This window comes from Klebsiella sp. SYXHC3, assembly GCF_057196925.1.
Window position 1 is genome coordinate 169,795 of sequence record NZ_JBXUNG010000006.1, and the last position, 84,564, is coordinate 254,358.

Consider the following 84,564-nt stretch of genomic DNA (forward strand, 5'->3'; position numbering starts at 1 on the left):
TTCAAGAGTGTCACTTGGTATCCGGTGATTTTGACTATCTGTTGAAAACCCGCGTACCGGACATGTCAGCGTATCGTAAATTGCTGGGCGAAACCCTGCTGCGCCTGCCGGGCGTAAACGACACCCGTACCTACGTGGTTATGGAAGAAGTCAAGCAGAGTAATCGTCTGGTAATCAAGACGCGCTAACACGGAACAGGTGCAAAATCGACGTAGTTTGATTACACTCCTGTTAATCCATACAGCAACAGTGCCGGGGAGACCCGGCGCTGTTGTCCGTTTTAGCAGCAGGCAGGAAATTGCCTGATACCTGGAGAGCCTTTCTTGAGCCAGGAATACACCGAAGACAAAGAAGTCAAACTAACGAAGCTAAGCAGCGGGCGCCGCGTTCTTGAGGCGTTACTCATCCTTTGCTCTCTTTTTGCCATCTGGCTGATGGCGGCATTACTGAGCTTTAATCCATCCGATCCCAGTTGGTCACAGACCGCATGGCATGAGCCTATCCATAATCTGGGCGGCATGCCCGGCGCGTGGCTGGCGGACACGTTATTTTTCATCTTTGGCGTAATGGCCTACACCATCCCCGTGATCATCATCGGCGGCTGCTGGTTTGCATGGCGTCATCAGGAAAATGACGAGTATGTCGATTACTTCGCTGTTTCGTTGCGCCTGATCGGCGCGCTGGCGCTGATCCTCACCTCCTGCGGCCTGGCGGCAATTAACGCCGATGATATCTGGTACTTTGCTTCCGGCGGCGTCATTGGCAGCCTGCTTAGCACCACCTTACAACCCTTGCTGCACAGTAGCGGCGGCACTATCGCCTTGCTTTGTATCTGGGCCGCGGGTTTAACGCTGTTTACCGGCTGGTCATGGGTCAGCATTGCCGAGAAACTCGGCGGCGCAATCCTTTCTATTCTGACCTTTGCCAGTAATCGTACCCGTCGGGACGATACCTGGGTTGATGAAGGGGAATATGAAGATGATGAATATGAAGATGAAGAAGACGACGATACCGCACAGCCGCGGGAATCGCGTCGCGCCCGCATCTTACGCAGTGCGCTAGCGCGTCGTAAGCGTCTGGCGGAAAAGTTCGCCAACCCGATGGGGCGTAAAACCGATGCCGCGCTGTTCTCCGGTAAACGTATGGATGATGCGGAAGCAGTACAATACAGCGCCAGCGGCGCGCCTGTCGCTGCGGATGATGTCCTGTTCTCAGGCGCCAGCGCCGCGCGTCCTGGCGATTTAGACCCTTACGATCCGCTACTGAATGGCCATACGGTGGCCGACCCGATCGGCGCCGCCTCCGCCGCTGTCGTTGCGCCGCAGGCATGGGCGGAGCAGGGGACAGGGCAGGCATACCAACCGGAGGCCGCTCACCTGCAACCACCGGTGTATCAGCCTGAATATGCGCCGCAGCAGCCGCCGGTTTATCAACCGGAAGCCGCGCATCCTCAGCAGCCGGCGTATCAGCCTGAGTATGCGCCGCAGCAGCCGCCGGTTTACCAGCCGGAAGCCGCGCATCCTCAGCAGCCAGTGTATCAGCCGGAATACGCGCCGCAGCAGCAGCCGGTTTACCAGCCGGAAGCCGCGCATCCACAGCAGCCGGTGTATCAGCCGGAAGCCGCGCATCCACAGCAGCCGGCGTATCAGCCTCAGTATGCGCCGCAGCAGCCGCCGGTTTACCAGCCGGAAGCCGCGCATCCACAACAGCCTGTGTATCAGCCTGAGTATGCGCCGCAGCAGCCACCGGTTTACCAGCCGGAAGCCGCGCATCCGCAGCAGCCGATATACCAGCCTGAACCGGCTGTTCAACAACCTATTTATCATCAGGAACCGGCGCCAGCCGCTGAGCCTGAGACTCCTCAGGAAGAAACTAAACGCCCGCCGATGTACTACTTCGAGGAAGTCGAAGAGAAGCGCGCGCGCGAGCGTGAGTTGCTTGAATCCTGGTATCAGCCAATCCCTGAACCGGCGAGCCCGGTGGCGACCAAACCGATCACCACCCCGGCTGCCCCATCCAAACCGTCAGTTGATGCCGCCGCCGTGACGGCCGTCGCCGCAGGCGTTCATCAGGCCACCACTTCTGGCAGCGCAGCCGCAGCCGCCTCAGTGGCGTCAACCGCCGCTGACGCAGCGCCAGTTTTCAGCCCGGCATCCAGCGGCCCGCGGGTACAGGTAAAAGAAGGCATTGGTCCGAAATTGCCGCGTCCGAATCGCGTCCGTGTGCCGACACGTCGGGAGCTTGCTTCCTATGGCATTAAGCTGCCGTCTCAGCGTATTGCTGAAGAGCGCGCGCGTCGGGCCGAGCTTGAACATCATTACGATAATGAGCCGCTGAGCGACGAAGAAGCCGATGCGCTGGAACAGGACGAGCTGGCGCGTCAGTTTGCCGCTACCCAGCAACAGCGCTATGGCGAGTCCTGGGAATCCGAAAGCGATGAGCAGGACGAAGACGCTGCCGCTGAAGCCGAACTGGCGCGCCAGTTTGCCGCGACCCAGCAGCAGCGCTATGCCAGCGAGCAGCCGCCGGGAGCCAATCCCTTCTCACCGGCGGACTATGAGTTCTCGCCGATGAAAACGCTGGTCAATGATGGTCCAAGCGAGCCGTTGTTTACGCCGACGCCGGAAGTGCAGCCCCAGCAACCGGCTCAGCATTATCAACAACCGGCAGCTGCGCCACAGCAGGGTTATCAACCTGCGCAGCCGCCCGTACACCATCAGCCGGTAGCGCCGCAGCCGCAGGCTTATCAACCTGCGCAGCAGCCAATGCAGCAACAACAGCCGGTTGCTCAGCAGCCTTATCAGCAGCCCGCGCCGTCGCCGCAGGATAGCCTTATTCATCCGCTACTGATGCGTAATGGCGACAGCCGTCCACTGCAAAGACCAACAACGCCGCTGCCGTCGCTGGATCTCTTGACGCCGCCGCCGAGCGAAGTTGAACCTGTTGATACCTTTGCGCTTGAGCAGATGGCGCGTCTGGTCGAAGCGCGTCTCGCCGATTTCCGCATTAAAGCGGATGTGGTGAACTACTCACCGGGTCCGGTGATCACTCGTTTCGAGCTGAACCTCGCGCCGGGGGTGAAGGCCGCGCGTATCTCTAACCTGTCGCGCGACCTTGCGCGTTCGCTGTCGACCGTGGCGGTGCGTGTGGTGGAAGTTATTCCGGGTAAACCTTACGTTGGCCTGGAATTACCGAACAAAAAACGCCAGACCGTATACCTGCGCGAAGTGCTCGATTGTCCGAAATTCCGCGAGAACCCATCGCCGCTTACCGTGGTGCTGGGCAAAGATATCGCCGGCGATCCGGTGGTGGCCGATCTGGCGAAAATGCCGCATCTGCTGGTTGCCGGTACCACTGGTTCGGGTAAATCGGTCGGCGTGAACGCCATGATCCTCAGCATGCTCTATAAGGCGCAGCCGGAAGACGTTCGTTTCATCATGATCGACCCGAAAATGCTTGAGCTGTCGGTGTACGAAGGTATCCCGCATCTGCTGACGGAAGTGGTCACCGACATGAAAGACGCCGCCAATGCGCTGCGCTGGAGCGTCAATGAAATGGAGCGCCGTTATAAGCTGATGTCGGCGCTGGGCGTGCGTAATCTGGCGGGCTACAACGAGAAGATCGCTGAGGCCGCACGCATGGGACGCCCGATCCCGGATCCTTACTGGAAACCGGGCGACAGTATGGACGCCGTGCATCCGGTGCTGGAAAAACTGCCGTACATCGTGGTGCTGGTGGATGAATTCGCCGATCTGATGATGACCGTCGGTAAGAAGGTGGAAGAACTGATTGCGCGTCTGGCGCAGAAAGCGCGCGCGGCGGGCATTCACCTGGTGCTGGCGACCCAGCGTCCGTCGGTTGACGTGATTACCGGTCTTATCAAGGCCAACATTCCGACGCGTATCGCCTTCACCGTATCGAGCAAGATTGACTCGCGTACCATCCTTGACCAGGGGGGCGCAGAATCGCTGCTGGGCATGGGTGATATGCTCTATTCCGGGCCGAACTCCACGATGCCGGTTCGCGTCCATGGCGCGTTTGTCCGTGACCAGGAAGTACACGCCGTGGTGCAGGACTGGAAAGCGCGCGGTCGTCCGCAGTATGTTGACGGTATTACCTCCGATAGCGAAAGCGAAGGCGGTGGTGGCGGCTTTGATGGCGGGGAAGAGCTGGATCCGCTGTTCGATCAGGCGGTCAACTTCGTAACCGAGAAGCGCAAAGCCTCGATCTCGGGGGTGCAGCGTCAGTTCCGTATCGGCTATAACCGCGCGGCGCGTATCATTGAGCAGATGGAAGCTCAGGGGATCGTCAGCGAGCAAGGCCATAACGGTAACCGTGAAGTCCTGGCGCCGCCGCCCTTCGAGTAAGTGCAAAGTTCGGTAAATAAGCGCAAAATCAGCCTGTTCTGCTATTCCGTTGCTCTCAACGGCTCTACAGTAGGGACAGAACAGGCTCCCGCGTCGGGAGTGACGCACAATAAGGATCAACAATGAAGAAACTTGCCATCACCTGTGCATTATTGTCTGGCTTCGTGGTAAGCCAGGTTTGGGCAGACGCTGCCGGCGACTTAAAAAGCCGTCTGGATAAAGTCAGCAGTTTCCATGCCAGCTTCACTCAGAAAGTGACCGACGCAAGCGGTAATGCCGTGCAGGACGGGCAGGGCGATTTGTGGGTGAAGCGCCCGAATCTGTTCAACTGGCATATGACCCAGCCGGATGAAAGTATTCTGGTATCGGATGGGAAAACGCTGTGGTTCTATAATCCGTTTGTGGAGCAGGCAACCGCAACCTGGCTGAAAAACGCGACCAGCAACACGCCGTTCATGCTGATCGCCCGCAACCAGTCAGCGGACTGGCAGCAATACAACATCAAACAAAACGGCGATGATTTTGTGCTGACGCCGAAAAGCGGTAACGGCAACCTCAAGCAGTTCACAATCAATGTGGGCCGTGACGGTACTATCCATCAGTTCAGCGCCGTTGAGCAAGACGACCAGCGCAGCAGCTATCAGCTGAAGTCGCAGCAGAATGGCGCCGTCGACGCATCTAAGTTCACTTTTACGCCGCCGCAAGGGGTGACGGTGGACGATCAACGTAAGTAGAGGCGAATGTGAGCAACTTTTCGCTCGATTTTTCCGATAATGCATTTCAACCTCTGGCCGCCCGTATGCGGCCAGAAAATTTAGCGCAGTACATTGGCCAGCAGCACCTGCTGGCGCCGGGTAAACCGCTGCCGCGGGCGATTGAGGCAGGGCATCTGCACTCGATGATCCTGTGGGGGCCGCCGGGCACCGGTAAAACTACCCTTGCGGAAGTGATCGCTCGCTACGCCAATGCTGATGTCGAGCGTATCTCGGCTGTTACATCTGGCGTCAAAGAGATCCGCGAAGCTATCGAACGTGCGCGGCAAAATCGCAACGCTGGTCGACGCACTATCCTGTTTGTTGATGAAGTGCATCGTTTCAATAAAAGCCAGCAGGATGCCTTTCTGCCGCACATCGAAGACGGCACTATTACTTTTATTGGCGCGACGACCGAAAACCCGTCATTCGAACTTAATTCCGCTTTGCTCTCCCGCGCCCGAGTCTATTTGCTCAAATCACTGACCACGGACGATATCGAGCAGGTGCTCAACCAGGCGATGAGCGATAAAGCGCGAGGCTACGGTGGGCAAGATATTATCCTGCCGGATGAAACCCGCAAAGCGATTGCCGAGCTGGTCAACGGCGATGCGCGCCGGGCGTTGAACACGCTGGAAATGATGGCCGATATGGCTGAAAACGACGATTCAGGCAAGCGAGTGCTGAAAGCGGAACTGCTTACCGAAATTGCCGGCGAGCGTAGCGCGCGTTTTGATAATAAAGGCGACCGTTTTTACGATCTTATATCCGCGTTACATAAGTCCGTGCGCGGTAGCGCGCCGGATGCGGCGCTGTACTGGTACGCACGAATCATTACCGCAGGCGGCGACCCGTTGTATGTCGCTCGCCGTTGTCTGGCTATCGCGTCTGAGGATGTCGGCAACGCCGATCCTCGCGCCATGCAGGTGGCCATTTCCGCGTGGGATTGTTTTACCCGCGTTGGGCCGGCGGAAGGCGAACGGGCTATTGCTCAGGCGATTGTTTATCTGGCCTGCGCGCCGAAGAGTAACGCGGTCTACACCGCCTTTAAGGCTGCGCTGGCCGATGCCCGCGATCGCCCTGATTACGACGTGCCGGTACATTTACGCAATGCGCCGACCAAACTCATGAAAGAAATGGGTTATGGTCAGGAGTACCGCTACGCGCACGATGAACCTAACGCCTACGCCGCTGGCGAGCAGTATTTCCCGCAGGAAATGGCGCAAACGCGCTATTATCAGCCAACAAACAGGGGGCTCGAGGGCAAAATCGCTGAAAAGCTCGCCTGGCTTGCCGAACTGGATCAAAATAGCCAGATAAAACGCTACCGCTAATTGTGGCGTTGCGGTAAGGTTATTACCTCTATTTCCGTGGCCGTAGTTTGCGGCCATTTTTCCTATTTAAATTCGATAAGCACAGGATAAGCATGCTCGATCCCAATCTGCTGCGTACCGAGCCAGACGCAGTCGCAGAAAAACTGGCACGCCGGGGCTTTAAGCTGGATGTAGATAAACTGCGCGCTCTTGAAGAGCGTCGTAAAGTTCTGCAGGTTCAAACCGAAAACCTGCAGGCGGAGCGTAACTCCCGATCGAAATCCATTGGCCAGGCGAAAGCGCGCGGGGAAGATATCGAGCCATTACGCCTGGAAGTGAACAAGCTTGGCGAACAGCTGGATGCCGCAAAGTCCGAGCTGGAAACGCTGCTGGCGGAAATTCGCGATATCGCGCTGGCGATCCCGAACATTCCTCACGATGACGTGCCGGTGGGCCGCGACGAAAACGACAACGTTGAAGTCAGCCGCTGGGGGACGCCGCGTCAGTTCGATTTCGAGGTGCGCGACCACGTTACGCTGGGTGAAATGCACGGGGGGCTGGACTTCGCCGCCGCCGTTAAGCTAACCGGTTCCCGTTTCGTGGTGATGAAAGGCCAGCTGGCTCGCCTGCACCGCGCGCTGGCGCAGTTTATGCTGGATCTGCACACCGAACAGCACGGCTATAGCGAGAACTATGTTCCTTACCTGGTGAACCAGGACACGCTGTATGGTACTGGCCAGTTGCCGAAATTCGCCGGCGACCTGTTCCATACTCGTCCGCTGGAAGAAGAAGCTGATAGCAGCAACTATGCGTTGATTCCGACCGCCGAAGTGCCGCTGACCAACCTGGTCCGCGACGAAATCATCGACGAAGACGATCTGCCGATTAAAATGACCGCCCATACTCCGTGCTTCCGTTCTGAAGCGGGTTCGTATGGTCGTGATACCCGCGGTCTGATCCGTATGCACCAGTTCGACAAAGTTGAAATGGTGCAGATCGTACGTCCGGAAGACTCTATGGCGGCGCTGGAAGAGATGACCGGCCACGCTGAGAAGGTTCTGCAACTGCTGGGTCTGCCGTACCGTAAGGTAGCGCTGTGTTCCGGCGATATGGGCTTTAGCGCCTGTAAAACCTATGACCTCGAAGTGTGGGTTCCGGCGCAGGATACCTATCGCGAAATTTCTTCCTGCTCCAACGTCTGGGATTTCCAGGCACGTCGTATGCAGGCGCGTTGCCGCAGCAAGTCCGACAAAAAGACTCGTCTCGTTCATACCCTGAATGGTTCTGGTCTGGCGGTTGGCCGTACGCTGGTTGCGGTGATGGAAAACTATCAGCAGGCCGATGGCCGTATCGAGATCCCGGAAGTCCTGCGCCCGTATATGCGCGGCCTCGAATATATCGGTTAATCTTTTCTGCTCTTTCCTTAAAAGCGCCTGCGGGCGCTTTTTTTATATCCTTATTGATACCGGGCAATAATCCCCTCAGTAAATCCGGTGATACTCCCTTTGGATTAATACAGCATAAAAAGCCAATAAAATCCGATATATATAAAATTATATAACGATTGTCAGCTTATTGTGAGCAACCAAAGCGAGTATCTATGAAAATCAAAGCCCCCGATGCTTTACTGGCTGCCGAAGTTAGCCGACGTGGTTTAATGAAAACCACGGCGATAGGCGGCCTGGCGATGGCCAGCAACGCATTGACCTTGCCCTTCACGCGTATTGCGCACGCCGCTGATACGCTGGCGCCAGTGAGTGAGAAAGTGGTCTGGAGCGCCTGCACCGTAAACTGCGGCAGCCGCTGTCCGCTGCGCATGCACGTGGTTGATGGTGCGATTAAGTACGTAGAAACCGATAATACCGGCGATGATAACTACGACGGTCTGCATCAGGTTCGCGCCTGTCTGCGAGGCCGCTCTATGCGCCGTCGGGTCTATAACCCTGACCGGCTGAAATATCCGATGAAGCGCGTCGGCAAACGCGGTGAAGGAAAATTTGAACAAATTAGCTGGGAAGAGGCGTTCGACACTATCGCCAGCAATATGCAGCGTCTGATTAAAGATTATGGCAACGAATCTATCTATCTGAACTACGGAACCGGTACGCTCGGCGGGACTCTGACTCGTTCCTGGCCGCCAGGAAAAACGCTGATTGCTCGTCTGATGAACTGCTGCGGCGGCTATCTCAATCATTATGGCGACTATTCATCGGCGCAGATTGCGGCTGGTTTGAATTACACCTATGGCGGTTGGGCCGATGGCAATAGCCCGTCGGATATCGAAAACAGTCAGTTGGTGGTGCTGTTTGGCAATAACCCTGGCGAAACGCGCATGAGCGGCGGCGGGGTGACTTACTACCTTGAGCAGGCGCGGCAGAAATCCAATGCCCGCATGATCATTATCGATCCGCGTTATACCGACACCGGCGCCGGGCGTGAAGATGAATGGATCCCGATTCGTCCGGGAACCGACGCGGCGCTCATTTCAGCGCTGGCTTGGGTGATGATTACTGAAAATCTGGTCGATCAGCCCTTCCTCGATAAATACTGCGTCGGCTACGACGAGAAAACCCTGCCTGCCGATGCGCCGGCTAATGGACATTATAAAGCTTACATCCTTGGTCAGGGTTCCGACGGTATCGCTAAAACGCCGGAGTGGGCATCCACCATTACCGGGATCCCGCGTGAGCGCATTGTGAAGCTGGCTCGCGAGATAGCGACGGCGAAACCGGCGTATATCAGCCAGGGATGGGGACCTCAGCGTCACGCCAACGGCGAAATCGCCACCCGCGCCATCTCCATGCTCGCCATTCTGACCGGCAACGTAGGGATTAACGGCGGCAATAGCGGCGCGCGTGAAGGTTCATATAGCCTGCCGTTCGAACGTATGCCGACGCTGGAAAATCCGGTTGAGACCAGCATCTCTATGTTTATGTGGACCGATGCGATTGAACGTGGTCCGGAAATGACCGCGCTGCGTGATGGCGTACGCGGCAAAGATAAGCTCGACGTGCCGATCAAGATGATCTGGAACTACGCGGGTAACTGCCTTATCAACCAGCACTCCGAGATCAACCGCACCCACGAAATCCTGCAGGACGATAAGAAGTGCGAAATGATCGTGGTAATCGACTGCCACATGACGTCGTCAGCGAAATACGCCGATATTCTGCTGCCGGACTGTACCGCCTCTGAGCAGATGGACTTCGCACTGGACGCCTCCTGCGGCAATATGTCCTATGTCATCTTTGCCGACCAGGCAATCAAACCGCGTTTCGAATGCAAAACCATCTATGAGATGACCACCGAGTTGGCGAAACGCATGGGGGTAGCGGAGAAGTTTACCGAAGGCCGGACTCAGGAAGGCTGGATGCGCTATTTGTATGAGCAGTCGCGGAAAGCGATTCCCGAACTGCCGGATTTCGATACTTTCCGCCAGCAGGGCATCTTCAAGCAGCGTGACCCGCAAGGTCATCATGTGGCGTATAAAGCCTTCCGTGACGATCCGCAGGCCAACCCGCTGACCACGCCATCAGGCAAAATCGAGATCTATTCCCAGGAGCTCGCTAAAATCGCCGCGACCTGGGAGCTGCCGGAAGGCGATGTCATCGATCCGCTGCCGATCTACACTCCTGGGTTTGAAAATTACAACGATCCGTTGACTGCTAAATATCCGTTACAGCTGACGGGATTCCACTACAAGTCTCGCGTCCACTCAACTTATGGCAACGTTGATGTCCTGCAGGCAGCCTGCCGTCAGGAAATGTGGATCAATCCGATCGATGCGAAGACGCGCGGCATCGTCAATGGCGATCGCATTCGTATTTTCAACGACCGCGGCGAAGTGCATATCGAAGCGAAAGTGACGCCACGTATGATGCCGGGCGTCGTCGCGCTGGGCGAGGGCGCCTGGTATAACCCGGACGCCTCACGCGTGGATCAGGCCGGCAGCATTAACGTGCTGACCACCCAACGTCCGTCGCCGTTGGCGAAAGGCAACCCATCGCATACCAACCTCGTCCAGGTTGAAAAGCTGTAAGGAGTAACCGATGACAACTCAGTATGGATTTTTTATCGATTCCGCCCGTTGCACCGGTTGCAAAACCTGCGAGCTGGCCTGTAAAGACTACAAGAACCTGACGCCGGACGTCAGCTTCCGTCGTATCTACGAGTATGCCGGCGGCGACTGGCAGGAGGACAACGGCGTCTGGAATCAGAACGTTTTTGCCTACTACCTTTCCATCGCCTGTAACCACTGCGAAGACCCGGCGTGCACCAAGGTCTGCCCAAGTGGGGCGATGCACAAGCGCGAAGATGGTTTTGTGGTGGTCAATGAAGAGGTGTGCATTGGCTGTCGCTACTGCCATATGGCCTGCCCGTATGGCGCGCCGCAGTACAACGCCGCTAAAGGGCATATGACTAAATGCGACGGCTGTCACGAACGCGTCGCACAAGGCAAGAAACCGATTTGCGTCGAGTCCTGCCCGCTGCGGGCGCTGGACTTCGGGCCGATTGCCGAACTGCGTGAAAAGCACGGCCAACTGGCCGCCGTGGCGCCGCTGCCGTCGGCGCACTTCACCAGGCCGAGCATTGTGATAAAACCAAACGCCAACAGCCGTCCGTGCGGCGATACCACCGGCTATCTGGCCAATCCGAAGGAGGTCTAAAATGGGAAATGGATGGCATGAATGGCCGCTGATGATTTTCACGGTCTTCGGTCAATGCGTCGCCGGGGGCTTTATCGTTCTCGCGCTGGCGTTGATGAAGGGCGAACTTTCGCGCGAGCAGCAGCGGCAGGTGATAATGAGCATGTTTGGGCTATGGGTATTAATGGGGATCGGTTTTATCGCCTCCACCATGCACCTTGGTTCGCCAATGCGCGCGTTTAATTCGCTGAATCGCGTTGGCGCATCCTCGTTAAGCAATGAAATAGCCAGCGGCGCGCTTTTCTTCGCCGTCGGCGGGATTGGCTGGCTGCTGGCGGTGGTAAATAAATTACCGTCCGGGCTGCGTAATCTGTGGCTGGTCGTCACCATGATCCTCGGCGTCATCTTTGTCTGGATGATGATCCGCGTATATAACACTATCGATACCGTACCCACCTGGTACACCATCTGGACACCGCTCAACTTCTTCCTGACCCTGTTTATCGGCGGGCCGCTGTTGGGTTACCTGCTGCTGCGTGTCGCGGGTGTGGACGGTTGGGCGATGCGTTTATTGCCGGTGATCATGCTGGTGGCGTTGGTGATTAGCGTGACCGTCGCGCTGATTCAGGGCAGCGAGTTGGCGACGATCCATAGTTCAATCCAACAGGCCTCGGCGCTGGTGCCGAATTATGGTTCCTTAATGGCATGGCGGACGGTCGCGTTAGTTCTGGCGTTGGTCTGCTGGATTGTACCGCAGCTTAAAGGTTATCAACCCGCATTGCCGCTGCTGGGGTTGGCGTTTGTGCTGGTGCTGGTCGGCGAGATGATTGGCCGCGGCGTATTCTATGGTCTGCATATGACCGTCGGTATGGCTATCGCCAGTTAATAACGTGAAATCACGCCGGAAGCCTATTCCGGCGTGATTAAAAAATGCGGTTGATTCATGAAATTTTTCTACTGAAATTCCCACTATAGTTTTCCAATAAATTAATAAAAACAATGGAATAATATAAAGAATAATTCCGTTGCCGTTCCGCTGGATAAAAAACTTCTATCGTTGCCCTGAAAACCGCGTCAGGCCTGAATTCTGGCGGATTGACAATGTTTACAGCAGTGGCATGATGCGCACGAAATCTGAACTTCCTCACGGTTAATACCCATGACCATCTACACTCGCCCAGTGCAAATGCTGCTCTGTGGCCTGCTTCTGTTGACGCTGGCAATCGCGGTTTTAAATACGCTTGTCCCGCTGTGGCTCGCCCATGAAAATATGCCAACCTGGCAGGTTGGGATGGTCGGCTCTTCTTATTTCACCGGTAATCTGGTGGGAACACTATTTGCCGGCTGGGTCATTAAACGTCTGGGGTTTAACCGTAGCTATTATCTGGCGTCATTAATTTTTGCTGTCGGCTGCGTTGGTCTGGGTATCACACTCGGCTTCTGGACATGGCTGAGCTGGCGTTTTATCGCCGGCGTGGGTTGTGCAATGATTTGGGTGGTGGTCGAAAGCGCACTGGTGTGCAGCGGTACTTCCCGCAGCCGCGGTCGACTGCTGGCGGCGTACATGATGGTCTATTACATCGGTACTGTATTGGGCCAACTGATGGTCAGCAAATTACCGACCGATTTAATGAGCGTGCTGCCGTGGGTTACCGGCCTGGCGCTGGCGGCGATCCTGCCGCTGATGTTTACACGTATTATGAGCCAGGCCGACGAGCCGCATGAAACGGTACGTATCTGGCCGATGCTGAAACTGCGTCAGGCACGTCACGGTGTGAATGGCTGCATCATCTCCGGCATCGTGCTTGGTTCACTGTACGGCCTGATGCCGCTGTGGCTAAATCATCAGGGCGTCAGCGATTCGGGTATTGGTTTCTGGATGGCGGTGATGGTTAGCGCAGGCATTCTCGGGCAGTGGCCGGTCGGGCGTCTGGCTGACCGCTATGGCCGCCTGCTGGTGCTGCGCGTACAGGTCTTTGTGGTGATTCTGGGCTGTCTGGCGATGCTGAGCCAGGCGGCAATGGCGCCAGCGCTTTTTGTGCTCGGCGCATCCGGTTTTACTCTGTATCCGGTGGCGATGGCCTGGGCCTGCGAGAAGGTTGAACACCATCAACTGGTGGCGATGAACCAGGCGCTGCTGATGAGCTATACCATCGGCAGTCTGCTGGGGCCGACCCTGACGGCGATGTTGATGCAGAACTTCTCGGATAATCTGCTGTTTATCATGATCGCCAGCGTATCGTTTATCTATCTGCTGACCCTGCTGCGCAAAGCCGGACATCACCCGACGCCGGTGGCACACGCGTAACCAATCTTTCTGCGGGCAGACGGTATCGCGCTCATGATGAGGCGTTATCGGCGGGATTGATACTATTATAGTTGCGGGCCGTGGTGAGAGTACCTCCGGCCCGCAGCCGGTTTAGTACATCACTTTATGACCATATTGCTCCAGGATGCCTTTTACCCGCTCCATGGTCTCTTTCTTCGGTGGGTGTACGCCGTCAAGTTTGTACTCTTCGCCCATTGCCACCCATTTGTGTTTACCCAGCTCATGGTAGGGCAGGAGTTCGATTTTCTCGACGTTACCCATATCGCGGGTAAACTCACCCAGACGATGTGCGGAATCGTCATCATCAGACCAGCCGGGAACCACGACGTAGCGGATCCACACGTTAATCCCTTTCTTCGACAGATACTGTGCGAACTCCAGCGTACGATGGTTAGAAACGCCGACCAGGTTCTGGTGGATTTCATCGTTCATCTGCTTAAGGTCAAGCATCACCAGATCGGTGACTTCCAGCAGCTCGTCAATCACCGGATCGTAGCGACGTACGAAGCCGTTGGTATCCAGGCAGGTGTGGATACCTTCTTTTTTACAGGCGCGGAACCAGTCGCGGACAAATTCAGCCTGCAGGATCGCCTCGCCGCCGGAGGCGGTGACGCCGCCGCCGGAAGCATTCATAAAGTGGCGATAGGTCACCACTTCTTTCATCAATTCTTCAACGGTGATTTCTTTACCGCCATGGGTATCCCAGGTGTCGCGGTTATGGCAGTAAAGGCAGCGCATCAGGCAGCCCTGGAAGAAGGTAATAAAGCGGATGCCTGGGCCATCGACGGTGCCACAGGATTCAAAGGAGTGAATACGACCAATAGTTGACATTGCGGTGATATCTCCGGGTTCGGCCCTCCAGGGCCTGTGATGCACAGCTCAAACCGGCTGTGTTAAGTCTGTTTTGACAGGTACCCAAAGTATAGATAACTGGCAAAGCAGGCTGGGGCAGGGAATCACGTGTTAAAAAGGCCCCACTGATGTGGGGCCTTTATTGTACGCTTTTTCAGTCAGACAGGGAATTACATGGTCTGAGTGAAGGTACGGGTAATAACATCCTGCTGCTGTTCTTTAGTCAGGGAGTTAAAACGTACTGCGTAGCCAGATACACGGATGGTCAGCTGCGGATATTTTTCCGGGTTTTCCATCGCGTCGAGCAGCATTTCGCGGTTCATGACGTTCACGTTCAGGTGCTGACCACCTTCGATGGACGCTTCGTGGTGGAAGTAACCATCCATCAGGCCCGCCAGGTTGGTCTTACGAACTTCGTCATCTTTACCCAGCGCGTTCGGCACGATAGAGAAGGTGTAAGAGATACCATCTTTAGCGTAAGCAAACGGCAGTTTAGCAACGGAAGTCAGAGAGGCTACAGCGCCTTTCTGGTCACGGCCGTGCATCGGGTTAGCACCTGGTCCGAACGGCGCGCCAGCGCGACGACCATCTGGGGTGTTACCGGTTTTCTTACCATACACGACGTTAGAAGTGATGGTCAGAACGGACTGAGTCGGGATAGCGTTGCGGTAGGTATGCAGTTTCTGAATTTTCTTCATGAAACGTTCAACCAGGTCAACGGCCATGTCATCGACGCGAGCATCGTTGTTACCAAACTGCGGATATTCGCCTTCGATTTCGAAGTCAACAGCCAGACCGTCTTCGTCACGAATCGGTTTAACTTTCGCATATTTGATAGCAGACAGGGAGTCAGCAGCAACGGACAGACCTGCGATACCACACGCCATGGTGCGGATAACGTCACGGTCGTGCAGCGCCATCAGAGAGGCTTCGTAGCTGTACTTGTCGTGCATGTAATGAATGATGTTCAGCGCGGTGACGTACTGTTTAGCCAGCCAGTCCATGAAGTGATCCATGCGTTCCATAACTTCGTCGAAGTTCAGGACGTCGCCTTTGATCGGCTCAGATTTCGGACCAACCTGCATTTTCAGTTTTTCATCAACGCCGCCGTTGATAGCATACAGCATGGTTTTCGCGAGGTTAGCGCGAGCGCCGAAGAACTGCATTTGTTTACCAACAATCATCGGGCTTACGCAGCATGCGATAGCGTAATCGTCGTTGTTGAAGTCCGGGCGCATCAGGTCATCGTTCTCGTACTGCAGAGAAGAGGTATCGATGGATACTTTAGCGGCGAATTTCTTAAAGCTCAGCGGCAGTTTTTCAGACCACAGGATAGTGATGTTCGGCTCCGGAGACGGCCCCATGGTGTACAGGGTGTTCAGGAAGCGGAAGCTGTTTTTGGTTACCAGAGTACGGCCGTCAACGCCCATACCACCGATAGATTCCGTTGCCCAAATCGGGTCGCCGGAGAACAGTTCATCATATTCCGGGGTACGCAGGAAGCGAACCATACGCAGTTTCATGACCAGGTGGTCAACCATTTCCTGCGCGTCTTGTTCGGTGATTTTACCTGCCTGCAGGTCACGTTCGATGTAGATATCCAGGAAGCTGGAAGTACGACCGAAGGACATTGCCGCGCCGTTCTGAGATTTAACGGCGGCCAGGTAACCGAAGTAGGTCCACTGAATAGCTTCCTGAGCGGTAGTCGCCGGACCGGAGATGTCGTAGCCATATTTAGCCGCCATCTCTTTGATCTGACCCAGCGCGCGATGCTGTTCAGCAATTTCTTCACGCAGACGGATGGTTGCTTCCAGATCTTCGCCGCTTTCCAGTTTCGCCTGCAGCGAGTTGAACTGGGCGAATTTGTCTTTCATCAGGAAGTCGATACCGTACAGAGCAACGCGACGATAGTCACCGATGATACGACCACGGCCGTAAGCATCCGGCAGACCGGTCAGCACGCCGGATTTACGGCAGCGCAGGATGTCCGGGGTATATACGTCGAAAACGCCCTGGTTGTGAGTTTTACGGTACTCGGTGAAGATTTTTTTCAGCATCGGGTCCAGTTCGCGATTGTACGCTTTGCAGGAACCTTCAACCATTTTGATACCGCCGAACGGGATAATCGCACGTTTCAGCGGAGCTTCAGTTTGCAGACCAACGATTTTCTCGAGCGCTTTCTCGATGTAGCCCGCGTCGTGAGAAGTGATGGTGGATGCGAGGGAAGTGTCGAAATCAACAGGCGCGTGAGTGCGGTTTTCCTGTTTAACGCCTTCCATTACGCTGTCCCACAGCTTGGTGGTCGCATCAGTTGCGCCAGCCAGGAAGGATTCGTCACCTTCATATGGGGTGTAGTTTTTCTGGATAAAGTCACGTACGTTGACTTCGTTCTGCCAGTCACCTTTCGCAAAACCTTCCCAGGCTGTGGCTAACTTTTCATTAAGCTCGGACATGTAACACCTACCTTCTTAAGTGGATTTTTTATTTACTGCCTGAGACAACCATTAATGATGATCGTCGCCACGCAGGTAAATGACCCAGTATGTCAACCCAACCAACAAACCACCGCCGATGATGTTTCCGATAGTGACTGGAATCAGGTTATCAGTGATGAAGTTCATAACGGTTAAGTGAGAAAAACTCTCCGGAGTTGAACCGATAGCGGTCCAGAATTCCGGGCTAGCAAAGTTGCGAATTACGATACCCATCGGGATCATAAACATATTAGCGATGCTGTGTTCAAAGCCGCTGGCGACAAACATCGCAACCGGCAACACCATGATCATCGCTTTGTCCATCAGGCTGCGGCCGGAGTAACTCATCCAGACAGCCAGACAAACCATCAGGTTCGCCAGGATACCCAGGCAGACGGCTTCAATAAACGTATGGTGCATTTTGTGGTCTGCAGTTTGCAGAACATTTAAGCCCCAGCCGCCGTTGGCCGTCATATACTCGCCGGATAACCACATTAATAATACGAACAGCAGTGCGCCGATGAGGTTTCCAACATAGACGTTAAGCCAGTTTTTTGCCAGCTGACCCCAGGTAATACGCCCGCTGGCTTTCGCCACGACGATCAGTACGGTAGAGGTGAAAAGGTCAGCACCGCAGATGACGCAAAGAATCAGACCTAGTGAGAAGCATACCCCGCCGATAAGTTTGGCAATCCCGAATGGCATTGCGGCAGTACCGGTGGTCGCCGTGATATAAAACACAAAAGCGATGGAGATGAAGACACCGGCGGTAATCGCCAGATAAAACGTCTTCAGCGGATGTTTCGTCGCTTTATAGACACCTGCTTCTTCGGCGACTTTCGCCATCGCGGCAGGGAGTAAAAGATCAAAAGGGTTGTCAGCTTTCACACTAACTCTCTCTTTATATAAGTTGGCGGTGTGATACTAACAAAGCATTATAGAAGGGAATTTGATGTAGATCATATCCTACCGGAGTCATAGGCCCATTTTGCGTGTGGAATTAGCCTGTTATTGCTTTATCTTTTTGATTTTTAATAAAAAACTAAATTTTAATATTTATAAATAATGTTGAAAATTTCCATGGGTGACCATTGATTACGGTTAATTAGAATGGAGTATTTTTATTAAAATTAACAATCTAAATATCACCAAATATTGTTTTTTACTTAAAGTTAACTCATGGGCTACAAAATGGCATGGTTTTGGCAAAAATCATAAGAAAACGGAGCCGCTGTCGGCTCCGTACGTTATTTTTTTACCTATAAAGGGTTATTTGGCCCAGAAGGCCGCTTTTGCACGTTGTAGCTTTTCGTAGGCCTTCAGTAAAGATTGATGCGCCGGGAAAGCGTGCAGATCGCTATCGACCGCCTGCAGGCCATAGAACGGCGCTTCGCCGCTCAGAGCGGCGCTCGCGGCTTCTACTGCATCCGCGCCATACATACGGATGAAGGCATTCAGATACTGTAACGGCTGGCGTTCTTCTTCCTGGCTAAGCAGCAGCAACGTTTGCAGGCAACGATAATAGTTGGCGCGCTCAGGGCTGAAGATGGAGGCATTGAATTCCATGGTCCACTCCGTCCAAATCAACGCCTGATCCAGGTCGCCGCCGGCCAACGCCAGCATCGCTTTTAGCTCGCCGATGCGCAGGGTATACCAGCCGTTGTCTTTGCCGGTTGCCAGTCCTAACAGCTCGCGTACGCGCGTGAAGTCATCAAGACCTTCGTCGTCCATTTGCTCAATAAGCGCCAGATAATCTTCTTTTTCCCACTCGCTACCCGGCAGGGAGAGAATCGTGTCGCGCAGATGCGCGCCCATGCTGTTGTTTGCAAGCCACAGGTCTTCCGCCGGATAAATATCGGACATCCCTGGAACGATGATTCGGCAGGCATAGACGCTCAGATGTTCGTAGTCGGCGATATAAACTTCTTTATCTTCTGCTTTGAAGATAGCCATCAGGGTGGCGAACTCTTCTTCAGTCGTGCCGGAGAAATTCCAGTCTACAAACGGATAGTCGGCATCCTGTTTGAACATATCCCAGGAGATCAGGCCGCTGGAATCAATGAAGTGAGTTTCCAGGTTGGCGTGCTCGGCGACTTCTTCGTCATCAAAGGTCGGCGGGGTAAAGACGTCGAGGTCTTTCAGGCTGCGGCCCTGTAGCAGTTCGGTGACGGTACGCTCCAGCGCCACGCCGAAATCCGGATGGGCGCCGAAAGAGGCGAAGCAGGTGCCGTTAGCCGGGTTAAACAGAACTACGCAAATAACCGGGTATTTGCCGCCCAATGAGCCATCGTAAGCGAAGATCGGGAAACCTTCAGCTTCAAGTTTAGCGATAGATTCAACGACGCCCGGATAGCGCGCCATCACTTCCGCCGGGATCTCCGGCAGGCTGATGCTCTCTGCGATGATACGGTTTTTGATATGACGCTCAAAGACTTCAGACAAGCCCTGTACGCGCGCTTCATTCGGGGTATTACCCGCTGACATGCCGTTAGAAACGTACAAGTTGCCGACGATATTCATCGGAATATAGACGGTTTCGCCGTCTGATTGACGGGTAAACGGCAGGCCGCAGACGCCGCGCTCATCATTACCGGATTGCAGGTCAACGAGCATGCTGGCGGTCAGTTGATCGTCCGGATCGTAAAAGGCGCGCAGGCGGGCATCCAGCAGGCCTTCCGGTACTTCATCGTCTTCGGTCAGCGGGAACCATTTTTCGTTCGGATAATGAACAAATGGACCGTTGGCGATGGTTTCGCCTAACCAGAAGTCCGCGAAGAAGTAGTTGGTGGACAGACGCTCAAAATATTCGCCCAGCGCGGAAGCCAGCGCCGCCTTTTTCGTCGCGCCTTTACCGTTGGTAAAGCACAGCGCGCACTCTTTATCGCGAATGTGAACGGACCACACGTGTGGTACCGGGTTCAGCCACGAGGCCTCTTCGATATCAAATCCGAGGTCGAGCAGTTTCTGCTGGAAGCGAGCGATGGAATCTTCCAGGGCGGCATCTTTGCCGGGGATAAATGTCTGGGTCATAGCAATTCGTTTATTGTTGGCAGGATGGGCAATGATACGGGTTTTACCGGTAAGTGGCTATGTCGTTAGCCGCGCTAAGGGATAAAAAGAGAAGAGCGATAAATGGCATGCGGAGAAACTCCACATGCCATAGCAAGTTACAGGATTGGCGTACAAATGCTAACGATCATAGCGGCGCCAGCAAGACTGGTACCGACGATGCCTGCCGCCATCACTGCGAAGCCTGCCCCCAGCGTAAAGGGCCCGGTAATCGCGCCGATGACAATTGTCGGGATACTGACCAGCAAACCAATTGCTGCCGGAATGGATAACAGGCCAAAGCCGCCGCTCACATCAGACATTTCGTTATAGGTTAATTCACGCATAACTATTCCTTTAAAAGTGATTAATACCAGTCTTCATCGGCTGGCTTAAAAATTTTAATGATCTGGAAATGCAGCGGTAAATGGCGATGCTCTCGCGGAAACATAATTCATGAAGAATTAAGATAATATTCAAGTATTAAATGAGTTGACGGATTGCGCTATGGCGAGATCGTTACCTGTGAATGTAGTGGATAACTATTTATGCCGTGGGTCAAAATCCGGAATGGGTGACGGAACACAGGCTAAAAAGCGATTCTCTTGCAGCAATTATGTCGGTTTAATGACGTCAAGCTGGTTGATTCTTTTGTGTGACGATGGCCTCATTTATGGGCCGCTTAGTTTTACTCGTTGCGGTGTGTGTCACTGAATGATAAAACCGATAGCCACAGGAATAACTTATGCCCGCGACGGTTCGCGTGCAGACAATATAGCAACGTGGTGAGGGGAAATGGCTCAGGTCTATAACTTTAGTTCGGGCCCGGCAATGCTGCCGGCAGAAGTTCTCAAACTGGCGCAACAGGAACTGTGCGACTGGCACGGTCTGGGGACGTCGGTAATGGAAATCAGCCACCGTGGTAAAGAGTTTATCCAGGTGGCTGAAACGGCAGAACAGGATTTCCGCGATCTGCTTAATATCCCTTCCAACTATAAAGTGCTGTTCTGTCATGGCGGCGGTCGCGGCCAGTTTGCCGGGATCCCGTTAAATCTGCTGGGTGACAAAACAACAGCAGATTATGTGGATGCTGGCTACTGGGCGGCGAGCGCAGTGAAAGAAGCGCAAAAATACTGCACGCCAAACGTTATTGATGCGAAAACCACCGTTGACGGCCTGCGAGCCGTTAAACCGATGAGCGAATGGCAGTTGACGCCGGGCGCGGCTTACCTGCACTTCTGTCCAAATGAAACCATTGATGGTATCGCTATCCACGAAACGCCAAACTTTGGCGATGATGTGGTCGTTACCGCGGATTACTCCTCCAGTATTTTGTCGCATGAAATTGACGTCAGCCGCTATGGCGTGATTTACGCTGGCGCGCAGAAGAATATCGGCCCGGCAGGGTTAACGCTGGTTATCGTGCGTGAAGATCTGCTGGGTAAAGCCAGCGTCGCCTGCCCATCGATCCTTGATTACACCGTGCTGAACGCCAATGATTCAATGTTCAACACGCCGCCGACCTTCGCCTGGTATCTGGCGGGGCTGGTATTTAAATGGCTGAAAGAGCAGGGCGGCGTCGCTGCGATGGATAAAATCAACCAGCAGAAGGCTGAATTGCTGTATGGCGTGATTGATAATAGCGATTTCTATCGTAACGATGTTGCCGCGGCCAACCGCTCGCGGATGAACGTGCCGTTCCAACTGGCGGATAGCGCGCTGGACAAACTGTTCCTTGAAGAATCTTTTGCGGCTGGTCTGCATGCGCTGAAGGGCCACCGCGTGGTGGGCGGTATGCGTGCTTCTATATACAATGCGATGCCGCTGGCCGGCGTCAAGGCGCTTACCGACTTCATGCAGGACTTTGAACGTCGTCGCGGCTAATTGCTGAGCGCTTATTTTCATCCCCGCGGCCGGTCTGCGGGGTTTTTATTCTGTTTTTTTGAGAGTCGAGTTTCATGGAATCCCTGACGTTACAACCCATTGCGCGCGTTGATGGCACCGTAAACCTACCCGGGTCAAAAAGTGTCTCTAACCGCGCTTTGCTGCTGGCGGCATTAGCCCACGGCACCACCGTGCTGACCAATTTGCTGGACAGCGATGATGTTCGCCACATGCTTAATGCGCTTAACGCCCTGGGAGTTCACTATACCCTGTCCGCCGATCGTACTCGCTGTGAAGTCACCGGCAACGGCGGTCCGCTTCAGGCCAGCGGCGCGCTGGAGTTGTTTCTCGGTAATGCTGGTACGGCGATGCGCCCACTGGCGGCGGCGTTGTGCCTCGGCGACAACGATATTGTGCTGACCGGGGAGCCGCGGATGAAAGAGCGACCGATAGGCCACCTGGTCGATGCTTTACGCCAGGGGGACGCGCAAATTGAGTATCTGGAGCAGGAAAACTTTCCGCCTCTGCGCCTGCGCGGCGGTTTCAACGGCGGCCAGGTGGAAGTCGATGGCAGCGTCTCCAGCCAGTTCCTTACCGCTTTACTGATCACTACGCCGCTGGCGCCGCAGGACACGACGATCGCGATTAAAGGCGACCTGGTGTCCAAACCTTACATCGACATCACGCTGCACCTGATGGAAACCTTTGGCGTTGACGTTGAAAACCACAACTACCAGCGCTTTGTCGTACGCGGCAAGCAACAGTATCAGTCGCCGGGCGACTATCTGGTGGAAGGTGATGCCTCTTCAGCCTCGTATTTCCTTGCTGCCGGCGCGATTAAAGGCGGTACGGTAAAAGTGACCGGGATTGGCCGCAATAGCGTTCAGGGCGACATTCGCTTTGCCGATGTGCTGGAAAAAATGGGCGCGACAATTACCTGGGGCGACGATTTCATCGCCTGTACCCGCGGTGAGCTGAATGCTGTCGATATGGATATGAACCATATCCCGGATGCTGCAATGACCATCGCCACTGCGGCGCTATTCGCGAAAGGCACCACGGTGCTACGCAATATTTACAACTGGCGGGTGAAAGAGACCGACCGCCTGTTCGCGATGGCCACTGAACTGCGTAAAGTGGGCGCCGAAGTAGAAGAGGGCGAAGATTATATTCGTATTACGCCGCCTGAGACGCTGAAATTTGCTGAAATCGGTACTTACAACGATCACCGCATGGCGATGTGCTTCTCGCTGGTGGCCTTATCGGCGACACCGGTCACTATCCTTGATCCGAAATGCACGGCGAAAACGTTCCCGGATTATTTCGAGCAGTTGGCGCGAATTAGTACCCTCGCGTAAAGTCTGTTCTGTCCTTTAAGGTAAAGCTTTGTCATCTTGCGGGCTGGTATTCTGCCAGCCCGCTATAATTGCGCAATTCTTCTACATTTAATTTCTTCTATTCCGTAATTTGCACGCAATGCTCACTTTCTGGCGCATTGATGCGTATAATGCGCGGCGTTTATATTCATGCGCCTTGCTGAAGGAGAAAAAGATGACGGCAAATGTTCCGGTAATCACCATTGATGGACCTGGCGGTGCGGGTAAGGGCACGTTGTGCAAGGCAATGGCGGAAGCGCTTGGTTGGCATCTGCTGGATTCCGGGGCCATTTACCGCGTTCTTGCGCTGGCAGCCTTACATCATCACGTAGACGTCGAGTCAGAAGAGGCGCTGGTTCCGCTGGCAGCTCATCTCGATGTGCGGTTTATTTCTACTGACGGCAACCTGGAAGTGGTGCTGGAAGGCGAGGATGTCAGCGCAGAGATCCGTACCCAGGAAGTGGCCAATACCGCCTCTAAGGTCGCGGCTTTCCCACGTGTACGTGAAGCGCTGCTGCGCCGTCAACGCGCCTTCCGCGAACTGCCTGGCCTGATTGCCGACGGCCGCGATATGGGCACCGTCGTGTTCCCGGATGCGCCGGTTAAAATTTTCCTCGATGCGTCGGCGGAAGAACGTGCCCAGCGCCGCCTGCTACAGTTGCAGGAGAAGGGTTTTAGTGTTAACTTTGAACGTCTTTTGTCCGAGATAAAAGAGCGTGACGATCGCGATCGTAATCGTGCTGTGGCGCCGCTTGTCCCGGCCGCTGATGCATTAGTTCTCGATTCCACTGAACTAAGCATTGAGCAAGTAATTGAAAAAGCGCTACAATATGCGCGCGAAAAACTGGCTATCGCTTAACCGTTAACCGGCAAAGCGTCGCAAGCCTCCGAATTATAGCAGTACCCCCGCAGCAACGGAGTGTTAGCGGGTATGTTAAACAACCCCATCCGGCACGGAGCCAGGTGGACGTTAAATATGAAACCTGAAGATTAAACATGACTGAATCTTTTGCTCAACTATTTGAAGAATCCTTAAAAGAAATCGAAACCCGCCCGGGTTCCATCGTTCGTGGTGTTGTTGTTGCTATCGACAAAGATATCGTACTGGTTGACGCTGGTCTGAAATCTGAGTCCGCCATCCCGGCTGAGCAGTTCAAAAACGCCCAGGGCGAGCTGGAAATCCAGGTTGGTGACGAAGTTGACGTTGCTCTGGATGCAGTAGAAGACGGCTTCGGTGAAACCCTGCTGTCCCGTGAGAAAGCTAAACGTCACGAAGCTTGGATCACGCTGGAAAAAGCTTACGAAGACGCTGAAACTGTAGTCGGTGTTATCAACGGCAAAGTTAAAGGTGGCTTCACTGTTGAGCTGAATGGTATTCGTGCGTTCCTGCCGGGTTCCCTGGTAGACGTTCGTCCGGTGCGCGACACGCTGCACCTGGAAGGCAAAGAGCTTGAATTCAAAGTCATCAAGCTGGACCAGAAACGTAACAACGTCGTTGTTTCTCGTCGTGCCGTTATCGAATCCGAAAACAGCGCAGAGCGCGATCAGCTGCTGGAAAACCTGCAGGAAGGCATGGAAGTCAAAGGTATCGTTAAGAACCTCACTGACTACGGTGCATTCGTTGATCTGGGCGGCGTTGACGGCCTGCTGCACATCACCGATATGGCCTGGAAACGCGTTAAGCATCCGAGCGAAATCGTAAACGTTGGCGACGAAATCACTGTTAAAGTGCTGAAGTTCGACCGCGAGCGTACCCGTGTATCCCTGGGCCTGAAACAGCTGGGCGAAGATCCGTGGGTAGCTATCGCTAAGCGTTATCCGGAAGGTACCAAACTGACCGGTCGCGTGACCAACCTGACCGACTACGGCTGCTTCGTTGAAATCGAAGAAGGCGTTGAAGGCCTGGTTCACGTTTCCGAAATGGATTGGACCAACAAAAACATCCACCCGTCCAAAGTTGTTAACGTTGGCGATGTAGTGGAAGTTATGGTCCTGGATATCGACGAAGAACGTCGTCGTATCTCCCTGGGTCTGAAGCAGTGCAAATCTAACCCATGGCAGCAGTTCGCGGAAACCCACAACAAGGGCGACCGTGTTGAAGGTAAAATCAAGTCTATCACTGACTTCGGTATCTTCATCGGCCTGGACGGCGGCATCGACGGCCTGGTTCACCTGTCTGACATCTCCTGGAACGTTGCAGGCGAAGAAGCAGTTCGTGAATACAAAAAAGGCGACGAAATCGCTGCAGTTGTACTGCAGGTTGACGCAGAACGTGAGCGTATCTCCCTGGGCGTTAAACAGCTGGCGGAAGATCCGTTCAACAACTACGTTGCTCTGAACAAGAAAGGCGCTATCGTAACCGGTAAAGTAACTGCAGTTGACGCTAAAGGCGCAACCGTAGAACTGGCTGACGGCGTTGAAGGTTACCTGCGTGCTTCTGAAGCATCCCGTGACCGCGTTGAAGATGCAACTCTGGTTCTGAGCGTTGGCGACGAAGTTGAAGCTAAATTCACCGGCGTTGATCGTAAAAACCGCGCAATCAGCCTGTCTGTTCGTGCGAAAGACGAAGCTGACGAGAAAGATGCAATCGCAACTGTTAACAAACAGGAAGATGCAAACTTCTCTAACAACGCAATGGCTGAAGCTTTCAAAGCAGCTAAAGGCGAGTAATCTTAGTTATTCAGGCCACAACGGCCTGAATAATGACGAGTTTACTTGACAGATTGCAGGATTCGTCCTGTAATCAAGCACAAAGGGCGGCTACGGCCGCCCTTGTTTAAGCTGTAAGCTAACTTTGCCTTGAAGGAAACCGGAGGAAAAATGACCAAGTCAGAATTGATAGAAAGACTTGCCAGCCAGCAATCTCATATCCCGGCGAAAGCGGTGGAAGATGCTGTTAAAGAAATGCTGGAGCATATGGCCTCAACGCTTGCTCAAGGTGAGCGCATTGAAATCCGCGGTTTCGGCAGCTTCTCTCTGCACTATCGAGCACCTCGCACCGGGCGTAACCCGAAGACTGGCGATAAAGTGGAACTGGAAGGTAAATACGTTCCTCACTTTAAGCCCGGGAAAGAACTACGCGACCGCGCCAATATTTACGAAGAGTAAGTTTTTCCGCATCAGGCAAAGACTTACTTAATAAAAAAGCACCTGAGGGTGCTTTTTTTATGTCTGTTTTTCGCGTCCGCTCGCAAAACTTTTGTTACCTGATAGCAAGCGCCAACATTTCCCGGATAGCGCGACGCAACTCCATTCTTTTATGCATGATCACGGCGGCGAATTGTCTGACACTCCCCGATAACAGGGAGGTGTTATGCGATTACCACATCTGGCAGGCTGCGCCATAATCGGAATTTCGCCGCTGCTTTGGCTACCGGCGCTACCGAATATGCTAAGCGTCTGGTGCTTGATTGGCGCTGCGCTAATCATTGCAACGCTGCGCAAACCTTGCACAACGTATGCCGCATTGACGTTGCTATTTTTCGTATGGGGAATATTACATGCCCGGCAAGCGCTGTGGCCCACTGAGCATATTCCCGGTCGCAACCGACAGGCCATTATTGAGCTGGTAGGCGGTGATGGCCTGACGAGCTGGCAAGGTAAGATAATTCGTCTTGAGGGTCGGCGTTTATATCCTGCGGTTGGGATTACCCTCTACGGCAGCGAACTACCTGAAGCAGGCTGCGTTGGGCAGCGCTGGCTGATGACCATCCGCGCTCGTCCGGTACATGGGCAGTTAAATGAGGGCGGCTTCGATAGCCAGCGCTACGCTCTTGCACAGCATCGCCCGCTTAGCGGACGTTTTCTAAATGCCTCATCGCTTGATTCACGTTGCAGCTTCCGGGCTCGCTATCTGGCCTCGTTAAACCGCACACTCGCTGAGTATCCATGGAAAACGGTGATGCTGGGGCTGGGAATGGGGGAGCGCCTGGCAGTTGCGGATGAGATAAAAAGATTAATGCAGGAGACGGGAACCTCCCATTTAATGGCTATCTCCGGCCTGCATATTGCGCTGGGGGCGTCGCTTGGCTGGTTGCTGGTTCGTGGAATACAGTTCTTTCTTCCGTGCCGCTGGATAGGCTGGCGGATACCGCTACTTGTCGGGTTAGGCTGCGCGCTGTTTTACGCCTGGCTTACCGGCATGCAACCCCCGGCGCTGCGTACCTGTGCGGCCTTAAGCGCAGGATGTCTGTTAAGGCTACAGGCCAGGCGTTGGTCGCCGTGGCAAATCTTTTGCTGTTGTATTGCGGCAATACTGTTGGCTGATCCGCTGGCGATGATTTCAGAAAGCCTGTGGTTATCGGTGTTTGCGGTGGCTGCGTTGATTTTCTGGTATCAGCTTGCGCCGCTTCGCCGGCTCCGCTGTCGTTCACCGTGGCGGCAACTGTTGGCGCTGGGCCACCTGCAATGCGGCCTGATGTTACTGCTGGCGCCGCTGCAGATAGGGCTTTTTCATGGGATTAGCCTGACTTCATTGATAGCAAACCTGGTTGCCGTTCCGCTGGTGACATTTCTGATAGTCCCGCTGATTTTAGCGGCGATGCTACTGCATCTAAGCGGCCCGGTGTTGCTTGAAATGGCGTTATGGCAACTCGCCGATCGTCTGCTGGCAATATTATTCTGGTTCTTACGCCATTTGCCTGCCGGATGGTTATCGCTTGACGAACGGTGGTTGGCGATCAGTGTACTACCGTGGCTGGCGCTCCTGGCATGGCGTTTTCAGGCCTGGCGTCAGATGCCGTTACTCTGTATGAGCGGCGTGGCGCTACTCAGTTGGCCCTTCTGGCGCACCGCGACGCCAGGCGAGTGGAGAGTGACGATGTTGGATGTCGGACAAGGGTTAGCGGTGGTTATCGAGCGTCAGGGAGCAGCTATTCTGTACGATACCGGCCCCGCCTGGCCGGGGGGCGATAGCGGCCAGCGACTCATCGTGCCCTGGTTGCGCTGGCGTGGTCTCCATCCTGAAGGAGTCATCTTGAGCCACGAACATCTTGATCATCGCGGTGGCCTGAATGCGATTGTTCAGGCGTGGCCAAATCTCGTTATTCGTAGCTCGCTTAATCTGCGTGGACATCTCCCTTGCCGCAGAGGGGAAGCCTGGCGCTGGCGAGGGCTTCGATTTCAGGCGCTTTGGCCGTTGCCTGCAGGCGAGCATAAGGGAAACAATGGTTCCTGCGTGGTTAGGGTCGATGACGGCAGGCGTAGCGTTTTGCTTACCGGTGATATCGAAATCCCTGCCGAACAGCAAATGATAAGCCATTACTGGCAACATCTTACGTCTACACTTATTCAGGTTCCGCACCATGGCAGTAATACGTCATCCGGCGTGACATTGCTGCAGCGGGTAGGAGGAGAGGCGGCTATCGCCTCGGCAGCGCGTTACAATGCATGGAAGATGCCTTCCAAAAAAGTCGAAGAGCGTTATCGTAAGCAGGGATATCTGTGGTTTGATACGCCGCACTCGGGGCAAATAACGATTATTTTTTCTCCAGATGGTTGGCAAATCCAGAGCTTACGGGATCAACTTTTACCTCGTTGGTATCATCAGTGGTTTGGCGCAGAGGCGTAGAACGGGTAGAATATGCGGCTATTTCAACATAAGCTGGTTTATTGAATGCAGAACGATAAAGATCTCTCCACGTGGCAGACCTTCCGCCGACTTTGGCCGATGATAGCGCCGTTTAAAGCCGGGCTAATCGTAGCGGCCGTGGCGTTGGTGCTTAACGCGGCAAGTGATACCTTCATGTTATCGCTTCTTAAACCGTTATTGGATGATGGTTTTGGTAAAACGGATCGCTCAGTACTGTTATGGATGCCGCTGGTGGTGATCGGTTTAATGGTGCTGCGCGGCATCACCAGTTATATCTCAAGCTACTGCATCTCCTGGGTTTCCGGCAAAGTGGTGATGACGATGCGTCGCCGCCTGTTTGGCCATATGATGGGTATGCCTGTCGCCTTCTTCGACAAACAGTCCACCGGGACATTGCTGTCGCGTATCACCTATGATTCTGAGCAGGTCGCGTCATCTTCCTCCAGCGCGTTGATCACCGTGGTGCGAGAGGGGGCCTCAATTATCGGTCTGTTCGCCATGATGTTCTATTACAGCTGGCAATTGTCGCTGATTCTTATCGTGCTGGCGCCTATCGTCTCAGTGGCGATTCGGGTGGTTTCGAAGCGTTTTCGTAATATCAGTAAGAATATGCAGAACACTATGGGGCAGGTGACCACCAGTGCTGAACAGATGCTCAAAGGGCATAAAGAAGTGCTGATGTTCGGCGGCCAGGCCGTTGAAACCAAGCGTTTTGACAAGGTCAGTAATAAGATGCGCCTGCAGGGGATGAAAATGGTCTCCGCGTCCTCTATCTCCGACCCGGTCATTCAGCTGATTGCCTCTCTGGCTCTGGCCTTTGTGCTTTATGCGGCGAGCTTCCCAAGCGTCATGGAAACCCTGACCGCCGGTACCATCACCGTGGTCTTTTCGTCGATGATCGCGCTAATGCGTCCGCTGAAATCCCTGACTAACGTCAACGCTCAGTTCCAGCGTGGGATGGCGGCATGTCAGACGCTGTTCTCCATTCTGGATTCCGAGCAGGAGAAAGATGAAGGCACGCGCGTGATTGAGCGCGCCAAAGGTAACCTGGAGTTCCACAACGTCACCTTTAGCTATCCTGGTCGCGAAGTTGCCGCGTTGCGTAACATTAATCTGAGCATTCCGGAGGGAAAAACCGTTGCGCTGGTAGGGCGTTCCGGCTCAGGTAAATCCACCATCGCCAGCCTGATTACCCGTTTTTACGATGTTGACGAGGGGCAAATTCTGCTGGATGGCCACGATCTGCGCGAGTACAAACTGAGCTCGTTGCGTGACCAGGTGGCGCTGGTTTCGCAGAACGTACACCTGTTCAATGACACCGTCGCCAATAACATCGCCTATGCGCGTACCGAAGAGTACACCCGCGAGCAAATTGAAGAAGCGGCGCGTATGGCCTATGCAATGGACTTTATCAACAAGATGGATAATGGCCTGGACACGATTATCGGCGAGAATGGCGTCATGCTCTCCGGCGGTCAACGTCAGCGTATCGCTATTGCGCGCGCGCTGCTGCGCAACAGCCCTATCCTGATCCTCGATGAAGCCACCTCGGCGCTGGATACCGAGTCGGAACGTGCGATTCAGGCGGCGCTGGATGAACTGCAGAAAAACCGTACATCACTGGTTATCGCCCACCGTCTGTCGACAATCGAGCAGGCTGACGAAATCGTGGTTGTGGAAGATGGGCGTATCGTTGAGCGCGGTGGCCATCTGGAGCTGCTGGAGCATAAAGGCGTTTACGCGCAGCTACATAAGATGCAATTCGGTCAATGATAGCGCGCATCTGGTCAGGCAAATCGCCGCTATGGCGGCTATTGCTGCCGCTCTCCTGGCTGTATGGCCTGGTGAGCGCTTTCATTCGCCTCAGCTATAAGCTGGGGTGGAAAAAAGCCTGGCACGCGCCGGTGCCGGTTGTCGTAGTCGGTAATTTGACCGCCGGCGGCAACGGTAAAACGCCGGTGGTGGTGTGGTTGGTGGAGCAACTACAGCAGCGAGGCATTCGCGTCGGCGTGGTGTCTCGCGGTTACGGCGGCAAAGCCGACAGCTATCCGTTGGTTCTGGATGACGCGACCAGTACGGCGCAGGCGGGCGATGAACCGGTGTTGATTCATCAGCGTACCGGCGCGCCGGTAGCGGTTTCTCCGCTACGCAGCGACGCGGTAAAAGCGTTATTGGCCGCCCACGATTTGCAAATTATCGTCACCGATGATGGTCTACAGCACTATAAGCTGGCGCGGGATGTAGAAATCGTCGTGATCGACGGTGTACGCCGCTTTGGCAACGGCTGGTGGTTACCGGCCGGGCCGATGCGCGAGCGCGCATCCCGTTTGCAAAGCGTCGATGCCGTTATCGTCAACGGCGGCGTCGCGAGTCCGGGTGAAATTCCGATGCACTTGCGTCCCGGCATGGCGGTGAACCTGCTTACCGGCGAGCGTCGCGATGTTGCGACCCTCGATAACGTAGTAGCGATGGCCGGCATTGGCCATCCGCCGCGCTTTTTCGCGACGCTAGAAAACTGCGGCGTGCGGCCGGTGAAAACCGTGGCGCTGGCGGATCATCAGGCGCTGAGTCAAAGCGCTGTCGCCGCATTGGTAACCCCGTCGCAGACGTTGTTGATGACCGAGAAAGACGCGGTAAAATGCCGTGAATTCGCCGCCGCTAACTGGTGGTATCTGCCGGTTGACGCCATAATGACCGATGATCGCGCACAGCGGTTGCTCGCGGACTTAGTGACGCTGGCGCAACGTTAACCTGCGTGCTGGCTTTGCTCGCCGCTGTGCTTGAATCCCCTACGGAGAACCTGCATGTCGGTATTGCAACTATCGCTAAAAGAGGCTCGCCATCTTCATCTTGCGGCGCAGGGGTTACTGAAAAAGCCCCGACGTCGCGCTCGCCAGACTGACATCCTTTCCACCATCCAGCAGATGTCGCTGCTGCAAATCGATACGATCAACGTGGTCGCCCGTAGCCCTTATCTGGTGCTGTTTAGCCGCCTTGGTAGCTATCCGCAGCACTGGCTGGATGATTCCTTGCGTAGCGGCGAACTGATGGAATACTGGGCGCATGAAGCCTGTTTTTTGCCACGCAGCGATTTCGCCCTCGTGCGCCACCGGATGTTGAATCCCGACAAGATGGGCTGGAAATACCATAAAGAGTGGATGCTCGAGCATGCCGCGAGCATAGAAGAGTTGCTGGAGCATATTGCGCAAAATGGCCCGGTTCGCTCGGCGGATTTTTCCCATCCACGTATAGGCGCCAGCGGCTGGTGGGAGTGGAAACCACATAAACGTCATCTGGAAGGGTTGTTCACCGCCGGCAAACTGATGGTCGTTGAGCGGCGTAATTTTCATCGCGTCTATGATTTAACCCATCGTGCGATGCCGCACTGGGATGATGGGCGCGATGCGCTCTCCCGTCAGGAGGCCGAGTCCATTATGCTACGTAACAGCGCGCGCAGCCTGGGCGTTTTTCGTCCACAGTGGCTGGCCGATTATTATCGTCTACGCCAGCCTGCATTACCGGCGCTGCTGAAGGGCTGGCAGGATGAGGGGTTGGTGGTGCCGGTGATGGTTGAGGAGTTGGGTGAGATGTGGCTGCATCGCGATCTGCAAGCTGTGCTGGAATCGGCATCCGGCGGTAAGTTAACCGCCAGCCATAGCGCCGTGCTCTCGCCGTTTGATCCGGTAGTCTGGGACCGTAAACGCGCCGAGCAGTTATTCAACTTCAGCTATCGACTGGAATGCTATACCCCGGCGCCGAAACGGCAATACGGCTACTTTGTGCTACCGTTGCTGCATCAGGGCAAACTGGTAGGCAGGATGGACAGCAAGTTGCACCGTAAGGGCGGCGTGCTGGAGATCTTTTCGCTGTGGCTGGAAGAGGGGGTTAAAGTGACTGCCGGGCTGGAGAGCGGACTCCAGCGAGCAATTAATGATTTTGCGCGCTGGCAAGGGGCAGAAGAGGTTGTGCTGCGCCAGTTACCCGCGACGCTATTTGCTAACCAGCGGCAAGGTTGGGGCGTTGATGCCGCGTGATACGCGGGCTACCATCCTGTGATATGCTGCTGCCAAATCTATTCGGTCCATCAGGAGGAATCATGGATCACCGTTTACTCGAAATTATCGCCTGCCCGGTTTGCAACGGTAAGCTGTACTACAGCCAGGATAAGCAAGAGCTTATCTGTAAAGCCGACAGCCTGGCCTTCCCGCTGCGCGACGGGATCCCGGTACTGCTTGAAAACGAAGCGCGTTCGCTCGCGGTTGAAGAGAGCCAGCCATGAGTTTTGTCGTCATTATTCCCGCGCGATTTGCCTCCACGCGCCTGCCGGGGAAACCGCTGCAGGATATCAACGGTAAGCCGATGATCGTCCACGTGCTGGAGCGCGCCCGCGAATCCGGCGCGGATCGCATTATCGTCGCCACCGACCATGAAGATGTCGCGCGTGCGGTGGAAGCCGCGGGCGGCGAGGTTTGTATGACCCGCGCCGACCATCAATCCGGCACCGAACGTCTGGCGGAAGTCGTTGAAAAATGTGCTTTCAGCGATGACACTATCATCGTCAATATTCAGGGTGATGAACCGATGATCCCGTCGGCGATCGTGCGCCAGGTGGCGGAAAACCTTGCGGCCAGCACCAGCGGGATGGCAACGCTGGCGGTGCCTATTCACGATGCCGAAGAAGCATTTAACCCGAATGCGGTCAAAGTGGTCATGGATGCCGACGGCTATGCGCTCTATTTTTCTCGAGCGACTATTCCCTGGGATCGCGATCGTTTTGCAAAATCGCGCGAAGAAATTGGCGATTCCCTGCTGCGCCATATTGGTATTTACGCTTATCGCGCCGGTTTTATTCGCCGCTACGTCAGCTGGGCGCCAAGCCCACTGGAGCAAATTGAGATGCTCGAACAGCTGCGCGTACTATGGTACGGCGAAAAAATCCACGTCGCGGTGGCGGAAGTGGTTCCTGGCACCGGCGTTGATACGCCGGAAGATCTGGAGCGCGTCCGCGCCGAGCTGCGTTAATCCTTGCCGTCCCCTTCGGCTGAAGGGGACATATTTCTGCCGCTAATTAGCCCATTTTTGATCTTATCCGCTGACAAGTCGCCCCCAGACGCTCATTATGAAAACAGTAGTCTTCATGAGGGTATCTATGATGGAACAGTTGCGAGCCGAACTGAGCCACCTGCTTGGCGAGAAGCTAAGCCGCGTGGAGTGCGTTAGCGAGAAACCCTCGTCAGCGCTATGGTCGCTGTATGATGCGCAGGGAAACCCGATGCCGCTGTTGGCGAAAAGCTTTACCACGCCCGGCGTGGCGCGCCAGCTGGCGTGGAAAATTTCGCTGCTTGCCCGTAGCGGCACCGTTCGTATGCCGGTGGTATACGGCGTCATGACGCATGAAGAACATCCGGGGCCTGACGTATTGCTCATTGAACGGTTACGCGGCGTTTCAGTTGAAGCGCCAGCGCGCACGCCCGAGCGTTGGGAGCAGCTGCAGGATCAGATTGTCGAGGGGTTACTGGCGTGGCATCGGCATGATAGCGGCGGCTGTGTGGGGATGGTCGATAGCACTCAGGAAAACCTCTGGCCGCACTGGTATCGCCAGCGGGTAGAAATGCTGTGGAGCACGCTCAACCTCTATCATGACACCGGGCTAACGATGCAGGATAAGCGCATTTTATTCCGCAGTCGTGAGAGCCTGCCGCAGTTGTTTAGCGATTTCAACGATAACTGCGTACTGGTCCATGGCTGCTTTACGCTACGAAGTATGCTCAAAGACTCGCGCAGCGATCAGCTGTTGGCGATGGTCGGTCCGGGGATGATGCTGTGGGCGCCGCGGGAGTACGAACTGTTCCGCCTTGCCGACGGCGGATTAGGGGAGCAGTTATTATGGCGCTACCTGCAGCGGGCGCCGGTAGCGGAGTCTTTCGTCTGGCGGCGTTGGCTATATCAGTTATGGGATGAAGTCGAAAATCTGGTGAATACCGGGCGCTTCGATCGCGCCCGTTTCTCGCTTGCCGCGAAATCAATCCTGCCCTGGATCGCCTGACGCTCCCTTCAGCCACTGCCAGCTTCGTCCCAGGGTCTCGTAAATCGCGCGTTCGCTGTGCATCAGCCAATACGGTGACGGCAGCGCGCGTTCCCAGGGGTTAAGCGCCGATTCCACCGCCAACTGGTTGGCTGGCGCCGGTAATGGATTCAGTCCGGCATGGCGGAAAAATATCATCGCTCGCGGCAGATGCGAGGCGGATGTCACCAGCAGGAATGGCGCGCCGCCGATGGCTTTTTTTACTTCAGCCGCCTCCTGTTCGGTATCTTTTGGTCGGTCAAGGACGATAATCGCGCTGCGCGGTACGCCGAGGCTTTCGGCGACGCGCGCCCCCGCCTCGGCGGTACTAACCGGGTTGGTTTTAGCCGCCGCGCCGGTAAAGATCATTTTCGCGCCTGGGTTTTCCCGCCACAGGCGGATCCCCTCTGCCAGCCGCGGCAGGCTGTTGTTGATCAGGTTGGAGCTCGGCGCCCACTGCGGATTCCAGGTATAGCCGCCGCCCAGCACCACGACATACTCAACGGATTGGCCGCCACGCCAGGTCGGGTAGCTTTTTTCGATAGGTTTTAACAACCCGTCGGCCACCGGCTGCAGGCTTAATAGCGCCAGCAACAGCCAGCTCAGGGTGACCAGCGCTTTGCCGGTTTTTTGAAAACGGCTGCGCCAGAGCAGAATGATGCCGATCGCCATCAGCAATAACAGCAGAGGAAGCGGCAGCATCATGCCGCCCAATACCTTTTTCAGTGTGAAAAGCATCCCGAATGGTTCCTTTTTTAACCATATAACCAAAGTTATATACGGATCTTATAACAGATCGCTTCATTATCGCCGTGGGTATGACAAAATAGCGGTTTTGTGTTGGCTTGTGGAGTCGTCCGTGCAGGATCGCAATTTTGATGACATCGCTGAAAAGTTTTCGCGCAATATTTATGGCACCACCAAAGGCCAACTGCGCCAGGCGATCCTTTGGCAGGATCTGGAACCGCTGCTCGCGCAGATGGGGCCAGGGCCGTTGCGGGTACTTGATGCCGGCGGCGGCGAAGGGCAAACGGCGATCCGCGTCGCGGAATTAGGCCATCACGTGACGCTATGCGATCTTTCCGCCGAAATGGTGGCGCGCGCTCAACAGGCCGCCCGCGATAAAGGTGTGATCGACAACATGCATTTTGTACAATGCGCGGCGCAGGATATTGCTCAGCATTTGGAAAGCCCCGTCGATCTGATACTGTTTCATGCGGTGCTTGAGTGGGTCGCGGAACCGCAGGAAATGTTGCGCACGCTGTGGTCGGTATTGCGCTCTGGCGGCGCGCTGTCGTTAATGTTCTACAATGCTAACGGCCTGCTGATGCACAATATGGTCGCCGGAAACTTCGACTACGTGCAAATCGGCATGCCGAAAAAGAAAAAACGCACGCTGTCGCCGGATTATCCGCGCGATCCGCAGCAGGTATACGGCTGGCTGGAAGCTCTCGGTTGGCAGATAACCGGTAAAACCGGCGTGCGGGTGTTTCATGATTATCTGCGTGAGAAACGTAAACAGCATGACAGCTTTACTGCGCTGCTGGAGCTGGAAACGCGCTACTGTCGCCAGGAGCCGTATATCAGCCTGGGCCGCTATATTCATGTCACTGCGCTTAAGAAAGATCCAGGCGCACAGCCGCAGATGCAAGGATAAACTATGAGTGAATTTTCCCAGACAGTCCCCGAACTGGTTGCCTGGGCCAGGAAAAATGATTTTTCCATCTCGCTGCCGGTCGACAGACTCTCTTTTCTGCTGGCTGTCGCCACGCTGAACGGCGAGCGGCTGGAAGGGGAAATGACCGAGGGAGAACTGGTGGACGCGTTCCGCCACGTCAGTGATGCGTTTGAGCAGACCAGCGAAACCATCAGCCAGCGCGCCAATAACGCCATCAACGATATGGTGCGCCAGCGTCTGCTGAACCGCTTTACCAGCGAAATAACGGAAGGGAATGCGATCTACCGCCTGACGCCGTTAGGTATTGGCATTACCGACTACTATATTCGCCAGCGTGAATTCTCCACCCTGCGTTTGTCGATGCAGCTGTCGATTGTGGCCGGCGAACTGAAGCGGGCTGCAGATTCCGCGGATGAGGGCGGCGATGAATTCCACTGGCATCGCAACGTCTTTGCGCCGCTGAAATATTCGGTGGCGGAAATCTTCGATAGTATCGATCTGACTCAACGCATCATGGATGAGCAGCAACAGCAGGTGAAAGACGATATCGCCCAGTTGCTGAACAAAGACTGGCGCGCGGCGATTTCCAGCTGCGAACTGTTGCTGTCCGAAACCTCCGGTACTCTGCGCGAATTGCAAGATACTCTGGATGCGGCGGGCGATAAGCTGCAGGCCAACCTGCTGCGTATCCAGGACGCCACCATCGCGCGCGACGATCTGCATTTTGTCGACCGTCTGGTGTTCGACCTGCAAAGCAAGCTCGACCGTATTGTCAGCTGGGGTCAACAGGCTATCGACCTGTGGATCGGTTACGATCGTCACGTACATAAATTTATCCGTACCGCCATCGATATGGATAAAAACCGCGTGTTCGCCCAGCGTTTGCGTCAGTCGGTACAGACCTACTTCGACGCTCCGTGGGCGCTGACCTATGCCAGCGCCGACCGTTTGCTGGATATGCGCGATGAAGAGATGGCGCTGCGCGATGAAGAAGTCACCGGCGAGCTGCCGGCAGACCTTGAATTCGAAGAGTTCAACGAAATTCGCGAGCAGCTGGCCGCGCTGATTGAAGCGCAGCTGGCGGTCTACAAAGAGAAGGGTATGCCGCTGGATCTCGGCCTGGTGGCGCGAGAGTTTCTGGCGCAGTATCCGCGCGCGCGTCACTTTGACGTCGCGCGAATCGTTGTTGACCAGGCGGTACAGCTGGGCGTCGCCCAGGCAGATTTCACCGGACTGCCGGCAAAATGGCAGCCGATTAATGATTACGGAGCCAAGGTACAGGCGCATGTCATTGACAAATATTGAACAAGTGATGCCAGCTAAGCTGGCGCAGGCGTTGGCCAATCCGTTATTTCCGGCGCTGGACAGCGCCCTGCGTGCGGGCCGCCACATTGGCCTGGATGAGCTGGATAATCACGCATTTTTGATGGATTTTCAGGATTACCTGGAAGAGTTTTACGCGCGCTACAACGTTGAGCTGATTCGCGCGCCGGAGGGGTTCTTCTACCTGCGTCCGCGCTCCACGACGTTGATCCCGCGCTCGGTATTGTCAGAGCTGGATATGATGGTCGGCAAAATTCTTTGCTACCTCTACCTCAGCCCCGAACGTCTGGCTAATGAAGGCATCTTCACCCAGCAGGAGCTCTACGATGAGCTCCTGACGCTGGCGGACGAAAGCAAATTGCTGAAGCTGGTCAACAACCGTTCCACCGGTTCCGACCTCGACCGCCAGAAGCTGCAGGAGAAAATGCGCGCGTCTCTCAACCGCCTGCGTCGCCTCGGCATGGTGTGGTTTATGGGTCACGACAGCAGTAAATTCCGCATCACCGAATCGGTGTTCCGCTTTGGCGCTGACGTGCGCGTCGGCGACGATCCGCGCGAAGCGCAGCTGCGCATGATCCGCGACGGCGAAGCAATGGCGCTGGAGAATCACCTGCAGCTCAATGATGAGAATGAAGAGAATCAGCCGGATAGCGGGGAGGAAGAATAATGATTGAACGCGGTAAGTTTCGCTCGCTGACGCTGGTTAACTGGAACGGTTTTTTTGCCCGGACCTTCGATCTTGATGAGCTGGTAACGACGCTCTCCGGGGGTAACGGCGCCGGTAAATCCACGACCATGGCGGCTTTCGTCACGGCGCTGATCCCCGATTTAACCCTGCTGCACTTCCGTAACACCACCGAAGCGGGCGCCACCAGCGGTTCGCGTGATAAAGGCCTGCACGGTAAACTGCGCGCCGGCGTCTGTTACTCGGTGCTTGACGTGATCAACTCGCGCCACCAGCGCGTGGTGGTTGGCGTGCGTCTGCAGCAGGTTGCCGGGCGCGACCGTAAAGTCGATATTAAGCCATTTGCCATCCAGGGATTGCCAACCTCGATCCAGCCGACCCAACTGTTGACCGAAACCCTTAACGAGCGCCAGGTGCGCGTCGTGAGCCTCAACGAGCTGAAAGAGAAGCTCGACGCGATGGAAGGGGTGCAGTTCAAACAGTTTAACTCGATTACCGAATATCACTCGCTGATGTTTGATTTGGGCGTGGTAGCGCGTCGTCTGCGTTCAGCATCCGATCGTAGCAAATACTACCGCCTGATTGAGGCCTCGCTGTACGGCGGGATCTCCAGCACCATTACCCGCTCCCTGCGCGATTACCTGCTGCCGGAAAACAGCGGCGTACGTAAGGCATTCCAGGATATGGAAGCGGCGCTGCGTGAAAACCGTATGACGCTGGAAGCGATTCGCGTTACCCAGTCCGATCGCGATCTGTTTAAGCACCTTATCAGTGAAGCCACCAACTACGTGGCGGCGGACTACATGCGTCACGCCAACGAGCGGCGCATCCATCTGGATAAAGCGCTGGAGTACCGTCGCGAGCTCTTTACCTCGCGTTCGCAGCTGGCGGCAGAGCAGTACAAACATGTCGATATGGCACGCGAGCTGCAGGAACACAACGGCGCAGAAGGCGATCTGGAAGCCGACTACCAGGCCGCCAGCGATCACCTGAACCTGGTACAAACCGCGCTGCGTCAGCAGGAAAAAATCGAGCGCTACGAGGCGGATCTCGACGAACTGCAGATCCGTCTGGAAGAGCAAAATGAAGTGGTGGCGGAAGCCGCCGACCAGCAGGAAGAGAACGAAGCCCGCGCCGAGGCCGCAGAACTGGAAGTTGATGAGCTGAAGAGCCAGCTCGCCGATTACCAGCAGGCGCTCGACGTGCAGCAGACTCGCGCCATTCAGTACAATCAGGCGCTACAGGCGCTGGAACGCGCGCGCGCGCTGTGTCACCTGCCGGATTTAACCGCCGACAGCGCCGACGAATGGCTGGAAACGTTCCAGGCGAAAGAGCTGGAAGCGACGGAAAAAATGCTGTCGCTGGAACAGAAAATGAGCGTGGCGCAAACCGCGCACAGCCAGTTTGAACAAGCATATCAGCTGGTTGCGGCGATCAACGGGCCGCTGGCGCGTAATGAAGCCTGGGATGTGGCGCGTGAATTACTACGCGATGGCGTCAACCAGCGTCATCTGGCGGAGCAGGCGCATGGGCTGCGTAGCCGTCTCAACGAGCTGGAACAGCGTCTGCGTGAACAACAAGACGCCGAGCGCCAGCTGGCCGAATTCTGTAAGCGCCAGGGCAAACGCTACGATATTGACGATTTGGAAACGCTGCATCAGGAACTGGAAGCGCGCATTGCCTCATTGGCCGACAGCGTCTCTAACGCTCAGGAACAGCGCATGGCTCTGCGTCAGGAGCTTGAGCAGCTGCAGTCGCGTACTCAGACGCTGATGCGCCGGGCGCCGATTTGGCTGGCGGCGCAAAACAGCCTCAACCAACTGTGCGAGCAGTGCGGTGAGCAGTTTGAATCAAGCCAGGACGTCACCGAATACCTGCAGCAGCTGCTGGAGCGCGAGCGCGAAGCCATTGTTGAGCGCGATGAAGTCGGCGCCCGCAAGCGCGCCATTGACGAAGAAATTGAGCGTCTCAGCCAACCGGGCGGCTCTGAAGACCCGCGTCTGAACGCGCTGGCGGAGCGCTTTGGCGGCGTGCTGTTGTCGGAAATCTATGACGACGTTAGCCTCGACGATGCGCCGTACTTCTCCGCGCTGTATGGCCCATCGCGCCATGCGATCGTGGTTCCGGATCTGTCACAGGTGGCGGAGCAGCTCGAAGGGCTGGAAGATTGCCCGGAAGACCTGTATCTGATCGAAGGCGATCCGCAGTCCTTCGATGACAGCGTATTCAGCGTCGATGAGCTGGAAAAAGCGGTGGTGGTGAAGATTGCCGACCGCCAGTGGCGCTATTCGCGTTTTCCGACGCTGCCGCTGTTTGGCCGCGCCGCCCGTGAAAACCGCATCGAAACGCTGCACGCCGAGCGTGAAAGTCTCTCCGAGCGTTTTGCTACGCTGTCGTTTGACGTGCAGAAAACGCAGCGCCTGCATCAGGCCTTCAGCCGCTTCATCGGTAGCCATCTGGCGGTTGCCTTTGATGACGACCCGGAAGAAGAGATCCGCAAACTCAATAGCCGCCGCGGTGAACTCGAGCGTGCGCTGAATGCGCATGAAAGCGATAACCAACAGAATCGCGTCCAGTACGAGCAGGCGAAAGAGGGCGTATCGGCGCTGAACCGCCTGCTGCCGCGCCTGAACCTGCTGGCCGATGAGACGCTGGCCGATCGCGTAGATGAAATCCAGGAGCGTCTGGACGAAGCGCAGGAAGCGGCGCGCTTTATCCAGCAGCATGGCAATCAGCTGGCGAAACTGGAACCGATCGTCTCGGTACTGCAAAGCGACCCGGAACAGTTTGAACAGCTGAAAGAAGACTATGCCTATTCGCAGCAAATGCAGCGCGATGCGCGTCAGCAGGCTTTCGCGTTGGCGGAAGTCGTGCAGCGCCGCGCCCACTTCAGCTACTCTGACTCGGCGGAGATGCTCAGCGGCAACAGCGATCTCAACGAGAAGCTGCGCCAGCGCCTGCAACAAGCAGAATCTGAGCGCAGTCGCGCTCGCGAAGCGATGCGTAGCCACGTTGCGCAGTTGAACCAGTACAACCAGGTGCTGGCGTCGCTGAAAAGCTCGTATGACACCAAGAAAGAGCTGCTCAACGATCTGTATAAAGAGCTGCAGGATATCGGCGTACGCGCCGATACCGGCGCGGAAGAGCGTGCGCGTGCGCGTCGTGATGAACTTCATATGCAGCTGAGCAACAACCGCTCCCGTCGTAATCAGCTGGAGAAAGCGTTGACCTTCTGCGAAGCGGAGATGGACAACCTGACCCGCAAACTGCGCAAGCTGGAGCGCGATTACTGCGAAATGCGCGAGCAGGTGGTGAGCGCTAAAGCGGGATGGTGCGCGGTGATGCGTCTGGTGAAAGACAACGGCGTGGAACGTCGTCTGCACCGCCGCGAGCTGGCCTATCTCTCCGCCGACGAACTGCGTTCGATGTCGGATAAGGCGCTGGGCGCGCTGCGTCTGGCGGTCGCCGATAACGAACACCTGCGCGACGTCCTGCGTATTTCGGAAGATCCGAAACGTCCGGAGCGCAAAATTCAGTTCTTCGTTGCGGTTTATCAGCATCTGCGCGAGCGAATCCGCCAGGATATTATTCGCACTGACGATCCGGTAGAAGCGATCGAGCAGATGGAAATCGAGCTCAGCCGTCTGACCGAAGAGCTGACCAATCGCGAACAGAAGCTGGCAATTAGCTCCCGCAGCGTGGCGAATATCATTCGCAAGACCATCCAGCGTGAACAGAACCGTATTCGCATGCTCAACCAGGGGCTGCAGAGCGTGTCGTTCGGCCAGGTCAACAGCGTGCGTCTGAACGTCAACGTGCGCGAGACCCACTCGACGCTGCTGGATGTCCTGTCTGAACAGCATGAGCAACATCAGGATCTGTTTAACAGCAATCGCCTGACCTTCTCGGAAGCGCTGGCCAAACTGTATCAGCGCCTGAATCCGCAGATTGACATGGGGCAACGTACGCCGCAAACCATCGGTGAGGAACTGCTCGACTACCGCAACTATCTGGAGATGGAAGTGGAAGTTAACCGTGGTTCAGACGGCTGGCTGCGCGCGGAGTCCGGCGCGCTGTCGACCGGTGAAGCGATCGGTACCGGGATGTCGATTCTGGTGATGGTGGTGCAGAGCTGGGAAGATGAATCCCGTCGCCTGCGCGGCAAGGATATCTCGCCTTGCCGTCTGCTGTTCCTCGATGAAGCAGCACGTCTGGATGCTCGCTCTATCGCCACGCTGTTCGAACTGTGTGAACGTCTGGAGATGCAGCTGATTATCGCGGCGCCGGAAAATATCAGCCCGGAAAAAGGCACCACCTATAAACTGGTGCGTAAAGTGTTCAATAATCACGAACATGTACACGTTGTCGGGCTGCGCGGTTTTGCCGCGCCGGTACCGGAAGCGCTGCCTGGAACCGCTGACGCCTCCTGAAAGGGCGTCGATTAATAGGAAAAAGGGTGACAATTTGTCGCCCTTTTTGTTTTTCTGTACAGTACGCTAACAAGGTATAGTCTTTAAACTTCTTTACATTTGGTAAGGCAAAAGCGTTTTCGCCTTTATATACTGAGAATAAGCCCCATCAGGCGGGCAGCAATGTGTTAACAGGGGGCAAGGGATGTTGCTAAAGAAACGGTATGGTCGACAATTGTCGGTGCTCAGCTTGAGCCTGGCTTTTGCATTTGCTCCGCTGTTTAATGTTCAGGCCGCAGAGCCTGAAGTCATACCCACAGATAGTTCCGCGACGGTGGGCGATCTGTCGTCGGCATTGGTACAAAACGATGGTCAGTCCGCTGCGGTCGCGCAAATGGCCGGCGAGCAGCCGCTGGCGGCGGATGCGGTGGCGAAAAGCCGCGCTGAAATCGAGGCCATGCTGCCGTCGGGTTATCATCCGGTTTATATCAACCCGCTGGTGGCGCTATACGCTGCCCGCGACATGAAACCCATGTGGGAGAACCGCGAAGCAGTACAGGCCTTCCAGCAGCAGCTGGCAGAGGTCGCTATCGCCGGTTTCCAGCCGCAGTTCACCACCTGGGTGAGCCTGCTGACGGATCCGTCCGTCAGCGGCATGGCTCGCGATGTCGTGCTTTCCGATGCCATGATGGGATATCTGCATTTTATTAGCGGTATTCCGATGCAGGGGAACCGTTGGCTGTATGGCTCAACACCGTACAAAATGGCGACGCCGCCGCTGTCGGTGATTAACCAGTGGCAGCTGGCGCTGGATAACGGTTCGCTACCACAGTTTATTGCCGGACTGGCGCCACAACATTCGCAATATGAAGCAATGCATCAGGCGCTGCTGACGCTGGTGGCGGATAACCGTCCGTGGCCGCAACTGACCAGCAACGCCTCGCTTCGTCCGGGAGAGTGGAGTAACGATATCGGCGCGCTGCGTGAAATCCTGCAGCGTACCGGCATGCTGGATGATTCGGCGAAAATCGCCTTACCGGGCGATGTGGTTAGCCCATCGGCGAAACCGAAGTCGAAAGCAAAACCTGCCGCGCGTGGCGTTTACGATCGCCAACTGGTAGAAGGCGTTAAGCGCTTTCAGGCCTGGCAAGGGCTGGGCGCTGATGGCGTCATCGGCCAGTCCACCCGCGACTGGCTGAACGTCTCTTCGGCGCAGCGTGCCGGGGTGCTGGCGCTGAATATCCAGCGTCTGCGTTTGCTACCGAGCAAATTGTCCACCGGCATCATGGTCAATATTCCAGCGTTCTCGCTGGTCTACTATCAGGACGGCAGTCAGGTGCTGGCATCGAGGGTCATTGTCGGTCGTCCGGATCGTAAAACGCCGATGATGAGCAGCGCGTTGAACAACGTGGTGGTCAACCCGCCGTGGAACGTGCCGCCGACGCTGGCGCGCAAAGATATTCTGCCGAAGGTGCGTAACAATCCGGGCTATCTGGAGCAGCATGGCTATACGTTGATGCGCGGCTGGAACAGCAAAGAAGCTATCGATCCGTATGGTGTCGATTGGTCTACCATCACCGAGAAGAATCTACCGTTCCGTTTCCAGCAGGCGCCGGGCGCACGCAACTCGCTGGGGCGGTATAAGTTCAATATGCCAAGCTCGGATGCTATTTATCTCCACGATACGCCGAACCACAATCTGTTCCAGAAAGATGTTCGCGCGTTGAGCTCGGGCTGCGTTCGCGTCAATAAAGCCTCTGAGCTGGCGAATATGCTATTGCAGGATGCGGGCTGGAATGATTCACGCATTTCCGACGCGCTGAAGCAGGGGGATACGCGCTACGTCAATATTCGGCAAAATATTCCGGTTAATTTATATTATTTAACCGCCTTTGTTGGCGCTGATGGACGTACACAATATCGAACAGATATTTACAATTACGATCTCACCGCGCGATCCAGCGCACAAATTCTGCCAAAAGCGGAACAATTAATCAGGTAAATGAAGTAGTTCTGCGAAAAATGTTGTCCTAGCACTGAACGAAATCGGGCCCTGGTCGTCTACAAGGCCCGTATTTCCTGGGGTGAGGCTGCCTTGACGTTGGCAATAATGCCCGGTAAGGTGCCTTTCGTGCGCCAGAAGTGCATATACATATAATCCGCAAAAATGTGTTGCGGCGGTCAATACGACCCAGCCAAGGACATTTTAGCGGAAAAGTATATTACGATTCATTTACCTGTAGACCTGATTATCATGGACAAATTTGACGCTAATCGCCGCAGATTGCTGGCGTTGGGTGGCGCTGCCCTCGGTGCTGCCGCCATTCTCCCTGCGCCGGCATTTGCCACCCTCTCGACCCCCCGACCGCGTATTTTGACGCTGAATAACCTGCACACCGGTGAATCACTCAAGGCGGAGTTTTTCGATGGTAGAGGCTATATTCAGGATGAATTAGCAAGACTTAACCACTTTTTCCGTGATTTCCGCGCGAACAAAATTAAGTCTATTGACCCAGGATTGTTCGATCAGCTTTACCGCCTGCAGGGACTACTCGGCACCAACAAGCCTGTCCAGCTCATCTCCGGTTATCGCTCCGTCGATACCAACGATGAACTTCGCGCACGAAGCCGTGGTGTAGCGAAACACAGCTATCACACCAAAGGCCAGGCGATGGATTTCCACATTGAAGGCGTTGCCTTAAGCAATATTCGCAAAGCGGCGTTATCTATGCGCTCAGGTGGTGTAGGATACTACCCACGTAGCAACTTTGTGCATATTGATACCGGTCCGGTACGGCACTGGTAACGAAAGGAGCATCATGAACTATCGTATTATTCCGGTCACGGCGTTCGCCCAGAACTGTTCTTTAATCTGGTGTGAACAAACCCGGCTTGCCGCGCTGGTCGATCCTGGCGGCGATGCCGAGCGCATCAAGGAAGAAGTGGCGGCGGCAGGCGTCAGCCTGATGCAGATCCTGTTGACGCATGGTCACCTGGATCACGTCGGCGCTGCAGCCGAGCTGGCGCAACATTACGGTGTGCCAATTATTGGACCGGAAAAAGAAGATGAGTTCTGGCTGGAAGGATTGCCGGCGCAAAGCCGTATGTTCGGGCTGGATGAATGTCAGCCGTTGCAGCCGGACCGCTGGCTAAATGAAGGCGATGTGGTGACCGTCGGCAATATCGCTTTGCAGGTATTGCACTGTCCAGGTCATACGCCGGGGCACGTGGTTTTCTTTGACGATGCCTCTCGCCTGCTGATTTCCGGCGATGTGATTTTCAAGGGCGGAGTAGGGCGCAGCGACTTCCCGCGCGGCGACCATGGCCAGTTGATTGATGCGATTAAACGTAAGCTGTTGCCATTGGGCGACGACGTGACGTTTATCCCCGGTCATGGCCCCTTGTCGACGCTGGGATATGAGCGCCTTCACAATCCGTTCCTGCAGGATGAAATGCCGGTCTGGTAATGCCTGACCTCAAAGAAATAAAAAAGGCCGCGTCTGCGGCCTTTTTCTTATGCGTCACGGCTGAAAATTACAGCACCGCGACAATGGCTTCGCACAGCGGCGACATGTTATCAGGCGTCATGCCAGCAACGTTGATACGCCCGGATGCGACCGCATAAATAGCGAACTCTTCACGCAGACGAAGTACTTGCTCTTTGGTCAGGCCGCTAAATGAGAACATCCCATTCTGTTTGGTGATGAAGGTAAAGTCGCGGCTGGCGCCTTTTTCCTGCAGGGTATTCACAAACAGTAAGCGCATGCGCTGAATACGCTGGCGCATATCGGTGAGCTCTTGTTCCCAGATGGCGCGCAGCGCGTCGTTGCTGAGAATCGTCGCCACCACGGAGGCGCCGTGCGCCGGCGGGTTAGAGTAGTTGGCGCGGATCACCGCTTTCATCTGGCTGAACGCGCGATCGACGGTGTCTTGATCGGCGGCAACCAGCGTACAGGCGCCAACGCGCTCGTTATACAGGCCGAAGTTTTTCGAGTAAGAACTGGCGACCAGCAACTCTTTATGCAGCGCGGCAAACGCGCGCAGGCCTTCAGCGTCTTCTTCCAGACCGCGGGCGAAGCCCTGGTAGGCGAAGTCAAACAGCGGCAGCCAGCCTTTTTCAGCAGACATTTGCGCCAGCTGTTGCCACTGCTCCAGCGTCGGATCGATGCCGGTTGGGTTATGGCAGCAGCCGTGGAACAGTACGACATCACCCGCCTGCGCCTCGTTCAGGCTGGCCAGCAGGCCGTCGAAATCCAGCTGGTGGTTGGCGGCATCATAATAAGCATATTCGCGCACTTCCAGCCCGGCGGCGCCGAAAACGCTTTTATGGTTTGGCCAGCTTGGATTGCTTACCCATACCCGTTTAACGTCGGTGTTTTTGGCAAGGAAATCAGCCGCAACGCGCAGGCCGCCGGTACCGCCTGGGGTCTGGGCGGTGCGGGCGCGCTTATCGTTGATAATTGCGCTTCCTTTACCGAACAGCAGCTCCTGAGTGCAGCGACCAAACTCCGGAATACCATCAATACCGAGGTAGTTTTTGGTGGTTTCATTTTCCAGCAGATATTGCTCGGCTTTTTTTACGCTGGTCAGAACAGGCGTTTTACCTGTCTCATCTTTGTAAACACCAATTCCGAGGTTAATTTTGCCTGGGCGGTCATCGGCACGAAACAGATCGGCCAGGCCCAGAATAGGGTCGGCAGGGGCGGCTGTAATGTTCTCAAACATGACGAGGTTCCATTGTGATTACTGAGGGAAATCCGCTATCAGGGTAACGGTAGATTTACAAATTGCCAACCGTTTGCGACAAAAAGCGAGAAGGTTTTTGCAAGTTACGATCTTCGTCTTAGTAACGCAGAAAAGCAGGACCGAAGTCCTGCTTTTTAGGCATATCACGAAGGGGTGTACTACAGATTAGAACTGGTAAACGATACCAACCGCAGCCTGGTCGTCGGTGGCTACGCCAGCTGCGCGAGTGTAGGCATTATCATCCAGTTGGTTGAACTTGTACGCCGCGTACACGTTCATGTTTTTGTTGAAGTAGTACCAGGTACCCAGTTCTACGTATTTAACCAGGTCCGCATCGCCGCCGCCGAAGCCACCGCGAGCCTGCAGGTTTTTACCTTTAGTCTGCACGTAGCCCAGGGACGGACGCAGACCGAAATCGAACTGGTATTGAACTACGGCTTCGAAGTTCTGAGTTTTGCCCGCGAAGTGGTCATCTTCTTCCGGCGTCATGTTGTAAGTCTGGGAGTACATAACTGCGGCATAGATGTTGTTAGCATCGTACTTGGCAGAGGTTGCCCATGCTTCAGCTTTGTCACCGTTGCCGTCACGTTTCTGGTCAACGCTACGGTTGGAGTTAGCGTAACCTGCAGACAGCGCGATACCGTTATCAAACGCGTAGGTTGCCGCGGTGCTGAAACCGTCGCCATTCTGTTTGCGAATTGAGCGGTCGTGATCGTTTTTACCCTGATACTGCAGCGCAAAGCTCAGGCCGTCCACCAGACCGAAGAAGTCTGAGTTACGGTAGGTGGCCACGCCGTTGGTACGGCCGGTCATGAAGTTATCGGTGTAGTTCCAGCCGTCGCCGCCCCACTCAACCAGCATATCGGTTGCGGATTCAACGTCGTAGATGGCGCCGTAGTTACGGCCGTAATCGAATGAACCGTATTCACCCGCTTTCAGACCGGCGAAAGCCAGACGGGTTTTGGTGGTCTGGGAACCTTCAACGTTGGACGCATCCATGTTGTATTCCCACTGGCCGTAACCGATCAACTGGTCGTTGATCTGGGTTTCGCCTTTCAGGCCGATACGGGCATAGGTGGTGTCGTCACTGCTGGTGTCACCATTGGTGGTCCAGACATGTTCGCCAACCATTTTTCCGTAGAAATCCAGTTTGTTACCATTTTTGTTATAGATTTCCGCAGCGTTGGCCGCACCGGCTACCAGCAGGGCAGGGATCACCACTGCCAGAATATTGCGCTTCATCATTATTTATTACCCTCATTAATATTTTTTATATGACACTTGCCACCGCCAGCAATAATTTCCGTCAATGAAAATTTACAGAACTATTGAAGATAGTTTGGTGTCTGAAGGCATCTTTCCATCGGTAGTGCCGTTTCGCTAGCCGGAAAATGCTACCAATATCGTAAATTGGTTACGAAAAGAAAAAACATGTAACTAAATATGTATTTTTTGGAACTTTGTGAACTCAATCAAAATTCCGTTCCACTTTGCGAAGATTGTCACCTTCTCATATATATCTATATGAATTAGTTATGAATATTTTCGCTAAAGACAGATTTGATTATTTTTTAGCTCAATTCGGTCCCTTTTTTGCTCAGGCGCTATTTTTGCATAACGTGCGCAGAATGATTAAAAAATAATCAAATCAATCAGTGTATTCACTTATGTCTTAACATAAGGTGCGAAATCTACGTACGAAGGGTAAGGAAATAGTGAGTAACATAATTACGAATTGTGAAGGTTGATGTTTAAGTTTGTTGAAATTCGTTCACGAAAATTGACATAAAAAAAGGCCGGCTTGCGCCGACCTTGTCAGTATTTTAACGAAACGCGATTAGAAAGTGGCGTTACGTGGCGTACGTGGGAAAGGAATCACGTCGCGAACGTTCTGTACGCCGGTTACGTAGGCGATAAGACGCTCGAAGCCCAGACCGAAGCCAGAATGCGGTACGGTGCCGTAACGACGCAGGTCGCGATACCACCAGTAATCTTCTTTATTCAGACCCATTTCGGCCATACGCGCGTCCAGCACGTCGAGACGCTCTTCACGCTGGGACCCGCCGATGATTTCGCCGATGCCCGGCGCCAGAACGTCCATTGCGGCGACGGTCTTACCGTCTTCGTTAAGGCGCATGTAGAACGCCTTAATGTCTTTCGGATAGTTTTTCACGACCACCGGCGCTTTGAAGTGCTCTTCGGCCAGATAACGCTCATGCTCGGAGGAGAGATCCACGCCCCAATACACCGGGTTCTCAAACTGCTTGCCGCAGTTTTCCAGGATAGTGACGGCGTCGGTGTAATCAACCTGGGCGAAATCAGCAGAGACAAAGCGCTGCAGACGGTCGATGGCGTCTTTATCTACGCGCTCGGCGAAGAACTTCATGTCATCCGCACGCTCTTCCAGTACCGCTTTGAAGACGTACTTCAGCATGGCTTCCGCCAGACCGGCAACATCGTTGAGGCTAGCGAAGGCTACCTCTGGCTCCAGCATCCAGAACTCCGCCAGGTGGCGGCTGGTGTTGGAGTTTTCGGCGCGGAAGGTTGGGCCGAAGGTATAGATTTTGGACAATGCGCAGGCATAGGTCTCACCGTTCAACTGACCGGAAACGGTCAGGAACGACTCTTTACCGAAGAAGTCTTTATCGAAGTCGACTTTACCCTGGTCGTTACGCGGCAGGTTTTCCAGATCCAGCGTTGATACGCGGAACATTTCACCGGCGCCTTCGGTATCGGAAGCGGTGATCAGCGGGGTGGATACCCAGAAGAAACCCTGTTCGTCGAAGAAACGGTGCAGCGCCTGCGCCAGGGTGTGACGTACGCGCGCTACCGCGCCAATCAGGTTGGTGCGCGGACGCAGGTGCGCCACTTCACGCAGATACTCGATGCTGTGGCGCTTCGCCGCCATCGGGTAGGTGTCCGGATCCTCAACCCAGCCGGTGACTTCCACATTGGAGGCCTGGATTTCAAAGCTCTGTCCCTGACCTTGGGAGGCCACGACTTTACCGGTGACGATAACCGAGCAGCCGGTGGTCAGGCGCAACACTTCCTGATTGTAATTGGGCAGAGAATTATTAATAACGGCCTGTACAGGATCAAAGCAGGAACCGTCATAGACGGCGAGGAAAGAAAAGCCAGCTTTAGAATCTCGGCGGGTACGCACCCATCCGCGCACGGTGACTTCGCTGTCAACGGCAACGCGGCCCTGGAGTACGTCGGCTACAGGCACAACGCTCATAATATTCTCTCTATATAGTCCAATAAAAAAGTCTCTTCCCCTGCAACGGGGGGATATCTATGTTACCTGTCATCTTCCATCAGACAAGCAGAATTCGCATCATAAAGGGATAATTTGATAATAATTAATAAAGAAAAAGGAGCCTGCCAGGCTCCTTGTTGAAATTAACTCGCCTTTTTAATCGGCGGCAGGTCAAACGCCTCGCGCAGGGCGCGGACGAACGCCTTATCATGGCAGATGGTTTTACCCGGGCTGTCGGAGAGTTTCGCCACCGGCTTGCCGTTACATTCTACTAGTTTTATCACAATATTCAGCGGTTTCACCTGTGGAATGTCGCAGGTTAAACGGGTGCCGATACCGAAGCTGAGATTCACCCGCGAGGAGAAGTGGCGATACAGATCGACCGCTTTGCCAAGGTCGAGGTTATCGGAGAACACCAACACTTTACTCATCGGGTCGATACCCAATTTCTGATAATGGGCGATTGCTTTCTCGCCCCACTCCAGCGGATCCCCGGAGTCATGGCGTAGCCCCTGATAGCGGGTGGCGAATTCAGGACCGAAATCACGCAGGAAAGCGTCCATGGTGATGCAGTCGGTCAGGGCAATACCCAGCTGATCCGGATATTCCGCCAGCCAGGCGGCAAGCGCCGCGCGTTGGCTGCTGGCCAGGTTTGGACTGATCTGCTGGTGGGCCTGGAACCATTCGTGCGCCTGGGTACCCATCGGGGTTAAATTCAATCGGCGGGCCAGATCGTAGTTGCTGGTGCCGACAAACCACGGCTCCTGCTGCAAGCGCTGCACGATAGCCTGCTGTACTTCGCGGGAGAAGCGGCGGCGGGTGCCAAAATCCATCAGGCGGAATGCCGACATATCGATGTCGGCGGTCATGTCGGCGAAGTCGGCAAGCTTATGTTCGAGCGTCTCCAGCGCCAGGCCGACGCTGATTTCCGGCGAACGGTAGTGGTGCACCAGTTCGCTGATGACCGCCAGCAGCGGCACTTCCCACATGATCACTTCGCGCCACGGCCCGGTGAGGCGAATATTCAGCTTACCATGATCGTTGATGACGGTGACCTGGCTTGGGTCGTAACGGAAGTCGCGCAGCCAGGCGAGATAGTCCTGCGAGAAGAACGGCAGGGTGGACAGCCAGCGATACTCATCGTCCTGCAGCTTCAGGTCGCGCATGGTTTCAACCTGCTCGCGAATCGCGTCGGCATAGATGCCGAGCAGGTCGTCTCCGCGGCAGCGGAACTCTGCCGCCACCTCCACATCATAGTAGCGGTGGAAGACGGCCTGCTGCATATGCAGCTTATAGGCATCCGTATCAAGCAGCGAGTGCAGTACAGGAGAAGTGAATTGTGTCATGGTGCGCAGTAGCATCCTCTCACTGGGGCGTTCCATTCAAACCAAAGCAGAAAAAAGGAGGCGGAGTATACCTTTAATACCCGGTGCTGTCCTGCTGCGATGGCTCGACGGTAACGCTGACGGTCATTTGCGAGGCCTAGTTTAATATATTGAACACGGATCACACCACAAGCTTTGCGCCGGGTCGAGCGCATTTCGTGCCTCATGTGTTATCAATATGTAGCGATTTTCGTGTTGAACGTTGAAAAGATGAAGATTCTGCATAGCGCGATCTGCGCAACAGGAATAGACTGGAGCCGATACTTTACAGACACGCTAAAGGTTTTTTATGACACAACAGCCCCAAGCCAAATACCGCCACGACTACCGTGCGCCGGATTATCTGATTAGCGATATTGATTTGACCTTTGACCTGGATGCCGCGAAAACCGTTGTCACGGCCGAGAGTAAGGTTTCCCGTCACGCGGCTGCGTCTGATGTGCCATTGCGTCTGGATGGCGAAGACCTGACCCTGATTTCACTGCAGGTGAACGGTCAGCCGTGGAGTGACTATAAAGAAGAAAATAATCAGCTGGTGATTGGCGGTTTGCCGGACAGTTTCACCCTGACTATCGTCAACGAAATTAGCCCGGCGGCGAACACCGCGCTGGAAGGCCTGTATCAGTCAGGCGAAGCGCTATGTACCCAGTGTGAAGCTGAAGGTTTCCGCCATATTACCTGGTATCTGGACCGCCCGGATGTGCTGGCGCGCTTCACCACCAAAATCATTGCCGATAAAGCCAAATACCCCTACCTGCTTTCTAACGGCAACCGCGTCGCGCAGGGCGAGCTGGACAATGGCCGTCACTGGATCCAGTGGCAGGATCCGTTCCCAAAACCCTGTTACCTGTTCGCGCTGGTGGCCGGCGATTTCGATGTGCTGCGTGACACCTTCACCACCCGTTCCGGGCGTGAAGTCGCGCTTGAACTATACGTTGACCGCGGCAACCTCGACCGCGCGCCATGGGCGATGACCTCGCTGAAAAATTCAATGAAGTGGGACGAAACCCGTTTCGGTCTCGAATATGACCTCGACATCTATATGATCGTCGCCGTCGACTTCTTCAATATGGGGGCGATGGAGAACAAAGGCCTCAACGTCTTTAACTCTAAATACGTGCTGGCCCGTACCGATACCGCGACCGATAAAGATTACCTCGATATTGAGCGCGTCATTGGTCACGAATATTTCCATAACTGGACCGGCAACCGCGTGACCTGTCGCGACTGGTTCCAGCTCAGCCTGAAAGAAGGGCTGACCGTATTCCGCGATCAGGAATTCAGTTCCGACCTCGGCTCGCGCGCGGTGAACCGCATCAACAACGTTCGTACCATGCGTGGGCTGCAGTTTGCCGAAGACGCCAGCCCGATGGCGCACCCGATCCGTCCGGATATGGTTATTGAGATGAACAACTTCTACACCCTGACGGTATACGAAAAGGGCGCGGAAGTGATCCGTATGCTGCACACCCTGCTCGGCGAAGCCAATTTCCAGAAAGGGATGCAGTTGTACTTTGAGCGCCACGACGGCAGCGCCGCCACCTGCGATGATTTCGTGCAGGCGATGGAAGATGCTTCGAACGTCGATCTGTCGCATTTCCGTCGCTGGTACAGCCAGTCCGGCACGCCGGTCGTTACCGTGCATGACGACTATAACCCGGAAACCGAGCAGTACACCCTGACTATCAGCCAGCGTACGCCGCCGACCGCGGAACAGGCCGACAAGCAGCCGCTGCACATCCCGTTCAGTATCGAGCTGTACGATAACGAAGGCAAAGCGATCCCGCTGCAGAAAGGCGGCCATCCGGTGCACCACGTGTTGAATGTCACCCAGGCGGAACAGACGTTCGTCTTTGATAACGTTTACTTCCAGCCGGTACCGGCGCTGCTGTGTGAATTCTCCGCGCCGGTCAAGCTTGAATATAAGTGGAGCGACCAGCAGCTGACGTTCCTGATGCGCCACGCGCGTAACGACTTCTCGCGTTGGGATGCCGCGCAGAGCCTGCTGGCGACCTACATCAAGCTCAACGTTAACCGCCATCAGCAGGGGCAGCCGCTGTCGCTGCCGATCCACGTCGCTGACGCTTTCCGCGCGATTCTGCTCGACGAGAAGATCGATCCGGCGCTGGCGGCGGAAATTTTAACGCTGCCGTCGGCCAACGAAATCGCCGAACTGTTCACCATCATCGATCCGATTGCCATCGCGGCGGTGCGCGAAGCGCTGACCCGTACGCTGGCGAAAGAGCTGGCCGATGAGCTGCTGGTGGTTTACAACGCCAACAAGCTCGACAGCTATCGCGTAGACCATGCCGATATCGGTAAACGTTCCCTGCGCAATACCTGCCTGCGCTATCTGGCTTTTGGCGATGTTGAACTGGCAGATAAGCTGGTGCAAGCCCAGTATCATCATGCTGACAACATGACCGACGCGTTGGCTGCGCTGTCGTCGGCGGTGGCGGCTGAGTTGCCGTGCCGTGATGCATTGATGCAGGAGTATGACGATAAGTGGCACCAGGACGGCCTGGTGATGGACAAGTGGTTTATTCTGCAGTCCACCAGCCCGGCGGCCAATGTGGTTGAGACGGTACGCGGCTTGCTCAAGCACCGTTCATTCACGATGAGCAACCCAAACCGGGTACGTTCGCTGATCGGCGCCTTCGCGAGTAGCAACCCGGCGGCGTTCCATGCCGAAGACGGCAGCGGTTACCAGTTCCTGGTGGAAATGCTGACCGAGCTCAATAGCCGCAACCCGCAGGTGGCGTCGCGTCTAATTGAGCCGCTGATTCGTCTGAAACGCTACGATGAGAAACGTCAGGCCAAGATGCGTGCGGCGCTGGAACAGCTGAAAGGGCTGGAGAATCTCTCCGGCGATCTGTTCGAGAAGATTACCAAAGCGCTGGCGTAACGGCCGCAAAATCCCCGGTGGCGCTCTTGCTTACCGGGGCTACAGCGCTGTGCGATTTGGTAGCCCGGCCGAGCGAAGCGCGGGCCGGGGACATTAGTTAGCCATGACTAAACAAACGCGGCGCACGCTCGCTGTCGCCGCGCTTCATCACCCGATCGAGCACCTGTGCTTCCAGTTCCGCCAGCTTTGCCGAGCCGAACCGCCGCGGACGCGGAATATCCACGCTCAAATCGAGGCCAATTTTCTTTTCTTCTATTAACAGCACCCGGTCGGCCATCGCCACCGCTTCACTCACATCATGAGTTACCAGCAACACGGTAAAGCCGTGTTCTTGCCAGAGCGAAACAATCAATTCCTGCATTTCCAGACGGGTGAGGGCGTCAAGCGCTCCCAGCGGTTCATCCAGCAGCAGCAGACGCGGGCGATGGATCAGCGCGCGGGCCAGCGCAACACGCTGTTTTTGCCCGCCGGAGAGGGCCGCCGGCCACTCATCGGCTCTCTCTTCCAGCCCGACGCTGGCCAGCGCCTGGCGGGCGGCATCGCGCCACTGGCCCTTCAGCCCAAGTCCAACGTTGTCGATAACCGTCTTCCACGGCAGCAACCGCGCGTCCTGGAACATCATACGCGTTTCATCCTGAATCTGCGCAAGCGGCGTCGCGCCTGCCAGTAGTTCGCCGCCGTTGGGTTTTTCCAGCCCGGCCAGCAGGCGCAACAGGGTGCTTTTGCCGCCGCCGCTGCGGCCGACCACCGCGACAAATTGCCCGCCAGGAATATGTAAATCCAGCTCATTGAGAATGACATTGTCGCCGTAGCGTTTGCTGACCCCATTGAGTAAGAGCGGGATCCCGGGATTAATGCGAGCAGTATTCATGCGTTAGCCTCCTGAAGACGGTACGCCGGGTTCCAGCGTAGCCACACGCGCTCCAGCAGTTGCGCGCTAAAATCGGCGAGCTTGCCGAGAATGGCGTAAAGAATAATGGCGACCACCACCACGTCAGTTTGCAGAAACTCGCGGGCGTTCATAGCCAGATAACCGATTCCGGCATTCGCGGAGATGGTCTCAGCGACGATAAGCGTCAGCCACATCAATCCGAGGGCGAAGCGAATGCCAACCATAATCGAGGGCAGGGCGCCGGGAAGGATCACGTGGCGGAAGAGGGCGAATCCTGATAAGCCATAGCTACGCGCCATTTCCACCAGACCGCGATCGATATTGCGGATGCCGTGCCAGGTATTGATGTAAATCGGAAACATCGTCCCCAGCGCGACAAGAAATATTTTGGCGCTTTCGTCAATACCGAACCACAAAATCACCAGGGGGATCAGCGCCAGATGCGGTACATTGCGCAGCATCTGGATGGAGGTATCCAGCAGGCGTTCGCCCCAACGCGAGAGCCCGCTAATGAGCCCGAGCGTCAGGCCGATGGAGCCGCCAATGGCGAAGCCAAGTAAGGCGCGCCAGGAACTGATGGCCAGGTGTTGCCACAGCTCGCCGCTGGCGGAGAGCGTCCAGAAAGCTTTCAGTACCCCCTCCGGAGAGGGGAGAATACGGGTTGAGAGCCAGCCTACCGATGACGCCAATTGCCAGATCAGCACGGTGCCCACCGGTAAAAACCAGGGGGCGAGGCGTAACAGAAGTTTCTGCGAAGAAGCTGCCATAGTTCGCTCCCTAACTTTGCGCCGCTTTACGCGGGATAAATTCATTCGCTACCGCTTCGCCCTGCAGACGCAGGTTTTGCGGCTGAGGGATCGTCGGGACGTTGACATCAAGCAGTGGGAACAGCAGTTCGCCGACTCGCCAGGCTTCCTCAAGGTGCGGGTAGCCGGAGAAGATAAAACTGTCGATGCCAAGTTCAGCGTATTCATTGATACGTTCAGCGACGGTTGCCGCATCACCAACCAGCGCGGTACCCGCGCCGCCGCGCGCCAGCCCGACCCCGGCCCACAGGTTCGGGCTGATTTCCAGCTTGTCGCGACGGCCGTTGTGCAGCGCCGCCATGCGATGTTGGCCAACAGAATCGGTTTGCGCGAAGGCGGCCTGCGCGCGGGCGATGGTCTCGTCATCCAGATGGGAGATTAAGCTCTCCGCCGCTTGCCATGCCTCTTCATTGGTTTCGCGGACGATGACGTGCAAACGAATACCAAAGCGGACGCTGCGGCCGAGGCGCGCGGCTTTCTCACGCACCTGGGCGATTTTTTCCGCCACCTGAGCCGGCGGTTCACCCCAGGTCAGGTAAAGGTCGACCTGTTCGGCGGCCAGATCCTGTGCAACGTCCGAGGAGCCGCCAAAGTAGAGCGGCGGTCGCGGTTGCTGCTGCGGTGGGAAGAGCAGTTTCGCGCCGCGCACGTGCTGGTGCTTGCCGTGGAAAGTCACGGTTTCACCTTCCATCAGTTTGCGCCAGATATGGGTGAACTCGGCGGAGGCTTCATAGCGTTCGGTGTGGTCGAGGAATACCCCATCGCCAGCTAATTCATTCGGATCGCTGCCGGTGACCAGGTTGAACAATGCCCGGCCATTAGAGAGCCGGTCAAGGGTAGCCGCCTGGCGCGCGGCGATGGTGGGGGATACCACGCTTGGGCGCAGCGCGACAAGAAACTTCAGCCGCTGGGTGACGGGGATCATTGAAGCGGCAACCAGCCAGGCATCTTCGCACGAGCGCCCGGTGGGAATCAGTACGCCGGTGAAGCCGAGGCGGTCGGCGGCCTGGGCGATTTGCTGCAGATAGCTGTAGTCTACCGGGCGCGCGCCTTCGTCGGTACCCAGATAGCGGCCGTCACCGTGGGTGGGTAAGAACCAGAACATATTCAGACTCATGATTTCGCTCCTTGTGCGGGGGCAGGCTGCCAGATACGGTTTTGAATAGTGATTTTTTTCGGTACCAGCTTGTTCTCATAGAACAGATCGGCGGTTTGCTGTTGGCGAGCGGCCGTTTCAGCGCTTACCGGCGATATCGCAGTTGGCGGACGATGGTCGAGATAGCTGGCAATCACCGCTTCGGGTAGCCCCATCGTTTTAGCCAACAGGGCAATACTTTGCTGGCGATGGCTGATGGTCAGGGCATCCGCCTGGCTAAAGGTCGCCAGCACCCCTTCGATAAAGGCGCCGTTCTTTTCGGCATAAGGACGGGCGGCAAGATAGAACGAACCGGTTTGCTTCAGGTCGCTCCCATCTTTCAGTACCCGTACCCCGCCTTGCAGCAGCGCCGCAGAGTAATAGGGATCCCAGATAGCCCAGGCATCAACATTACCCTGCTGAAAAGCGGCGCGGGCATCGGCGGGGGCAAGATACACTGGCTGGATATCGCTGAATTTCAGCCCTGCCTGCTGCAGAGCGCGCAGCAGCAGATTGTGCGAGCTTGAGCCTTTCTGGAACGCCACCTTACGGCCTTTCAGTTCAGCCACGCTGTTGATTGGGCTTTTATCGGCGACCAGAATCACTTCCGCTTTCGGTTTCGCGGGTTCAGCGCCGATATAGACCAGATCGGCGCCGGCAGCCTGAGCGAAAATCGGTGGAATATCGCCGGTGCTGCCGATATCAATACTGCCGACGTTCAGCGCTTCCAGCATTTGCGGCCCGGCAGGAAATTCGACCCACGAAATCTTAGTTTGCGGATAGCGCTGCTCCAGCAGCTGATGGCTCTTCGCCAGCACCATACTGACGCTGCCTTTCTGGTAGCCGATGCGTAACGCTTCCGGCGCCTGCGGGGCCGCATGCGTAATAAAGGAAAGCGCGAGTAGCCCGCCGAGAGTCAGGGCACGCAGAGGATTAAGCATGCTCAACCCCCTGTAAGGTCTTTAGCCCCGGGATGCGGCTGTTACGGCGATTCAGCGCCTGCCAGAAGGTCTCCAGCGCCTGGTCGAGACGGTGTTGCAGATTCGGTGTGAACTGCGGTTTATGTTGATAATCGGTGACCTGGCTGTCATCGGCGAATACGCCATGGAGGATCTCCTGCGCTTTGAGAGCATTAAGCACCGGCTTCAGGGCGTAATCGACCGCCAGCATATGGGCGATGGTGCCGCCTGTCGCCAGCGGCAGGACAATTTTGCCTTCCAGAGCGCGTTCGGGGAGCAAATCCAGTAGCGTCTTCAGCGCGCCGGAAAAAGAGGCTTTATAGACGGGAGTGGCGATAATCAGGCCATCAGCGCCGGCCAGTTGTTCATTTAAGGTATGCAGAGCGGGGTTATCGAAGCGGGCGTAAAGCAGATCTTCGGGATCAAAATTCTGTAAATGCCAGTGATAGACTTCGATGTCGGCGGCGGCAAGTTTCTCTCTGGTGTACTCCAGCAATGCGCTTGAGCGAGAAGGGTAGCGGGGACTGCCCGCGAGTGTAATAACGCGCATACTCTCTCCTTATAACCAAATGTTTGCATTTATCTATAATTGATAACATTTTATGGCAGTGTGACAGAGGGCGTTTATTTCCCTAAATGATTTTTCCGGGGTTAAATTGCCAAAATGCGCATAACAGGCGGCAGAGAAGTAAACGTTTGCGTTGGACGCGTGATTTTTTGTCGCAGGTCAATTCCCTTTCGGGCGCGGATCGAACATAATACGCCCCCGGTTTGCACACCGGGAATCCAGGAGAGTTCATGTACTATCCCTTCGTTCGTAAAGCTCTTTTTCAGCTCGATCCTGAGCGCGCTCATGAAGTAACCTTCCAACAATTACGCCGCGTCACCGGCACGCCGCTGGAAATGCTGGTTCGACAAAAAGTACCGTCGAAACCCGTTACCTGCATGGGGCTCACTTTCAAGAATCCGCTGGGGCTGGCGGCCGGGCTTGATAAAAACGGCGAGTGCATTGATGCGCTCGGTGCGATGGGCTTCGGCTCAATCGAAATTGGTACCGTGACTCCGCGTCCGCAGCCGGGCAATGACAAGCCGAGGATCTTCCGTCTCGTCGATGCCGAAGGTTTGATCAACCGCATGGGCTTTAATAACCACGGCGTTGATAACCTGGTCGAGAATGTGAAAAAAGCGCATTTTGACGGCGTACTGGGGATTAATATCGGTAAAAATAAAGATACCCCGGTAGAGCAGGGTAAAGATGATTATCTGATTTGTATGGAAAAAGTCTATCCATACGCTGGATATATCGCCATTAATATCTCCTCGCCGAATACCCCAGGGTTACGTACTCTGCAATATGGTGAAGCGCTGGATGATTTACTCAGCGGTATTAAAAATAAGCAGCTCGAACTTCAACAGAAACATCAAAAATATGTTCCTGTGGCGGTGAAGATCGCCCCGGATCTTTCTGTCGAAGAATTGATCCAGGTAGCCGACAGCTTAGTCCGCCATAATATTGATGGCGTCATTGCTACCAATACCACCCTCGATCGTTCACTGGTGCAGGGGATGAAGCATTGTGATGAAACCGGTGGGTTGAGTGGTCGTCCATTACAATTAAAAAGCACCGAGATTATTCGTATGCTGGCCACGGAATTAAATGGTCGTTTGCCCATTATCGGAGTTGGCGGTATTGACTCGGTGATTGCCGCTCGTGAAAAGCTGGCTGCTGGCGCCACGCTGGTGCAGATTTATTCCGGGTTTATTTTTAAAGGGCCACCGCTGATTAAAGAAATTGTTACACACATCTAATCTTTTCCCCTTCTGAATCTTCCCCAGGGCTTTATTTCCGGCCCTGGTTGTTTTATATTCCTTCATTGTTGCTTATTTAGACATTTTAGTCTTTTCTTAATTTTAGAAATTATTCTGTAGCAGGATGCCATTGCTTTGCAGAAGGAAGTGGAAGAGGACGGGGGTAGAAATGCGGATTAAACCTGACGATAACTGGCGTTGGTATTACGACGAAGAGCATGACCGCATGATGCTCGATCTGGCCAATGGTATGTTATTTCGCTCACGTTTCGCCCGGCGCATGTTAACGCCTGACGCTTTCGCGCCGTCGGGATTTTGCGTCGATGACGCGGCGCTCTATTTTTCTTTTGAAGAAAAATGCCGCGATATTGAATTAAACAAAGAGCAGCGTGCCGAATTAGTATTAAATGCCTTAACCGCGATCCGTTTTCTGAAACCGCAGATGCCGAAGAGCTGGCATTTCACTACTCACCAGCAGAACTGGCAGCCGACCAGCGGCGACGCCGCCAGCGTGTGGATCAGCGATACCGGCGAGCAGGTCAATTTGCTGGTGGTCGAACCGGGTGAAAACGCCACGCTTTGCCTGCTGGCGCAGCCTGGACTAACTCTGGCAGGGCGGGTGATGCAGTTAGGCGATGTGATTAAAATTATGAACGACAGACTGCAGCCGGCACAGAGCGCGGCCAGCTACAGCCTGGGGCAGGCGGTTTAAGGTGCCAGGCGCAGCGCGGTTTTCGGTACGCAGCTGCAGCATAAAATGGTGCCATCCGCGGCGACCGCATTTTTCTTTAACGGACTCACTTCACCCTCTTCCAGGCGGATACGACAACTGCCGCAGATCCCGGCGCGGCAGGAATAAGGGATACGAATGCCCTGTTGTTCCAGTTGCTCCAGCAGTACCTGCTGGTTATTGCCGGTAAACTGTTGCCCCTGCCACTCAATCTCAACCGTCGCTTTTGGCTGCGCATCGGCCGCCAGCGTATCGTCGCTATCGCCAGCGCCATAGACTTTCGCCGGGCCGCGCGTCAGCACTTCCACCTCATCACCCACGCGGATAACGCCGCTGTTGCGGGCGATCAGGTTCTGGCCAAAATCGACATCGCCATTATCCTGCGCGGTACGAAAACGCTTTAACGTCTCCAGCGGCTCGCCGGACGGATGCTTTTGCCCACGCTCCGGGCTGACGGTGGTGAAAATGCAGCGGCTGCAGGGTTTGGCGACGTCAAATACCACTTCGCCGATGCGAATAACTTTCCAGCTATCTTCATCCCACGCCGCGGCGCCGGTGACCACCAGATTAGGGCGAAACTGTTCTATGCTTACGCTGGCAGGGCAACGTTGCTGCAGATCGCGAAGCGAGGCTTCATTGGCGAGCAGGTAGGGATAACCATCGGCGAAGGAGAGCGGCACCGCGTCGTGGCGTTTTACTCGCCGGGTTAGCTGCGGCCCGAGCCAGCGCAGTTGGACGTCGCGGTTGAAGAAGCCGCTGAGCCACTGGTTGATGGCGGCTGGCGCGATCAAGGCGGTGAAATGGTTGCCCCACACCTCCGTCGGCTCGCCCTGGGGAGCGAAATCATCAAAGCGCACCAGCGCGCTGCTGCCATCCGGCGCGGTCAAGTGCAGGCCGTCATGAAGCGGCGAAGGCAGGAATTTCACCATCTGCGGAAACTGGCGCGCGGTAATAAACGTACCGTCGGTTTCGGTCAGCATAAAGATGCGGTCGAAGGCCATGCCGCTAATATCGGCAAAGGCATGGGTGACGCCAATTCCGCGCATGGATTTGACGGGATGAATAAAAAGTTTCGATAGCGTTACCATACGCTGCCCCTGGGTTCAAAAATAAGCCTTTAACTTTATGACATAGGGCACATATTGGCTATAATGCGCACCAATTTTCTTTAAGTAAAAGTGACGATATGAAATCTCTGTTTGCCAGCACGGCTCGTGGTCTTGAAGAGCTGTTAAAAACTGAACTGGAAGGACTTGGCGCCACGGCGTGCCAGGTCGTCCAGGGCGGGGTTCATTTTCAGGGAGATACGCGACTGCTGTATCAAAGCCTGATGTGGAGCCGGCTGGCCTCGCGCATCATGCTGCCGCTGGGTGAGTGCAGCGTGTATAGCGATCTGGATCTCTACCTGGGGGTTCAATCGATTCCGTGGACGGAGATCTTTACCACTGACGCCACCTTTGCGGTGCATTTTAGCGGCCTCAACGAGGAGATCCGCAACAGTCAGTATGGCGCATTGAAAGTCAAAGACGCTATCGTCGATAGCTTCACGCGTAAAAACCTGCCGCGTCCGAATGTCGATCGTGAAAACCCCGATCTGCGTATCAACGTCTGGCTGAACAAAGAGACGGCGCATATCTCGCTGGATCTGAGCGGCGAAGGCCTGCATCTGCGCGGCTACCGTGACGGTACCGGCATGGCGCCTATCAAAGAAAACCTCGCGGCGGCCATCGTTATGCGCTCCGGCTGGGTAGCGGGAACGCCGCTGCTCGATCCGATGTGCGGCTCCGGCACGTTGCTGATTGAAGCGGCGATGCTGGCGACCGATCGCGCGCCGGGCCTGCACCGCGGCCACTGGGGCTTCGGCGGCTGGGCGCAGCATGATGACGCCATCTGGAAAGAGGTGAAAGCCGAGGCGCAAACGCGCGCTCGCCAGGGGCTGGCCGCTTATGAATCGCGCTTCTACGGCTCTGACGTCGACGAGCGCGTGATTGAACGCGCGCGCCGCAACGCCCGTCGCGCCGGAATTGGCGAGCTCATCAATTTTGAAGTGAAAGACGTCGCGCAACTTAATAATCCGCTGCCGAAAGGCCCGTACGGCACCGTTATCAGCAACCCGCCGTACGGCGAGCGCCTGGAAAGCGAACCGGCACTGATTGCCCTGCACAGCCTGCTGGGGCGGATTATGAAAAACCAGTTTGGCGGCTGGAACCTGTCGGTCTTCAGCGCCTCGCCGGAATTGCTGAGCTGCCTGCAGCTGCGTGCCGATAAACAGTTTAAAGCCAAAAACGGCCCGCTGGACTGCGTACAGAAGAACTATCATCTGGCGGAAAGCGAAGGCGGCAAGCCGGCGATGCTGGCGGAAGATTTCGCCAACCGCTTACGTAAAAACCTGAAGAAGTTTGAAAAGTGGGCGCGTCAGGAAGGCATTGAATGCTATCGCCTGTACGATGCCGATTTGCCGGAATACAACGTGGCTATCGACCGCTACGGCGAGTGGGTGGTGGTGCAGGAGTATGCGCCGCCGAAAACCGTCGATGCGCACAAAGCGCGCCAGCGTCTGTTCGATATTATCGCCGCGACTATCGCGGTGTTAGGGATCGCGCCGAATAAGCTGGTGCTGAAGACCCGCGAGCGGCAGAAGGGTAAAAATCAGTACCAGAAGATGGCGGAGAAGGGCGACTTTATCGAGGTACAGGAGTATAACGCGCGTCTGTGGGTTAACCTTACCGACTATCTCGACACCGGTCTGTTCCTTGACCACCGTATCGCCCGTCGTATGCTCGGCCAGATGAGCAAGGGTAAGGATTTCCTTAACCTGTTCTCCTATACCGGCAGCGCCAGCGTTCACGCCGGTCTGGGCGGCGCGCGCTCAACTACGACCGTCGATATGTCGCGCACCTATCTGGAGTGGGCGGAACGCAACCTGCGTCTGAACGGCTTAACCGGCCGCGCGCATCGCCTGATGCAGGCGGACGTGCTGGGTTGGCTGCGGGAAAGTACCGAGCAGTTCGATCTGATCTTTATCGATCCGCCGACCTTCTCCAACTCCAAACGTATGGAAGATGCCTTTGACGTGCAGCGCGACCATATCCGTCTGATGACCGATTTAAAACGTCTGCTGCGTAAAGGCGGCACGATTATGTTCTCGAATAACAAACGCGGTTTCCGTATGGATCATGACGGGCTGGCGGCGCTTGGCCTGAAGGCGCAAGAAATTTCGCAAAAAACGCTGTCGCAGGATTTTGCCCGCAACCGTCAGATCCACAACTGCTGGCTGATTACCGCGGCCTGAAAGGAATAAAGAATGTCACTGATTAGTATGCACGGCGCCTGGCTTTCGTTCAGCGATGCGCCGCTGCTGGATAACGCTGAACTGCATATCGAAGATAACGAACGCGTCTGCCTGGTAGGGCGTAACGGCGCCGGCAAATCGACCCTGATGAAAATCCTCAACCGCGAGCAGGGTCTGGACGATGGGCGTATTATTTATGAACAGGATCTGATCGTCGCGCGTCTGCAGCAGGATCCTCCGCGTAATGTCGCCGGTACGGTGTACGATTTTGTCGCGGAAGGTATTGCCGAGCAGGCGGCGTACCTGAAGGCCTACCATGATGTTTCGCATCAGGTGATGACCGATCCGAGCGATAAAAATTTAAATGAACTGGCCCGCCTGCAGGAACAGCTGGATAACCTGGGGCTGTGGCAGTTAGATAGCCGTATTAATGAAGTGATCGAGCAGCTTGGCCTTAACGCCGACGCGCAGCTGGCGTCGCTCTCCGGCGGCTGGCTGCGTAAAGCGGCGCTTGGCCGCGCGCTGGTCAGCGGGCCGCGCGTGCTGCTGCTGGATGAACCGACTAACCACCTCGATATCGAAACTATCGACTGGCTGGAAGGGTTCCTCAAATCCTTTAAAGGCACCATCATCTTCATTTCGCACGACCGTTCTTTCATCCGCAATATGGCAACGCGCATCGTCGACCTCGATCGCGGCAAGCTGGTGACCTATCCGGGCAATTACGATCAGTATCTGCTGGATAAAGAAGAAGCGCTGCGCGTCGAAGAGTTACAGAATGCTGAATTCGACCGCAAGCTGGCGCAGGAAGAGGTGTGGATCCGTCAGGGGATTAAAGCGCGCCGTACCCGCAACGAAGGCCGCGTCCGCGCGCTGAAGGCGATGCGTCGCGAACGCGGAGAGCGCCGTGAAGTGATGGGCAGCGCGAAGATGCAGGTCGAGGAGGCTTCTCGCTCCGGCAAAATCGTCTTTGAGATGGAAAACGTCAACTATCAGGTTGACGGCAAAGTGCTGGTCAAAGATTTCTCCGCACAAATCCAGCGTGGCGACAAGATTGCGCTGATTGGCCCGAACGGCTGCGGTAAAACCACGTTGCTGAAGCTGATGCTCGGCCAGCTACAGGCCGATAGCGGGCGTATCCACGTCGGTACCAAGCTGGAAGTCGCCTACTTCGATCAGCACCGCGCGGAGCTGGATCCGGACCGCACGGTGATGGATAACCTTGCGGAAGGTAAGCAAGAGGTGATGGTTAACGGTAAGCCGCGTCACGTGTTGGGCTATCTGCAGGACTTCCTGTTCCATCCAAAACGGGCGATGACTCCGGTACGCGCGTTGTCCGGCGGGGAGCGTAACCGCCTGCTGCTCGCACGCTTGTTCCTGAAACCCAGTAACTTATTGATTCTTGATGAACCGACTAACGACCTTGATGTCGAAACGCTGGAACTGCTGGAAGAGCTGATCGATGGCTACCAGGGCACCGTGATGCTGGTGAGCCACGACCGTCAATTTGTTGACAACACCGTGACCGAGTGCTGGATCTTCGAGGGCGGCGGGCGTATCGGCCAATATATCGGCGGTTATCACGACGCGCGCGGACAGCAAGCGCAGTCGCTGGCGAATAAACAGCCGATTGTAAAAAAACCGGCGGAAGTCGCTCAACCGAAAGCAGAAAGTGTCAAACGCTCTGCCAGCAAACTAAGCTATAACCTGCAGCGCGAACTGGAACAGCTGCCGCAGAAGCTGGAAGATCTGGAAACTCAACTGCAGACGCTGCAGGAAAAAGTTGCCGATCCTTCTTTCTTCGGCCAGCCGCATGACCAGACCCAGCAGGTGCTGGCGCAGTTAGCGGAAGCGGAACAGGCCCTGGAAGCGGCCTTTGAACGCTGGGAATATCTCGAAGGACTCAAAAACGGCGCTTAAGCTGAGGAGTGTTCATGTGCGATCATCATCATGCTGCGCGGCACATATTGTGCCCACAATGTGATCTGCTGGTGGCTTTGCCGCCGCTGGAGCATCGCCAGAAAGCCGCATGCCCACGCTGCGGCACCACGCTCACCACATCGTGGGACGCGCCGCGGCAGCGCCCCACGGCCTATGCGCTGGTGGCGCTGTTCATGTTGCTGCTGGCGAACCTGTTTCCTTTTGTTTATATGAAAGTCGGCGGGATCAGCAGCGAAATTGAGCTGCTGGAAATCCCTAATGTGCTGTTCAGCGAGGATTACGCCAGCCTCGGTACGTTCTTTTTACTCTTTGTCCAACTGGTCCCGGCGTTTTGTCTGGTGACCATCTTATTGTTGGTCAATCGCGTTCATATGCCTTCACGCTTGAAGGCGTTTCTGGCGCGGATTTTGTTTCACCTCAAAAGCTGGGGGATGGCGGAGATTTTCCTCGCCGGGGTGCTGGTCAGCTTCGTTAAACTCATGGCCTATGGTGATATCGGCGTTGGGCTGAGCTTTGTTCCCTGGTGTCTGTTCTGCCTGCTGCAATTGCGGGCGTTTCAGTGCGTCGATCGCCGCTGGCTGTGGGACGACATTGCGCCAATGCCGGTCATTAAGCAGCCGCTGCGCCCTGGCGTGCCGGGGCTTCGTCAGGGATTGCGTTCCTGCTCGTGCTGCACGGCGGTGCTGCCAGCGGATGAGAAAGAGTGTCCGCGCTGTCACACCAAAGGTACCCCGCGGCGTAAAAACAGCCTGCAGTGGACGCTGGCGCTGCTGATGACGTCATTTGTGCTCTATTTACCCGCCAATATTCTGCCGATTATGATTACCGATCTGCTGGGCGATAAAATGCCGTCGACAATCATGGCGGGCGTCGTTCTGCTGTGGAGTGAGGGCTCTTACCCGGTCGCGCTGGTTATCTTTATCGCCAGTATCATGGTGCCGACGTTAAAAATGATCGCTATCGGCTGGCTATGCTGGAGTGCGAACGGAAACGGCGCGCGTGATTCAGAGCGTATGCACCTGATTTATGAAGTGGTTGAATTTGTTGGCCGTTGGTCAATGATCGACGTTTTTGTCATCGCGGTACTCTCGGCGCTGGTGCGTATGGGAGGCTTGATGAATATCTATCCGGCGATAGGCGCGGTGATGTTCGCGCTGGTCGTTGTTATGACCATGTTCTCGGCCATGATGTTTGACCCACGTCTATTGTGGGACCGTGAACCAGATCCAAGCCATGAGGAAATGCAACAGCATGGAAAATAAGAGCGGAGAAGCGAAAGTGCAGAAGGTGAAGAACTGGTCACCGGTCTGGATCTTTCCGATTGTGACTGTGCTCATCGGCGCATGGATACTGTTTTACCACTACAGCCACCAGGGGCCGGAGGTGACGCTTATCACCACCAACGCCGAAGGCATTGAAGGGGGTAAAACGCGTATCAAGAGCCGCAGCGTTGATGTCGGGGTAGTGGAAAGCGCTATCCTGACTGATGACCTGAAACATGTAGAAATTAAAGCGCGTCTGAACTCGGGGATGCAGAAGCTGCTGCATAAAGACTCGGTGTTCTGGGTGGTGAAACCGCAGGTGGGGCGCGAGGGGATTAGCGGCCTCGGCACCTTGCTTTCCGGTGCCTATATCGAATTGCAGCCAGGTAAAGAAGGTTCTGTGGCGCCGCAGTATCCGCTGTTGGATTCGCCGCCATTGGCTTCACCGGATGCCAAAGGCATCCGTGTTCTGCTGGAAAGTAGCAAAGCCGGGCAACTCTCGCCTGGCGATCCGGTGCTGTTCCGCGGCTATCGCGTCGGTTCGGTTGAAACCAGTACCTTTGATACGCAGAAGCGCCGCATCACTTATCAGCTGTTTATCAATGCGCCGAACGACCGTCTGGTGACGACCAACGTTCGCTTCTGGAAAGATAGCGGTATCGCGGTTGACCTCACGTCCGCGGGAATGCGCGTCGAGATGGGATCGCTGTCGACGCTGTTTGGCGGCGGTGTGAGCTTTGACATTCCGGAAGGACTTGATCTCGGCGAGCCGGTGGCGAATAAAACGGAATACCACCTGTTTGACGATCAGAAGAGTATTCAGGATTCGGTGTTCACCCAGCATATTGATTACGTCCTGTTCTTTAAAGATTCAGTGCGTGGTCTGCAGCCAGGGGCGCCGGTTGAATTCCGCGGTATTCGTCTTGGTACCGTCGGCAAAGTGCCGTTCTTTATCCCCGGTTTGAAACAGAGCCTGAACGATGATTATCGTATCCCGGTTGAAATACGTATCGAGCCGGAACGTCTGATCAATCAACTGGGCGGCGATCCGAACATTCGCGCGCATATTGACGATCTGATCAACCGCGGGCTTCGTGCTTCGCTGAAAACCGGCAACCTGGTCACCGGCGCGCTGTATATCGATCTCGACTTCTATCCGAAAGCGCCTCCGCGCGGCAAGATTCAGGAGTTCGGCGGCTATCCGATCATTCCAACCGTCAGCGGCGGTCTGGCACAGATCCAGCAGCGTCTGATGGATGCGCTCGATAAGATTAACAATCTGCCGATTAACCCGCTGCTGGAGCAGGCGACCAGTACCCTGGCGCAGAGCCAGAAAACCATGCAGCGTGTCCAGACTACGCTCGACAACTTGAATAAGATCACTTCAAGCCAGTCGATGCAGCAGCTTCCAGCTGATATGCAGAGTACGTTGCGCGAGTTGAACCGCAGTATGCAGGGCTTCCAGCCTGGCTCGGCGGCCTACAATAAGATGGTTGCGGATATGCAGCGACTGGATCAGGTGCTTCGTGAACTGCAGCCGGTACTGAAAACCCTCAACGACAAGAGCAATGCGCTGGTATTTGAGGCCAAGGATAAAAAAGATCCGCAGCCGAAGGGAGCGAAATAATGAAAAAGTGGTTAGTAGCGGCAGCGGTATGCGTACTGACGGCCTGCAGCAGCGGTGGTGAGAATAAAACTTACTATCAATTACCGGTAGCAAAGAGCGGCGCGCAAAGCGCCGTCAACCAGAGCAAGAATTTGCTGTGGGTTGAGCAGGTCAGTATCCCTGATTATCTGGCCGGGAATGGCGTGGTTTATCAGACTACCGATGTGCAGTATGTGATTGCTAATAACAATCTGTGGGCGAGCCCGCTGGACCAGCAGTTACGTACCACGCTGGTGGCGAATCTGAGCAATCAACTGCCGGGTTGGGTGGTGGCATCGCAGCCGTTAGGCAGCGAGCAGGATACGCTTAATGTCTCCGTTAGCGGCTTCCACGGCCGCTACGACGGCCGGGTCATTGTTAGCGGTGAATGGCTGCTTAAGCATCAGGGGCAGTTAATCAAGCGTCCGTTCAATATTGAACTTAAGCAACAGCAAGATGGCTATGACGCGATGGTTAAGACCCTGGCGCAGGCCTGGAGCCAGGAAGCCACCGCGATTGCGAGTGAGTTGAACCGCCTGCCATAAGTAAAATTAATAAAATTAAAGCCGCCGCGACCTGAAAAATCGCCGCGGCTTTTTTATTTGCCGCATCAGGTTGATAGTTGTGCTGGCTCACGATTTTTGTACAAATGAACTTTCATATAGCTCACAAATATGACACTGGCGTGAATTTTGCGCATTGACGCTGCCTGCGTTTCGCGGTAAAGGTTATACGTGGTTGCATATTTAGTGACCACTGTTTTCTTTTCCACCAGATCAAATAATGAGGGAAACGAGGCATGAAGAGACAAAAACGAGATCGCCTGGAACGGGCACATCAGCGTGGATATCAGGCCGGCATTACCGGTAGATCGAAAGAAATGTGTCCCTACCAGACCCTTAATCAGAGGTCCCATTGGCTAGGAGGTTGGCGAGAAGCCATGGAGGACAGGGTGCAGACTGCCTGACTGTCTCTTTAAAAAAGAAGCCTTCGCATTGCGAAGGCTTCGCCTTTTGTACTTAAGGATAAGTACGGAAGGTAAATCAGAACGCGGAAGTATCCTGGAACAGACCTACTTTCAGGTCAGTTGCAGAGTAGATCAGACGACCATCTACCAGCACTTCGCCATCCGCCAGGCCCATGATCAGGCGACGGTTTACGATGCGTTTGAAGTGGATACGATAGGTGACTTTTTTCGCCGTCGGCAGAATCTGACCGGTAAATTTCACTTCGCCTACGCCCAGCGCACGGCCTTTCCCTTCGCCGCCCAGCCAGCCCAGATAGAAGCCAACCAGTTGCCACATTGCGTCCAGACCCAGGCAGCCAGGCATTACCGGGTCGCCGATGAAGTGACAACCGAAGAACCACAGGTCCGGGTTGATGTCGAGCTCAGCTTCAACGTAACCTTTGTCGTAGTTGCCGCCGGTTTCGGTCATCTTGACGACGCGGTCCATCATCAGCATGCTCGGCGCCGGCAGTTGCGGGCCTTTCGCGCCAAACAGTTCACCACGACCAGAGGCAAGAAGATCTTCTTTTGTATAGGATTCGCGTTTATCTACCATGTTTTCAGTAAGCCTTATTTTGAGTTCGGGACGCAGGATAGCTAACACGTGTAAGCTGAACAAGTCCGATCAGTTCGAATTTGATCCGCCTAACCAGCGTAGCGGCCATGGAAAACGATGGCGAGTCTCTTGTTGCATCGCCTGCGCAATCCGTTCCTGAATGGTTTGTCGTAGCGTTTGTCCTTCACCATCCCACTGCAGCTGGGTGAGAAGCGGCAGGGCTTCGGTAACGTCGTCAATGGCCCAGATAAAGAACTGCTCGTCAGCCACCGCCTGGCGAAGTTCCGCCGCCAGGCTCAGATGACGGACGTTGGCTGAAGGGATGATGACGCCTTGCTTGCCTGTTAATCCGCGCTGCTGGCAGATGGTAAAGAAACCTTCAATCTTTTCATTCAGTCCGCCGACCGGTTGGACGCGACCGAACTGATCGACCGAGCCGGTAATCGCAATACTCTGGTTAATCGGCACATTGGCCAGCGCGCTGATAAGCGCGCACAGCTCAGCCATTGAGGCGCTATCGCCATCCACTTCACTGTAGGACTGCTCGAAGGTTAGTGAAGCGCTAAATGGCAGCTGCTGTTCAAGTTCGAGCTCGGACATAATAAACGCCTGCATGATCATCATGCCTTTGGCGTGAATATTACCGCCCAGTTCAGCTTTACGCTCAACGTCAATAAATTCGCCGTCGCCGATATGTACCACGCAGCTGATGCGCGAAGGTTCGCCAAAGGCGCGCGGGTGTCCTGGAAACTCGATTACCGACAGGGCATTGATTTGGCCGATGCATTCGCCTTCGGTATCAATCATGATCTGATCGAGAAGAATTTCATCGCGCATCCGCTCGGCAAGGTAGCCTTCACGCCATTCACGGCGCTCAAGCATAGTTTGCATCTCCGCGCCGCTAATCAATTCGCCTTCGCAGAAGGCTGCCGCTTCACGCAGCTGACGGCCAATCCAGAGAGGGGAAAGCGGAAGCGTCTCCTGATCGCCGGTGTCGCGCGCGCCTTCTGCAATCAGCAGCGGCCATGCGTCAGCCGCCGGCCCCGGCAGCGAAAGCTGACGAGCATGTTGCCAGACCCACTGGCACCAGAGTTTCAGGGTGTCGGCATCGGCTATCTGCAGGTTATCTTCATACTCGCTATAAATGGCCTGCGACGCGAGTTCCGGTTCCATCTCCTGAAAGTCAGCCAGCGCATCACGCTCGCCGATCAGAATGATCCTCAGGTTCAGCGGCATGGAAGGAATGCTAACGGGAAGAGGGCGGGATTCATCAATGGACAACCAGTCAAAGCGCTGACGGGTCACCATGTTCTTCAGGCGCATCCATAGCAGCGGCTGGGCCAGTAGCGCACGCAGGGAGAGCAACAGGACGCCGCCGTTCGCGCGGTGCACCAGACCCGGCTGCAGCGAAATTTCGCCGTTAAACTGGCGTACGCAACCAAAGAGCTGTTCCGCTTCAATCCAGTCGGCGGATTCAACCGGACCGTTGCTGGCAAAATTGTCTTCCGCGCTTTGTGCCGGCGACATGGTTACGTTGCCGCCGTTGACCTGATAGCGTACACCGCATAGCGCTGTCGTGGACTGCTGCAGGCTGCGCGCGGCTTCGGCTACCCAATGCAGATATTCAGGTTCTTCCGGCGCCTTTACCAGCATAAATGATGAAATGGCTGGCGTGATCAGAAGCTGTTCCAGCGCATAAAATAAACGGGGTTGTAGATCGCCGGCGAGGGATGCCTCTGTCTCGGCGAGATTGACCTGGGTAAACAGCGCCTGATAACTTTCCGTATCAGGAGCGAGGTCGTTTCGGGTAAGTTTCGTAATGGTCAAAGTCGCTGTTTTTTAGTCAGATGTAAAACGAGCGATTATACCCGATACCGCGTCTGCGCACACGGAGGATTGCGTTTATCACGCTGATAATGGAATCGTCCACTTCACGAAAGATGATTTATTCTCAGCACATCCAGAAAAAACTGATATCCTGAAATGAGTTACACGGTCACATTGAGATCGCAATGAAATATCAACAACTGGAAAACCTTGAAAGCGGCTGGAAATGGAAATATCTGGTAAAGAAGCACCGGGAAGGTGAGTTGATTACCCGCTACATTGAAGCCAGCGCTGCGCAAGCCGCGGTCGATGTCTTGCTGACGCTCGAAAATGAACCTGTTCTGGTGAATACCTGGATCGATCAGCATATGAATCCGGAGCTCGCTAACCGGATGAAGCAGACTATTCGCGCACGACGCAAGCGTCATTTTAACGCCGAGCATCAGCATACGCGGAAAAAGTCCATCGATCTGGAGTTCGTTGTCTGGCAACGCCTGGCCGGGCTTGCGCAACGGCGAGGCAAGACATTATCAGAAACCATCGTACAGCTAATTGAAGACGCCGAGCATAAAGAAAAATATGCCAGCAAGATGTCGAGCCTGAAGCACGATCTGCAGGTGCTCTTAGGAAAAGAGTAAGTAGCGGCCAACGTTGCTTGAGATTTTCCTCTGAGCTCAAATTCAGGCCAAAAAAAACCCCGCATTAGCGGGGTTTTTTATCGTAGGAAACTTAAGCCTGCGGCTGAGTTACTACGTCTTTGTAACCTTTAACTTCGATCGCAACGCGACGATCCGGAGCCAGGCAGTCGATCAGTGCAGCGCGAGCTTTCACGTTGTCACAGGTGTTGCCGGTAACCGGATCAGATTCGCCCATACCGCGAGCAGAGATCTTGTTAGCCGGGATGCCTTTAGCTACGAGGTAGTCAACAACGGACTGAGCACGTTTCTCAGACAGTTTCTGGTTGTACTGCTCGGAACCGATGCGGTCGGTGTAACCCAGAACAACTGCAGAACCGTCTTTCGGGTCCATGTTGCTCAGCTGGGTGTACAGCTGATCCAGAGCCTGCTGACCTTCTGGTTTCAGAGTTGCTTTGTTGAAGTTGAACAGTACGTCAGACTTCAGGGTGAAGGTCTTGGTGGTGACTTCCGGAGCCGGAGCTGGAGCCGGAGCTACAACCGGTGCATTGTCTTCCTGACCGAAACGGTAGGAAACACCAACGCTCAGCATGCCGTTGTCCGGACGAACGCCTACAGTGCCAGCGTCGCCGATGTTGTTAACCCACTGGTATTCCAGACGGGTAGCGATGTCACGGGTCATAGCCCACTCAACGCCGCCAGCGAATACTGGGGAAACGCCGGTGTCGTGGTTGTCGCCAGCGATGCTGTTGCTGGAGTCAGCGCGCCATACCATGCCGCCCAGACGGGTGTAGATGTCCAGATCGTCAGTGATCGGGTAACCCAGTTTAGCTGTCAGCTGAACGCCCTGAGCTTTGAATGCGCCGTTAACTTTGTCGCCTTTGTAAGGCATACGGCCCAGCCAGTCGTAACCCATTTCGAAACCGAGGTACGGGTTAACCTGATAACCACCGAACGCACCAGCGCCCAGCTGGCTTTCGTGGGTCGGGCCATTGTTGTTCAGGTTGCTGTTGTACCAGCCGGTGTCATGGAACTGGGACCAACCCAGTTTACCACCTGCATACCAGGTGTTATCTTTCGGAGCGGCCTGCGCTACGGTAGCGAAGCCAGCCAGTGCCACTGCAATCGCGATAGCTGTCTTTTTCATTTTTTGCGCCTCATTATCATCCAAAATTCGCCATGAAGGTACATAAGACCTCACGGTTAAATCCTTCACCGGGGGCGTGACTCGTTGTTAACTATGCTGATACATGCAGCGTAAGCCGATCACCCCTGGCGATGTAAAGTCTACAACTTAGTTAGAAACTTACAAGTGTGAACTCGGTCAGGCATATGAAAAAAAAGGGTTGTATACACAATATTTAACAAATATGGTTAATTTGTGAACGCGGTGAAAAGTCGCAAAACCGCACCACACCGGGATCTCTGTGAAATTAACCACTTTGCGAGAATGGTTTTTGACGAGGCAAAAAAAATTCCAGGATTAATCCTAATTTCACTCAATGATATAAATTTGAGTGAATTTTTAGCCCACTTAATTGTCTCCCAGGCTGGCTTGTATTTCTCACCGGACGCATGATAAAGCCCATCGCATGACCTTCTTCTGCGGCGAGCGCCAGACGTTCATGTTCTTGTTCAGTAAGTTCATCCGTCAGCCAGCCAATAACCACGCTATAATTCCCGGTACGTAAAGCGCGAATCATCGATTCCAAAGTATTGCAGGGCGACATCTGGTTAATCTGCATCACTTTTGAAAGCGGAAGGCCGGACGACTGTACCCATTCTTTACTCAGCTTTTGCTGCGGGGTGAGCCACAGTTGCCAGCGCGACTGCTGGCCAAGCTGCTGTAATAAAGGTAGCAGCAAAAGCTGCGTCATCATGGGTTGATCTTCGCGATAGACGATTTCACTAATCAGCCCAGTGGCTGAATGTTCGACGACGCTGTGCGAAGGGCGACGTACTGAAGCCGAAGTCAGTGGTGAACGATTTGCGTGAGCTGAAGTAAACATAGTCTATCTCGCCTGTGGGTTACTGTATGCATATACAGTATATCTGCCAGGGGGCGTCGTCAACCTCATTTTCCCATTTTTGCATATATTTTATGCGCTCTACCCGGCTATGAATTATCGCTGCGGCGACTTATTTATATGAATTCACTGTCTCTATGTTGAACCCGCAGGCGACATTTTCCTCCGTTAATCTTTACTTCACGGCTGCCGGGCGTGTCCTCAATGGGGCCGATATGCTGTTCATCAATTAACATTGCTTAAGTATTCAGCGAGTCTCTGTAACACAATTTGCAGAATAACTTTTTCCTGAAAGCGCCTCGCAAAACAGCGAGCTGATTGAGATGAAGCCAAAATTCATCTTGCTGCACAAAACGAACTCACTTATTTTCTTCAATAACGGATCCGTTAATAAAATTACTTTTATGTGCATGATTACCAAAGGAATGATCATGAAGAAAATTTCAAAATTACGGTTCCTCCAGTTTCAGGAGTGCCTTTCCCCCTTAGGTAAAATCAGTAGCCGGCCTTTATTCGGCGGGTATAGTCTGGCGATTGAAAATACCGTATTCGCCATGGTGGCTGAGGGCGAAATCTATCTTAGGGTTTGCGAACAAAGCGCCTCTTATCGGGTTGAACATCACAGCCCGATGCTGATGATGCGCAAGAATGGCCGGCCAGTGGCCTTAAAGTATTACCGGATAGATGAAGCACTATGGCAGGACAGTAAAATGCTGTTTCACCTATCGCAGCTGTCATTGCATTCGGCGCGAAGCGAAAAGCAGCATCAGCGTGATTCCGGCAGACTAAAGAATTTGCCTAATATCAGCTTCCATATGGAGTTGATGTTGATCCATGCCGGAATAACCGATGTGAAAATGCTGCGTACACTCGGGGCGGAAAAGAGCTGGTTAAAATTGAGAGAGCATAATAAAGGAATATCAATCAATGTCCTTGAGTCCCTGGCGGGCGCGATTGCCGGCATTCATTCCGCCGCGCTCCCGGCGCAGCGGCGCCAGGAGCTACGGGAGTGGGCTAATACACAAGGATACAGCGTGGAGGATTATTCCGGTTGACCAGCAATCCGGCGCTGCAGACGACATATTTCCGGCAGCAGTGCGAGCAGTAGCCCAATCTGCTGCAGGACCAATGGTTCTTTACTGTCGGCTCGCGGCTCCAGATGTTGAATTCGCGATTGCAGGTTGCTGAGCGCCTGCTGAACACGCTGTTCGTCTGCGGGAGAATGATGCAGCGCATCATCGACGTAGCAGACGGCATCATCGAGTAACGCCAGTATTTCCGGAGTCGTCAGTTTTTCCCTGTGCGCCCCCAACGCGGAAATATAGCTGGTAAAGGTATGGTTAAGACACAACAGGCGGAATGCCGTTTCACGCATCGTGGTGTCGGCTTTAGGCTCTGTGGATAAATTTGATACCACTGATGCCAGTTCGCTATCCCGGTTATGTGCGTTACGCCGGGCAACGCGATACTCAAGACGGTTATCGCGCCCCTGATGATACTGCTCGAGAATAGCGTCAAGATAACGGCAGTTAGCGTTGATGGCCTGATCCAGTACGCGAGGTAAGTTACGGAAGTTCCAGTCAGGCCAGATAAAGGTCACTGCCGCCCAGGCGATGGCGCAGCCGATCAGCGTATCAAGGATACGCGGTAAAGCGACTTCGAATCCTTCACCTAACAGGTTAAAGCACAGCAGTACCAGCAGCGTGATAAACATCGTGGCGTGCGCATACTGCACGTTGCGAAAAGCGAAAAACAGCACGCCGGTTAGTACAATGAGCAGCAGCTGGCCTTCAACCGAGGGAACCAGCAGCAGCACCGGTAGGCCGATCGCGACGCCAATCAATGTACCGATGATCCTTAACGCCAGACGATGCCGGGTCGCGTTATAGTTCGGCTGACAAACAAACAGGCTGGTAAGCAAAATCCAGTAACCGTGGTTGAGGCCGGTAAACTGAATGAACGCATAGCCCGCGCACAGCACCAGTGACATTCGCACCGCGTGGCGGAAAAGCGCCGATTCCGGCGTCATATTGCTGCGCAGTCGTAACCAGATATCGCTAAACCCGCTAGGGCGATCGTCGGCAAGCAGATTTTCGGGATGGTTGCTGGCCAGCACGCTGGTCTGCACCGATTCGATAGTTGCCAATTGCGCATCAATAGCGCGTAGGTTATTGAGCAGAAAACCCAGCGCTTTGACCTGATCTTGCGGCGCGCCGCTGGCGCGGACGCGATCCAGCGCCGCGTCCAGATGCATAAAGGCACGTTCAAAGTGCGCATCATGCTGATACGGGATGCGTAAGAGAATAGCGCGGGAAAGTTTTTGACAGGCCTGCGCCTGCATTGACAACATCCGTTGGAAACGGAACATCACATCGCTGTAGCGGAAATGGTCGCGAAGCGTCTGATACTGAATATGTGATGAGCGGGCACGCTCATGAATGTCCTGGGCGACGAAATAATACTGAAGGGTGCGACGAGTGCCGCGTTGCCCGCGGTCGCCGCGCAGGCGTGTCAGTAAAGACGCTTTCGTCTGGTTAAGCATCGCAACCAGCTTGCCGTTAGCGAGCGCCAGATCGTACAACGGGGCCTGACTTTCATCTTCGATATCCGGATCGAACAGTCGGGATTTAAGTTCAAGGTATTGGGCCAGCTGTTCATAGCTGCGCGCAAGGTTATCCTGCAGTGGGCGGATGGGAAAAATAAGATGCCCTGCGAGCGTCAATACGTTGTACCAGATGGCGCCAGCCAGCAAAAAGAGCGGCTGCAGGTACCAACTGTTATACAGAGTGACCCCTAACATGGTGTAGATAGCGATCAGTAAGGCGCCGAAAGCAATGGTGGCATAGCGTTGACCCAGCCCGCCGAGCAGGATAAAACCCGTCGTGGACAGGGTTAACCCAATAGCAAACAGCCACGGCCATGGAAACAGTAACTCCACCGACGCGGAGGCAATAAAGAAGCAGACCAGCGTAATAGCGAGATTACGTAACCGCCCGGTAAGGCGATCGTCGAGGTCGGTCAACGCCGCGGCAACCACCCCAAGCGTTAACGGGATGGTGAGTTTGACTTCGCCAATCCACCACGGCGCAACCGTGGTGCCACAAAGCGCAATAAATATCCTGGCGTTATATAGCCAGGCGCTATTCCATGTATAACGGCGGAGCAGGGGGCTTAACATAACAGTGTTCCGTACAATTACTGAAAGCGACGGCGGGCGTTGGCTTCGCGCGCGGCGCGAGCCGTTTCAACGGAGACCACGCGGCGTCCTACCGGCCAAAGTGCAATGGCGGCAATTTTAAAATTGGCGATCCCCACGGGGATACCAATGATGGTCAGGCACTGCGCAATACCGCTGAAAATATGCATCAGGCACAGCCACCAACCGAAGAACATGAACCACAAAATATTCAAAATAGTGCCGCCCGCGTTCAGTAAACTGTTTTTTGCTTCAGGTTCCAGTTCATCAACATGAATTGCTTCATTACCGTAGGGGAACAGCGATAGTCTGGTGATTTCCCAACATGAACGCGTCAGCGGTAACGTGAAGATCAAAATAATACTGACCAGCGTCGCCAGTAGCCAACCGAGCGTGGTGGCGAAACCGCCAAGAACAAAGTTCAAAATATTCAGAATGGTACGCATAAACCCTCTGGTTAACCCTGTGGATAATAAGACCCGGCAATTGTAACGTTTTTTTGCGCTGGAGCACCTGCTCGCGGGCGGTTAAACTTAAAAACATTCAAACTGATTGAAATTTGGCGATATATGGAACTTAAAGCGACAACATTGGGCAAACGCATGGCACAGCATCCTTATGATCGGGTGCAGTTGCTTAATGCCGGGGTAAAAGTCTCAGGCGATCGTCATGAGTATCTTATACCTTTCAATCAGTTATTGTCAGTTCAATGTAAGCGTGGCCTGGTGTGGGGTGAACTGGAATTCGTGCTGCCGGAAAGCAAAGTTGTGCGTTTGCATGGTACCGAATGGACTGAGACGCAGCATTTCTTTCATCATCTCAATAATCTCTGGCAGCAGTGGAGCGCGGAGATGAGTGAAATTGCCGCGGACCTGCTGCGCCAGCAGTTAAGTGAAATTGAACGAGCCAGCGCTGAAGGTAAGTGGTTGACGCGTCAGCAGGTCGCGGACGTGCAGGATAAAATCCGCCGGGCCTTAACCGGGTTGCCTTTCCCTGAAAGCCGTCTGGATGAATTCGATAATTGCCGCGAACTGTGGCGCCAGTGTCAATGCTGGCTTAGCGATATCGACGAGGCTCGCCTGGCGCATAATCAAGCCTATACCGAAGCCATGCTGGAACAGTATCGCGGTTTCTTCGATAAGATTGAGTCTTCGCCGCTCAACCCGGCGCAGGCGCGGGCGGTAGTTAACGGCGAGCGTTCGCTGCTGGTTCTTGCCGGCGCCGGTAGCGGCAAAACGTCGGTACTGGTCGCTCGTGCCGGGTGGTTATTAAATCGCGGCGAAGCAGCGGCGGATCAGATCCTCCTACTGGCCTTTGGCCGTCAGGCGGCTCAGGAAATGGATGAACGTATTCAGGAGCGGTTGGGAACTGACGAGATTGCCGCGCGAACGTTCCATTCACTGGCGTTACATATTATTCAGCAGGGCAGCAAGAAAGTGCCGGCGATCAGTAAGCTGGAAAACGATACAGCCGCCCGGCAAAAGCTATTGTTGAAGGCCTGGCAGCAGCAGTGTCAGGAGAAAAAAGCGCAGGCCAAAGGCTGGCGTCAGTGGCTGGTAGATGAGATGGAGTGGCAGATTGACGAAGGCGATTTCTGGCAGGATCGCGCGCTGCTGCGCCGCCTGGCCGGCCGCCTTGACCGCTGGGTTAGTTTAATGCGCATGCACGGCGGCTCGCAGGCGGAGATGATCGCCAGCGCCCCTGAAGAAGTCAGCGATCTTTTTAATAAGCGTGTGAAACTGATGGCCCCGCTGCTGAAAGCCTGGAAAGCAGCGTTGAAAGAGGAAAATGCCGTTGATTTCTCCGGGCTTATACACCAGGCGGTCAACATACTGGATAAAGGCCGTTTTGTGAGCCCCTGGAAACATATTCTGGTTGATGAGTTTCAGGATATCTCTCCACAGCGTGCTGAATTGCTGGCGGCGCTGCGCCGGCAAAATAAACAGACCTCGTTATTTGCCGTGGGTGACGATTGGCAGGCGATTTATCGCTTCAGCGGCGCGCAGCTCTCTTTAACCACGGCGTTTAACCACTACTTTGGCGAAGGAGATTGCTGCGCGCTGGATACCACCTATCGATTTAACGGTCGTATCGGCGAGATTGCTAATGGTTTTATTCAGCAAAACCCGCATCAACTGGCTAAACCGCTGAATAGTCTCACGGCTGGCGATAAGAAAGCGGTGACCCTGCTGCCTGACGATAAACTCGACGATCTGCTCGACAAGTTGAGCGGCTACGTTAAACCCGAACAGCGAATTTTGCTGCTGGCACGCTATCACCATCTGAAACCCGCCGCGCTGGAAAAAGCCGCGACCCGCTGGCCGCATCTGCAGCTAGATTTTATGACAATTCATGCCAGCAAAGGCCAGCAGGCTGACTTTGTTATTGTGTTGGGCCTGCAGGAGGGGGATGACGCCTTCCCGGCGCCGGCAAGAGAGTCGGTAATGGAACAAGCGTTGTTGCCACAGCCGGAAGATTTCCCGGATGCTGAAGAGCGTCGGCTACTGTATGTGGCGATAACCCGCGCTCGCCTGCGGGTCTGGCTGCTGTTCAATAAAGAACGGCCTTCGTCATTTGTTGAGATACTGCAGGAACTGGGCGTGCCGGTAGCGCGAAAGCCCTGATCGTCGGCGGCCATCAGGCCGCCGTGGGGATTACTTCAGGCGCTCGGCAAGGTAGCGTTGGTAATCAGGGATTAAAATTTCAATCGGTTGATTAAAGTCCGGCGACTGGATAATAAAGTCAGCGGTGGCGGCATTCGTGGCTACCGGGATATTCCACACCGTCGCCAGACGCAGGAGCGCTTTGACGTCAGGATCGTGAGGTACCGCATTGAGCGGATCCCAGAAGAAGATCAGTACATCAATTTTCCCTTCCGAAATCAGCGCGCCTACCTGCTGGTCGCCGCCCATCGGTCCGCTCAGCATCGCTTTCACTTCCAGCCCGGTGGCGCGTGAGACCAGGTTGCCGGTGGTCCCGGTTGCATAGAGCTGGTGCTGAGCCAGTAGCGCCTGGTGACGTTCGACCCATTTCATCAGCAGATCTTTGCAGTGATCGTGTGCTACCAGCGCGATATGTTTGCGTGCGGGTAAGGTACGTGTTGTCAGTTCCATAATGGGGTTCCACTTATATTAACCTGCAGACAGAGTACTGGAAGTGACTGATGCTGCAAGCGTCGGAAAGAAAAATTTTGCCGTATCTGTGAGTTAGGCTGGATGGCTGGTTTACATGGATTAGCTTACACTAGGGCTAAAGCGCAGGAGGATTATGATGAAAGAGAACGATATAGCTAGCATTCTGACCACCACCCGGACGATTGCGCTGGTAGGCGCCAGCGACAAACCCGATCGCCCGAGCTATCGGGTAATGAAATATCTGCTAGAACAGGGCTACCACGTCATTCCGGTTTCACCAAAGGTCGCAGGTAAAACCCTACTTGGTCAACAAGGCTATGCCACCCTGGCGGAAGTACCGGAAAAAATCGATATGGTTGATGTGTTCCGCAACTCGGAAGCGGCGTGGGGTGTGGCGCAAGAAGCGGTGGCCATCGGGGCGAAGACGTTGTGGATGCAGCTCGGCGTTATTAATGAACAGGCGGCGGTGATGGCGCGTGAAGCGGGGTTAAATGTGGTGATGGACCGCTGTCCGGCCATTGAAATTCCCCGACTAGGGTTAGCGAAGTAAAGTATGACCCCACCCCGGCGCTGAGGGATCCCCACAAACTCAGCGCTAATAAACCAGTACCATATTCTGGCAGGTTCTGGCGAGGTGATTAAGAACAGTGCTCAGCACTGTTCTTTTTAAAATTAGTGGAGAATTCCTCAGGATATTCTCCACTAATTTCAGATACGAAATAACTCTTCTCTACTTGAGACTATTCGCCTGATATCTAAGATGAAATCTTTTTTTTCAGCATGATAACCCAACGGCCACATTACTATAGTCACCAGATTTGCAGCAGACTCAGTACCAGCAGACGACCCGCTGAATGGCTGTGACTGGCCCTCAGACCAAACTCAAAGCGTTCACTTTTTTCATCGCGGAAATTCTGCTCTATCTGCATTTTTCAGCTGTATAGCTTCATGATTTTTCTGGCTTCAAATTCATTCGTGCTACTAAAGATTGAGCCATTACTGGGGATCCCTCAGCGCATTTGCGGGTTTTTTTATGGACTTAATTTGCAAACAAGGACGTTATTACTTATTTAGATGAGCGAAACGTTTCGTCAATAAAATTGTAATCTAATAAATGTTAATTATCCACAATATAACTAATGTTTATTTATTTTTGGCGGGCAGTAATAGAATAAAAAAATATTAAAAAAGACTCCGAGAATCGTTTTTCTAATTGCCGCGGAAAAGTTGCGGTTTTTATTTTGTGTTATTTGTAAATTTTAATAATTAAAAAATAATTTATCTTTTTATGATTGAAATAGATGATATCCGTCACGGATTTTATTGATATGACACGAACTTGATACAAAAAGAAATGAAGAAGCCAGGAAGTATAATTTTTATTACCATAGATTTCAGTTATGAGTTGGAAAGTTGGCATGAAAAATAATCTCATGTCAAAATGTGTTTTTTCATTGTTTTATTAATTTAATCATGGTGTTGCAGCTGTTTCAGTATGTTTCATTTTTATTTTGTAACATCCTTGCGAGGCCGGAGGTTCTGGTATATCTAATAAGATGCATAATTAAGAATTATCCCATACCTCTGACTGCGTCTTCATCTCAAGGGTGCTTCCTGATGAAAAATATAAATGTGACAGCAAAAGATACAGGTGTGAAATACACCGTTGATGGCAATCAAGTTAACTTAAACACGCAGTCAGTGGTGGTATTGCATATTAAGCGTGAGGATATTAGTTCCTACACCAGGCAAGGTAATGATCTTGTTCTGAAAATAAATGACGGTAGCACCGTTACGCTAAAAAACTTTTTTGTGAATGATGCTAATGGGCATCATAGCGATTTAGTGTTGCAGGATGATGACACTGGCGCGTTGTGGTGGCTTGAGGGAGCCGGAACCAGCGATGCGCATTATTCTCTCATCAGTGATATTTCAGGACTTTTAGCCGCTGGAAGCTCTGGCGGCAGTATCGCGCCATGGGTAATGGCGGGTGCGGCTTTGCTTGGTGTGGGGGCAATGATCGCGGGATCTTCCGATAAAGATCACTCCTCGCATTCTTCGAACGATGATACTGACTCTGATGCGGACAGTGATTCGGATTCGGATAGTGATGCAGATGCAGATAGTGATTCGGATACAGGGCCTGGGGTCGACCCTCTCTCCGCCGCTAAAAACATTACGGTGACAGACGATGTTGCTCTACATACCGGGAGTATATCTAATGGCGGCTTGACCAATGATGCCACTCCGACAATAAGCGGAACCGCGCAGGCTGGTACGACAGTGACCATATACGATGGCACGACTGTAGTGGGTAAGGTAGTCGTTGGTGCTGACGGGAAGTGGAGTTTTACGCTCCCAACACTAAGTGATGGTGAACATTCGCTTAGCACCACCGTATCTGATACGGAAGGTCACACCAGCGGCCACTCGCCGGATTTTGTGCTCACGGTGGACACCACCGTGGCGCCGGTCAGCGATCTGCAGGTGACGGATGACGCGGAGCAGCACACCGGGCCGCTGACCAGCGGGGGACTGACCAATGATGCAACGCCGGCCCTGAGCGGGACGGCGGAAGCCGGGTCGACGGTCACCATTTACGACGGCAGTACAGTGCTGGGTTCCGT

At 54.7% G+C, this 84,564-nt stretch carries 64 protein-coding genes and 2 pseudogenes (1 of these 66 only partly in view); 42 read left to right on the forward strand and 24 right to left on the reverse strand.

All coding sequences use genetic code 11. From position 1 onward, the window contains the following. The 9 genes from lrp to AC2CGP_RS16755 all read left to right on the forward strand — a co-directional run. Positions 1 to 188: the end of a leucine-responsive transcriptional regulator Lrp gene (gene lrp, locus AC2CGP_RS16715; RefSeq protein ID WP_000228469.1), read on the forward strand. Its footprint begins 307 nt before the window's first position; the window shows 188 of its 495 coding nt (coding positions 308-495); its start codon lies beyond the left edge, outside the window; the stop codon is at positions 186 to 188. 135 nt (positions 189 to 323) lie between these two features. Further along, positions 324 to 4,367, forward strand: a complete 4,044-nt coding sequence (ftsK, locus tag AC2CGP_RS16720) for a DNA translocase FtsK (RefSeq protein WP_213759817.1) — start codon at positions 324 to 326, stop codon at positions 4,365 to 4,367. A 122-nt stretch (positions 4,368 to 4,489) separates the two neighbouring features. Then, positions 4,490 to 5,101, forward strand: a complete 612-nt coding sequence (lolA, locus tag AC2CGP_RS16725) for an outer membrane lipoprotein periplasmic chaperone LolA (RefSeq protein ID WP_015367486.1) — start codon at positions 4,490 to 4,492, stop codon at positions 5,099 to 5,101. Between the two features lie 8 nt (positions 5,102 to 5,109). After that, on the forward strand, positions 5,110 to 6,453 hold the full coding sequence (gene rarA, locus AC2CGP_RS16730) for a replication-associated recombination protein RarA (protein ID WP_015367485.1): 1,344 nt from the start codon (positions 5,110 to 5,112) through the stop codon (positions 6,451 to 6,453). Positions 6,454 to 6,545: 92 nt separating this feature from the next. Further along, on the forward strand, positions 6,546 to 7,838 hold the full coding sequence (serS, locus tag AC2CGP_RS16735) for a serine--tRNA ligase (RefSeq protein ID WP_015367484.1): 1,293 nt from the start codon (positions 6,546 to 6,548) through the stop codon (positions 7,836 to 7,838). A gap of 194 nt (positions 7,839 to 8,032) precedes the next feature. Beyond that, positions 8,033 to 10,471 carry a dimethylsulfoxide reductase subunit A gene (gene dmsA, locus AC2CGP_RS16740; protein WP_015367483.1) on the forward strand — a complete coding sequence of 813 codons (2,439 nt, stop codon included), beginning with the start codon at positions 8,033 to 8,035 and terminating at the stop codon, positions 10,469 to 10,471. A gap of 10 nt (positions 10,472 to 10,481) precedes the next feature. Then, complete coding sequence (locus AC2CGP_RS16745) at positions 10,482 to 11,099, forward strand: DMSO/selenate family reductase complex B subunit (RefSeq protein WP_015367482.1); 618 nt, start codon at positions 10,482 to 10,484, stop codon at positions 11,097 to 11,099. 1 nt (position 11,100) lies between these two features. Then, complete coding sequence (locus tag AC2CGP_RS16750) at positions 11,101 to 11,964, forward strand: dimethyl sulfoxide reductase anchor subunit family protein (RefSeq protein WP_045362336.1); 864 nt, start codon at positions 11,101 to 11,103, stop codon at positions 11,962 to 11,964. A gap of 273 nt (positions 11,965 to 12,237) precedes the next feature. Next, positions 12,238 to 13,386 (forward strand): MFS transporter, encoded by a 1,149-nt coding sequence (locus AC2CGP_RS16755; RefSeq protein WP_015367480.1) that lies wholly within the window; start codon positions 12,238 to 12,240, stop codon positions 13,384 to 13,386. Between the two features lie 111 nt (positions 13,387 to 13,497). Here the strand turns inward: AC2CGP_RS16755 and pflA are convergent, their stop codons facing one another. The 5 genes from pflA to AC2CGP_RS16780 all read right to left on the reverse strand — a co-directional run bounded on the left by pflA (position 13,498) and on the right by AC2CGP_RS16780 (position 20,128). Further along, positions 13,498 to 14,238 carry a pyruvate formate lyase 1-activating protein gene (gene pflA, locus AC2CGP_RS16760; protein ID WP_015367479.1) on the reverse strand — a complete coding sequence of 247 codons (741 nt, stop codon included), beginning with the start codon at positions 14,236 to 14,238 and terminating at the stop codon, positions 13,498 to 13,500. Positions 14,239 to 14,429: 191 nt separating this feature from the next. Beyond that, positions 14,430 to 16,712: a formate C-acetyltransferase gene (gene pflB / locus AC2CGP_RS16765; protein ID WP_015367478.1), complete on the reverse strand. Its 2,283-nt coding sequence runs from the start codon at positions 16,710 to 16,712 to the stop codon at positions 14,430 to 14,432. A gap of 51 nt (positions 16,713 to 16,763) precedes the next feature. After that, positions 16,764 to 17,621 (reverse strand): formate transporter FocA, encoded by an 858-nt coding sequence (gene focA / locus AC2CGP_RS16770; protein ID WP_015367477.1) that lies wholly within the window; start codon positions 17,619 to 17,621, stop codon positions 16,764 to 16,766. A 381-nt stretch (positions 17,622 to 18,002) separates the two neighbouring features. Then, the gene (gene ycaO, locus AC2CGP_RS16775; RefSeq protein ID WP_015367476.1) at positions 18,003 to 19,763 is read right to left on the reverse strand and encodes a 30S ribosomal protein S12 methylthiotransferase accessory factor YcaO; all 1,761 of its coding nucleotides are present in this window, start codon (positions 19,761 to 19,763) and stop codon (positions 18,003 to 18,005) included. A gap of 137 nt (positions 19,764 to 19,900) precedes the next feature. After that, positions 19,901 to 20,128: a hypothetical protein gene (locus AC2CGP_RS16780; protein ID WP_015367475.1), complete on the reverse strand. Its 228-nt coding sequence runs from the start codon at positions 20,126 to 20,128 to the stop codon at positions 19,901 to 19,903. Positions 20,129 to 20,576: 448 nt separating this feature from the next. On the opposite strand from AC2CGP_RS16780, the gene serC reads away from it, so the two are divergent. The 12 genes from serC (at position 20,577) to AC2CGP_RS16840 (ending at position 34,677) form a co-directional block, all read left to right on the forward strand. Beyond that, a complete protein-coding gene (serC, locus tag AC2CGP_RS16785) occupies positions 20,577 to 21,665 on the forward strand; it encodes a 3-phosphoserine/phosphohydroxythreonine transaminase (protein WP_020079259.1) in 1,089 nt (362 codons plus the stop codon). 74 nt (positions 21,666 to 21,739) lie between these two features. Further along, positions 21,740 to 23,023 (forward strand): 3-phosphoshikimate 1-carboxyvinyltransferase, encoded by a 1,284-nt coding sequence (gene aroA, locus AC2CGP_RS16790; RefSeq protein ID WP_475702356.1) that lies wholly within the window; start codon positions 21,740 to 21,742, stop codon positions 23,021 to 23,023. Between the two features lie 193 nt (positions 23,024 to 23,216). Continuing rightward, positions 23,217 to 23,900, forward strand: a complete 684-nt coding sequence (cmk, locus tag AC2CGP_RS16795; protein WP_015367471.1) for a (d)CMP kinase — start codon at positions 23,217 to 23,219, stop codon at positions 23,898 to 23,900. A gap of 137 nt (positions 23,901 to 24,037) precedes the next feature. Further along, a complete protein-coding gene (gene rpsA, locus AC2CGP_RS16800) occupies positions 24,038 to 25,711 on the forward strand; it encodes a 30S ribosomal protein S1 (RefSeq protein ID WP_015367470.1) in 1,674 nt (557 codons plus the stop codon). A gap of 150 nt (positions 25,712 to 25,861) precedes the next feature. Next, complete coding sequence (gene ihfB, locus AC2CGP_RS16805; protein WP_004100704.1) at positions 25,862 to 26,149, forward strand: integration host factor subunit beta; 288 nt, start codon at positions 25,862 to 25,864, stop codon at positions 26,147 to 26,149. 205 nt (positions 26,150 to 26,354) lie between these two features. Further along, the gene (locus AC2CGP_RS16810; RefSeq protein ID WP_046883508.1) at positions 26,355 to 28,610 is read left to right on the forward strand and encodes a ComEC family protein; all 2,256 of its coding nucleotides are present in this window, start codon (positions 26,355 to 26,357) and stop codon (positions 28,608 to 28,610) included. Between the two features lie 45 nt (positions 28,611 to 28,655). Further along, entirely contained in the window at positions 28,656 to 30,404 is a 1,749-nt protein-coding gene (msbA, locus tag AC2CGP_RS16815; protein WP_015367468.1) for a lipid A ABC transporter ATP-binding protein/permease MsbA, read from the forward strand. Further along, positions 30,401 to 31,381: a tetraacyldisaccharide 4'-kinase gene (lpxK, locus tag AC2CGP_RS16820; RefSeq protein WP_484502397.1), complete on the forward strand. Its 981-nt coding sequence runs from the start codon at positions 30,401 to 30,403 to the stop codon at positions 31,379 to 31,381. The genes msbA and lpxK overlap by 4 nt, the downstream gene beginning before the upstream one ends. A 54-nt stretch (positions 31,382 to 31,435) precedes the next feature. Continuing rightward, a complete protein-coding gene (locus AC2CGP_RS16825) occupies positions 31,436 to 32,665 on the forward strand; it encodes a winged helix-turn-helix domain-containing protein (RefSeq protein WP_020079256.1) in 1,230 nt (409 codons plus the stop codon). A gap of 62 nt (positions 32,666 to 32,727) precedes the next feature. Then, positions 32,728 to 32,910 carry a protein YcaR gene (ycaR, locus tag AC2CGP_RS16830; RefSeq protein ID WP_015367465.1) on the forward strand — a complete coding sequence of 61 codons (183 nt, stop codon included), beginning with the start codon at positions 32,728 to 32,730 and terminating at the stop codon, positions 32,908 to 32,910. Next, on the forward strand, positions 32,907 to 33,653 hold the full coding sequence (gene kdsB, locus AC2CGP_RS16835; protein WP_015367464.1) for a 3-deoxy-manno-octulosonate cytidylyltransferase: 747 nt from the start codon (positions 32,907 to 32,909) through the stop codon (positions 33,651 to 33,653). The genes ycaR and kdsB overlap by 4 nt, the downstream gene beginning before the upstream one ends. A gap of 130 nt (positions 33,654 to 33,783) precedes the next feature. Next, positions 33,784 to 34,677 (forward strand): YcbJ family phosphotransferase, encoded by an 894-nt coding sequence (locus AC2CGP_RS16840; protein ID WP_026612361.1) that lies wholly within the window; start codon positions 33,784 to 33,786, stop codon positions 34,675 to 34,677. Here AC2CGP_RS16840 and elyC read toward each other — a convergent pair. After that, positions 34,654 to 35,433, reverse strand: coding sequence for an envelope biogenesis factor ElyC (elyC, locus tag AC2CGP_RS16845; RefSeq protein ID WP_020079254.1), 780 nt, complete (start codon positions 35,431 to 35,433; stop codon positions 34,654 to 34,656). The two genes, AC2CGP_RS16840 and elyC, sit on opposite strands and share 24 nt — an antisense overlap. 121 nt (positions 35,434 to 35,554) lie before the next feature. Here elyC and cmoM point away from each other — a divergent pair. From cmoM to AC2CGP_RS16880, 7 genes and pseudogenes are all read left to right on the forward strand, one after another. Beyond that, a pseudogene (cmoM, locus tag AC2CGP_RS16850) lies at positions 35,555 to 36,359 on the forward strand (tRNA uridine 5-oxyacetic acid(34) methyltransferase CmoM). After that, entirely contained in the window at positions 36,356 to 37,678 is a 1,323-nt protein-coding gene (gene mukF / locus AC2CGP_RS16855) for a chromosome partition protein MukF (RefSeq protein ID WP_015367460.1), read from the forward strand. The pseudogene cmoM and the gene mukF overlap by 4 nt, the downstream one beginning before the upstream one ends. Beyond that, complete coding sequence (gene mukE, locus AC2CGP_RS16860) at positions 37,659 to 38,363, forward strand: chromosome partition protein MukE (protein WP_015367459.1); 705 nt, start codon at positions 37,659 to 37,661, stop codon at positions 38,361 to 38,363. The genes mukF and mukE overlap by 20 nt, the downstream gene beginning before the upstream one ends. Then, positions 38,363 to 42,811: a chromosome partition protein MukB gene (gene mukB / locus AC2CGP_RS16865; protein ID WP_484502398.1), complete on the forward strand. Its 4,449-nt coding sequence runs from the start codon at positions 38,363 to 38,365 to the stop codon at positions 42,809 to 42,811. The genes mukE and mukB overlap by 1 nt, the downstream gene beginning before the upstream one ends. A 184-nt stretch (positions 42,812 to 42,995) precedes the next feature. Further along, positions 42,996 to 44,792 (forward strand): L,D-transpeptidase, encoded by a 1,797-nt coding sequence (gene ldtD / locus AC2CGP_RS16870; protein WP_032705613.1) that lies wholly within the window; start codon positions 42,996 to 42,998, stop codon positions 44,790 to 44,792. A gap of 252 nt (positions 44,793 to 45,044) precedes the next feature. Continuing rightward, complete coding sequence (gene mepK, locus AC2CGP_RS16875) at positions 45,045 to 45,596, forward strand: peptidoglycan L,D-endopeptidase MepK (RefSeq protein WP_015367456.1); 552 nt, start codon at positions 45,045 to 45,047, stop codon at positions 45,594 to 45,596. A 13-nt stretch (positions 45,597 to 45,609) separates the two neighbouring features. Beyond that, on the forward strand, positions 45,610 to 46,257 hold the full coding sequence (locus AC2CGP_RS16880; RefSeq protein ID WP_015367455.1) for an MBL fold metallo-hydrolase: 648 nt from the start codon (positions 45,610 to 45,612) through the stop codon (positions 46,255 to 46,257). Positions 46,258 to 46,324: 67 nt separating this feature from the next. On the opposite strand, the gene AC2CGP_RS16885 is transcribed toward AC2CGP_RS16880, so the two are convergent. From AC2CGP_RS16885 to pncB, 4 genes are all read right to left on the reverse strand, one after another. Further along, positions 46,325 to 47,515: an amino acid aminotransferase gene (locus tag AC2CGP_RS16885; RefSeq protein WP_015367454.1), complete on the reverse strand. Its 1,191-nt coding sequence runs from the start codon at positions 47,513 to 47,515 to the stop codon at positions 46,325 to 46,327. Between the two features lie 186 nt (positions 47,516 to 47,701). Further along, positions 47,702 to 48,781 (reverse strand): porin OmpK35, encoded by a 1,080-nt coding sequence (gene ompK35 / locus AC2CGP_RS16890; protein WP_015367453.1) that lies wholly within the window; start codon positions 48,779 to 48,781, stop codon positions 47,702 to 47,704. A 592-nt stretch (positions 48,782 to 49,373) separates the two neighbouring features. Further along, a complete protein-coding gene (gene asnS, locus AC2CGP_RS16895) occupies positions 49,374 to 50,774 on the reverse strand; it encodes an asparagine--tRNA ligase (protein WP_015367451.1) in 1,401 nt (466 codons plus the stop codon). Between the two features lie 164 nt (positions 50,775 to 50,938). Further along, the gene (gene pncB / locus AC2CGP_RS16900; RefSeq protein WP_047041801.1) at positions 50,939 to 52,141 is read right to left on the reverse strand and encodes a nicotinate phosphoribosyltransferase; all 1,203 of its coding nucleotides are present in this window, start codon (positions 52,139 to 52,141) and stop codon (positions 50,939 to 50,941) included. Positions 52,142 to 52,469: 328 nt separating this feature from the next. Here pncB and pepN point away from each other — a divergent pair, with 328 nt between their 5' ends. Continuing rightward, positions 52,470 to 55,085 (forward strand): aminopeptidase N, encoded by a 2,616-nt coding sequence (gene pepN / locus AC2CGP_RS16905; RefSeq protein WP_032705614.1) that lies wholly within the window; start codon positions 52,470 to 52,472, stop codon positions 55,083 to 55,085. Between the two features lie 97 nt (positions 55,086 to 55,182). On the opposite strand, the gene ssuB is transcribed toward pepN, so the two are convergent. Genes ssuB through ssuE form a run of 5 tightly spaced genes read right to left on the reverse strand, consistent with a single transcriptional unit; the run spans position 55,183 to position 59,427 of the window. After that, a complete protein-coding gene (gene ssuB / locus AC2CGP_RS16910; protein ID WP_015367448.1) occupies positions 55,183 to 55,956 on the reverse strand; it encodes an aliphatic sulfonates ABC transporter ATP-binding protein in 774 nt (257 codons plus the stop codon). Continuing rightward, a complete protein-coding gene (gene ssuC, locus AC2CGP_RS16915; protein ID WP_015367447.1) occupies positions 55,953 to 56,744 on the reverse strand; it encodes an aliphatic sulfonate ABC transporter permease SsuC in 792 nt (263 codons plus the stop codon). The genes ssuB and ssuC overlap by 4 nt, the downstream gene beginning before the upstream one ends. Positions 56,745 to 56,754: 10 nt before the next feature. Then, positions 56,755 to 57,900: an FMNH2-dependent alkanesulfonate monooxygenase gene (gene ssuD, locus AC2CGP_RS16920; protein ID WP_213759813.1), complete on the reverse strand. Its 1,146-nt coding sequence runs from the start codon at positions 57,898 to 57,900 to the stop codon at positions 56,755 to 56,757. After that, on the reverse strand, positions 57,897 to 58,859 hold the full coding sequence (locus AC2CGP_RS16925; RefSeq protein WP_032707700.1) for a sulfonate ABC transporter substrate-binding protein: 963 nt from the start codon (positions 58,857 to 58,859) through the stop codon (positions 57,897 to 57,899). Before AC2CGP_RS16925 ends, ssuD begins: the two co-directional genes overlap by 4 nt. Continuing rightward, complete coding sequence (gene ssuE / locus AC2CGP_RS16930) at positions 58,852 to 59,427, reverse strand: NADPH-dependent FMN reductase (protein ID WP_116300094.1); 576 nt, start codon at positions 59,425 to 59,427, stop codon at positions 58,852 to 58,854. Before ssuE ends, AC2CGP_RS16925 begins: the two co-directional genes overlap by 8 nt. Positions 59,428 to 59,675: 248 nt before the next feature. Here ssuE and pyrD point away from each other — a divergent pair, with 248 nt between their 5' ends. Next, positions 59,676 to 60,686: a quinone-dependent dihydroorotate dehydrogenase gene (gene pyrD, locus AC2CGP_RS16935; protein WP_042892893.1), complete on the forward strand. Its 1,011-nt coding sequence runs from the start codon at positions 59,676 to 59,678 to the stop codon at positions 60,684 to 60,686. A 169-nt stretch (positions 60,687 to 60,855) separates the two neighbouring features. Then, the gene (gene zapC / locus AC2CGP_RS16940; RefSeq protein ID WP_015367442.1) at positions 60,856 to 61,398 is read left to right on the forward strand and encodes a cell division protein ZapC; all 543 of its coding nucleotides are present in this window, start codon (positions 60,856 to 60,858) and stop codon (positions 61,396 to 61,398) included. On the opposite strand, the gene AC2CGP_RS16945 is transcribed toward zapC, so the two are convergent. Continuing rightward, entirely contained in the window at positions 61,395 to 62,504 is a 1,110-nt protein-coding gene (locus AC2CGP_RS16945) for a YcbX family protein (protein WP_020079246.1), read from the reverse strand. The genes zapC and AC2CGP_RS16945 overlap by 4 nt on opposite strands. Positions 62,505 to 62,602: 98 nt before the next feature. Between AC2CGP_RS16945 and rlmKL the strand changes: the two genes are divergently transcribed. The 6 genes from rlmKL (at position 62,603) to rmf (ending at position 70,523) form a co-directional block, all read left to right on the forward strand. Further along, positions 62,603 to 64,708, forward strand: a complete 2,106-nt coding sequence (gene rlmKL, locus AC2CGP_RS16950; protein WP_020079245.1) for a bifunctional 23S rRNA (guanine(2069)-N(7))-methyltransferase RlmK/23S rRNA (guanine(2445)-N(2))-methyltransferase RlmL — start codon at positions 62,603 to 62,605, stop codon at positions 64,706 to 64,708. Between the two features lie 12 nt (positions 64,709 to 64,720). Further along, a complete protein-coding gene (locus AC2CGP_RS16955; protein WP_015367439.1) occupies positions 64,721 to 66,628 on the forward strand; it encodes an ABC transporter ATP-binding protein in 1,908 nt (635 codons plus the stop codon). A 14-nt stretch (positions 66,629 to 66,642) separates the two neighbouring features. Next, positions 66,643 to 67,911, forward strand: a complete 1,269-nt coding sequence (gene pqiA, locus AC2CGP_RS16960) for a membrane integrity-associated transporter subunit PqiA (protein WP_015367438.1) — start codon at positions 66,643 to 66,645, stop codon at positions 67,909 to 67,911. After that, complete coding sequence (gene pqiB / locus AC2CGP_RS16965) at positions 67,901 to 69,538, forward strand: intermembrane transport protein PqiB (protein WP_015704905.1); 1,638 nt, start codon at positions 67,901 to 67,903, stop codon at positions 69,536 to 69,538. Before pqiA ends, pqiB begins: the two co-directional genes overlap by 11 nt. Then, positions 69,538 to 70,101 (forward strand): membrane integrity-associated transporter subunit PqiC, encoded by a 564-nt coding sequence (gene pqiC / locus AC2CGP_RS16970; protein WP_484502399.1) that lies wholly within the window; start codon positions 69,538 to 69,540, stop codon positions 70,099 to 70,101. The genes pqiB and pqiC overlap by 1 nt, the downstream gene beginning before the upstream one ends. A gap of 254 nt (positions 70,102 to 70,355) precedes the next feature. Beyond that, on the forward strand, positions 70,356 to 70,523 hold the full coding sequence (rmf, locus tag AC2CGP_RS16975) for a ribosome modulation factor (protein ID WP_015704906.1): 168 nt from the start codon (positions 70,356 to 70,358) through the stop codon (positions 70,521 to 70,523). Positions 70,524 to 70,599: 76 nt separating this feature from the next. Here the strand turns inward: rmf and fabA are convergent, their stop codons facing one another. Continuing rightward, the gene (gene fabA, locus AC2CGP_RS16980; protein WP_015704907.1) at positions 70,600 to 71,118 is read right to left on the reverse strand and encodes a bifunctional 3-hydroxydecanoyl-ACP dehydratase/trans-2-decenoyl-ACP isomerase; all 519 of its coding nucleotides are present in this window, start codon (positions 71,116 to 71,118) and stop codon (positions 70,600 to 70,602) included. Positions 71,119 to 71,187: 69 nt separating this feature from the next. Continuing rightward, positions 71,188 to 72,945, reverse strand: coding sequence for an AAA family ATPase (locus tag AC2CGP_RS16985; RefSeq protein ID WP_334754653.1), 1,758 nt, complete (start codon positions 72,943 to 72,945; stop codon positions 71,188 to 71,190). A 185-nt stretch (positions 72,946 to 73,130) separates the two neighbouring features. Here AC2CGP_RS16985 and matP point away from each other — a divergent pair, with 185 nt between their 5' ends. After that, positions 73,131 to 73,583 (forward strand): macrodomain Ter protein MatP, encoded by a 453-nt coding sequence (gene matP, locus AC2CGP_RS16990; RefSeq protein WP_015367432.1) that lies wholly within the window; start codon positions 73,131 to 73,133, stop codon positions 73,581 to 73,583. Between the two features lie 91 nt (positions 73,584 to 73,674). On the opposite strand, the gene ompA is transcribed toward matP, so the two are convergent. Beyond that, entirely contained in the window at positions 73,675 to 74,727 is a 1,053-nt protein-coding gene (gene ompA / locus AC2CGP_RS16995; RefSeq protein WP_080473199.1) for a porin OmpA, read from the reverse strand. Positions 74,728 to 75,079: 352 nt separating this feature from the next. Continuing rightward, complete coding sequence (gene sulA / locus AC2CGP_RS17000) at positions 75,080 to 75,589, reverse strand: SOS-induced cell division inhibitor SulA (RefSeq protein WP_020079240.1); 510 nt, start codon at positions 75,587 to 75,589, stop codon at positions 75,080 to 75,082. Positions 75,590 to 76,038: 449 nt separating this feature from the next. Here sulA and AC2CGP_RS17005 point away from each other — a divergent pair, with 449 nt between their 5' ends. Then, entirely contained in the window at positions 76,039 to 76,662 is a 624-nt protein-coding gene (locus tag AC2CGP_RS17005) for a TfoX/Sxy family DNA transformation protein (RefSeq protein ID WP_026612357.1), read from the forward strand. Here the strand turns inward: AC2CGP_RS17005 and yccS are convergent. Then, on the reverse strand, positions 76,650 to 78,785 hold the full coding sequence (yccS, locus tag AC2CGP_RS17010; protein WP_484502400.1) for a YccS family putative transporter: 2,136 nt from the start codon (positions 78,783 to 78,785) through the stop codon (positions 76,650 to 76,652). The two genes, AC2CGP_RS17005 and yccS, sit on opposite strands and share 13 nt — an antisense overlap. 17 nt (positions 78,786 to 78,802) lie before the next feature. Next, positions 78,803 to 79,249 carry a YccF domain-containing protein gene (locus tag AC2CGP_RS17015; RefSeq protein WP_020079238.1) on the reverse strand — a complete coding sequence of 149 codons (447 nt, stop codon included), beginning with the start codon at positions 79,247 to 79,249 and terminating at the stop codon, positions 78,803 to 78,805. Between the two features lie 123 nt (positions 79,250 to 79,372). Between AC2CGP_RS17015 and helD the strand changes: the two genes are divergently transcribed. Beyond that, on the forward strand, positions 79,373 to 81,427 hold the full coding sequence (gene helD, locus AC2CGP_RS17020) for a DNA helicase IV (RefSeq protein ID WP_213759807.1): 2,055 nt from the start codon (positions 79,373 to 79,375) through the stop codon (positions 81,425 to 81,427). Between the two features lie 30 nt (positions 81,428 to 81,457). Here helD and mgsA read toward each other — a convergent pair whose 3' ends face one another. Continuing rightward, on the reverse strand, positions 81,458 to 81,916 hold the full coding sequence (gene mgsA, locus AC2CGP_RS17025) for a methylglyoxal synthase (protein ID WP_015367424.1): 459 nt from the start codon (positions 81,914 to 81,916) through the stop codon (positions 81,458 to 81,460). A gap of 157 nt (positions 81,917 to 82,073) precedes the next feature. Between mgsA and AC2CGP_RS17030 the strand changes: the two genes are divergently transcribed. Continuing rightward, positions 82,074 to 82,487: a CoA-binding protein gene (locus tag AC2CGP_RS17030; protein ID WP_020079236.1), complete on the forward strand. Its 414-nt coding sequence runs from the start codon at positions 82,074 to 82,076 to the stop codon at positions 82,485 to 82,487. Between the two features lie 45 nt (positions 82,488 to 82,532). Here AC2CGP_RS17030 and AC2CGP_RS17035 read toward each other — a convergent pair. Beyond that, a pseudogene (locus AC2CGP_RS17035) lies at positions 82,533 to 82,926 on the reverse strand (transposase family protein); the annotation flags it as partial. Between the two features lie 628 nt (positions 82,927 to 83,554). On the opposite strand from AC2CGP_RS17035, the gene AC2CGP_RS17040 reads away from it, so the two are divergent. Next, positions 83,555 to 84,564: BapA/Bap/LapF family prefix-like domain-containing protein (locus AC2CGP_RS17040; protein ID WP_484502401.1), on the forward strand; the 1,010-nt coding region annotated here is incomplete at its 3' end.

Bases quoted from the DNA above. Each gene is read 5' to 3' on its own strand.
- kdsB (WP_015367464.1), top strand. From the start codon at position 32,907: ATGAGTTTTGTCGTCATTATTCCCGCGCGATTTGCCTCCACGCGCCTG.
- mukE (WP_015367459.1), top strand. From the start codon at position 37,659: ATGTCATTGACAAATATTGAACAAGTGATGCCAGCTAAGCTGGCGCAG.
- pflA (WP_015367479.1), bottom strand. From the start codon at position 14,238: ATGTCAACTATTGGTCGTATTCACTCCTTTGAATCCTGTGGCACCGTC.
- pqiB (WP_015704905.1), top strand. From the start codon at position 67,901: ATGGAAAATAAGAGCGGAGAAGCGAAAGTGCAGAAGGTGAAGAACTGG.
- AC2CGP_RS17030 (WP_020079236.1), top strand. From the start codon at position 82,074: ATGAAAGAGAACGATATAGCTAGCATTCTGACCACCACCCGGACGATT.
- rpsA (WP_015367470.1), top strand. From the start codon at position 24,038: ATGACTGAATCTTTTGCTCAACTATTTGAAGAATCCTTAAAAGAAATC.
- matP (WP_015367432.1), top strand. From the start codon at position 73,131: ATGAAATATCAACAACTGGAAAACCTTGAAAGCGGCTGGAAATGGAAA.
- AC2CGP_RS16750 (WP_045362336.1), top strand. From the start codon at position 11,101: ATGGGAAATGGATGGCATGAATGGCCGCTGATGATTTTCACGGTCTTC.
- lpxK (WP_484502397.1), top strand. From the start codon at position 30,401: ATGATAGCGCGCATCTGGTCAGGCAAATCGCCGCTATGGCGGCTATTG.
- AC2CGP_RS16745 (WP_015367482.1), top strand. From the start codon at position 10,482: ATGACAACTCAGTATGGATTTTTTATCGATTCCGCCCGTTGCACCGGT.
- rmf (WP_015704906.1), top strand. From the start codon at position 70,356: ATGAAGAGACAAAAACGAGATCGCCTGGAACGGGCACATCAGCGTGGA.
- asnS (WP_015367451.1), bottom strand. From the start codon at position 50,774: ATGAGCGTTGTGCCTGTAGCCGACGTACTCCAGGGCCGCGTTGCCGTT.
- aroA (WP_475702356.1), top strand. From the start codon at position 21,740: ATGGAATCCCTGACGTTACAACCCATTGCGCGCGTTGATGGCACCGTA.
- AC2CGP_RS17015 (WP_020079238.1), bottom strand. From the start codon at position 79,249: ATGCGTACCATTCTGAATATTTTGAACTTTGTTCTTGGCGGTTTCGCC.
- serC (WP_020079259.1), top strand. From the start codon at position 20,577: ATGGCTCAGGTCTATAACTTTAGTTCGGGCCCGGCAATGCTGCCGGCA.
- msbA (WP_015367468.1), top strand. From the start codon at position 28,656: ATGCAGAACGATAAAGATCTCTCCACGTGGCAGACCTTCCGCCGACTT.
- mukF (WP_015367460.1), top strand. From the start codon at position 36,356: ATGAGTGAATTTTCCCAGACAGTCCCCGAACTGGTTGCCTGGGCCAGG.
- AC2CGP_RS16780 (WP_015367475.1), bottom strand. From the start codon at position 20,128: ATGCGTGAATTAACCTATAACGAAATGTCTGATGTGAGCGGCGGCTTT.
- ssuE (WP_116300094.1), bottom strand. From the start codon at position 59,427: ATGCGCGTTATTACACTCGCGGGCAGTCCCCGCTACCCTTCTCGCTCA.
- AC2CGP_RS16925 (WP_032707700.1), bottom strand. From the start codon at position 58,859: ATGCTTAATCCTCTGCGTGCCCTGACTCTCGGCGGGCTACTCGCGCTT.
- AC2CGP_RS16945 (WP_020079246.1), bottom strand. From the start codon at position 62,504: ATGGTAACGCTATCGAAACTTTTTATTCATCCCGTCAAATCCATGCGC.
- pncB (WP_047041801.1), bottom strand. From the start codon at position 52,141: ATGACACAATTCACTTCTCCTGTACTGCACTCGCTGCTTGATACGGAT.
- AC2CGP_RS16825 (WP_020079256.1), top strand. From the start codon at position 31,436: ATGTCGGTATTGCAACTATCGCTAAAAGAGGCTCGCCATCTTCATCTT.
- ldtD (WP_032705613.1), top strand. From the start codon at position 42,996: ATGTTGCTAAAGAAACGGTATGGTCGACAATTGTCGGTGCTCAGCTTG.
- pqiC (WP_484502399.1), top strand. From the start codon at position 69,538: ATGAAAAAGTGGTTAGTAGCGGCAGCGGTATGCGTACTGACGGCCTGC.
- zapC (WP_015367442.1), top strand. From the start codon at position 60,856: ATGCGGATTAAACCTGACGATAACTGGCGTTGGTATTACGACGAAGAG.
- AC2CGP_RS16880 (WP_015367455.1), top strand. From the start codon at position 45,610: ATGAACTATCGTATTATTCCGGTCACGGCGTTCGCCCAGAACTGTTCT.
- ssuC (WP_015367447.1), bottom strand. From the start codon at position 56,744: ATGGCAGCTTCTTCGCAGAAACTTCTGTTACGCCTCGCCCCCTGGTTT.
- mepK (WP_015367456.1), top strand. From the start codon at position 45,045: ATGGACAAATTTGACGCTAATCGCCGCAGATTGCTGGCGTTGGGTGGC.
- ssuB (WP_015367448.1), bottom strand. From the start codon at position 55,956: ATGAATACTGCTCGCATTAATCCCGGGATCCCGCTCTTACTCAATGGG.
- cmk (WP_015367471.1), top strand. From the start codon at position 23,217: ATGACGGCAAATGTTCCGGTAATCACCATTGATGGACCTGGCGGTGCG.
- pqiA (WP_015367438.1), top strand. From the start codon at position 66,643: ATGTGCGATCATCATCATGCTGCGCGGCACATATTGTGCCCACAATGT.
- AC2CGP_RS17005 (WP_026612357.1), top strand. From the start codon at position 76,039: ATGAAGAAAATTTCAAAATTACGGTTCCTCCAGTTTCAGGAGTGCCTT.
- mukB (WP_484502398.1), top strand. From the start codon at position 38,363: ATGATTGAACGCGGTAAGTTTCGCTCGCTGACGCTGGTTAACTGGAAC.
- AC2CGP_RS16755 (WP_015367480.1), top strand. From the start codon at position 12,238: ATGACCATCTACACTCGCCCAGTGCAAATGCTGCTCTGTGGCCTGCTT.
- AC2CGP_RS16840 (WP_026612361.1), top strand. From the start codon at position 33,784: ATGGAACAGTTGCGAGCCGAACTGAGCCACCTGCTTGGCGAGAAGCTA.
- sulA (WP_020079240.1), bottom strand. From the start codon at position 75,589: ATGTTTACTTCAGCTCACGCAAATCGTTCACCACTGACTTCGGCTTCA.
- ompA (WP_080473199.1), bottom strand. From the start codon at position 74,727: ATGAAAAAGACAGCTATCGCGATTGCAGTGGCACTGGCTGGCTTCGCT.
- AC2CGP_RS16955 (WP_015367439.1), top strand. From the start codon at position 64,721: ATGTCACTGATTAGTATGCACGGCGCCTGGCTTTCGTTCAGCGATGCG.
- AC2CGP_RS16810 (WP_046883508.1), top strand. From the start codon at position 26,355: ATGCGATTACCACATCTGGCAGGCTGCGCCATAATCGGAATTTCGCCG.
- serS (WP_015367484.1), top strand. From the start codon at position 6,546: ATGCTCGATCCCAATCTGCTGCGTACCGAGCCAGACGCAGTCGCAGAA.
- elyC (WP_020079254.1), bottom strand. From the start codon at position 35,433: ATGCTTTTCACACTGAAAAAGGTATTGGGCGGCATGATGCTGCCGCTT.
- pyrD (WP_042892893.1), top strand. From the start codon at position 59,676: ATGTACTATCCCTTCGTTCGTAAAGCTCTTTTTCAGCTCGATCCTGAG.
- ssuD (WP_213759813.1), bottom strand. From the start codon at position 57,900: ATGAGTCTGAATATGTTCTGGTTCTTACCCACCCACGGTGACGGCCGC.
- ycaR (WP_015367465.1), top strand. From the start codon at position 32,728: ATGGATCACCGTTTACTCGAAATTATCGCCTGCCCGGTTTGCAACGGT.
- AC2CGP_RS16885 (WP_015367454.1), bottom strand. From the start codon at position 47,515: ATGTTTGAGAACATTACAGCCGCCCCTGCCGACCCTATTCTGGGCCTG.
- fabA (WP_015704907.1), bottom strand. From the start codon at position 71,118: ATGGTAGATAAACGCGAATCCTATACAAAAGAAGATCTTCTTGCCTCT.
- rlmKL (WP_020079245.1), top strand. From the start codon at position 62,603: ATGAAATCTCTGTTTGCCAGCACGGCTCGTGGTCTTGAAGAGCTGTTA.
- yccS (WP_484502400.1), bottom strand. From the start codon at position 78,785: ATGTTAAGCCCCCTGCTCCGCCGTTATACATGGAATAGCGCCTGGCTA.
- helD (WP_213759807.1), top strand. From the start codon at position 79,373: ATGGAACTTAAAGCGACAACATTGGGCAAACGCATGGCACAGCATCCT.
- pflB (WP_015367478.1), bottom strand. From the start codon at position 16,712: ATGTCCGAGCTTAATGAAAAGTTAGCCACAGCCTGGGAAGGTTTTGCG.
- dmsA (WP_015367483.1), top strand. From the start codon at position 8,033: ATGAAAATCAAAGCCCCCGATGCTTTACTGGCTGCCGAAGTTAGCCGA.
- lolA (WP_015367486.1), top strand. From the start codon at position 4,490: ATGAAGAAACTTGCCATCACCTGTGCATTATTGTCTGGCTTCGTGGTA.
- ompK35 (WP_015367453.1), bottom strand. From the start codon at position 48,781: ATGATGAAGCGCAATATTCTGGCAGTGGTGATCCCTGCCCTGCTGGTA.
- ycaO (WP_015367476.1), bottom strand. From the start codon at position 19,763: ATGACCCAGACATTTATCCCCGGCAAAGATGCCGCCCTGGAAGATTCC.
- pepN (WP_032705614.1), top strand. From the start codon at position 52,470: ATGACACAACAGCCCCAAGCCAAATACCGCCACGACTACCGTGCGCCG.
- mgsA (WP_015367424.1), bottom strand. From the start codon at position 81,916: ATGGAACTGACAACACGTACCTTACCCGCACGCAAACATATCGCGCTG.
- ihfB (WP_004100704.1), top strand. From the start codon at position 25,862: ATGACCAAGTCAGAATTGATAGAAAGACTTGCCAGCCAGCAATCTCAT.